The sequence below is a fragment of the Bacteroides sp. 519 genome (assembly GCF_010500955.1).
In the GTDB taxonomy this organism is placed as follows: domain Bacteria; phylum Bacteroidota; class Bacteroidia; order Bacteroidales; family Bacteroidaceae; genus Bacteroides.
Genome location: NZ_QVMJ01000016.1, coordinates 1 through 115,343, shown reverse-complemented (window position 1 = coordinate 115,343; position 115,343 = coordinate 1). Strand labels below are relative to the sequence as shown.

The window sequence follows — 115,343 nt, the reverse complement described above, 5'->3', positions numbered from 1 at the left end:
ACAAGTGCCGGCTGGTGAGGGAGATTCAGGAATCTCTTCACATCCGGTTATTGCCAATAACAATGTAAATAGAACTATGGTATTTAGGGTTTCTTTCATAACTTCTTTGTTAAATTAGTCTTTCCAAACATCGTGTACACAACGAACGGAAGCACTTACAAAACCAGATTCGTAGCGTGTTCTTACCACTTCGCCGGTGGTTACCTGTACGCTGTGGTAATAGGTGTAACCATCTGATTCTACTCCTTGCTGGGCAGCCCACCACAGCCCCGAATCGGACACCGCGGGTATAAACAGATCTTTAATTGCACTGTTACCATCTCTCTGTAACCGTGAAATCAGTAACATTTCGGCTACTGTGGGAATTCTCCATGTGCCTGGCCCGTAGCCACCCTCCATATAGTTGGCACACCTGGTTTGGGCGGTAGTGTAACCGGTACTGATGGAAGTAATGCCGCGTTGCGATGCTATGACAAACTTGGGCGATACCATACGGCTGGTATCGGGATCTTTTTTTGTTACAGGCTGCCACACCTCTAATGTGCTGTTGTATTCGGTAGTCATAAAGTCGCCACCAATCACAAAATCATCATCTGCATTTACCGATGTTGTGGTAACGGTGTAAAGATTAAAATTCTTCATAGTGCTGTTACCATTACCATCGTTACTCCAAAAGGTGGTGAACCCCGCTTTGGTATACCACGCAAAGTCAATATCACTCAGATTGGAAAAGATGGAGGTAATATACTGTCGTGGGTATTGAATAACGTACACATCCTGATAAAGTCCTTTGGTGTTGCGCACACGAAACTCCATCATTGTTGGCACATAATTAACAGGTACAGGCGACGAAATATCTATATGATTTGTAGCCTTATTCACCGTTACGGTGGGGTAGCGTATATCATTTTTATCTATTACATCTTTACGGATGGTACCCGACGAGAGATAGGTGTAATGAAAAACCTCGCCCATTTCTACACTCACAGGCTGGCTTGAGATGTACTGAATAGACTTTTGGGTAATGTCGTGCATTTCCACACTTGTTTCGGAAACTACCAGATAATCATATTGGCTAAGTTTTGTCACAATATTGCTGGTTGTCCAGTCTTTTATTTCAAAATCGGGCGTGAGTTCTATCATCTCGTCCGGGTCCAGTCCTCCCAATGCACCTATATTAACTTTAAAGGTGTAGATGTAGTTCCGTTTTAAACAGAAGTGCTCATCCTCTTCGGCCGATGGTACAATGTAGTTAAAAGGTATCCGGTAGAAATAATCCTTTGGCTCTGCACCACCTGTGTTCTTATACCATTTTACGCGAATGGTAATATAACTTTCCTGCGAGTCGCCATACTCCCAGTTATTTGCATACGAATAAAATGGGTCAGCATCAAACTGGGCTTTTCCACTGCCCGGTATCCATATCGGTCGGTATTCCGATCGTTTGTAATCGCCTTGTTCTACATTATACAAAGGTGCTTCCTGACCAAGTGATGTTTGTTCAAGGTAATTGGAGATGCGAACATGTGCTTCGACCGGCGTGTATCCGTTAACGTTTGCTCCGGTAATAATCACTTTTACTTTTGATGCCGCACGGTTAAGAGATACCTCGCCAAGGTTGGTGTTGGCAGTTGTGAGGTTATCTACAGATAAAATTCCATCCATCAAAAAGCTTGTTTGAGGAACAAACGGATAAGGATTAAAATCCTGTGCAGCTCCATGTACGGTTTCTATCAGCTGATTATAAGCTTTTCCATTAAGGGTGTTTCGTGTGAGATTACAATTGGCCACAACATATAGTTTGATGTTCTGGTCTGTAATCTGGTTTATAACAGAAGTTGGAACGGTGATTTTTACAGTTGATCCTACTTTATCTATTTGAGATTCTGATGGATAAAACAAACATTGGCCTGCCTGATTGAAAAAGAAAACATCGAGGCGTTGAACTGTATTTTCATTCAGAGATTCTTCACCCGGTGTCGATCGGGTAGTGGCATTCTGGTCGGTATTTATAAGTGAAAACACCACAGTTTGCCCATTGGTTTCATTTATATCGCTTACATTATCGTTTGTGCAGCCAGTAAATATGAAAACAAAGAATAATATGAGTAATTGTTTCATTACTTAATAAGGTGTTTGTATAATGGTGTATCGGCTTTTTGTTCCTGTTGATTGATTAGGCAGATTGAGTTCTACGTTGTTTATACCGTTATTGACTGTAATGTAAAACTCCGTCTTAATATCGTTAAGCTGGGTTTCCCGGCGGGGCTTTATCCGGATTTTATATTCGTAACCATCGCGTGCAATACCACCGGATACTGCTTCATGGGTATTGTCGAATATAAAGTCAATATTATTGGTGAGCGTTGCGGTCCATGTACAGCCTTTGGGGCGCAGCAACGTAAAATAAAACTCAGCATAACCATCGCTATCTATCCGGATATCTGTTCCGTTTATGTTAGTATTGGTTTCCCAATGCCTTGAAAAGGTAATGGCTGTTTCTTCAAGAAATTCTGTTTCTGTTCCTGCATCTAACCATTCTGCCACTTGGTAGTTAATTTCAGGAATGTATATCGTTTCTCCTTCTGTAACAATGGTTGCTTTTATAATATAATGGTTGTTACGTTTAATAGTGTAATCTTCCAGATCGAGATTTTCTCTAATGGGTATATAATACAAAACTTTTCTCTGTTTGTATTCTGCTTCCAGTTTTAGCGATAATGCCATGTCCTTATCGGCTACATTGGTCAATAGATATTCGGGTATAATGTAACTCTCCAATAAACGGGTATAGGCCGATTGATTGGCAGATAGCTTTAAGGGCGAATCATATACCAATGGAGTATCGAATTGCTGTGAGTTATATGCTTTGGGTATAAGATATTCGTACTGAGGTACATTGGTGATTGATATCTTATTTATAGTTATTTCGTCATTAGCTACCGGAGTATTCTTGCGTACAGCAAAAGTTACTTTAGCAGCCATTCTTTCCAAGCTGATAGTGACAGAATTATTCCAATTAACCCCACCATCTACACTTGCTTCTCCGTATTTGTTGCCTTCGGATGCTGCACGGATTAAAGCCCTGGTCCATCCTATAGCCGGCAGATTGGTTTGTGTTGTAGAATCATCTACCGGTTCGGCAACAGGTAAATCCTCGCTATTAAGTATTAATGAAGAAATTGCAGAATGATGCTGTATGGCTGATAGCTTTGGAGTCAAAGCAGATGGCTCATTCAAAACCACATAAAAGTTAAGCTGTCCAGTACGTACCGAAAGTTTATAATCGCCAGATGCTTCGCGTTGTGCCAGATATTCATTTATCAATACCTGTCCGGATAGTGCATCGGTTGCAATAATACGTACTTCGGTCATGGTTGGATCGAGCGAACGTGTTGCGATGTTCATGTATACTTCCTCGTAACGACCCTGTACCTCTTCTTCGGCACAAGAAGAAAAGAGTATCATAAGCGAAATAGTATATAATATCAAAATCCGTATCATGTTTTTGCCATTAAATGCTTATCGGGTTTCAGGATCAACGTTGTTTACAATCCATTCGGGTAATTTTATTTCTACACCCACATCAGTAAATTCAAACAGTATCGGAACTGTAGCTTCGTTCTTATCATCAACAGATATCTTATTATCGGCCATATATTGTTTAAGATCGACCTTGCATTTCGATATCCCGTTGTTGTCTTTCAGATTTATAATCACCGGGTTATCATCCCCGAAGTTGAGCGTTTGGAAAAGAATCTGGTGTACACGCCAATCGGTGTTATATTCCGTTTCCGGATAATAGGTAGTGGCATAGGGCATTGCAGATTTCATTTCCATATTATATTGAGGCATAAGATTATGTGCCTCAATTACCGGCCATTTGTTCGGAGCATTGGACGCCGACATGTTGCGTACAAATATCTCCATATTTATATGGGCTCCGCAAAACCTGATATCGCCTTCAGCAAATCTTTTCTCAGGGATTTCAAGTTGATAAGAGCCGTAATATAAATGGCTGTTGGTTGGTATTTGCCGGTCGGTAGTTAATGAAGAATGATGCAACCTGCCAACCAGTAATGATTCGTGGCCAGAAAGTTGCTCATTGTGCTGATTTATGTTTCCCCAACAAATAATCTGATAGTTTCCCGATGCAAGTGCTAAAGTTACTCCCTGAAAATTCATCAGGTCGTGTTTACTTAACTCGCGGGTCATAACCAGTTGTTGATTCTTATTATAAACCATCAATGTAACAAAGTGTATATTGTTTGCAAACATAGCAGGATCGTTTGTATCGCCCAGGTAACTAAAGGTAAGCCTTGCAGTGGGACAATCACTTCTGTCCTCTCCCAAACACGAGCTGAGTATGAGGCTGATGCAGCAAAACAATATGCACTTTATTATTTTCATATTCTATTTGGTTAATATATACAATACAAGTTTATACTTCGGGAGTAACCTCATGAGATGTCCAGTTGGCAACTTGAATGTTTATACCAAGATCGTACGGACCTTTTTCGGGTTTATCGGTAATATCTTTGGCATTAACAGGAATACCTTTGTTGCCAACTCCCATTTTATATACATTGTGCCCTTCCATAGCCTGTATATAACCAGCATCTTCTTTAAACTTAGTGTAGGTAAGGAAACCATACTTGTATTTCAAGTGATTATCATTGGCATCAATCTCGTAGTACTTTTCTTTCAATACCACTTTTACAAGTAAAACTAAGTGAGGCACATTACCTGGGAACACATGGAAAGCATACGCTTTACTGTTGTCGGCTTTAACAACTTCGCTGCTTCCAAGATTCATATATTCTACTGGTGTATACGCGTTGGGGGTAATTGTACCAACTGGAGTAACCGAACCAATGTTAGCACCCGGGTCGTTTGCCACAGTCAGCCCCCAGATAGCATGTCCTTCCGGATAAAGTCTTGGCGTGGCTCCCATATATGTTTCGTAGAAGTTGTTTATGTAAACAGCTACCAGTTCCACACTTTCAACCCCTTCGCCGGGAACAACAGTACCAACCTCAATACGGGCAGTGATGGCCTTTAGAGAAACTGTGGCTTCTTTATAAAGATGTCCGTCGCCATTGGTATTTGGCTTATCTGCAGGAATTCCTTCGCCCATCAATGTTTTACCATTAAGTTGAGTTTTTCTGTGTTGACTTTCAACAGTATAAGCAAAATTCTTAATGTCGTTTTCGGTTGCTAAATCTGTAATTGTATTTCCTACTTTATTAGCCACTACAATAACACGGTTTACCTGTGCCGGTACTTGTTCAATACGTTTCGATTTTTGAATAAGGTCATTAGCATCGAATTCTACACTTCTTTCAACTACCTGACCGGTAAGAAGAAATACGGTAACATCGTCTATACCTGTTTGAGCACCACTAGTGCTACTACTAACCGGATCTTCTACGCTACGGGTATACTTTACATTGTCGGGTAACCTTACAATAAGTACATTGTCTTCTTTACCTGTTAGGATATCGTTCGATGAGTCGCTGCAACCTGTCATACCAATTGCAGTTAAAAGCGAAACCGCTAAAAATAATTTTTTCATTTGAATAATGTTTGATAAAAAGATATTTGATTAATTAGCTTGTTGTTCACATTGTGAATTTCTAATGCAAAGTAACTTCGGAAATAAATGAGTATTATTATTTTGAAAGCTACTTTTATTTATTAAATAGGCACTTTTGCGGTTTTTCGATAAAAAGTTGGGAGTTTAGGCTAGAGATGAGGTGTTTTAGCCTGCATTATTCATATTTGGTTCAAATCAGATTAGAATTGAATAAAAACACAGAGGCACAGAAACACGGAGCTTTTCCTTGTGCTGAACACGGAGGCTTCGCTTTTGTTGTACGGTATAAGATGCTGCATACATCTCAGGGAATCCCTTTGAGATTCAATTTGAATAACCAGAATTTTACCCCAAGGGTAATTGCTTGTGAACTCTTTTTGGTTCAAATTTATTGGGTAGTTTTACCCTAAAGTATTTACCCAAAAGAACTACCCGAATGAAAAAATAAGCTTTAACACCTTAACCACCGACCAGATTACGGCAATTCTTGATGGTAAACCAGTAGTAGCGCCAATCAACGAAGTGCAAGAAATACGTAATGCCATTAAAGCATACGAATTACTGGATAAATTAAATCCGAATAGCATGAAAGACTTGCTAAAAGCACATCTCACTATGGAAGCAGGCTTAATAGATGATGCCGGTCGATTTCGGATGAAAGGTGTTGGAGTGGCATCTGGTGAAGATATTATTCATTATGCTCCACCTGCCGAAAGAGTGCCATATCTAATACAAGATTTATTCGACTGGTTAAATACGTCTGAAGAGCATCCGCTAATAAAGAGTTGCGTATTTCATTATGAATTCGAGTTCATACATCCGTTCTCAGATGGCAATGGACGTACTGGAAGACTTTGGCAAACACTTATTCTCAGTAAGTGGCGTCCAGTATTCCAGCACCTGCCAATTGAAAATATTGTCTATAAATATCGTAAGGAATATTATAATGCTATTGCCGTGAGCGGTGGAGAAAATGGTTGTACGCCATTTATTGAGTTTATTTTAGGTGTAATTGAAGAGACACTACAGACAGAAAAGAAAGCACCTGCAACTCGCGACAAAATACTGGAACAAATGCGTAATAATCCTAAGATTACACGAAATGAGCTTGCTGCCATTCTTGATTTGACTCCAGATGCAATCAAATACCATCTTCAGAGGATGACAAAAGAAGGTATTATTACCCGCAATGGTTCAGCTCGGAATGGTTATTGGGTTCTAAATTAAAACTCCCCACTCATTTAAATCTTTATGCTCACAAAAAAACTTTTCATGGTGGGTTTTTGTTATTGTGGATTGACGCATCAAAAAGATGGAACTCAAGAAAAGAGGCTGTCTTTTTGAAGACAGCCTCAAATAGGTTAAATCAATGATAACTAGAATTAATATTTCGGATTCTGTATCAAAAGATCCGGGGCAAGATCAATCTCATCCTGTGGAATTGGTAAAATAGTACGATAGTCATCGTATGTAACTTCTCCCACACTTGAGTTTATAACAGATTTTTTATTTCTCCAATAATCAAAAGCCATACTATTTTCAGCAAATAATTCGATTCTACGTTCAAATAGAATTTCATCAAGTGTGATGCTGGTTACATCTGTATAATCGGTTATACGATTCTTCCGGAGCGTGTTTATATATGAAACAGCTTTTGTGTCATTACTCGTTTTTAATGCTGCTTCTGCTGCAATCAAATATACATCAGCCAAACGAATAACTTTCGGGCTATTTGTGTAAAGACTATTGTCACGACCCGGATATTTGGCCGGATAAATTCCTGGGAAGTTGCCTTCCTGACGTACTGCCAATTCAGAACGTACATCTTTTGGATTTTCCTGAAGATATGTTAAAAGTTCTCCTCCTTCAACAAATGCACATTCACCATAACCTTCAGCACTACAGTAGTAACCCAATGAATTACGTTGTGGATTATATAGTGTTGTAACTGTAAGCTCAAACAAAGCTTCACTAGTGTATGTTTGTGACCATACTTTTGTATAATCCGCAATTGTATAAAGTGAATATAGCGTACTGGCCATTACTGCCTCAGCATCTGCCAAAGCCTCAGTATTACTGCCATTATAAAGATGTACACGGGCACGAAGCGCCAAAGCAGCCCAATAGTTAATACGTCCATTAGTGGTCGCTTTTGAAAGAAGCGGAAGTGCTGTTTTAAAATCTTCAAGAATCTGATCGTACGTTTCTTTTAGCGTTGCTCTTGCTGCTTTGTGTCCTGGTGGATATGTTTCTGTAGAAAGTACAATGCCTGAATTTGCAGCATTTACATCTTTGGCAGATGTGGGCGGATTACAATATATTCTGGAAAGTTCAAAATGTATTAATGCACGCCAGGCATACAATTCACCGATATAGTTATCGTATTCTTCCTTTTCACTTTCGGAAACATTCAGGTTTGTAGCTGACTCTAATGCCATATTTACATTGGCTAATGCTTTGTAATGAAAGAAATATCCACGAAGTGGAAGCTCGTCATATTTTGTTACGCTATAACGTGATAGAGGACCTGCGTGATTTTGATTACTTAAAGCTTTGAAATCGGCACCTTTAAGATCCGCATAGATACCATAATCGGATGCATACGTCATACGAACAGTAATATTACTATTGTTGGTGGATAGAAAATAAGCTACCCCATTAACAGCATTCCTTAAATCAGTCAAAGAAGTGATTGCCTCTCCAGCAGGAAGTCCTGTGGATGGAGATTCATCAAGGAAATCGCTACAGGCAGTGAACATTATACTAGCCACAAGACTAAAAATTATATATATTCTTTTCATATAAATATCTCTTAATAATTAAAACTCAAAATTGAGACCAAATATAAATGATTTAGTTGCCGGTGTGTCGGTTGTACGATAACCGTTAATATCAACATCTGGATCTATATTATCGGTTGCACAGTAAAGCATAAATGGGTTGCTCGTTTTAAAGAATACACGCAAATTGTTAACATAACGTTTCGATATAGGAATTGTATATCCTAAAGTTATATCACGCATACGTATATTGTCGGTTGAGCGAATTGTACGTGAAGAAAAACGGTCCGAACGGTAAGGATTAAGATAAATAGGTTTCGGATGAATAGCATTATCTCCCGGTTTAGTCCAGTAATTGCCGGCAACTTCACTATTCATATTGAAACTTCCAAGACGCATACCATCACTAAATGTAAGGAAATAACCAGTGTAATCAAACAAACTAGCTCCACTTTGGAAAGAGATCATGAAAGATAAATCAAAATTCTTATACCTGAATGAATTTGTAATACCCCCCATCATATCGGGTAAAGCTTTACCTACAACAGTTGGTGAAGCTTGGCTGTAATAATTGGTGACATTGCCATCTTTAACAAGTTGTCCGTCAATAACAGCATCCCGATTATTCAAAGAAGGGTCAATGTAGAACTCTCCTAAACCTGTTTCCGAATTTACCCCTAACCATTGAGGCAGATGGAATGTGTGCATGGATTCACCTTCACGCAGTAAATACATATTTCCGTCACCATACATAACATCATTTCCATTGGGCAAGGTATTGATTTTACTGCTTTGGAAACTCAGATTGAAATCAGTTGTCCATGTAAAGTTCCTTGTTTGAATGTTTGTTGAGTTTATGCTGATTTCAACGCCTGTGTTTTTTAACTTACCCAGATTTTGAATGTTTGAACTAAATCCTGTAACAATGGTTGTTGGAACAGAAAACAACAAATCTTTTGTCAATTTATTATAATATTCAACAGATAAAGATACTCTGTTAAACAATGTCCAGTCAATTCCGACATTAAAACTGTTTGATTTTTCCCAACCTAATTTACTGTTTCCGGCATTGCCCCAGAAAATAGCACTTTCATCACCATATCCGGCACTGAAAGAATATGTGGCAAGATTTGAATAAAACCCTGTTGGCAGGTTACCGTTTGTTCCATATGAAAGGCGAAGTTTTAAATCACTGAACAGATCATTCCCTTCCAGAAACCCTTCCGAACTGATACGCCAAGCACCGGAAATAGACCAGAAGTTGGCCCAACGATTGTCAACTCCTAAACGTGAAGAACCATCTCTACGGAAACTCCCTGAAAAGTAGTACTTGTTGTCAAAGTCATAATTGGCATTTGCCAGATATGACATAATATTGGCTCCATAGGTAGAACTGCTGGCACCACGTGGTTGTCCGGAAACCAATTCGGGTAATTTGTCTGTTGAATATTTATCAGCAGATAGAGATACATACAACAGATCGCGGGCTTCTACTTCATAACCCACTAAAGCGCGAATGTTGTGTTTGTCAAAACTCCGATTATAATTAAGAGTAGACGATGATGTCAACGTTTTATTGGTGAAATTTGATCTGTATCCCAAACCACCATGAACAGCTCCGTTTACACTCTCAGATGCCCAAAACTCACGTTCTTTGTTGTCAATATAATCATAACCAAAAATAGTTTTGGCTGTAAAGCCATATGGAAGAGTTACTTCTGCTTCAACATTTGTTAAGCTACGAATCATATCCGAGTTTACAGTTTCTGCTCTGGGACCAGTGGCTTGCCCAAGCATTAAGTTTGGATTTGATATATTGGGAGAAATACCAGCTTGGGGATTGTATGAACCATCTTCCAGTTTGTTAACAGCAGTAGGATCCATTGAAAATAAAATAGATAATGGAGCAGAAGAACCAAAACCTTGAGACTGATCGTTCTGATCACGGAAACCAGCGGTATTTGTAAAGGTTATCATCTGTCGAAGTCCAACACGTAACCAATCTTTAGCATAGTGATCCAAATTCAAACGTCCACTAAAACGTTCAAATTCACTTCCTTTCACTATACCGTCAGTTTTGTTATATCCAAATCCAGCGTAAAACTTAGTTTTGTCATTTCCACCACTCATGGATATCTGATGGTCTGTAGCGAATCCTTTTTTATAAACCTCTTTTCTCCAGTTAGTGTTTATATTACTATCATAATTCCAAAACCATTCAGGAACTTCTTCATCAGTAGCAACGGCAGCTTCACTTTCCGACAAACCTTCACGCACAACAAAGTAGTTTTTAATACCATGCCAATAATACTCTTTCATCTGTTGTGCACTCATCGGTTTGTATTGGCTATTTACAGCTATATCTGTCCAACCGGTTTCCATATTATATGAAATCTTGGTTTTTCCAGCTTTTCCTTGTTTTGTTGTAATAATGATAACACCATTTGCTGCACGCGATCCATATAGAGATGCGGCTGCCGCATCTTTTAGTACAGTAAGGTTTTCAATATCTTCTGGGTTAATTGAAGATAAAACCGATTGTGATTTTAATCCAGAAGTAAGATTGGATGTGTCATCAGTAATGGCTACTCCATCAACAACATATAAAGGTTGGTCTGAAGCACTATACGAACTGATACCACGAATGAGGATTCGTTGATTAGAGCCCGGATCACCTGTAGATCCTCCAATACGCACTCCTGCAACTTTCCCCTGTAGCGATTTTACTAATGATTCTTTTTGGCTTGCAATTTCTGCTGATCCGACAGTTGATGCAGAACCTGTAAATGACGCTTTTTTCACAGTGCCATAAGCAACTACCATAACTTCATCCAGAATTTGAGAATCAGGTTTCAATACAATTCTCAAATTAGGTTTTATTGCTATTTCCACATTTTGCATCCCGATATACGACACCTGCAAAGTCTTTGCAGAACTTGGTAAAGTAAAAAAAGACTCAAAAGGAAACTGGCGTGAAATAGAAACAATAAACATCAATACTATAGACACGCAAGACTCATTAATGCATCTATATTTCAGAATGATAAACCATTACTTTATATTCCGCTACAAGGAAACCGGAGTACGAAAACACGAAGCTAAGCGGGTAGAGTTGTTTAATATTTCTCAATCAGACAAAAACTATAAACCTATAAAATTGACCTATTCTAAAGATTCAGGAAAAATGGATAGGTTTGTACATAATTATCTTGTAAAGTTATCCGAAAAACATCCCGAATTGATAAAAGAAATTTATGAGATTCACAGAGTAATGACAAAAGAGTATAGGTTAAAGGTAAAAAAAGAAAACACTTCAATATGACAAGAAAAGAAAAAAATGATGTAGTAGAAAAGACACTCAAGGCATACAAAGACTATGTATTAAACTTACCCGAGAGAAAAGAAAAAGAACAAAAGATAAAAGAATTCATAGATGCGGTAAAATGTTCTTTAAAAGAAAAAAGAATAGGGTATATGGTATTTGAATCAGATAAAAGTATTTGGGTATCAATTGGTAGAGACGCAATATTGAGTTCTAAGTTGCTTAAGATAATCTCAACACTAACCTATACAGTAGGGCTGAATTTACAAGGTACAATTACGATAAATATAACAAAATAGAAACATGCTGCCGGGCAACTGTATAAAAAAACCTCTACCCCGTAGGGGTAGTATATTTAAAAGGTGCAAGGTGGAATAATTATTAATAATATAAATTTACATTAAAATGGACGAAAAATTAAATGCTTACGACTTAGAGGCACAAGACAATGTAACGTTATCTTTTATTCGCAGTTGGCTCTCAAGTCCAAGCGAAGCGAGAGAATTTATTACAATTAGCTTCTATACATTTGATGCAATAGTAGAAGCATGTAATTACTTAGAATCAAGCCCAGCGGGTTTATTAGAGGCAAAAGTATATACCGGAACTATGAAGCTAACAAGGCGCGCAGTTGGCGAAATGTCTCTTTCTAGTGTCCTGTACACATCAGGTGCAGATGCGCGTTTTTCATTACAATTAAGTTAAATTAACATGAGAAAGATAAGCGAAATTATTATCCATTGTTCCGCTACATATCCATCACAGGATGTATCAGTGAAAGATATTGACACATGGCATAAGGCGGCTGGGTTTACGGAAATAGGGTATCACTTTGTGGTAACCCGGGATGGCGAGATATGCTCTGCCCGGGTATTAAGTAAAGTAGGTGCGCATTGTAAGGGACACAATACGGGCTCTATAGGAGTGTGTTATATCGGTGGGTTAGATGCAGATGGAAAACCGTCTGATACTAGAACGAAATCTCAAAAAGAGTCGCTATTACAGCTTATTGAAATGCTAACACGTTCTTATCCTGTGAAAAACATCTACGGTCATAACGAGTACTCAAACAAGGCATGCCCTTGCTTTGATGTGAAACAGGAATATGAGCACATTATAAGAGAATTGCCAAGAAAAATGTACACAATAAAGTTTAAGTAAAATGAAACGGTATAAAACAAACAAAGAATGTTTAAGAGATTTGGAGAGTGTTCGCCTGATTTACGTGCGTTGTGGTGATGCTCCTCTCAAAGTATCAAAAAAAGCAGTGCGGGTAGAGTTAATGGAAACTCCGTACGATATAGAATATTATATAGGAGAGTCGTCTAACGGGATAAAATATTTACTTATATGTGAAATGCTATACAAAATACAACCGCCTATTGTAGATACTTATCCATATTAACAATGCGGCGGACAACAGTATATAAACCTTTAAAAATGAATAGAAATGAATAAAAGAATATTAGTAGCATGTGAATATAGTGGAGTTGTGCGGGATGCCTTTTCGAATGTCGGGTGGGATGCTTGGAGTTGCGATCTACTTCCAACCGAATCAGAGCAAACTAAAAAAGAAGGTAAGCATATAATGGCAGACGTAAGGCTAATACTTGCCGATAGCTGGGATTTAATGATATGTCACCCTCCATGCACCTATATAACCGTTGCAGGAAATCGACACATACCAGGAAACCCCGATAGATGGAAAAAGCAATATGAGGCTATTGTATTCGCTTGGGAATTGTTTAGCGCAAATGTACCGCATATTGCATTAGAGAATCCTGTAGGAGTGCTTTCGACTTATATTAGAAAACCGAATCAGATAATTCAACCTTACGAGTTCGGGCATTCAGAAAGCAAAAAAACCTGTTTGTGGTTAAAAAATCTCCCCGAGTTGAAACCTACTAATATTTTAAAACTCCCCGAGTGTGGGTATTGGGACAATCAGACCGAGGGCGGTCAAAATAAAATTATGCATAACGGGAAATGGTTAGCGTTCAATGACCCCCTTACAGCGCATTTACGAAGCAAGACATACACAGGGATAGCGCACGCAATGGCAGAACAATGGAGCCAGTATTTAATGAAGCAATAATCAAAGCTGAATAAAAATGAATAGAACGCCCGGGAAACCGGGCGTTTGTTGTTATGTGTGTCCCATCGCGGCGGGCCGCGAGGCAAACGGGCATGCGCAACACGTGTCCCGCCCGGTTTCCCCTGCGGGGTGGTTGCCTGTGGGGGCAGGTACGGCACTAGCAGCGCTGGCGCACAGGCGGTTGGGGCGGGGTGCGCTCCCACTCCACAACGCGCGGTTGCACCCAACACCAAAAACACACACTGCGCTGCGCTCCGTGTGCGTAGTTGGTATTGGCAGCAACCGCACGTTGTTCCGTTCCCGGCACCCCGCCCCAACCGCCTGTGCGAGGCTTAGCCGCAGCCGTCCCACACCCCCACCGTCACCCACCCCGCAGGGGCTCCCGGGCGTGTGGCGGGCTACCGTTCACAAAGGTAAAGGTTAATATTGTACGGTTGTGAATGTTAAATTTAACACACTTGCATGTCCGCACATTTTACCACATACAACACTGGTTGCCAGTGTGGTAACACTGGCGTAGACAACGTCTTGCAAAACCACCTGTAACCCGCATGGATAAGGCGTTTCAGTGGTTTTCTAGGGTCTAATGTTGTTTTGAAAATGCACACCTGTTTTTGTATATACATTTTACCCGGCATTCGCCCGGCCTCCGTGCCGCCCGGCTGAAATACAGCCCGGCTCATGTATTCAAAGTTACACTATATACCGCCCCGTACCCAACGGGCGTTGGCTGTCAAGTCTCCACAAAGCAAAACCGGGGTGGGGCTTTATAAGGTAGCCGCAAGCGGCTGTATTGTAGCCGCCCCGTGGCGGCGCGCGTCCCCATCTGCGTGTCCCCGTGCCGCCTGCGGCGCCTCGGGCCCCCTTGCCGTGTACGCACGCCACCACCCCCGGCACCCCCCGTCTGTGTGTTGTACCGCTTGCAGCGGTCCAAAACACAGCCCCCTCGGCTGAAAGTCCCCTGCGGATAGTATTTTATTACTATATTTGAAAAACATACGATTGTCGCCCTTGTAAGGTGTGGTTTTAGGGTTTGCGGGTTCGAGTCCCGGGTCAACTTTCGGTTGTAGCCTTATCGATGATTGTAGTTATAAACGCGTAACAAATATTAAAAAATACTAAAGGAGACCTCTTTGTTCTACTTTCTTTTTGATCTCTACCGGAGTGAAACTCCTATCAATTTGTAAACAGGTCCGTTTCCCCTGCGTTCGCTCTTCGCTCCCGGTTCGCTCTTGGTTCGTTCAAAGTAAATTTGCACCTTTGCCTATCGTTAGAAGCTATGTCTATTTATTAAACAATCAATTTTATCTATCATGTCAAGAGGTAATATGTTTTTAGGCCGCGCACGCGGTAAGGTAGGAGATGTTGTGTTTTCAGTCTCTAAAGGGCAACAAACCGCACGCGCATACGTGTCAACTGTAAACGATGCTAAAACCGAAGCACAAGTAGCGCAACGGGCAAAGCTGGGTAATGTAGTGGCAATGTATCGCGCGTTGCGTAAGTTCATGAAAAAAGGTTTTGAAAGCAAACCTGCTAATCAGTCAGACTATAATGCATTTGTGTCCGCAAACATGAAAGCAAGCCAAGTGTATTTGGATGCAGAGGTTACTTCATCGGGAGGCGGTGTAGTCGCTCCGTACATCATCAGTAAAGGCACATTGCAACCCATCGAAGTGCAAGAAACCGCATCCGGGCTCTTCGTTTCCGATATCGCGCTCCCGGCCGGGTTCGCTATTACTGCTGCTACCACGATTACGCAATTATCTGCGGCTATCGTAAAAGCTAACGGTGATTGGGACTATGGCGACCAATTAACGATTGTACGGCTCGACCAGTACACAAATGTAGATAACGGCTTCCCTTACATTTCGTGCCGTCTGTATGAGTTTACTGTAGGCGCTGATAGTCGACTGTTCTACTCGGTGTTCCCTGAAACCGTAAAAGCCGAAAACGGTCTATTACAGATTTCTGACAGCGAATTTATTGGCGGGATAGCAATAACCCAATCGCGCTTAGAGAATGGCAAAATACGCGTATCTCCCGCATCTGTATTGCTATCTATGTCAGACTCTATTTACAGCCAGTATGCAGGTGATGATGCACGTACAACGGCTGTTATAACCAGGGGTTACAATGAACCCGTGTTCCTTGACCCCGGAGCATCCGGCAAGTCAAGTTCATCACAGCCTGTTAACAAGCCAATGACGGTTGCAACCGTAACGCTAGGCTCAACAAACCTACTAACAGAGGATAGCAATGTTGACCTAGATGCAGGTGTGAAACTAACGATCACAGGTGTTAACCTTGACCCGGGAATGATCGTATTTGAGAATAGCAACGGTACAGTAAAAACACTGTCGGAGGTTGTTTCGGCTCCTACAACGTCTACCGCTTCACGTTTCGAGGGTATTATTGACTCAAACCTCTCCGGAGTTGTTAAAATGACCGCAGGCGATAAAGTTGTACGAACTTGGACCGCTCCGTGGATTGACCCAACAGCATAACGCACATTAACTTAAGTTGCAGGCGGTTGATGTGATAGTTTAACCAGCCTGTAGCTTAAGCTATGAAAACAATAATCATTATTAATTTACATTTCACTATGACAAAACCTAGCAAAAAATCAATCTTCGTAAACATCATTGTAGCCATCCTGTCTGCCATTACAACCGCTTTGGGCGGGGGTGCTATTTAACTAAATAAACGTTTAGTTCCGTTAACGTGATTTAAAAGGGGTGCCAATTCGGTGCCTCTTTTTGTTTATCTCAAAATTGGGGTAGATATTTGCATCGTGGTAGAGATAACCGGGCAATGCTGAGGAGCAACCCGCTAACGGTATCCACGACGGAACGCATGTTCATTTACTTAGGCCTTATAAGCCGTCAGCCGGGTGCGGCTGGCTCATAGCTTATAAGGCCTTGCTTGTAACATACGCTCAAACAGTAAAAACTCCTCCAAGCAAATTTAAGTAAATGATATATGAATCGATGTGTCAACATTGACTGGTTGCAACTGTATTGCATTGCACCCGGTCCGCCTCAATTAGTCATTCAGAGCCTTACCCACCAGGGTTATACCGTGAATCTCCGCAAACACGGTACTCGTCATTTCCGTATGCTTTACGATGTCTGTACAACCGATTCAGAACCTTATTTAGAGGTTCAGGCAGACCCATTTTCCTTAAAATCTCAAGGAGGTATATTCTTGCAGGGGGCAATGCTCATCAAGCTATCAAACAAGTTCTGTTACGAACAAAACGCAGTATCAAAACTCTGCGACCTGCTGCTCACTATCAATATTGAAATAAAATCCATCTCCCGCTTAGACATCGCGTGTGACTTCCAATATTTTGACAATGGAATGAAACCAAGTACCCTTATCCGCAGATTCTTAAAAAACGAATTGTGGAAAATAGGTGTAACAAAATTTACATTAATAGCCAATCAATCACAAAACAATATAAGTCCCGAATATTTACGTTTTGGTTCCGGTAATTCTGCCGCCTCTGTCTATTTATACAACAAAACCAAAGAGCTCACCGAGGTTAAAGAAAAGCCTTGGATACGGGATGCATGGTCCGAAATGGGCTACACAAAACCGGATGTTTGGCGTTTAGAATTGTCGCTAAAATGCGATGCACGTCACATGATACAATACGAGGATACTGTAATAAAAACATCATCCGGTTGGTACAATCAAAACACAGGTGAGGTATTTGCAGAACTTGGTACATTAACAAAAGGTACAAATATCACACAAAACAACAATCGCCCTTGTTATAAAGCGTTAAAGCCAATTTGGATATCTCACTTAAAAACGTTATCTTTCGTATACCAAAGATATACAGAAAGTATACACAAAACAGGCGGGTGACTAGTAATCTCCCGCCTGTTTTGTGTTTTACAACTACTCCTTTTATAGCATTCTCAAGGGCTCTTTTTGTTAAATAGTGGTTACCACTATATCTTCAACGGTTACCATTAATACCCTCAGTGGTTACCACAAGTATGTTTAATGGTAACTATTATACCTGATAGTAGTAACCGTTTTCAAGTTGAGATAAGCGTGGAAAATAACGCCCGGTTGTATACATGTAGATTGGTTAATAGTTTATAAAGTTATGTTCGCTAAAAAATAGTACCGCATCCAAAACATTACACAAAAACTTTGCGGATGTTTGTTTTAACGCCCATTAAACACCTTTTCCAGTTCCCTCACCAACGTCATATCCATCACTGTACTATACACCTGTGTTGTTTTAACATTTTTATGACCCAGTATTTTTTGAACCGATGTTATGTTCACCCCATTATATATTAATAAGGTAGCATTGGTATGCCGGGCTGTGTGGAACGATATATGTTTTTGTAACCCAGCCATTTTGGCTATTCTTATCAAATCCTTATTAACATTAGAGTTATCTTTTAAACTAAAAAATGCCGGAAGGTTATCCCAATGCTGTTTCAACAAGTTGAGACATTTCCCTTCAAAAAGTAAATAAAGAGGTACACGCACCTCTATTTTTGTTTTGACCGATTTATAAATCAACCATAAGTCTTTCCCCATCATTACAAAATTACTGCTTTCCAAACTAATAAAATCCGAGTACCTGAGTCCTGTATAACAACAAAACAAGAACGCATCCAGTATTTTTTTTAGTTTCACCCATCGGCTATTAAATTTCAGATTCTCCAAAGCATCTAACTCTTCGGGCGCCAAATAGCTATAATGGTTCTCGCCCGTTTTTATTTTATACTTGCGAAACGGATATTGTTCCTGAAGTATTAATTCCTGATTGATGGCCACATTTATATATCGCTTAATATGTTTCATGTGCTTTGCTATTGTGTTAATATGATAGCCTTTTTGTACTAGGAAATGTTCGAAAGAGCAAATGCAATCATAGTTAAGATCGGACAGGGAGAGATTTTCACGAAATTGCTTTAAAAGCTCAATTGTTGAAAAATGGTTTTTCTTTGTACTATCTTTCAAACGCGCCCTTTGTGTCTCCTCGTGACAAAAAGTAATAAACGAGTCTTCATTGCTTTGTTTATTAATAACCTCTTTCAAAGCTTCCAGTGTAATTGTTTTACCTTGTCGCCAAATCATAAGTTCCTTGCCTTCAATAAAAGCAATATAATCATAAACCATCTGGTTAAGCGCATCAGCATTTGGGTGATTTATAATTGTTTTGTTTTTAGAGTTCCATTGGTCAGGCCTTAAATACACATTTGTGGAGAAATATTTTTTCTTGTTGCGCAAAGAAGCCTCAACTTGTAGTAGTGCAGTTCCTTTTAAATTTAGTTTTTTCTTATTAAATACCAAATTGTAAATAATCTTATTCATGTTATTATATTTTGATTGTGTAGATGAAGATGATAATAAAGAAGCTACCAACTCAGATTTAGTGTCTACCAACTCAGATTTAGTGTCTACCGACTAAAATTTGGTAGTAGCAACAAAGAAAGATGAAACTACCCAAAAAAAGGAGGTAGTAACTACTAAAAAAAAGACAGACTATATAAAACAAGAAATATATAAAACTCTCCCCCTTAATCCCCCAGAGGGAGAGAGAGTGAGTGCGAGAAACCAAAAACCATAACTAAGTGCAGGAAAGTAGAGACTTTTATTTATAATAGTCCAAGGTTTTCGGCAAGAAACTCCAAGGTTTTCCAAGAGAAACTTCAAGGTTTTGACTTCACTAGCCTGTATTATTCATACTAAAATAAAAACACAGAGGTCACAGAAACACGGAGCTTTTCCTTGTGCTGAACACAGAGTTCTTGTATGACAAAAGCGAAGCCTCGTGAGCTTTGTTTTCTCTTTGCCACGTAGTGGCTATCTGTTCATAGCCCCGTGTGGAAGCACGGGGTCTTGGTTGTGGCACCTTTCCTTGCGCCCCATCGGGGTGCTATGTGGAAAATAACATAGCACCCCGATGGGGCGCTTGCCATATTTGCTTTTGGGGTCCCCGCGCTCCCGCACGGGGCTATGAACAGATAGCCACTACGTGGCCCTCCGTGTTCAGCACAAGGAAAAGCTCCGTGTTTCTGTGCCTCCCTGTTTTTATTCAATTCCCCTACGTATAACATTCGTTGTAAATAGATTGATGATGTGTTGTACAATCACAGTTTATTCACTGTAGATAGAATGGAAAATGACAACCTGTTGATTTCATCTGAATATGTTACACGGATTATGTAAAATTACAATGATACGATAATTAAACGCAGTATAGTCGAAAAGAAAAACACGAACAAACGATAGCAGAAAGAAAATGGTAATGCCATGGCAACAGAACAGAACAGAACATAACAGAAAAGAACATCAGTAGAAAAAGATAAAAAAGAAACTGCTGATGCTGATGCTAGTTGAGAGTTGAGAGTTGAGAGTTACGATGCCGCATGGAACTCTCAACTCTCAACTCTCAACTACAAATGAACTGCATTTGCACCCTAAATGAACTGCATTTGCATGCAAAATGAACTGCATTTGAGGTACAAATGAACTGCATTTTAGGTGTAAATGAACTGCATTTTTGGATGATGGATACGCAAATGAAGCAGATTTACGCGTATCCATCCCTATAGCTTTTTCTGTCATTTTGATTTGTTCACATATCAACGTATAAAATTAGCTTATGACTGTTTTAGAAGAGCAAAAGAAGAATTATTCCTCTGTTTTTCAGCAAAAAGGTTATTAAAACCGGTTTTACATCCTCTTTTTGCATATTCTAATTGTAAGCATTACGATTGAATACTCTAACTTTTACCCTCGGTTTATGTGTTATAAAGCACAATTTTCAAGCAATAAATAACAAAATGATATTATTTGAAGCTTTTTTTATCAAATCAGTTGCTTTTTTCAGTTTTATTAATATATTTGCAAATTGTTAGAGTAAAAACAATTAATGTAAAGTTAAACTTTAAGAGAGAATTTATGAAAAGAAAATTAATGCTGTTATTGACCTGTCTTTTTGTAAGCATAGGTTTGGTAACTGCCCAAACACAGACAGTAACAGGGACTGTTATTTCTGAGGAAGACGGGCAACCAGTTGTTGGAGCCTCTGTATTGGTTAAAGGTACCACTAACTTGGGTACAATTACTGATATAGATGGTAACTTTTCTATTTCCAATGTACCAAGTTCTGCAAAAACTTTGTTGGTATCGTATATTGGGATGATAAGTCAAGAAGTTGCAATAAAACCTAATCAGAAAATATTTTTAAAGCCTGACTCTCAATTGATTGACGAGGTTATAGTAGTAGCTTTTGGAACAGCAAAGAAATCTGCTTTTACTGGGTCGGCCAAAGTAGTTGGGGCCGAAAAACTGGAGCAGTCGCAAGTAACGAATGTGACAGATGCTTTGGCAGGTGCTGTACCAGGTGTGACGCTGACTTCCAATAACGGTGCACCAGGTGCGAAGGCATCTATCAAAATTCGTGGTTTTAGCTCACTCAATGCAGGAAACGATCCTTTGATTGTTGTGGATGGTGCTCCTTACAGCGGGGATATTAGCAATATCAATCCTAACGATGTTGAATCGATGACGGTATTGAAGGATGCGGCTTCTAATGCGCTTTATGGTGCACGTGGTGCCAATGGCGTGATTATCATTACTACTAAAAGAGCCAATATGTCGGGCGAAGCCAAAGTGTCTTTTGATGCTAAGTGGGGAGCCAACACCCGTGCGTTGCAGAAGTATGACGTGATTAGCGATCCTGGTATGTTCTACGAGACGCACTATACTGCAATGAATAATTACTATAAAAATCAGATGGGTATGAGCGATCAGGCTGCATGGCTTGAAGCAAACAAGAACCTGTTTGGTACCAACGGCGGTTTGGGATACAATGTTTATACTGTGCCTGATGGGCAATATCTCATCGGTCAGAACGGTAAACTTAACCCCAATGCTACACTGGGTAGAGTAGTGAATTATAAGGGACGTGACTATCTGCTCACCCCAGACGATTGGAGTGATGTAGGTCTGCGCACCGGTTTGCGTCAGGAATACAATTTTTCAGTAAGTGGAACCAATGAAAAATCTTCTTTTTATCTCTCTTTGGGTTACCTTGGAAATGAGGGTATTACCAAAGGATCGGACTTACAACGTTTTACTGGCCGCTTGAAAGCTGATTATCAAGCCAAGAAATGGATGAAGATTGGCGGTAATATGGCATATGCACGATACGAAACTAACTCTTTGGGCAACAATGGCTCCAGTAGCTCTACCGCTAATGTTTGGGCATTTATATCTCAGATGGCCCCCATCTATCCCGCTTATGTGCGCAATGCAGATGGTAGCATTATGATGGACAAGAACAACCTTCAGATGATGGACTATGGTAGCGGTATCAATGCTGGTATGCAGCGTCCTTTCATCGCTGATGCCAACCCTATTCAGGATAATAAACTCAATACCAGAAATGCGGAGGGAAATGCTCTCAACGGTAATGCTTTTGTGGACATCACGCCTCTGCCGGGACTGAAAGTAACGCTGAACGGTACGTTCAATCTGGACGAAACGCGTTTTTCTTATGTTTACAATCCTTATTATGGACAGTTTGATTCTACCGGTGGTACAGTGAGCAAATATCACCAACGTATTTATGACTATAATCTGCAACAGCTTGTGTCATATGCCAACTCATTTGGAAGCAATAATTTCGACATTCTGTTGGGGCATGAGTATTATGATTACCGCTTCTATAATTTAAGTGCCAGTAAGTCGCAGATGTTTTCTCAGGAGAACAAAGAGTTGGATGGTGCCATTATTGACGGACAAAGTGCCTCTTCTTACAAGAACCGTCGTAATAACGAAGGTTATTTCGGTCGCTTGCAATACAACTACGACGAACGTATTTTCGGTTCTGCTTCTTTGCGCCGCGATGCTTCCTCACGTTTCCATCCAGATCATCGATGGGGTACATTCTGGTCGGTAGGTGGTGCATGGCTCATCAACAAAGAAACCTGGTTTGATGTTTCTTGGGTACAAGAATTGAAGGTGAAGGCTTCAGTCGGTTCGCAAGGTAACGACAATATCGGTGAATTCCGCTATGTAGACCGGTTTAACATTATTAACTCCAACAACATTCTCGGTACTTCGTTTAACACTAAAGGTACTAAGGATATCACTTGGGAAACCAATACTAACTTCAATATCGGCGCAGAATTCCAGTTGTGGAATCGTGTGAGCGGTAGCATTGAGTATTACAGACGTAAAACTTCGGATATGTTGTTCTCTTTCTCTGTAGCTCCCTCATTGGGTTATTCTGCTTATGTGGATAACGTAGGCGACATGGTGAACAGCGGTGTGGAAATGGACTTCAATGTGAATATTTTCGATAAACGGAACTTTACGTGGGACATAAACCTGAATATTTCTACTCTGAAGAATCGTATCACAATGCTCGACCCCGACAAACTGATTACTACCGAATATACAGCTGGCGGCAAGGGATACAAAGGGTACTCTAGTGGTAACTTCTTTATTGGCGAAGATTTATCTATGTTTACATGGCGTATGAAGGAATATGCAGGAGTAGACGAAGAAGGAAGAGCCTTGTATTATAAGAATACTAAGGACGAGGCTGGTAACATCACTGGTCGCGAAACAACTTGGAACCATTCTAATGCTGACTATTATATCACAGAGAAAAGCTCTATACCTAAAGTGTATGGTGGTTTCGGTACAAAGTTGAAGGTGTATGGTGTAGACTTTGGTATTAACTTTACATACCAGCTTGGAGGTAAGCAGTATGACGGTACATATGCTTACTTCATGACATCACCTAAAGGTTCGGCAGGTTACAACTATCATAAAGATATTTTAAACTCATGGACGCCAGAGAATACAAGCGCAAACATTCCACGTTTCCAGATGAACGACGATTACTCAGCTTCGATGTCCACACGTTTCTTGACGGATGCCAGCTTCTTGAATATTCAGAATATTAATGTAGGCTATACATTGCCTTCCAAATGGACAAAGAAAATGGCTGTTAACTCGTTACGTGTGTACATGTCGGCAGAAAATGTATTCTATTGGTCCAAGCGTAAAGGTTTTGACCCGCGTCAGTCATACAGTGAGACCACCAATGCTACTTATTATTCGCCAATGCGTACCGTTTCCGGTGGTGTATCATTTGAGTTCTAAACCTAAATATTATAGATTACAATGATTATGAAGAAAAATATATTCAAACTGTTTTCGGCCATAGTAGTATCGACCACGGTACTAAGCGGCTGTATAGAAGAGGTTTTTCCCGAAGATTCCACTGCGACTTCCGACCAAATCGGCGCATCGGCCACAGCACTTGAGGCAGCAGTCAGTGGTATGCCGTCGCAAATGGTGCAAGGCTATCTGGTATATGGAAAGCAAACTCACGAGACCGACATAGCTTATCCTTCGCTAATGCTGGCTCAGACGGAACTGTTGGGTGATGTAGTGTCTGGAGATTATGGGTACGACTGGTGGTGGCGCTTTAATGCCAACAATGGCATGAACGACACTGGTTATTTCTCATATCTACCTTACTTTACTTTGTATAAATTCGTAAAGTCGGCCAATGATGTGATTGCAGTTGTTGACGTTACCGACCCCACGATTACTGATGATATGCGTGGATTTGGTAGTATATCTCATGCCTTCCGTGCGTTTAGTTATTATACGCTGATGGTATTGTTTGAACCGGTAGAAAATATCTATACAGATTGTAGTAAGGTCTTAGGACTGACAGTGCCTATCGTGACAGAGGAAACCACTAACGACATAGCAAAGAGTAATCCGCGTGCTACTCACGAAGAATTGATGGCTTTCATTCTTTCCGATCTCGACAAGGCTGAAATAGGTTTGGAAGACTATACGCCCACCAGCAAAAACTTCCCTGATCTGGCGGTAGTATATGGCCTGAAAGCTAAGGTGTATATGTGGGATGGGCAGTTTGCTAAAGCTGCCGAGTATGCCCGTAAGGCCATTGATCAATCGGGAGCAACACCTATAACCGAAGCACAGTGGCATAATTCCACAACCGGGTTCAATACAGCTACTTCTGCATGGATGTGGTATCTTCACCCCACGGCCTCCAATATGGGTAATCTTTCTAATTTCATTGGGCACATTTCCAATGAGGCCGATTGGGGGTATGCTTCTTTATCAAAACTTCAGATGGCACGTTCGCTCTATGACGGAATTCCTGCTACAGACTTCCGCAAGTATTCTTTCCTTGATCCAGACAGAAGCGTATACGCTTATCAGTCAGTGAGAGGAAATGCTTGGTTGGCAGACCAGCCGGACTATATGTCGTTGAAATTCCGTCCCGCAGGTGGTGATTATAACACCTATTCCGTGGGTGCAGCAGCTGATATCCCTATAATGCGCGTAGAAGAGATGTATCTTATAGAAGCTGAAGCCACAGGTGCTAGCCAAGGTGTGTCTGCAGGTGTACAGTTATTGAATAATTTTGTGAAACAATACCGTCAGACTGATTACGATTTCAGTACAAGTGATTTGCGTAGCCTCCAGCTTGAGGTATTGAACCAGATGCGTATTGAGTTCTGGGGCGAAGGTATCGCATTCCCCACAGCTAAGCGCCTGAAACCGGATGTCATTCAGAACTACGAAGGTACCAACTTTATAGAAGATATCTTCAAGATAAATTGTAAGGGTGTGAAACCTAACTGGACCTTAGTGATTCCTAAAACTGAAGTCGATTCAAACACAGCTCTTCAGGGAATGAACAATCCAGATCCATCCGGTGCTATTCCTACACGTCCTACTCCGATAGGAGAGTTTGCACCAGGTAACAATTAACCAATGAACTAACTTATAATAGAATTTGTATATGAATAAGATAAAAAATATATTTGGTATTTTGTTAGCATTGGCTGCCATGACTACTTTCTACTCATGTGATGATGAGGTGAAATATACACCGGCAGAAAAGGTTGACAACGCAGAAGTGTTCTTTTCGCCCACCAACAGTACGACCGTTAATTTGTCGAACTTATCAAATTCGTTTCAGGTTGCGGTCGCCAGAATCAAAACTGATGAGGCTATTACTGTACCGTTGACCGTATCAGATCCCAGTGGGTTCTTTACCGTACCCACTTCTGTCTCTTTCGAACAGGGTTCAGCTAATGCTGTTATTAGTATCGGTTATGATTACGACGACTTTGAATATGACCAGTTTACCGAATTGAAGCTAACTATCGGTGATGCATATTCCACCCCTTATGGTATCTCAGAGTGTATTATGTCAGTAGGAGTTCCTGAGCCATGGTCTGAGTGGACAGAATTTGGTACGGGTACTTACACATACAATCAATATTTGAATGGTACACATTCTGGGAAGTTGTACAAACAGCAATATCTGCTCGATCAGGATATAGCAAGATTCAAGTTCGATAATATATTGTCCAGCTATGGAGTTGGTGCTTCGCTTGTTCTCAACTTCAACAATACTACAAATCAGATCACTCTTACTGAGCCTATTCATGTAGGGGACCATGACTCTTATGGAGAAATATACCTATTGGATGTAGTTACCTATGCAAATGTCATCAGAGGTGGAACAGGCAATTGGGCTGGATTTACTTACGATGAATACCCCTGTTCTTTCAATCCGGAAACAGGTTTATTAACGCTGAATTTGATATATTATGTTGGCGCAGGTTCTTTCGGTAAGGTCGGAGTACCAGAAACTTTCCAACTTAGTGGTTATGCCGACTACTCGGCCTCAGTTAGCTATACAGGACGTTTCACCGATTTAACAGAAGAAGATTATGCAATAGGCAATGTCATTTTTGGTGCAGATGTTGCTTCTGCTAAAGTTGCTATGATTGAAGGTAAAGACATAGATGCAGCAGTTAGTGGTATCATCGATGGTTCCTTGGAATCAATAGAACTTAAAGAAGGTGGTAAAATAGAATTCCCTTGTGCTGCTACTGGCGATTATTCGTTTGTAGTGGTTACTTATAATGCTTCGGGCGTTGCTCAGAAGAATGCTTCTGTCTCATTTAAGTTTACGTCAAGTAAGGATAATGCCGAAACCTGGAAGTCGTTAGGTATGGGTATGTATACGGAAGCTATTATGGGTCCCATTTTTGAAGCGCCAATCCTATCTTATGAGGTTGAAGTGCAGGAAAGTGAATCAAATCCGGGTAAATTCCGTTTGGTCAACCCTTATGGTGAAGCATTCCCCCACAATGAACCGGGTGATTGGGACGATAGCAAGAATTACTACATGGAAATAAACGCAATGGATCCGGAAGCCGTATACATAGAATATCAAGGTATGGGTGTTGCCTGGGGATATGGCGAATTCTCGATATATAGCTATGCTGCATATTATTTAGATAATGATAAAACTCTTGAGGATGCAAAAGCTGCAGGATGTGTTGGTAAGTATGCTGATGGAGTTATTACATTCCCTGCAAATACAATTCTTTGGTCAATGGAAAATCTAAATAACGGAAATCTAAGTGTATCTTCTAGTGGTGATTTTAAAGTTGTTTTGCCTGGTCATGGTAGAAGTGTATCAACAGTTGCTGCTACAACCAGATCCATAAGCAAATCAATAAAAGTAAATCCTGTAAAAGCAGATTTGAAGATAAATACTTTAAAAGTTCATAAAGCAGTGATTTTAAACTAATTGAGAAGTTAAATAAAAAGATAAAGGGGTGTCATATAGTGCGCCCCTTTATAGTATTGAATATTATAGAATTTCTTTATACTTAACCCATGAAAAAACTTATTCTAGTATTAACACTACTCATTGGTATAAGTACCATTACTTATGCTCAAGGTCTCAAAGCCTTTAAACTTAAAAACGGTCTTTCCGTTTTTATTTGGGAAGATGACACTCAATCCGATGTATACGGTGTAGTTGGCGTTCGCGCTGGTTCTGTTAATGATCCTGAACAATACACAGGACTTGCCCATTACCTTGAACACCTCATGTTTAAAGGCACACAAAAAATCAGTACTCTGAACTGGGAAGAAGAAAAACCCATTTACGAGCAGATTATTGCCAAATACGACGAGATGGCTAATGAAATCGACCCCGAAAAAAAGAAAGCTATAAATGCAGAGATTAATGAATTAACCATTGCAGCAGCAAAAGTAAGTGTATCCAACGAATATTCCAACTTGATGGAAAGTATGGGTGCAAAAGATGTAAATGCCGGAACAAGTCTTGATTATACACTTTATCATAATTCATTCCCGGCCTATCAAATTAATAAATGGTTGGAAATATCCTCGCAGCGTTTTATTAATCCGGTATTCCGTACCTTCCAAACAGAACTGGAAACAGTTTACGAAGAATATAATCGTGGCCAGGATAGCCCAGGTAGAGCATTGTCTGAATATATACGGAGCAAAGCATTTGAGGGACATCCATATGCACGCAATGTGTTAGGATTACCGGAACACTTAAAAAATCCCCGGATTAGCGAACTTATTAAATTCTATGAAGATTGGTACACACCTGAAAATATGGTGCTTATACTAGTTGGTAACATTAAAGCAGAACAAATAAGTACTCGTATTGCTGCTTCTTTTGGCAAACTACCTGCAAAAAAAACTCCCGAACGGAAAGTGTATCCTGATCTTGATATTAAAGGCCGTAAACAATACTCGGCTAAAGTAGGAAATTATCCGATGGCAATTCTTGTTTACCCGGGTGTACCTGTAGGGCATCCCGATGAGAAAGCATTGAAAATAGCCTTGTCTTTATTAAGAAACAACAGCGGTACAGGAGCATTAGATAAGTTAACTATTGATGGAGAACTTATGTATGGAGGAGCCAGTCTCGCTTCTTTCCGTGAACAAGGTCGCTGTATTGTAGAAGCAATTCCATTGTACGATCAGAACCAGAGACGCTTTGACTCTAATAAAGCAGCAGAGAAAAAACTACTAAAAGCCATTGAAGATGTAAGTAATGGTAAGTTTGATGAATGGCTCATTGAAGCAATTAAGATAAATATGTGTCGGCAGTATGACCTCGCTTTGGAATCAAATGAAAATCGTGCTGATATGTTACTTGATGCTTTTATAAATGAAGAAGAACTTTCGTCTGTGTTAGAGTATAAAGAGGAAATAATGGCTGTAACTGTAGATGATATTAAACGTGTAGCCAAACAATACCTTTCGGACAATTACATCGCTTTACACACAGAAAAAGGAAAAAATGATAAAAAAGAAAAGATACAAAAACCCGGTTTTAAACCGGTTGAAGCACCAGTAGGTAAACAATCTCTTTATGGCCAACAATTTAAAAACATGCCTATTGGAGCTGTGGAAGAAAAGTTCATGAATTTTGACGAAGTACAAATAAAGCAAATTAACGACCGTTCCAAAGTGTTTTATACGCCTCATACTGAAAACGAAGTGTTTACATTAACCCTTAAGTATGGAGTAGGAACAAAAGAATATCCCAAGTTGGGGGTTGCTGCCGATTTGATGAACAATGCTGGAGTTATGGGCGCCTTTGAACCACAGGAATTAAAGAAAGAATTCAGCCGGTTAAATGTAACCAGCCGTGTGTCGGCAACGAAAGATTATCTGACCATTACCATGCAAGGATACGAAGGAAGTCTTGCCGAAGCTTGTCAGTTATTGGCACGCCAGATATTGATGCCCAAACTAGATGATAAGCAATTGAATAACATAAGAGGTAGTATTCTAGGAGCTCGTCAGCAACGTAAAGACAATGTACAAACATTGGGAGATGCACTGATGCAATACATTCGCTATCAGGATAACTCTCAGTACATCGATGAACTTACAGATAAAGAAATTATTGAACTTTCGATTTCGGAACTAACGGGAGATATAAATCGGGCTTCAAACTATGAAACCGAAATACATTATACTGGTTCCATGCCCTTTGAAACTGTGTATGATATATTAAGTAAAAATCTGCCATTGGTTGCTAACGAAAAACCATCACAATCACCAACAGTGACGAAGTTTGCCGAGGTAGCCGAAAATACTGTCTATTTTTTACCAAATACACAAGCCGAACAGGCACAGATATATTTCTTTATGCCAACAATTGATTATAATAAAGAAAATGATGTGCTTAACGATGCATTTTATCAATACTTTTCGGGTAGTTTCAATGGATTAGTGTTATTGGAACTTAGAGAAAAACGTTCGATGGTTTATACAGCTTATGGTGCTGTGGCTACACCTGTATTACCAAATCATCCTAGCTGTTTTGTCGGACAAATCGGTACTCAGAACGACAAGGCGATTGAAGCTTTGACTCTTTATATGGATTTGCTGCGTAATATGCCCGAAAATCCGGAACGTATTGATAATATCAAGAGCTATTTACGTCAGGAAGCGTTGACTTCTCAACCCTATATACGTTATAAATCACAGTTTTTTGAAGGTTATAAAAGAAAAGGTTACACCCAAGACCCTGCCAAAGAAAACCTGCCTAAAATTGATGCTTTAACCTTTGATGATATTGTAAAATACTACAAAGAAAACATTAAAGACAAGCCTATTGCAATAGGTATTATGGGAAATCCCAAAGACATCAATATGGATGAACTAAAGAAATTTGGAAAGGTAGTTCGCTTAAACGAAAAGAAATTGTTTAATTCGAAAGATAGTTTCTTCTAAAATACTGATTTATAATGAGGGCGTATTAATTTGATACGCCCTCATTGTTAATCAGAATCTTTTCTTCTTTAATAAAGCATATTTTATCAATACCCAGAAGTTAATCGTTACATTTGTGGTAAATTACCTAAATTACCAATAAACGAATTATGCTGATAAATCCCAAAGTGCTTATAAAGCTATTGTTATGCTCTAATCTGCTATTCTTACTGCCATCATTACATGCTAATAGTAATGTGCATTGACAAAGAACGATGATGTAATAATGAACATGTCAGAATCTGACTTACGAAAGCGTGTCGCAGAACTAGAGGCTGAGAATGAAAGGCTGCGGAAAATACTGGGGATTTCTCAAAGGGAATATATCCCACAAGAAACCCCTCCGGTTTCGGATATTCCAGAACAAAGTAATATTAAAAAGCCCCATGTCCCCTCAATCAACAAATACAGTACTCCCGATGAAAAAATAGAGTTATTTCAATCATTATTTCAAGGACGAACAGATGTATATGCTAAACGATGCTACAGCAAGAAACATGGGAGCAGTTATTACATACCAGCATGCAAAAACGAATGGGTAAGAGGTTTTTGCGACAAGACACGTGTCAAATGCAAAGATTGTCCTAACAGACACTTGTTGCCTTTAACAAAAGAAGTAATCAATAGCCATTTGCGAAACAAAGACGAACATGGTATTGGCATTGTTGGCATTTATCCACTTCTATTAAATGACAATTGCTTATTTCTAGCTGTTGATTTTGATGAAGAGAAATGGGAAGAAGATATAGGCACATTTCGCTCCATATGCGAAACATACAGTATTCCAGTAGCCATCGAACGATCTCGTTCAGGAAATGGGGCACATGCATGGATATTCTTTGAAGAGCCTGTGCCAGCAATATCCGCGCGAAGATTGGGAAACGCACTTTTAACAAAAGCCATGTCAGTAAGGCATGAAATACGTTTTACCTCATATGATCGAATGTTTCCTAATCAGGATTTTATGCCTAAAGGAGGTTTTGGAAATTTAATTGCATTACCATTACAAGGGGGAGCCCGTAAAAATGGGAACAGTGAATTTATAGATGAAAACTTTCTGAGCTATCCTGATCAATGGGCTTATTTGTCTTCTATTAGAAAAATAAGCTTGGAAGAAATCGAAAATATGCTTGTTGTATTATGCAAAGGAAATGGATTGGGCGAACTTGGTCATTTGGAGCATGAAGAAGATAATTCATTAAACTTATTCAAGCCTTGGGAAAATAAGAGCACTGAAAGTATTCTTGAAAAGAAAGATTTTCCAGATACTCTAACAATTGTTGATTCAAACCGTTTATATATCTCTAAAGACGGAATAAGTCCGCGAGCACTCAATCGTATTAAGCGGTTGGCTGCATTTTCTAATCCATTGTTTTATAAAACACAAAAGATGCGGATGTCTACTTATGGTATTCCCAGAATTATCTATTCGTTAGAAGAAACGGATAAATATATTGGAATTCCACGAGGTTGTTATTCTTCACTTATTCATTTGCTTGAAAATTTAAAAATAGAGTATGTTTTTGATGATAAACGGAACAAGGGAAAGTTGATTAATGTCAGTTTCAATGGCTTGCTTCGGGAGGAACAACAATCTGCTAAAGATACTTTACTTCAATATGAAAATGGTATATTATCTGTTCCAACAGCTTTCGGAAAAACAGTGATTGGGGCTTCGCTCATAGCAAATAGAAAATGCAATACTTTGATTTTAGTTCATTTACAAACGTTATGTGACCAATGGAAGAAAGCATTAGAAGAATTTCTTGAAATAAACGAATCTTTACCAGAACCAGAAAAGAAGCGGGGACGAAAGAAAGTCCATTCTATAATTGGTCAGATAGGCTCTGGAAAAAATACCTCATCAGGAATTATAGATATTGCACTTGTACAAAGTTTAGTTCATGACAATGAAGTGGATGATATCGTAAAGAGTTACGGTATGGTAATAGTTGACGAATGTCATCATGCTTCTTCACTTAATTATGAAAAAGTACTTAGCAAAGCAAATGCCCAGTATGTCTATGGGTTGACTGCGACCCCCAAACGACAAGATGGACAACATCCTATTACCTTTATGCAATGTGGGCCGATACGGTATAATGTTAGTGCAAAAGAACAAGCTAGTAAACGAAACTTTGAGCATTATGTAACACCCAGCTTTACCAGATTCCGAAAACCCTTTACGCAAGTGGAGTCTGATTGGCACATTACAAAAATATACGCGGCTCTTGCAGAAGATGAACTTCGTAATCAACAGATAGCCACCGATGTATGTGAAGCTGTAGCGAATGGTAGAACACCCATCATACTAACTCAGCGAAAAGAACATGTCATTCAGTTGGCCGCCATTCTTGAGAATAAAACCAATGCACAAATTCTCACTCTTGTTGGAGCCAACTCAGCAAAAGTAAAAAGCAAAATGATGGAATCATTAGCAATTGTTTCACAAGATGAAAAACTTATTATTATTGCTACTGGAAAATACATTGGTGAGGGATTTGATTATCCACGCTTGGATACTTTGTTTCTTGCTTCTCCGATTGCTTGGAAAGGAACATTGGCGCAATATGCTGGACGTTTGCATCGTGAATACCCTGGCAAGCAGGATGCTGTTGTTTATGATTATGTAGATATTCATATTCCTGTTTTAGAAAGAATGTATCACAAACGATTAACAGGCTATGCTCAAATTGGCTATAAAGTTTTATCATCAAAGAATGAACCAGATAGAATCAGTATGATTTATGATAGTAATACTTTTGTCTCTGCAATAAAAAATGATTTTATAGAGGCAAAAAACGAAATTAGGATAGTATGCCCCTATATTCGAAAGAAACAGCTCGGAGTGGTACTTGAATGGCTGAAAGTTCCTCTACAAGCAGGAGTATCGATTACTGTTATTACACAACCAATAGAATCATACAAAGGACAAGAACAGGTAAGAAAATACATTGAAATCCTTCAAACAAAACTAACAGTTATACAAAAAACAGATATTTATCAAAAGTATATTGTTGTAGATGACCGGATAGTTTGGTATGGAAGTATTGGACTTTTTGATTTCGGTAACTTAGAAGATACTATTATGAGGCTGGAATCTAAAGAATTGGTGGATGAGTTAGAAAAATTTCAAAAGGCGTTTTAATGTTGACATTTTAATACGCCCTCATTATTAATCAGAATCTTTTCTTCTTTAATAAAGTATATTTTATCAATCCCCAGAAGTTAATTGTTACATTTGTGGTAAATTACCAATAAACGAATTATGCTGATAAATCCCAAAGTGCTTATAAAGCTATTGTTATGCTCTAATCTACTATGCTTACTACCATCATTACATGCTAGTAATGTGGAAAAACAACAGATAGACACTCTTGCTATTGTTTCAGAATTAAGAAGGGATGTACTGAAATTGCAGAAAACCAAGGATCCTACTTTAGTGAATGATAATATATTTGGCGATTGTATTTATGCCTATTTAGATAAAGAGTTTGATGTAAACATAACCCCTAAAGAGATACTTAACAACTTAAATAAATTGTTTGATAAATATTTCACTCAAGCAATCAACGAGAAAACAATCAATAAGGATGTTGCTTTTTTTGTTAAAGACGAGACGGGACTTAAATGGATTGAAACATATACAGGTCAAGAGGTAAATTGTATACGCATTTCCATAACTATAAACAATGACATATTTGAACATTCAAGGCTGTATTGGTTCATAAAGAAAAATAGTAACTGGTTATTTTATGGACTAACATGTACAGGATAATTAGCCATCTAATCCTCATAAAAGTCACAAGTCTCACATTTTTTATAAACATATGTAATGATGAATTTCTTGCAAACTAAATTTTTAGGTATATCATCAGCTATGTTAAATTCCCAATCAGTCCATTTTAACAACAATTGATATTTAGAAATATCATGGTCTGTTAAATACAATGTGTCATTCAATATTTTTATATTAAATTCCACAGTTGGGCTGTTTCTAACCAATTCTTTGTACAAAAAACGATCGTTGTCCAGGATATAAGAGATTGGATAATCAAAATAAGATTTATCTTTGGTATAGGCCTTACCATTGTTGTCTGTGTGAAATTTGTATACTGTTTTTGCTTTCAATTTGGAAATCCAATCATCTAATACTTTAAATGTAAGAGTGTCGAACATCTCATAATTAGATTCTACCTCTGCAATAATATCTATATTCTCCCAACATCCAAGAATTTCTTTTGAATAGTCAACTTGAGATTGTGCAATTTGATTTTGCCCAAAGGAACAAGTAGATAATGATAATAGTATGAAAAGTAAATAACACTTCATTTTATTGAATATTATCTGCAAATATAACTTTTTGCTGGTATTATGGCAAACTCTTTATTAACAGATCGTCATATTGTTGTTATCCGTATCCCAGACTTTTAGTATTTTTGCGCAATACGCATTTAGCCTATAGAATGGAAGGAGTTATCGCTTCGCTAGAAGTTAAAGGAGTTAAAGCTTTAGATGCTTTGAAGTATCTTAGAGCTATAAATTCCTGATAACTCCCTTTAACTCCTTCCATTCTGGAATATGAATAATTTTAAAAAGGAAAAGATATGAAAAAATTAGAAGAAGTAAATCCATTCAAATCAACCGTTGTAAAAACGGATTTTGGAACGATAACCACTTTGCTTACAGAGAGTGGAATTTCTGAGCACGGCTCAATCAGTTTTGAAAGCAAAACACTTTTGGCAAATTATGTTTATGCTAAAAACGAAACTTACAAATTGGTCTATACCGTCGTTGACAAGGAGGGGAAGCACGAAAGTTTTGCTGAAAATGACGGAATTTTACCCATGTTATTTTTAAGCCCTGAAAATGAGGCATACGTTTCTGTTGTGCCCTATGATCCTGACAAAGAGTTGGAAATAAGCATACCTGTTTTCAATAGAGAAAGTATAGATTTGCCAAAAGGCAGTCGACCCTTCGTAGGGAAATTCATTGGTACTACAAAATTATTTTCCATATTTTATGATGTTGACCTTTGGTCGGACACGAAACCCGACAAGCTTCTTGCTGTTGAATTTAAAAACGGCGCAATTAAGAAAAAACATAATGTCAAAATTTCATTGCCAAGAAACAACAAAATTTTTATAGCCGATAACGAAATTCACTTATTAGCAAACGACGGCAAAAGTTGGCTGCATAGGCAAATTGACGAAAAAGGAAATGTTGTTCGCGAAAGAAAAATACAGCCAACCAAGAACTGCTTTTCCGAAATATTTAACCTGTCTTTCAACGAAAACTCATATATTTGGTGTGCAAAAGGAGGCGAAATTTCGCTCGAAATTGTTTCCCCAAACGGAAAATGCGAAAGTAAAAAACTGGCTGACATTGGCGGTGAATTTTACAACACGTGGAAACCAGTTAAAATATCGGCAGATACATACGTGGCAACATTCAATGGAGATTTGGGCAACGGTTGGTTTACCATAAAAAACGACCAAATTTTAGAATTGTTTTACAGCAAAGGTGAAAAAGGCTACAAAAACCTGCTCACAAACGAGGTTTTACAAATGAATAACGAAAATTTGTGTATTTCGAGTGTAAACAAAACCGTTGAAAATGGCTATGCTGTTGTTTTCTATCCAATGACCGAACGAGGAATAAAAAATAAAGAATTGATAATATTAAATCGAGAAATAACGATGATGTAATAAAACAATGTGAATTTGTACTAACTAAAATGAAGTTCAAATGAAGCGGCAGATATTTTTATCATACTAGGCAAGAAAAGCCGGAATAAAACACCGGGTACATTTGCACATGCTTCGACATACTTTCGCTACTCACCTGCTGGAACGAGGGACTGACCTAAGAACCATTCAGGAGCTTATGGGGCATAACGATATAAAGACGACCTCAATTTATTTGCACGTGTCTAATGCTTACAAAGCCAAAGTTCCAAACCCGTTGGATAGTTTGGATGATGATTAGATTATGACCTATTAGAGATTAGGAACTACACTATAAGGTGTGGTTATTGAATAATTAGCAACGAGAATGTAATCAATATAAAAACAGAAATATGAAAGAGCTTACTGATAATGAATCTGAAATTCTGATATTTGAGTGTAATAGATTAGAGATTAATCCAAAAGAATATTGGATAGAAATAATAGAAGTTTCATTCATAAAAGGTGATAACTACATTTCAATTTCAAGACTTTCGTATGAAGATGAAATTTATATAGAATACAATGACCAAATAAATTGTTTGTATTCCAACTATAAAGATGTAAAGTTTGAATTGAAAGAGAATATTCTATCTATCCAAGTATGGAATAATAATAAGAGATATAATATGCCTTGCAAAATACGGATTGTTTTAAATACTAATTGTAATAGTCTCAATGAAACATTTGAAATTTTGCAAGCACCAACAAAAGATTTATAAATGACGTTGCTAACGAGCGAATGAACTGCCCCCTAATCGTTTTTTTGGGGGGGAAGGGGGTACGATTTGGATACTCAACCGTGTCTTTTCGTGCCCCTTTTTTGTCTTTTAAGCAAGACTGAAACAATAAAAAAAGTCCTACAATACGTTGATATTGTAGGACTTGTCTCTTTTTATCGCCGTTTGGCGATATTCTTCTGTGATCCGCCTGGGGCTCGAACCCAGGACCCCAACATTAAAAGTGTTGTGCTCTACCTGCTGAGCTAGCGAATCAATCCTTTATTGCGGTTAAGCGGGTGCAAAGATAGGGACATTTCTTTAAAAAACAATAGGAAATGAAAATATTTTTAGGTTTATGCTCATTTTTTCTTCTTTAACCACTTAAATCGTCATTGCTGAACACAGAGTTATGGCAAAAACGAAGCACAAAACAAAGAACTGTATCTCTGTGACTCTGTGTTTTAATTTTAGTTAATTCTTGGATTTTTCTTTCTTTTGAGGCTTATTCCGTATCTTTTTTACGATAGGTTCGTGCCCAATAATAAACCTATGATAATAAGAAAGGATTAAGCTAGTTAAAGGCAAAGCTATGATAAGACCAACAAAACCCATAAGAGAACCCCATATTGATAACGACAATAAAATAATGGCAGGATTCAGTCCGGTAATCTTTCCCATTATACGCGGAACGATGTATCCGTCTTGGATAAGCTGTACAACAGCAAAAACAATGAGGGCGGATAAAATTATAAACCAGAAGTTTTCGCCCGTATCGGCAGCTTTAAGAATTGCAAGCATTATTGTAGGCAAGAAACCAACAATTTGAAGATAAGGAACAAGATTCAGCGCACCAATAAATAGCCCCAAACCAATAGCCATTGGAAAATCAATAATAAGGAAACCAATAGAAAACAATATACCCACACAAAGAGCTACCAATGCCTGACCACGAAAATATTTATTCATTCCCTGTTCAACATCCATTAACAGATTACGCGAGAAAGAACGGTATTTCCTGGGAATCAAGCGTATCCAGCCGGTGGCTATTGTTTCGTAATCGAGCAAAATAAACACCACATACAAAATTACAATAGCCGAAGCCAATATACTGAATATAACACTGATCGACTCGGAAAACAGTACCCATAACTTTGGTAGCGCAGTTCTGACTGTATTCATAATATTCTCTTCGCTAAACCACTTACTCCACAAAGTTATATCAATATTATCTTTCAGAAACTCTGTGAGGCTATCGGGCACGTTTGCCGAACTGTTTTGAATACCCGTAGTAAAGAACGTTACCAGCAAATCTTTTACTTTTACGAACTCCGAAATCATTGGAGGTATCAAAAGCCATATTACTAATAATATGATAATCAGCAACAGCAATAAGGTACAAGCAATGGATAAGGCCCGATTTTTAAACCGCAGCTTATACTGGAAGAATTTTACAATAGGATAAATAAGGTAAGCAATCAACCATGCAATAAAGAAAGGCAAAAGAACTCCACTAAGGCGGTCGATAAGTGTAAGTACACCAATAACAATAGCAAATCCGAGACAAAAGCGGATAAAACTATCAAAAGTAATTTTCTTCTCAAGCATAATTTGAGTTTTTAAGTTTCTGAGTTTTTAAGTAACACGATCTACATAAGGGTTCGTATTTTTCTGTTTCACCAAGCAATACTTGCTTATCACTGGCCACTGTGCGGTGCGAAAAATTAGCCAGATTACCACACTTTACACAAATAGCATGCATTTTAGAAACCTCTTCGGCAATGGCACATAGTTCGGGCATAGGACCAAAAGGCTTTCCCATGAAATCCATATCCAATCCGGCAACAATTACCCTTATTCCATTATTAGCCAGTTTCTCGCACACATCAACAATTCCTTTATCAAAGAATTGGGCCTCGTCAATAGCTACAACATCAATTTCCGAAGCAAAAAGCAAAATACTTGCTGAGGTATCTACCGGGGTCGAAGCAATCGTAGTACTATCATGCGATACCACATTCTCTTCCGAATAGCGTGTGTCGATAGCTGGTTTAAATATTTCTACCCGCTGTTTGGCAAACTTTGCGCGACGCAATCTGCGTATCAGCTCTTCTGTTTTACCCGAGAACATGGAACCGCATATCACTTCAATCCGTCCACGCTTATTTGTTTCCTTTATATTATCTTCCGAAAAAAGCATCATAATCCTGTTGAGAGTTGAAAATTACCATCAGCAAAAGTAATATTTTTGTTTAAAGAGATTATAAATACAGGTTCAAAAAAGAAGATTAGGTGCAAGAACTGTTAAATAATAACCTTTTTTTAATAAACAGATATTATTTATTCATACATTTGCGTGCTTAACATAACAGATTCATTTATGGAAATGGTTCTTGCCGATTTGGAATTAGATTTGAGAGAAATCAGGTATTTAACACGTGATTTAACTCACCAACCGGATGAGGCATTAATTGAAGTCACTAAAAGAAGAATAAATCAGATGCAAACTCATCTGGAAGGGCTTCTGTTGGAAATGGACAAGTTATCTGCAAAAGAAGATAAAGAAGAAGATATTATCGTTGAAGAAAAAGAAGAGGAAACAATAATTCCTCCTGTTACCACCCTGTATACCGATGAGGAGGTTGTTATTAAAACCAACGAACCGGTTGTTACGCTGGCTCAGCAAATAAAACCAATCGTAAATTTAAAAGAGGCATTTACCCTGAATGATACTTTCAGGTTCTCGCGCGAATTATTTAATGGAGACATAGGACACATGAACCTGGTACTAGACCAAATGGTTCAGTTGGAGGATTGGGATTGTGCAGTAACCTACCTAAAGGAGGAAGTTAAACAAGACGACCCCAACAGTGCCGAAGTTTTTGAAGAATTCCAGGAACTGATAAAGAAATATTTTATCTGATACTTTTTATTGTATGGGCAAGTTATATGTAATACCTACCCCTGTTGGCAATCTGGAAGATATGACTTTCCGTGCCATACGTCTGCTAAAAGAGGTTGACTTTATTCTGGCCGAGGATACCCGTACATCAGGTATCTTGCTAAAGCACTTCGAGATTAAAAAACCAATGTTTTCTCATCACAAGTTTAATGAACATAAAACCGTTGAAACTGTTGTTAATAGAATAAAGGCGGGCGAAACCGCAGCTCTTATCTCTGATGCAGGCACACCGGCAATATCCGACCCCGGATTTCTGGTTGTACGCCAATGTGTACGAGAAGGCGTTGAAGTAGAGTGTTTACCAGGGGCTACAGCTTTTGTGCCGGCACTGGTGGCTTCGGGACTGCCTAACGATAGGTTTTGTTTCGAAGGATTCTTGCCACAGAAAAAAGGTAGAATGACAAGACTTAAGTCTCTGGCCGAAGAGTCGCGCACAATGATTTTTTATGAATCGCCCCACAGATTGGTTAAAACGTTGAATCAATTTGCCGAATATTTCGGTGCGGAAAGACAGGGAACTGTATCGCGCGAAATATCTAAATTGCACGAAGAAACCATAAGAGGAACATTAACCGAACTTATAACACACTTCACCACGGTCGATCCCAGAGGTGAAATTGTAATAGTGATTGAAGGAATAAACAATTAATAGTTAAATTAAAAAGTAAAGCACATGAAAAAGTTGTTTTTATTATTAATTAGTGTAACCGTAGTAATGGCTTCATGTGATGGCGTTACCGGTAAAAGTAAAAAGTTGCAAGCCCAGAACGACTCATTGGCCACTGTATTAACACAACGTGATGCCGAGTTAGACGAAATGATGAGCACATTCAATAATATTCAGGAAGGGTTCCGTCAAATCAGTGCAGCCGAAAACCGTGTAGACTTGCAACGTGGGTCTGTATCCGAAAACGCAGCAACTGTACGCCAGCAAATAGCTTCGGACATTGAGTTTATTTCTAAAACAATGGAAGAAAATAAAGCTGAAATAGCAAAGCTGCAAGGCATGTTAAAGAAAAGCAATACAAACTCGGCACAGCTTAAAAAAGCAGTTGAACGGTTACAATCCGAATTAGCCGAAAAAACCAGACGCATTGAGGAATTGCAGGAAGAACTGGCTTCGAAAAATATTCGTATTCAAGAACTCGACGCCGCAGTAACTACCTTGCAAGCCGACAAAGACTCGCTGACTGCCGAAAATGATTTGCAGACCAAAATTGTTGCCGAACAAGACAAACAAATGAATGCTGCATGGTTTGTTTTCGGAAACAAATCGGAATTGAAATCTCAAAAGATTCTTGAAAGCGGAGATGTACTGAAGAGTGGAAACTTTAACAAGGATTATTTTACTCAGATCGACATTCGTACTACAAAAGAAATTAAACTGTATACCAAACGCGCCGAGCTGTTAACTTCTCATCCATCCGGTTCGTATGCACTGGAAAAAGATGATAAAGGACAGTTAACTTTACAGATCACAAATCCTCAGTTGTTCTGGAGCGTTTCTAAATACCTGGTAATACAGGTTAAATAAGATTGTTTTTGAAACGCAGATTAACGCAGATTAGCGCAGATTATTAAATGTCAATCTGCGTTAATCCGCGTTAATCTGCGTTTTATAATAATATAAATGATGCGTTACAAAAACATCTTCTTCGACCTGGACGATACTCTCTGGGCATTCTCCGAAAACTCTCGCGATTCCTTTGAGGAAATGTACAACAAGTACAACTTCGATCGTTATTTCGATTCGTTCGCCCATTATTACTCTTTATACGAAGTACGTAACCTTGAACTATGGGAACTGTATGGGCACAATGAGATTACAAAGGAACAATTAAATCAGATGCGTTTCTCGCATCCGCTACAGCAAGTTGGGGTAAACAACCCTTTATTGGTGAAAACCTTTATGGATAATTACTTTGCAGTAGTTCCTACCAAAGAAAAGTTAATGCCTAACACCAAAGAGGTTTTAGAGTACCTGAATCCCAAATACAATCTGTATATCCTATCAAATGGTTTCAGGGAATTACAATCATTAAAGATGCAGTCGTCTGGCATTGGTGGATATTTCAAAAAGATTATTCTTTCTGAAGATATAGGGATTATGAAACCCTATCCGGAGATATTTCATTTTGCGTTATCGGCTACCCAATCAGAGTTAAGAGACTCTATCATGATTGGAGATAATTACGTTAATGATGTTCAGGGAGCAAAAGGAGTAGGGATGGATAATGTATACTATAACATAGAGAACAGAACCGGAATTCCACATGACACCACCGTTATATATGATTTAAAGGAACTAAAGGAGATACTTTAAGCATTCATACTAACAAGCCAACAACATCTCGGTAGGTGTCAAAAGCCTAACTTTTGACACCCTTCGATTTATAAATGTGTGACTTATGAATACTTATTGCAGTTTTGCCAACGCCTCTTTTATACGACGCATTGCTTCAACAATATTCTCGTCCGAAGTAGCATAGCTCATACGAATACATTCGGGTGCACCGAAAGCCGCTCCGCCAACGCAAGCTACATGGCCTTTTTCGAGTAGGTACATAGCCAGTTCACCAGCATCATTAATTTTCTGTCCATCAACCGATTTGCCAAAGTAAGAGCTGCATTTTGGGAAAAGATAAAAAGCACCTTGTGGAACATTCACTTCAATGCCTGGAATTTCTTTAGCCAGCTTAACTATTAAGTCGCGACGACGTTCAAATGCTTTGCGCATTTCTTCTACAGGCTCTTGCGAACCAGTATATGCAGCTTCGGCAGCTTTTTGCGATACCGAACATGGTCCTGAAGTGTATTGTCCCTGCAATTTGTTAACTGCCGATACAATCCATTGAGGTCCGGCAATGAAACCGATTCTCCATCCTGTCATAGCATAAGCTTTGGATACACCATTCACAATTACTACACGTTCGCGAATTTCGGGGAACTGAGCAATACTTTGATGTTTGCCAATGTAGTTAATGTGCTCATAAATTTCATCGGCAATAACAATAATATTAGGATGTTTGGCAAGTACTTTGGCCAGTCCTTCCAGTTCATCTTTGGAATATACCGAACCTGTTGGGTTCGAAGGAGAGCAAAGAATCAATGCTTTTGTTTTAGGTGTGATTGCGGCTTCTAACTGTTCGGGAGTGATTTTGAAGTCCTGTTCAATACCAGCAGGAATGATTACACTTTTTCCTTCGGCCAGCTTCACCATCTCCGGATAGCTTACCCAATAAGGGGCAGGAATAATAACTTCATCGCCTGCGCCAACAACAGCTAGCAATACATTACATACTGATTGTTTTGCACCGTTAGCACACGAAATTTGCGCAGCAGTGAAATCAAGTCCGTTTTCATTTTTCAGCTTTTTCACAATCGCTTCACGTAAAGCAGGATATCCCGGAACCGGAGAGTAACGAGAATAGTTATCATCTACAGCTTTTTTAGCCGCTTCCTTAATGAAATCAGGAGTGTTAAAGTCGGGTTCGCCCACACTCAAATTGATTACATCGATACCTTGAGCTTTAAGCTCAGCGCTTTTTTGCGACATTGCAAGCGTCTCCGAAGGAGACAAACTGTTCAAACGATCTGATAGCTGATTCATTTTGTTTTAAATAATTTGGTTGTTCGTTGAATTTTATTGCAAAATAAACTAATATTTATGAATTATGAAAGCAATACCACCTTTTACTTATTAAAATGCAGCGTATGCCCCATACGTTCTTTCTTTGTTCTCAAATATTTTTCGTTGTATTGGTTAGGAATGGTTTCGATAGGAACATTTTCTGTAATTTCCAAGCCATAGCCCTCAAGTCCTACTCTTTTAACCGGATTATTGGTCATTAGTTTCATCTTGGTTACTCCAATTTCTCTGAGGATATGGGCACCTACACCATAATCTCGCTCGTCGGCATCAAAACCCAGGTGCAGATTGGCATCAACAGTATCATATCCCTCTTCCTGAAGTTTATATGCTGCCATTTTGTTCATCAATCCAATACCTCTGCCTTCCTGATTCATATAAACGATGGCACCTTTTCCTGCTTTTTCTACCATTTCCATTGCTTGGTGTAACTGTTCGCCACAATCGCAACGGCACGAACCTAATATGTCGCCTGTCATACAAGAAGAGTGTACCCGTACAAGGATAGGTTCATCTTTTTCCCATGTTCCTTTTATAAGGGCCATGTGTTCCAATCCATTCGAAATCTGTTTGAAAGGTATCAGTTTGAAATTTCCGTATTGGGTTGGCATATTAACTTCTACACCTCTTTCAACAAGCGATTCTTTTTCCATCCGATAGGCAATCAGGTCTTTTATGGTAATAATTTTGATGCCAAATCTTTTAGATACTTCCATTAGCTGGGGTAAACGAGCCATGGTTCCGTCTTCGTTGATAATTTCAATCAGAGCACCGGCTGGATACAACCCTGCTAAGCGGGCCAGGTCTACTGTTGCTTCGGTATGACCGGCACGGCGAAGTACCCCGCGCGAACGGGCTCTCAACGGATTAAGGTGTCCCGGTCTTCCCAAATCTGTGGGTTTGGTATTTGGATCGGCTAATGCGCGGATGGTTGCTGCACGGTCTTTCATAGACACTCCGGTAGTACAGCCAGGTAACAAATCAACAGTAACAGTAAAAGGTGTTTCGTAGATTGAAGTATTTGCCGATACCTGCATTTCCAGTTCCAACTCTTTGCAGCGTTCTTCTGTGATAGGTGCACATAATACGCCACGTCCATGAGTCATCATAAAGTTTACAGCTTCGGGAGTTATTTTTTCGGCAGCAATAATAAAATCGCCTTCGTTTTCTCTGTCTTCATCGTCAACTACAATCACAAATTTGCCTTCTTTAAAATCGGCTATTGCTTCTTCAATTGTATTTAACTTTATTTCTTCCATATCTATAGGTTTTGATCCTCGGCTATGAGGAATTGTATATTTTGGTTTGTTTTGATAGTTTTTTCAAGGTCTTTCAGCAAACGTATCCTGAAAATCCATATTCTGAAATAGAAGAATAGACCCACTGGGAATATCAAACCTGTAACAATATTGAGCCATTCAATCCGGAAAGGTTTGGTGTGTGCTGCATTCGGAATTATGGGGTATTCGTTAAGGTAAGCCAATATTCTGGCCGAATGGGTATTCGACATTTCGTCGATGAACTCTTCAAGATGTTCATTGATACGTACAATCTCCTTGTCTTGCTTTTCGGTTACCCACAATTTAAAATAGTTGGGGGCTTTGTGTAGTGTATGCTTCTCGATATAATTACGGCAATCCCGGGTGAGTTTTTCAATCTCGGCAGGTAAACGCACATAATCCGGATCGTTGATTATAACATCTTTACGGAACAAGTTTCGTACACTACGTATACCAAAAAATCTTTTTATCCATGCTGTATATGCATCAAGATTAAATACAACAGAATCTTTATTGGATTTATAAGTGAGAAACAAACCGATAGGGGCCAGAATAGCTGTACTTAACCACATCCCAGCTACCATAATCCAGTTACCATCGCGTGCCATCTTGTATCCCATATTATCTATTATATAATAAAAGATAAATATCAGAACGGATGCTATTACAGGCATTCCCAGTCCTCCTTTTCGGATGATAGATCCTAATGGAGCCCCAATGAAAAAGAAGATTAAACAAGATAGGGAGATAGAGTATTTTCTATGCCATTCTGTTTTATGGCGGCGTATATTATGGTCGTTATTTTTAATCGTGTAGCTTTTATAGTTCCATTCGCTTCCTTGTGTATCGGCTCTGGTTGATGCCGATGATAATATTTTCTGCTTTTGCGATAAAGTAGCCCTGTTGTATAGACTGTCAACATTATAATCATCAATAATGGCTTCTTCTATTTTTACGGTGTCTTCCTTATTTAAATGTGTAGTTTGAAATATTCCGTTTTTTGCTTCCGTATAATAATTACGTCCGATACTATCGCTAAGTATTGTCATTGAGTCGATAGAGGTTTCCAGCATTTTCAGGTTTTTACTAATGGATTGGTTGCTCATAATGCTTTCATCCATCATATTAAAATCTGAATCGAACTCAATGATTGTATGTTTTTCTCTGAAGATTTCTCTTCGGTAAGCCATGTTTTCGGCTTTGGTGGCTTGTTGCTTCACATTTTGAAACGACTCTCCATTGTATAAATGCAGGTAGAAATGTTGCTTATCGGCAGTCATTTCCAAACGTCCCGAATCCGAATAGATGGTTAATGCATTTTCGGGGCCATCGCGAAGATCGTATATCATAAGATCATAAAGCATTCCCGTTTTCCTGTCTTTCTTTTTTACGTATAGATTGAATCCGGGAAGTTCATCGTAAAACACACCTTCGGGTATCTCTACCTCGGGCGATTTTTGCCGCATTGAGTATAAAAGGGTATATAGCTTTAATTGTGCATGCGGGCCAACTACATTTTGGAAAAAGAAAGAGATGCAACAAAGCATTGTAACTAAAACAATAAGAGGTTTCATTATTTCGATTAATGAAATACCTGCTGCTTTCATTGCAAGAAGTTCGTATCGTTCTCCAAAATTTCCGAAAGTGATAAGTGCTGCCAATAGTATGGCTAAAGGGAGTGCCATTGGCACAAGGGTTAAAGCCGAATAGTAAAAAAACTGCCCCAGTATATTCATTTCTAACCCTTTACCAACCAGCTCATCTACGTATCTCCATAAAAACTGCATCATGAAGATGAAGAGACAAATGAAAAAGGTTCCTATAAAAAGTAATGAGAAACTTTTTAAAATGAATGTATCTAACTTTTTTATGCGAAGCATTGTATTATTCTTAGGTAGAATTTAGGTTGCAAAATTAGCACAAAAAAGGAATTGGTGAAAGGTTTTTATTGAAAGTTAAGGTATTTACAACTGAAGTTACATTTATATGTTACAATGTAACTCCGGTTGTAAATTGCAAAATCGTAAATCTATTTAAAAACCATAGGCTCTTCGTAGGGTGTCAATTTGCGAATCCCACAATTCTTTCAAATCATCTACTTCGTCTGGAAGGGCAAAATCTATCACCTCTATAACGAAATCGTTTGTCAATTCGCTATTGTTCATTTTGATTTCAAAATAATCACGTTCGTGTTCTTCATCAAGCCATCTGAATCGTATATACGAATAGGCTCTTATCGCAATTATTTCTGCTCGTTTGCTTTCTGTTTTTCCCCAGAAAAAAGTGACGATTTTATCATCTGAAAGAACTTTGTCGGCAAACCATTCCTCTAAACCTGTTGGGGTGCTAATAGCCGACCAGATTAAATTCTTAGAAGAGGGATTTAACAGATATTCCAAATGTATTTTTTCTTTTTTCATAGTCCAAATCTTTTAGTTTGTGCCAAGATAAATACTTTTTTCTAATTTCATATAATAAATTGCATTAATTTATTGCTATTCTATCTTACCCCTCAATATAAGCCTTGTAGAGAGGGTTGAAAGAAAATCTTATTAATAAAAACAGAAAATACGAAAAAAAGTTTTGGCTAATTCAAAAAAAGGCATAACTTTGCACCCGCAATCAGAAAGATGGCGGGATAGCTCAGATGGTTAGAGCGCATGATTCATAATCATGAGGTCCCGAGTTCAATTCTCGGTCCCGCTACAAAGCATAAGCGAATACTTTTTAAAGTGTTCGCTTTTTTTTAATATAGCTCTCTATACCATGCGGCATCGCCTCCTTTACCTCACTCTTGTTCAACTCAGATTGGAATTGAATAAAAACACGGAGACACAGAAACACGGAGCTTATCGAAAATGCCCGTAGGGCATTCATATCAATAGAATAATAATAAGTTTTAATCTTCAACCCGGTACGGGTTGCATGGTAGATACGATGCAACCCGTACCGGGTTGTGAAGAGTATTATCATTGCCTTTCTATTGATATGAATGCCCTACGGGCATTCTTGATAAGCTCCGTGTTTCTGTACCTCTGTGTTTTTATCTTAGTTCAATTCAGCCTCTAACTGAACCAAAAATGCAGTTTATTTACACCTCAAATGAAGTTCATTTACACCTCAAATGCAGTTCATTTAGCATGCAAATGCAGTTCATTTAGGGTGCAAATGCAGTTCATTTGAGTTGAGAATTGAGAGTTGAGAGTTCCATGCGGCATCGTAACTCTCAACTCTCAATTCTCAACTCTCAACTAGAGTATCAGCAGTTTCTTTTTTATCTTTTTCTACTGATGTTTTCTTTTCTGTTATGTTCTTTTCTGTTGCCATGGTATTACCATTTTTCTTCTGCCAGCGTTTGTACGCGTTTTTCTTTCCGACTATACTGCGTTTAACTATCGTATCATTGTAATTTTGCATAACCCGTGTAACATATTCAGACGAAATCAACGGGCTTTATTTTCCATTCTATCTACAGGGAATAAACTGTGGTTGTACAACACATCATCAATCTATTTACAACGAATGTTATACGTATGTGCAATCAATCGTAATGATTTAAACAAACGGAAGCATAATGAAAGGTATATATATAAAAAAAGACCCCATAAATAATTAATTTACAGAGTCTTATTTTTGGCGAATGCCCAGTACCCGAAGCGGGACTTGAACCCGCACAGCTGCTATAGCCAAAGGATTTTAAGTCCTTCGTGTCTACCATTCCACCATCCGGGCATCCTTTTAAAGAACGAGCGAAAGACGGGATTCGAACCCGCGACCCTAACCTTGGCAAGGTTATGCTCTACCAACTGAGCTACTTTCGCGATTGCGGATGCAAAGATAAGTGCAATTTGTTAAAAAGCAAAATATTTGTGCAGAAAATTACTTAGGCATCTGAATATTTACTGTTGAGAGTATTCTTTCAATCATCTCCAGCTCTTCACTACTGAAAGAAATACAATCTAAAGTGCTCAGATTATCAGCTAGTTGATTAACAGAACTCGCACCAATAATCACAGAGGTAACCCGTTCATCTTTCAACACCCATGCAAGTGCCATTTGAGCCAAAGACTGATTGCGTTGCTCTGCTATTTCGTTTAGTTTGCGTACAGCGGCAATTTTATCATCAGTTACCTGATCGCGTTGCAGAAAACCGGTTGAACGTGCTGCTCTTGATCCTTCGGGAATACCGTGTAGGTATTTATTGGTTAATAGTCCTTGGGCTAAAGGAGAGAAAGCAATAAAGCCACATCCCTGATCATGTGCAAGTTGCAATGGTCCGGCTTCAACCTCACGTGTAAACATGCTGTATCTATCTTGATAAATCAGGCAGGGAGTACCCGCAGCTTTGAGCATATCATAAGCTATTTTAGCTTTATCGGTCGGATATTTGGATAAACCTATATATAAGGCTTTGCCTTGTTTTACTATGTCAATAAGTGCTTGCATGGTTTCTTCTACAGGAGTAACACCATCATAGCGGTGGCTGTAGAATATGTCGAAATATTCAAGTCCGGTACGGCGCAAGCTTTGATCGATACTTGCCATCAGATTCTTGCGCGAGCTTCCATCGCCATAAGGCCCGGGCCACATAGCGTGTCCTGCTTTAGAAGAAATAATCATTTCATCCCGGTAGCCTTGGAAGTTAGTTTTCAGTATCTTACCGAAATTGCTTTCGGCCGAACCGGGAGAGGGACCATAATTGTTGGCTAAGTCGAAGTGGGTAATTCCGTTATCGAAGGCATATTTTATCATGTCGGTTGCAACATCAAAGTCGTCTACATCGCCAAAGTTATGCCACAATCCCAATGATATTTTAGGAAGCATTAAACCACTCTTACCACAATACTTATAAAGCATTTCGCCAGTGTATCGGTTTTCGGAAGGTATATAGTCCATAACAGTTTTATTTAAAAGTCGTTTTAATCTTTCAGCAACCTCTTCTCCGCCTGTTCCACCCGTTCAAAATTGAAATCATCCACTACCTTTTGCATCAGCAATTCAATCTCTTCATTGCATAAGTTACCAATACTGCCTTCGTGTGTATGATTCACCTTTTTGTTGTGGCTAAAGTTTCCGGCCTCGATATCTAAACCTACTTGTTTGTAGGCATCTCTGAAAGGAACACCTTCGCGTGCAAGTCTGTTTACCTCTTCTACGCTGAAAATCAATAAGTACTTTTCATCGTTCAGGATGTGTTCGTTTACTTTGATTTCCTGCATTATATAAGTAGTCATCTGTATGCATTCCATTAATTCGTCGAATGCCGGAAGGAACACTTCTTTAATAATCTGAAGATCGCGGAAATAGCCGGAAGGTAGATTGTTGGCTATCATCATAATTTGTTGTGGCAGCGATTGTATTTTATTGCATTTTGCCCGGGTTAACTCAAATACATCCGGATTTTTTTTATGTGGCATAATGCTCGAACCGGTTGTACATTCGTCGGGTAGTTTTACAAAGCCGAAATTCTGACTGTTATACAAACATGCATCATAAGCCAGTTTAGAAATTGTTCCGGCAATGCTTGCCAGAGCAAAAGCTACATTTCTTTCCATCTTGCCACGTCCCATCTGAGCGTATACTACATTGTAGTTCATGGAATCGAATCCCAGTAGCTCTGTAGTCATGGTACGGTTCAGAGGGAACGAAGAACCATAGCCCGCAGCCGATCCGAGCGGATTGCGGTTGCACATTTTATAGGCTGCCTGCAGAAAAAGCATATCATCGACCAAACCTTCGGCATAGGCACCAAACCAAAGGCCAAAAGATGAAGGCATAGCTATTTGAAGATGAGTGTATCCCGGAAGAAGCACATCTTTATATTTGTTACTTTGATTGATGAGAACATGAAACAAATCTTCAACGGCTTCGGCTATTTCTTTTATCCGGGCACGGGTAAATAATTTCAGGTCGACCAAAACCTGATCGTTGCGCGAACGACCGCTGTGGATTTTCTTTCCAATATCACCCAGACGGCGGGTTAACAATAGTTCTACCTGCGAGTGGACATCTTCAATACCATCTTCGATAACGAAGTTGCCCTCTTCTATCTCTTTATATATATTTTTAAGTTCAACAAGGAGTAATTCCAACTCGGTTTTTGTTAACAACCCGATGCTTTCTAGCATTGTTATATGTGCCATAGAACCCATAACATCATATTTAGCCAGATACAAATCCATTTCACGGTCTTTGCCAACAGTGAATTGTTCAATCTCTTTGTTTACTTCTGTACTTTTTTCCCAAAGCTTCATATTAGTCGAGAGTTGAGAGTTGAGAGTTGAGAGTTATCAACAATCAAATCATAATTTATAATAAAGTTGGGAGTTGAGAGTTGAGAGTTAAGAGTTATCATACAACATCGTAACTCTCAACTCTCAACTCTCAACTCTCAATTAATATGGTATTGTGGCAATCATACTTGCCATTTTTTCCAGTCCTTCTTTGAGTGGCTTTTCAACCATCATTTTCATCATCGGATTCAGGTCTGTTTCTACTGTTATTTTCATCTTTGATGTTTCTTCTGTAACAGGTAGAATCTGTATCCATAAGGTGAATGGTAGTGGCGAAGTGGTTGTTCCAAACTTAATGCATTTAACAGGATCTCTTTCTACAATATTCAATGTAACTTTGCCTACCGGCGACATACTGAAGCTGATAGTATCGGTGTCGAATTCCAGATCCTGTATTTTGTCTTGTGGAATTTTATCTTTGATACCTTCCAGATGGCTCAAGTTAGATAACTTATTATAAACACGCTCCTGGCTGTAAGGTATCTCTTTTATACCACTTTCGAATTTACTCATAATTTGTAACTGTTGAATGAAAAAAACACTGAAACACAGAGCGAATAATAAGGGGTGACTCTGTGGCCCAGTGTTAGTAACTATTTTATATGTTGTTTTCTTTATTTAAAAGGTTCCCAATGAGCCGGGTCTTTGCGCCAATTATTAAGGATTTCTACATCTTTTTCGCTTATATAATCGGTACGTAAAGCGGCATCTAACACAGCGTCGTAATTGGTAAGGGTTACCAAGGGTACTTTAGCTTCTTTAAATGCTTTTACTGCTACATCAAAACCATAGGTATATGCGGCTATCATGCCAATAACTTCACATCCATCGCGGCGGATAGCTTCTACTGCTTTTAAACTGCTTCCTCCTGTCGATACAAGATCTTCAACTACAACAACCTTCATACCAGGACGTAACTCTCCTTCTATCAGGTTTTCAAGTCCATGATCTTTTGGAGTGGCACGTACATATACAAACGGCAGATTTAAAGCATCGGCTACCAGTGCTCCTTGCGGAATAGCACCTGTTGCAACACCTGCAATGGCATCTACCTGTCCGAAACGTTCTAATATAATGCGTGTAATTTCAATCTTTACAAAATTTCTAAGTGAAGGATAGGATAATGTTTTGCGATTATCGCAATAAAAAGGCGATTTCCATCCAGAAGCCCATGTAAAGGGATTGGCCGGCTGAAGCTTGATAGCTTTAATCTTTAATAATTTCTCTGCGAATAATCTTTCTAAAGTCTTCATAACAAAAGCGTACTATGATAATATGATGCAAAAATATAGAAAGAGAATGAAATGGGAAAGAAAATAAGCAGATTAATTTCAATTCTTATCTTCTGATTACAATTCACCACAGAGTTGATCCTTATCAAAACCACCTACACAGAGTTTAAAAATCGAAATTTGCCAGCACTGCCAGCACACAACGGTTTATTTGTTTGATTATTAGTTTGTTAAAGCGTGCTGGCAAAGTGTGCTGGCAAATATCATTACAGCATTGTCAGCACGCGAGATGCGCATGAGACAACTAGTTTCATTTTTGTTTCGTGTAGTGAAACAAGTAGTTTCCTATATAGAAAACTAACTGTTTTCTATGTAGAAAACAAGTAGTTTCATACATAGGAAACTAGTAGTTTCATACCGTGAAACCGTTGGTTTCCTACCGTGAAACGGTTAGTTTCCTACCGTGAAACTGTCGACATTCTACTTAGCCTAATTATTCATACTATAGCATGGAAGGAGTTATCGCTTCGCTAGGAGTTAAAGGAGTTAAAGCTCCTGATAACTTATTACGAACACTCATTTATAATAATGTATACACCCTTTCTTTTTAATTTTATCACAAAAAAATCGCAAAAGGTAATAGAATGAATAATATTATTCTTATTTTTGCAGCACTTATCAATTAAATAACGATAGAAACAAGATTAATGAACGAATACTACTCACATACAACGACGATGTCTATGTGTACAACCATGACCCTTCGGGGTTAAGGAGTATTTGTGTTTCTACGTGAATCACGCTTATGGAAGGTAGGCGAAACAATCAAAAAAAATATTAGGTAATAAGTTCTAAGTAGTAAGTTTTAAGTTGCTATGCAGGCTTTAAGATACTTGGATACTTGAATACATCACTTATTACTTAAAACTTATCACTTATTACTCAAAACTTATTACTCAAAATATGAAAGTAGTGAAATTCGGCGGAACATCCGTAGGTTCCGTGAACAGTATTTTAAGCGTAAAAAAAATAGTAGAGTCGGTTCAGGAACCGGTAATCGTAGTAGTTTCGGCCTTAGGTGGGATAACCGACAAACTGATAAACACATCTAAAACAGCAGCATCGGGGAACTCCGAATATGAAAAAGATTTTGCAGAGATTGTTTGCCGTCATGCAGAAATAGTTAAGGAAGTAATCCCCGCCGATGCCGGACAACAAGAACTACAGGTACAGGTTAGTGAACTGTTAAACGAACTCAAAGATATATTTCAAGGCATCTACCTCATTAAAGACATCTCTCCCAAAACACTCGATACCATTGTTAGCTATGGCGAAAGATTATCGTCTATACTTGTAGCCAAGTTAATTAAAGGTGCCAAATGGTTTGATAGCCGCAAGTTTATTAAAACCGAAAAGAAGTATTCAAAACACATTCTGGATACCGAACTTACCAACGAACTTATTAAAGAAACTTTTAAAGAGCTGCCACAAGTGTCTGTGCTGGGCGGGTTTATCTCTTCGGATAAGGTAACCGGCGATGTAACCAACCTTGGAAGAGGCGGTTCCGATTATACAGCCTCGGTTATTGCAGCTGCATTAAATGCTTCAATACTTGAGATATGGACCGATGTGGATGGCTTTATGACTGCCGATCCGAAAGTTATCAGTTCCGCTTATACCATCGACGAGCTTACCTATGTAGAGGCAATGGAGCTTTGCAACTTTGGAGCCAAAGTGGTTTATCCTCCAACTATTTATCCGGTTTGCCATAAAAATATTCCTATCCTGATAAAAAATACTTTTAATCCGGAAGGAAACGGAACCATGATTGTTCAAAAGCCAAAGAGCGAAGGAAAAGCAATTAAAGGTATATCTTCTATCAACGATACCAGTTTGATAACCGTTCAGGGACTTGGTATGGTAGGCGTAATTGGAGTTAATTACCGTATTTTCCGTTCGTTGGCCAAAGGAGGCATCAGTGTGTTCCTTGTATCACAAGCTTCGTCGGAAAATAGTACCTCTATTGGTGTGCGTAATGCCGATGCCGATTTGGCGTGTGAACTATTAAATGATGAGTTCTCGAAAGAAATCGAAATGGGTGAGATATCCGAGATATCGGCCGAGAAAGATCTTGCCACTGTAGCTATTGTGGGCGAAAACATGAAGCATACCCCGGGTATTGCCGGTAAGTTGTTCGGTACTTTGGGTCGTAACGGTATCAATGTAATAGCCTGTGCACAGGGAGCATCCGAAACAAATATCTCTTTTGTTGTTGATTTAAATTCACTTCGCAAATCACTGAATGTTATTCATGATTCATTCTTCTTGTCCGAATATCAGGTATTGAACCTGTTTATTTGCGGAACAGGTACTGTAGGTGGAAGCCTGATTGAACAGATTCGCACCCAACGCCAGAAGTTGATGGAAGAAAACGGGTTAAAGCTAAACGTTGTAGGTATTGCTGATAATCTGAAAGCCATCTTCCACCGTCCGGGACTTGACCTGAATAATTACCAGGAAACGCTTAAAAACGAAGGGCTAGACAACTCTCCCGAATTGTTGCGTAACGAAATTATCGGCATGAATATATTCAACTCGGTATTTGTAGATTGTACTGCAAGTCCGGATATAGCTGCTTTGTATAAAGATTTGTTGAGTCACAATGTATCGGTGGTTGCAGCAAACAAAATTGCAGCTTCGTCCGAATATGATAACTACCGCGAACTGAAACAAACCGCCCGCCGCCGTGGAGTGAAGTACTTGTTCGAAACAAACGTTGGAGCCGGTTTGCCTATTATCAATACAATTAATGACTTGATGAACAGTGGCGATAAGATATTAAAGATAGAGGCTGTACTTTCGGGAACACTTAACTATATCTTTAATAAGATCAGTGCAGATATACCTTTTAGCCGTACTATTAAAATGGCACAGGAAGAACGTTACTCCGAACCCGATCCGCGTATCGACCTAAGCGGTAAGGATGTTATCCGCAAGCTGGTGATCCTGGCCCGCGAAGCAGGCTACCGTTTGGAACAGTCGGATGTTGAGAAGAATCTTTTTGTTCCCGATTCATTCTTTGAGGGAAGTCTGGATGAATTCTGGGGCCGTATATCTGGTCTTGATGCTGATTTCGAAGCACGCCGTCAGGTATTGGAAAAAGAAAACAAGCACTGGCGTTTCGTTGCCAAACTAGAGAACGGCAAGGCATCCGTAGGCTTACAGGAAGTTGGTCCAACTCATCCTTTCTATAACCTGGAAGGTAGCAACAATATTATCCTACTCACAACAGAACGTTACAAAGAATATCCGATGATGATTCAAGGTTATGGCGCCGGTGCCAGCGTTACTGCTGCCGGAGTATTTGCGGATATTATGAGTATAGCGAACGTTTAATATAGTTGAGAGTTGAACTCTCAACTCTCAACTCTCAACTCTCAACTTAAATGAAGTACATTATAATACTTGGAGACGGTATGGCCGACTGGCCAGTCGAATCTTTAAATAACCAAACTTTACTTCAATATGCCAACACACCCAATATGGACATGTTGGCTGGCATGGGGCAAAACGGACTGTTTAGAACTGTACCCGAAGGCTTTCACCCGGGTAGTGAGGTAGCTAACCTTTCTGTACTGGGGTATAATCTTTCCAAAGTTTACGAAGGTCGTGGTGTACTCGAGGCTGCCAGCATAGGAGTAGACCTTCAACCCGGTGAGATGGCTATGCGTTGCAACCTGGTTTGTGTAGAAGGCGATATATTGAAGAACCACTCTGCCGGGCATATATCTTCGGAAGAGGCAGAGGTTTTAATCAATTACCTTCAGGAAGAGTTAAGCGATGATAGGGTAACATTCTATCCGGGAGTTTCATACCGTCATTTGCTTGTGATAAAAGACGGGAATAAACATTTCGAAACTACTCCGCCTCACGATGTTCCGCTTCAACCTTTCCGACCATTATTAGCCAGCGTGGCACAGGACTCAGGGCTTCATACAGATAAAGCTATTGAAACCGCCAACTTAATAAACGATTTGATTTTCCGCTCACAAGAGTTACTACAGAATCATCCCATCAATCAGGCCCGTATAAGTAAAGGTAAAGATCCAGCAAATAGTATCTGGCCATGGTCGCCGGGTTACCGTCCGCAGATGGAGCCGCTTTCGGTTACTTACCCTCAGATAAAACAAGGCTCGGTTATTTCCGCAGTCGATCTTATTCAGGGAATAGGACGCTATGCCGGATTAAAACGGATAGACGTTGAAGGCGCTACCGGACTTTATGATACCAACTATGAGAATAAAGTTGCAGCCGCTCTGAATGCTTTACGCACTGATGATTTTGTATATCTGCATATTGAAGCAAGCGACGAAGCCGGACACGAAGGAGACATCCCTCTGAAAATAAAAACAATAGAGAATCTGGACAGTAGGGTAGTAGGTCCCATCTATGAAGCAGTTAAGGACTGGGACGAACCAGTTACTATTGCCGTATTACCCGATCATCCTACACCATGTAAACTTCGTACCCACACTTCCGAACCTATCCCATTTATACTATGGTATCCGGGTATTGAAGCCGACAGTGTGCAGAAGTACGATGAAGAATCTGCTAAACAAGGAGTTTACGGATTGTTGAAAGAAGACGAGTTCATGAGATTAATATGCCAATAGGTTAATATGCCAATGTGCCAATGTTAATGATTTAATTATTTAATTGATTGCGCCAGCCAATTTTCACATTGGCATATTGGCACATTCTCACATTATATTTATGAAATATTATAGTACAAATAAACAAGCCCCGTTAGCCTCATTAGAGGACGCCGTAATAAAAGGCCTGGCATCCGACCGCGGTCTTTATATGCCCGAAGTAATCAAACCCTTACCAAAGGAATTTTATGATAACATTGAAAACCTTTCTTTTCAGGAAATAGCTTACCAGGTAGCCGATGTCTTCTTTGGTGAAGACATACCTGCCGATAAGCTAAAGGAAATAGTGTACGATACGTTGAACTTTGATACTCCTGTAGTTAAAGTAACAGATAATATATACTCACTTGAGCTCTTTCACGGCCCAACGTTGGCATTTAAAGATGTGGGTGCCCGCTTCATGGCCCGGCTAACAAGCTATTACACCCGTAATCAAAACAGTCCGGTAAATGTACTGGTAGCCACTTCGGGCGATACCGGAAGCGCTGTTGCAAACGGATTTCTGGGAGTAGACGGAGTGCATGTGTATGTGCTTTATCCCAAAGGGAAAGTCAGCCCTATACAGGAATGTCAGTTTACTACATTAGGACAAAACATTACTGCCATTGAAGTAGATGGAACCTTCGACGACTGTCAGGCTTTGGTAAAAGCAGCTTTTATGGATAAGGAACTGAATGATAAACTGATGCTTACCTCGGCAAACTCCATAAATGTGGCTCGCTTCCTGCCTCAGGCGTTTTATTACTTCTATGCTTATGCCCAGTTAAAGAAGATGGGTAAAGCCGATGAAATGGTTGTTTGTGTACCAAGTGGTAACTTTGGTAACATCACTGCCGGCTTGTTTGGTAAACGAATGGGGCTTCCAATCAAACGGTTTATTGCAGCCAACAACCGCAACGATATCTTCTACCAGTATTTGCAGACTGGTCAATACAATCCACGTCCATCTGTTGCTACCATTGCAAACGCTATGGATGTTGGTGATCCCAGTAACTTTGCCCGTGTACTCGACCTTTACGAACATTCGCACAAAGCCATCACTTCCGAGATAAGCGGAGCTACTTATACCGACGAGCAGATACGCGAAACCGTGAAGAAGGTGTATGAGGAAACCGGCTACTTGCTCGATCCACATGGAGCTTGCGGCTATCGCGCCCTTGACGAAGGATTGAAACCAGAAGAAACCGGAGTGTTCCTTGAAACCGCACATCCGGCTAAATTCCTTGAAACTGTAGAAAGTATTCTGGGAAGTAAGGTTGAAATACCTGGTAAACTACAGGAGTTTATGAAAGGGGAGAAGGTAAGTATTGAAATGACGAAGGAGTTTGAGGACTTTAAGGGGTATTTGAGACAAAAGGTTTAGAGTATAGAGACAGATGGGTACTTGAATGTATCCATCTGATTTATATTGAAAACCTTTGTATGCTGTATCACATTATTAGTCATGGCCTATTTTTTTGTCTATTAAATTGTTGCCCTGAAAGAAATTATGATATGCCTGATTTCTAATATTTATTATAAATAAGAAGTTACGACATCTTGTTAATCCAGTATATACTAATTCATCTGAAAACTCAACAGGCTTAAAACCTTGAGAATTTGTCTGAATTAAATGATCATAATTCCTTATGTTGTCTTCAACTACCAAAAACAAAACGGGGCTTTCCCAACCTTTAAATGAATGTATTGTTGATAGTTTGAATGTACCTCTATTCATCCAAAAATTTGCTTTCCGCTTTTTTCGTATTTTTTCTATCTCTTGATTTTTCTCATTGCCAGTTTGAGCATTAGGACATAATTGCTTGAATTCCTCTTCTGTTTCAAACATTATATTAGTCATCTCTTTACTATTCATTTGCAGTTTGGTGTTCAACTCTCGCAACATTTTTATTCGAGATGATAATATTGTAACATCATTAGAATTGAAACTATGATGCATTATTTGCTTGAAAATATAATTTGCGATATATGTATCATTATCACTTCCAAAATAGTGATATTCAATAAATGGCTCATCAAATAATGAAAGCATAGAATTTGTTTCTATTTTATCATCAATAATGTATTTGTTAGTGAAGAATTTTTTTTGAAAATCAGTTGCTAACAAAGCTATTTTGTTAGAAAGTCTATAACTCTTGTTTAATCTTTTATCCCAAGATCCAACCTGAATCGGTATGTTGGGCATTTTTGTAGAGTCTAAGTGTCTTGAATAAATATTTTGTTTTTCATCAGCAAAGGCAACTATTTCAGAGTTTTCATTAGCGAAATTATCTTTGATAATTCGAATCCAATTCTCTTTATAGTCCTGAGTTTCATCTATAAATATAGCATCATATTTTGGGAGTTGATCTTTGTAATTATCAAATAAGTGCAAGTTTGAATATATATTTTCATCAAATACTTCTTCCTCAATAGGAACATATTTTGCTCTTCCGTCTTTGTCTTTGGGTAAAAAATCAAACCCAATACCTACATTATTCATGTTGGAATTTATGAAGTCATGATAATTAGATATATTAAAAAATTCCCAAGCAAAAGACTCTCTAACTGCACTTATTTTATCATGAATGTAATTTTTCAATGTGATATTATAGGTTAAGATAAGTATCATTCCACCTGTTCGTTTATGAGCATTAACTGCACGTTGAGCCAAAACAAGTGTTTTACCTGAACCAGCAACTCCTTTTATTCTTTTTTTTTCATTTTCTACACTTATTGATAATTCTTGTTGGATTGAAGATAATTTAATATCTAAGCCTTCTTCCATTGTATGATAAGAGGGTTTGAGTATTCTAGCAAAACTATCATAAAGTTCTTTGGTGAAATATTTGCTTTTACGGCTAATCCATCTTTTGTCGAAAATTTCATCTGTATTGTTTTTTGTTAAAGAATCATACCCTAAAATAGTGAAATTTTTATCTAGAAACTTTTTGTATTTATCTGTAGACGATGACCCATAACAAAAATCGTTTGCTTCTTTCTCTGATTGACAATGAAAATATACGGCGCAATTAACAATGTACCAATGTTTATAATCTTTTAGATTTAATTCTAATAAAGAGTCAATGTGTAAGTTGTATAAATTTTCTTTATATTTTAATACTTGATCAAATGGTGTTTTCATAATAGAGTTATTAGAATTAACTATCCATTTTCCGACTTCGTTAACATGATAATTAGATAGATTCCAATCTTTTACTTCGAAAATCATAATGCCTCCACCTTTGTGTACTAGGATAATATCAGGCAAGTCTCCATTGAGAAATGGTTGGAAGAATATTTCATATTCGTCATTGTAATTATGTAGTAAAAATGACAATAATTTTCTTTCACCTAGGGTCGCTTCTGGCTTTCGCTTTTTGATGACTTCTAATGGAGGATATAATTTTGCCATAATTATGTTGATTTTATTATTTATTTATTGTGTCCTTGAAAGATTGCATAAATGCTAAAGTTGAACGATGTGTTATTGGAAATATTGTCAGCTTTGTTCCTTTTTGCTTTTCATTTTCAGATAAAATAAAGCCATAACCACAATCAAATAGAAAATAATTAGAAAAAAGATTTCTATCATGGTGTTTGTTTTTTGTATAATTAATAAAAACCTCTATCTTGTAGCTTCTTAATTCTTCTATCCACCTTTTAAGTTTCTCGGCTCTCTTATTAGCCCATTGCTCATCTTGCCCCTTTGGGATTTCTGTTGAAACAATAACTTTGAAAGATCGTTTATTCAGTATTGATGGCAAAATAGCATCAAATAAAGATTTTATATTATTTTCTATAATACTACTTTCTTTACCTAAAATATAGTTATCAATAAGATAAATTGTATTACATGGACTGATGTTTTTTTTCAAGAAACTCCAATTTTTTGTATTTTCGTTTATTTCATAGCGTTGAGGGGTAAATAATAATTCAGCTCGATTTAAAAGTGTTTCTGGTGAAATAAATATCAATCCATAATTATTTTCTCTGTATCTACAAGTTTCCTCATTTTGGTTTAGAAAAAAGATAGTTTGTTCATGTTTGCTAAAATAATCAAGCCCATTATCATCTTGTTCATGAGTTTCCATATTTGTTTTTTCGTTTGAAAGACAAACTAAATTTCCCCTACCATCTGCATGTGACTCCAATATTAGTTTAAGAATCTGACCTGCTATACTATCATCATTACATTGGGATATAAATTCTTTTTTTTCGATATCGGTTATCACAATATCATTTTTCCCACAAAACATATCAAAATAACATTCCCAATGTTTATAATCTTTGTGTGGTATACCATTTTTCGTTTGTGGGCATAAATCAGCAAATTTTTCAAAGAAAGCAAATTCACAATAAATATTAATTCTATTATCCATGACACATTCTTTTTAATTGGAATACATAAACATCTCTTTTATCCAATATGTTGATTCATCTGTGAATCCAGCACCAAAAGGCTTTGTCAACTGACCATTGGATTTAATATGAATTGTGCGAATCTGACTTTCTCCAACTTCTCGTTTTTCTACTTCAGGATAATCGATATAATATATTATTGTATCTTCTGGCTTCGCATTACCTTTGACTGTCAAGTATTGTAGTTTGCGAATTAAATACTCACTATGAGTTTCAATTATAAACTGAATGCCAAAAGTTTTGTAGGAATCTAAGAAAAAATCTGCAAGTTTAGATTGAAATTTAGGATGTAGATTGGCTTCTGGTTCTTCCAAAATAATAGTTTTTTTTCCTATCTGGTGACAATAAACTATTTTTAAAATTATAGGCAATAGTTGTGTAATGCCATATCCTAAATCAACAAGATTTATTTTTTGATCACCTTTTATTAAAAAGATTTGGCTTCCAGCTCCTTGTAGCATTTCTATTTCGTAATCATTGGCAATTTCATATTCTTGCAACCATTTCCTTATAAAAGAAATTTCTTTGTCGTTATATTCCTGTTTAAGGAAATCAATTAGAAAACTATGAAATTCAGTTTCTTGCGCTGAAAAAGAATAGAAGCGTTGAGAATTTGCTCGAACGGAATCTATAAAGTAAGAATCTATCGCATTTCTTTTTATTGATCCGAATGCAATTTGTTGTAATATCAATTTTAGACTTCCTATTATACTATTTATACTATCTATTGGAGATACAGGTTTAGTACCTGTAATATGTTCTTCAAGACAAATAGCATCGTGTATTATACTTCGAATATTTATTACAGAATTATCTTTTTTTGTTTTAGCTTTTTCAGGATAACTAAATAAATTTTGAGCATCATATGAACTAAATAAATCCCACGATTTATAGTCAAATAATTGCATGCCCCAGTAGTCTAGTTCATTTATTGGAATATTGTTTGTGAAACGATATTGAGAATAAGTATTTAGTGCAATATTTTGATTCTTTCTGAAATATGAGTCAAATGTTTCTTCACCACTTGATATTAAATCACTGATCCATGTACCAATGTTCTTCATTTTTAATAAATTAGAAAAAGATTCAAAGTTGTATTTTTCTGTAATGGAAGGGAAATGAATTGATGTGATTTTCCATAATTCCTTAGTAAATAGGTTGTAGTTCGAAATAGGGATTTGAGAAAAAAGATCAATAAATATCAAATCATTAAAAGAGCTAGGCTCGTCTAAAGATATATTTTTAAGATGGCGCATTAAATATGTTATTCGTTTGAATTTTTCATAATCGACACCCTGTTCGCCATATATTTTTTTTGACTCTTCTGCACTCTTTTCAAAACTCTTTTCAAATAGATTCTTCTGGTGCTCTATTTTTCGATAATTCTTAAATTCTGATATCAATTCTAAAGTTACAGGTAAAATGTTATTGAATAAATATTCAAAATTCCATTCTTCGGATAAATAGATACCTTTGTATCGAGTGTATTCGCCTGTTTTTTCATCATTTTCTTGTTCGTCTAAAAAGAATTGATAAATAACAATATTTTCTTTAGTTGTGATTTTAAAACTCTCTAATGTACCATTTTTTAGGAGATTCTTTTTGTTAAATTTAAATTTAAGTTCTATGAATAAATCTTTAAATAAATCACTAGACAAAAAGTGGTTAAGTTGATAGATGATCTTAAATGAGTCTTTATTGCTACTTTTTTTGGAAATACACATTTCGAAATCTCCCAACAAATGATTCCCTTTTTCAAAATCGAGTATATTTCCTAAACCCTGTTGCATCCAAAAACTTTGCATTAACTTCATACCTTTAATAAGAGTACTTTTACCAGAACTATTTGCTCCAGTTAATACTGTTATAGGAGCAAATTCAAAAATAGATCTATCTGCAAATACCCTGAAATTTTCAAATCCTATACCATTCATAATTTATTTTTTTTGTTTCTTCGCTGCAAAGGTATAATACATTTGTGCAGCCTTTCTGCACAAATATAATGAATTTTTTCGTTCCTTTGCATTAATATAATAATTCTACTTGTATGGCAACAAATAAAAATGCTCAAATACGTTATCAAATACTCGATAGATGTTTCAGAAATAGTGGAAGAAGATATTTTATTGAAGATTTGATAAACGAATGCAATAAAGTACTGAAAGAAATTAATCCAGATTCAAGTGGAATAAGCCGTCGTCAAGTATTTGATGATATAGCTTTTATGGAAAGTGCAGAAGGTTGGTGCATAGAGTTATTAAGAAAAAAAGAAAATAGAAGAGTGTTTTATCAATATAAAGATTTATCGTATTCTATTAATAATATGCCTTTAGATGAAACCGAATTAAACTGCTTGTTAACATCTTTGCAAACTATTTCTCAATTCAAAGGTATGCCTCAGTTTGAGTGGATGTCTGATTTGTTAATAAAACTAAGGCAGAAAAACGGTTCTTACAATTCTCATTATAATACTATAATGGAATTTGAAAGTAATCAATATCTAACTGGTATTGAGCATATTGGAACAATATACAATTCAATTCTATACCAAAAAGTGTTGAAGGTTGAATATTTACAATCTTTCAAAGATAGTGTACAATTAACAATACATCCTTATTATCTAAAAGAATATAACAATCGTTGGTTTGTATTTGGGTATAATCCAGAACAAGATAAAAGTGATTGGAATCTTTCGCTAGATAGGATTGTAGAAATATCAGAAGCAAATCAACCTTATATTTTGAACACTCAAATAGACTGGAATGAATACTTTGATGATATTATTGGAGTAACAAAACCTAATGATGAAAAAGTTGAGAACCTAACTTTACACTTCTATGGGAAAACGGGGCATTATATTACTTCTAAACCCATACATGGTTCTCAAAGGCATCATTGGTTAGATTCTAATACTCTTGAGGTTAAAATTGATGTTATTATAAATTACGAAATGGAACAACTTATTCTTTCATTTTGTGATAGTGTAAAGGTCATTCAACCTCTATCATTAAGAGGTCGGATAATGGACAAGATGAAAAAAGCATATATTGAATATTTAAAATAAGTTCAGAATTAGTAATTAGCTCATTTATCTGCTTTAGATTGTGTGAAAATAAATTGGTTTCGTTTTATGCTTACTTACAAAAAAACCGTGTTTAGAAAAACCAGATATTAAAACCCTTTTTACTTTCTTTTTGATAGTCAGATTTGCTTTTTATTAAGTCTCTAAAACAGACTCTAAGTATATCTAACATGTTAATTTTTATTCTCAGAATCATTCTTAATTTGTTCTTTAATATATTTCAAAAAAGTATTGCTTTCAAAGGCTGAACTTGGGGAAACTCGGTCTTTGCATAAAAAGGAAAATATGCAACAATGATCGTTTTTGGAGATTTATAAAACATGTATTTTTTACCTCAATTACAATAGCAAATACTTATAAAAGTATAGAGTTTTACCTTCCGTTCCATTATATACTGTGTTCAATAGAATGAGCAGTATCATTAATTTTAAGACTTAGTTCTTTTAATGCATTGCTAAGTTTTTGTTTTTCTTCAGGTGTAAAGGATGTGGTTTTACCATTTATCAAACTGCCGTTAATGCGTTGGTAAAGCCAATGTCTGGTTTTTCCAAAATACTTCTTTGCAATATATGACATTGAAGTAAAATCATTAATTGCTTCCAGACTTTTTTTAATTCGGATTGTTTCCTGAATTCTCTCCAACTCCTCTTTCGCTTCTTTTGCTCCTTGAATAAATGCCAATGTAAATGCTTTCCCATCAGCTGGTTCCAATGAACGCACAAAATCACCAAACCGCTTGTTATGATTTGCTTTTTCTTCTGATGTTTTGGCATTTCGATAGTCCTCTTTCCATCTCTCTAATTCTTTCTGCACATCCATAGCCTGTTATTATTAAAAAGTTATATATACAACGAAGAGCAGTAGCCCTAGAGGGCTACTTTTCATTCAGCTTTTTACAGGCTTGAATATAATCGTCGAGCGTTTCATCCACTGCCTGCTCAAGCTCCTCTTTAGTCATCCATTCTATTCTCAGAATTTCATCCCAATTAGAGGAAAAGAAGCCCAAATCATCTTCAGCGTCTTCTTTTTGAGCCTTTAGCTCTTCGTCTGTCATCATTTATAAGATCGCGATTCTTAATGACAGAACAAATATAATAACCTTTTGGATATTAAACAAAGATAATACAAACTATTTACATGATTATCTAACAAACCTTCTCCATCCTCTGAATCAGCTCATTCCCCAGATTTGTTTTCTCCTCAATATGCTTCAATACCGCATTAACGAAGGTATTGCTCTCAAAATCTCCACGAACTTGCTCAAAGTCCATTTTCATTTCGTTGCGGCTACCGTCGGCACCAAATCCAGTCATAGACGATAAAGAGAATTCCTTGCGGGCATCTTCGTACACCATCTTGTCGAGGCCAACAACAGACTCTTTCCAAGCGTTCACAATAAATATAATATCTTTGGCGGTAATAGTTTCCGGATCTATATTATAGAATTCTTTAATCTTTTGGTAGGCCCATGTCCACTCGTATGTATAGTAGTTTTTGTGCATGGTTTCAAAGTTCTCATTGATGCATGCCAAACGGTTAATCTCACCGTTCTCAATACCATTCAATAACTTATCTATCTCACTTTTAGGAGCAATAAGTCCAGAAATATCTACCCATTCGCCGGCACCTATTTCGGTATCCGGTTTCAAACGGGCACGTATTTCATCATTATTCTTAAAATCAATTCCCTCCAATCGTTTAATAATGGAGTTTCCTAAGAATTTATGAATACCCGTTTCATACAATTTGATTCCTTTGTTAAGCGAAGAATTCTTTATTTTGGCACTCTGATACGAATAAAGTTCGGAGGTTTCTCCCGATACCCGTCTTAACTCTTTCAGAATTTCTCTTCCCTTAAACATCTTTTGGATAGTATAAGGACTTAAAAGGTTGTAGTTTATAAAGTCCAGTTTGTTGGGGTCGGTACGTTTATCACGCTTAGGCCATTTCTGGGCATCACGAATGGTTCCAACACTTCGCAAATTTACACCAGGTACCAAATAAGTAGTATCGGACTGTTCAATAAGATACGAGAAAGGGAGGTTCGATGTGTCGGCATGGTTAACATGTCTTCCCATAACCAACGAGAAAGCACCTACGCGGGCAGGCCAAAGTATGTAAGAGTCGGAAGTGGTTTTGGCGCCCCGTTCCATAGTCCCCTGATGAATAGGACCAAGTTTATACATGTGGTTACTTTGGTTCGATCCCGACCCGGCATTCATAAACGAGAACATTCCGGCAATCAACAAGGTCGATTTATGATGCGTAACGGTATAAGGACCGGCAAAGATGGCACAAGCTTCCCCGTTTTCTCCCTGGCAGTTACTAAAAAACAGGGAGTCGGATGCGGAGTAGTTATGCCCCAGCTGACAGGCCTGTCCAACAAAGCAACGGCTCAGAACGGTTCCATCGTCAACATGCGATCCGGAACTGATTATAAAATCTTCGCAAATAACACTATATCCTATATGTACCGGTGCGGCTTCATTGCTGTTAATACTTCCGTTCTCCAGTCGGCAGGTTCCCTCAATGCGGCAGTAATCGCCAATCTTTACGTTTTTAATGCATCCAGCATTCATAATGGTAACACGGTTACCTATTGTACCAACTGTAGAGGCATGTTTATTAGAGTAATAGTCGGTAATTTCTTTCATCCGTTTGGTTAACTCCGGCCGATGACGGTATAATGCCATTATGTATGCCTGATGGGCAGAAAGCTTATCGCTCATGCACACTTCACGGCCTCCGGTTTCGTTGAGTACAGCGGCTTCGCATCCATTGCCAAAAGTGGTCAGGCCATCTACAAGAATAAGGTCAACATTCTCGATAAATGAGTTGTTACCAATTTCGTAGTTAGCAATGTAGTTCTGAATATTCTCGATACAACAGTTATCTCCCAACGTTACATTGTGTAATGTAACATGGCGTAATCCTGCATGTTTGCGAATTCCACCAGGTAGGGTGAACTCCGATTCAAAAACTCCCAACTTTACTTCTCCCGAGAAACGGGTGTGAAATATGTACTGCGGAGTAAAGTTTGTATCTACATAAACCTTATCCCAATTGTCGGCCAGGCACGACTGCCCCTTTAGCTGAAGAATTTCGTCCTCAGTTAGTTTCCTATAAGTTTTCATAAACGTGTCTATTGGAAGTAGTTGAGGAGGTAAAGTGAGGTAAAGGAGGTAAAGTAGATAGACTGGCTCCTTTACCTGACTTTACCTCACTCTACCTCCTCAACTACTAATTAATCATATTCCTGATAAAGAAAATCATTATAGGGGAACCGTTGTACGTGTAACTCTTTTACTTTGCTGTAAACCACACTCTTCAGTTCTTCCATATTGATTTTCTGACGGGCAGAGATGAAGATGCAATTATCATTCAGCTTTGCCATCCACGTTTTCATGAGATCTTCGAGCGTTAAATTCTCTTTGGTTAGGGGGGTAAGATCATCGGGCGCTTTTTCCACGTAGGTATAAGCGTCTATTTTATTAAAGATTAATATGCTTGGTTTGTCGGCGCTGCTAATATCGGCCAATGTTTTTTCTACAACACTAATCTGGTCTTCAAAGCCGGGGTGTGAGATGTCTACTATATGTAATAGTAAATCTGCTTCGCGCACTTCGTCTAAGGTTGATTTAAAAGATTCAACCAAATCGGTTGGCAGTTTACGAATAAATCCTACTGTATCTGATAACAAGAACGGCAGATTTTCAATAACTACTTTACGCACAGTAGTATCGAGTGTAGCAAAGAGTTTGTTTTCGGCAAAAACTTCGCTTTTAGCAAGCAGGTTCATTAAAGTAGATTTGCCTACATTGGTATATCCTACCAGTGCTACACGAATCATCCTACCACGGTTTTTCCGTTGGGTAGCTTTTTGTTTATCAATCTCTACCAGTTGTTCTTTCAACAAAGACATACGGTTAAGAATAATTCGGCGGTCCATTTCCAGCTGGGTTTCACCGGGTCCGCGAAGCCCTACCGAACCTCCACGGGCGCCACCTCCACCACCACCCTGACGTTCAAGGTGAGTCCAAAGTCTTTTCAAGCGGGGAAGCATATATTGGTATTGTGCCAGTTCTACCTGTGTTTTGGCATGGGCAGTTTGGGCACGCATGGCAAATATATCAAGGATGAGCGATGTACGGTCTAGTATTTTTATTTGGAGTGCTGCTTCAATATTACGCAATTGTTTGGGCGACAGTTCATCGTCAAAGATAACCATCCCTATTTCGTTTTCGTCTACATAATTTTTTATTTCCTGAAGTTTCCCTTTTCCAACGTAGGTTACCGAGTGTGCCATATCCAATCGCTGGGTAAACTTCTTAACTACTTCCGCCCCTGCTGTCTCAGCAAGGAATGCCAGTTCGTCGAGGTACTCGTTTGTTTTGCGTTCGTCCTGATTTTGGGTTATCAAAGCTACAAGTACAGCTGTTTCGGCCTGGGCTTCGGAGATGATGAATTCTTTCATTTACTGTTTTCTACAAATTGTGGGACAAATATAGTGATTTTTTGTTTCCTTACAATGGTAAAAGAGTGTTTAAGAACCCCAATGCTATATAGCTTGTGCATAATAATCCACTATTTTATGGAAAATAGTGGATTATTATGCGGAAGAGTACAGGGTTTTCTATCGGAAAGTCCCTACTATTGCCTTAAACAATACATCTCCACCCCCGCTGCTTCTATGTCTGCACCCATTGGAGGGTTCTTTTTAGCCAGTGTTATTTCAATTCCATCTACCAATGGAAATTCATGGAATAACCTGTTAACAATCCTACCACATACATGTTCCAGAAGCTTGGAAGAGATGGCCATCTCTTCCAATAATATCTGGTGTACATTTGCATAATTAACAGTATCTTCTACATGATCACTTTCTGCAGCTTTAGAAATATCCACAGCAAGACGCAGGTTGATTATGTAGTTGTTTCCAACAACCTGTTCCTGTTTTGCTACTCCATGGTAGCTATAAAACAAAACATCTTTCAACGTAATATAAGATCTGCTAATTTTCATAGGAAATTATTTTTCCGGATTCCTTCCGGTATTCTTTATCATATTCTTAATCTTATCATTCAAGTTATCCGCTTTCATCAGTTCCTCAATAGTGAGGTGCATTCTGTAACGCCAGTAATGCTTTGGGTTAGCCGGAACATTGATTCGTTCATCCGGAACATTGGGATATCTTAATTCTTCATCTATCGACATCCAATCTTGCAAAGCCAGTATACACAATATAGAATTGCTGTACAGATGGTTTCGTACAATCTCTTCGCATATCTCGGGAGATGCTACCGTAGGAGCAGTGCCGTAATGACCCATTATGTTATTATAATAACGCTGGGTTTGTGCATAATCTTCTTCCCACCATCCGCGCAAGGTCGACATATCGTGTGTAGATATGGTACAAACCGAACGATAAGGGTATTCATTCAAATGGCCGAATTCATAATTGGGGTTCTTCGGCATTCGTTGAATTTCCAGACTCAGGATACGAAGATCGTTCATTACCCAGGGTACACTATCCGGAATCATTCCCAAATCTTCACCACATACCAACATTCGGGTCGAAAGGGTTAACTGTGGTAACTTTTGCATGGCCTGTCGGTGCCAAAACTGATTGTGCCTATGATAATAATACTGATCGTACAAACGGTTAAAAGAGTTCTTATCCCAATCCGATAAAGATTTATAAAGGAAATCATGCTGTGCGCTTATACGTGGATGGAACTTTTCCGGATCGTCCTTGTCGACAACAAACAATACATTACTGATAAGTGAATAAAGTCCATCACGTATCCATATACTATCGGTGTCGTTTTTATCAGCGAAATAAGTTTCTACCTTTCTTTGTGTATCAAAGTCGGGATGCATACGATATACTTGCCAAACATCGGTTGGCTCAATGAAGTGCTCTTTTACATATTCGGTATGTGGGCCAAATACCTGCTCAAGGAATGATTCGTGGATATATGGATTCAGGAAGAAGTCTTTGCGGAACTGTAATCCGTAGCTTTCTATCTCTTCTGCAGTCATGGGCAAAGCAGGAGCAAACTGCCCCAGTAGTCCATGTACGGCATTCATTGGAATTTCCCAGATACGGAAGAAACCCAGAATATGATCTATGCGGTATGCATCGAAGTATTCTGCCATTTTATGGAAGCGTTTCATCCACCACTTATAACCATCCTGTGCCATTACATCCCAGTTGTAGGTTGGGAATCCCCAGTTCTGCCCGTTTACCGAGAAATCATCGGGTGGAGCACCGGCCTGTCCGTTCAGATTGAAGTAATAAGGTTCTGTCCATGCCTCAACACTGTTGCGGCTTATCCCGATAGGAATATCCCCTTTGATAGCTACCCTATGTTCGCGGGCGTAAGTGGTAGCTTCCAGTAATTGCAGATGTAGGTTATATTGTATGTAATAATAGATAGCAACGTGTGGATAATGAGGTGTACCGGGGCGACACAATTCATCAATTTGTTTGGAGTTATAAACCGATTGCTCCGGCCATTCTCTGAAATTGGGTGTTTTATAGGTATCCCTCAGATAACTGAATGCAGCGTATGGTTGCAACCATTCTTTATTTGCCTGATAGAATAAACGGAATCCGTCTGATGCCAATACAGCTTCGCCTTCCTGCGCAAATATAAGTCGGAAATACTCCCACTTTGTTTGCAATACGGCTTCGTAATTCATCATTGGCAGTGCATTCAACTCTTTTCTTCTCTCTTCGAAAGCTTTGGCAACTTTTTTGTCTTTTAACTGTCCAAGCTTATCTATGTTAGTATAGATCGGGTGGAAAGCATAAATCGATATACTGTTATAAGGATAAGAGTCAGTCCAGCTACCAGTCATTGTTGTATCATTGATCGGCAGAATCTGAACAAACTTCTGATCTGTTTTAACAGCCCAGTCTATCATTTTCTTTAAATCGCCAAAGTCACCAATGCCATAACTACTTTCCGAACGGAGTGAAAACACAGGTATAGCAACTCCTGCACCTTTCCAGGTAGGAACATTGAAATACACATACCTGTCGGATATCACTATCGTTTCATTGTCGTTGAACTGATAGTGGCCAATATGCCGGTTGGGATTATTTTCCCAATATTCTGCTTTCCGGGTTTTCTTGTTGAACAGTACAAACTTATATTCAATGGGAAATTGCAATTTCGAAGCATCCAGTTCTGTTTGCCATTCGGGGAAATTCACATCGCTCATTAACCAGGCTTTATCAGCATTCCAGCTACCAAGTATTTCCTGATTACCACAAATACCCAGGCAATAATCGCTGGTTATGCGTGGTGCATAGGCTTTGATAATTAAACCGTTGTTGTAGCTTTCGGGGATTTTATCTCTATCAAGATGTGCCAACAAAGATTCTGTAAAGGCCGAACTGTAGAGATATAAATCTTCCGGCAGATTCTTCCAACAATCGTAAATCTTATAAGATTGTTGGCTTCTGTTTGCCGGATAAAGTCTGCGTGAGAAGTTATCCCACTCATTCCTTACCACATTTCCATCCCGGTAAATATAATAGTTATATTCAATTACCTTGTTTTGGGGAACTTTGATCTCTTTTGCAACCACCCAGTTAATTCCATCTACTGTGGTAAGTGGTATGGCATTCTGAGGTATGTTATTACCTAGTTCGGGAATGGAACCAAGGAGTCTCACTTCTTCTCCCCAACTGGTACGGTATTCAATATGGAATGATACTGTCATATTTATGTTGTTTTAGTAGTTGGTAGCTAGTAGCTAGTAGTTGGTAGCTAGTAGCTAGTAGTTAGTAACAATGCCACATGGATATTCTTACTACTTACTACTAGCTACTTACTACTAGCTACTAAATAGCTACTAAATACAATTATAAATATATTATTTTTGTTATTATACAACAATAATCTCCAACTAAAGTTTTTTCCAATGCAAACGTTTGTGCTAATATGTTATTAAACACAAAAGAGGCCTGTAAGCCTCTTTCATTTAATTCATAGTTTATCCACAACGGGATGCGCCACAAGTTTTGCAGGTAAGGCAGCCTTCCTGATAAACCAATGTTTCGTTACCACAGTTGGGACACTTTTTGCCGGCGGCTTCTGTTCCGTCCTGAATGTATTTTTTAAGTGCGCGTTCAACTCCGTTTTTCCAGGTGTTAATATTCTCACTATCTAGTTGAAGTGAACTAACCAGTTTGATTACCTGTTCAATTGGCATTCTCCAGCGTAGTACTCCCGAAATCAGTTTAGCATAGTTCCAGTATTCTTTGTTGAACTTTTCGGAAAGGCCTTCGATGGTTGTTTTGTAACCACGCTTGTTCTGGAACTGGAAGTCGTAACGTTTGGTTCCTGTTTCTTCGTCAACGTTCTTAATGATTCTACCGGTGGTAACACTTTTGGGTAATAGAATACCTTCGTCATCATCCTGTAAACCAGTGAATATTTCGTAAGGTCTACCATCCAGGATACCTACAAATGCAACCCATTTTTCTTTGTTGTTCTGGAACCGAACAACATCTGCTTCCAAAATCTTCGGACGGGTTTCTACTATTGTTGGCGGTTTACATGGAGGTACCTCTTCTTTTTTACTTTTCTTTGTTGCCAGAAGAACACCCGAACGCGAGCCATCACGATATACAGTGCATCCTTTGCAACCTGATTTCCATGCTTCTACATACAAGTGGTTAACCAGTTCTTCGTCTACATCATTCGGCAGATTGATGGTTACACTGATTGAATGATCGACCCACTTTTGTATGCGGCCTTGCATCTTTACTTTCATCAACCAATCTACATCGTTAGATGTGGCTTTGTAGTAAGGCGACTTGGCAACTAGTTCATCAATCTCTTCGTGTGTATATCTCTTGGCGGGATCGTATCCGTTTGCTTCCATCCAGGTAACAAACTTATGGTGGAATACGATATATTCTTCGAAAGCATCTCCCGAATCATCTACGAAATCAATTCGTACCTGTGCATCATTCGGATTTACTTTTCTTCGGCGGGTGTATACTGGTAGGAACACTGGCTCAATGCCTGATGTTGTTTGAGTCATTAAGCTGGTTGTACCAGTAGGTGCAATGGTAAGACAGGCAATGTTACGGCGGCCGTACTTCTTCATGTCTTTGTACAATTCGGGATCGGCTTCGGCAAGACGATTAATGAAAGGATTGTTTTTCTCTCTTTCAGAATCGTATATTCCGAAAGCTCCTCTCTCTTTTGCCATGGTTACCGACGATTTATATGCATTGATTGCAACTACTTTGTGTACTTTTTCCGAAAAGTCGGTTGCTTCTTCGGTTCCGTAGCGAAGATTCAGTGCAGCAAGCATATCGCCCTCGGCGGTTATACCTACACCGGTTCTTCTTCCCTGTGCACTTTTCTTGTATATCTTTTCCCAAAGTTCGCACTCTGTACGTTTTACATCAGGGGTTTCCGGGTCTTCTTTAATCTTTTCAAGAATGCATTCAATCTTTTCCAGTTCAAGATCAATAATGTCGTCCATTATGCGTTGTGCCAGAACTACATGTTTTTCGAAGAGTTCGAAATCGAAGTAGGCGTTTTCTTTAAACGGATTAACAACATACGAATATAGGTTAATGGCCAACAGTCGACAGGAGTCATACGGACAAAGCGGAATTTCACCACAGGGGTTAGTTGATACGGTTTCGTATCCCAAATCGGCATAGCAATCGGGAACCGATTCTCTTATTATAGTATCCCAGAAGAGTACTCCCGGCTCAGCCGATTTCCAGGCATTGTGAACAATCTTTTTCCAGAGAGCAGAGGCATCAATATCCTTAACAGTGGTTGGGTTAGCAGAATTAACAGGGTACTGTTGTGTGTAGGTTTTGTTTTCAATTGCGGCTCTCATGAAATCATCGTCCAGCTTTACCGAAACGTTAGCTCCGGTAACTTTACCTTCCGTCATTTTAGCATCAATAAATGATTCCGAGTCAGGGTGTTTAATAGATACACTTAACATTAAAGCACCTCTTCGGCCATCTTGCGCTACTTCGCGAGTAGAGTTTGAGTATCTTTCCATAAAAGGAACGATACCAGTTGAGGTTAAAGCTGAGTTTTTAACAGGTGATCCTTTCGGACGAATGTGAGACAAGTCATGGCCAACGCCACCGCGTCTTTTCATTAATTGTACCTGTTCTTCGTCTACCTTAATAATGGCACCGTAAGAATCGGCAGGACCATTCACGCCAATTACAAAACAGTTTGATAGCGAGGCTACCTGATAATTATTTCCGATTCCCGTCATAGGGCTTCCTTGCGGAACAATATATTTGAAATGATCAAATAAATCGTAAAGTTCCTTCGCTGATAATGGATTCGGGTATTTAGACTCGATTCTGGCTACTTCATTAGCCAATCTCCAATGCATGTCTTCCGGAGACTTTTCATAAATGTTCCCGAAAGAATCTTTAACAGCATATTTGTTTACCCAAACTCTTGCTGCCAACTCATCACCTTGAAAGTATCGTAAAGATTCTTCAATAGCTTCTTCATGAGAATAGATTACTTTTTCCACTTTAGTTATTATAAAATAAGGAATTAAACAATAAAATGAAATGCAGAAGTGATGGTTGATTAATAATTGTGTTTGCAAAGCTATGAATGTTTTCTGTTATAGCAAAATAAAAATCACATTATTTATCAACAGCCACATAGTTTCTCAAAACAAAAAGCTAATTGCCTGATGAATAAAGCTTTGCTGAAAGAGCGAGTACCATCAAATTTCTTTTTTGGAAAACAAAATACTCGCTGTAAATGTTCAAAGTTTCCCAAAAAGAAAATTTAGAATTGGATTAGATTGCCACATCTGATACTATTTCTTATTTTTGCAGAAAAACAAACGTATGGAATCTATCAATAAAAGAAGAACTATCCGGAAATATACTCAACGAAACATCCCTGATGAGTTGTTAAACAATTTACTCAAAACATCTTTTCGGGCATCAACAACCGGAAACATGCAACTTTACAGCGTTATTGTTACCCGCAACACTGAAATGAAAGAAAAACTTTCACCCGCACACTTCAACCAACCGATGGTAAAAACGGCTCCGGTTGTGCTTACTTTCTGTGCAGATTTTCGCAGATTCAGTAAATGGTGCGAGCAGCGGAAAGCGGTTCCGGGTTATAACAACTTTCAGTCGTTTATGAATGCTGCAATGGATGCTTTAATTGTTACCCAAACATTTTGCACCGTGGCCGAAGAAAACGGGCTTGGTATTTGCTACTTGGGTACCACTACTTACAACCCACAAATGATTATTGAAACGCTTGGACTGCCGGAGTTAGTATTCCCAATTGCAACTATCACAGTTGGATATCCGGATGGAATACCGCCTCAGGTAGACCGCTTACCTGTTAATGGCATCATTCATACTGAAACTTACGAAGATTATACACCCGAAAGGATTGATGAAATATATGCTTATAAGGAATCATTGCCGGAAAACAAGCAGTTTATTAAAGAGAATAATAAGGAAACACTGGCACAGGTATTTACTGATATCCGTTATACCCACAAAGACAATATTACAATTTCCGAAAATCTCTTCAAAGTGTTGAAAGAACAAGGATTTTTAGAGTAATGAGTTGTGAGTTGTGAGTTGTGAGTAATGAGTTGTGAGTAGACTTAACATGCAACTCATTACTCACAACTCACTACTCAAAACTCATTACTCAAAACTCATTACTTATCTCCTTTTCAGCGTAGTTTCAATACTTTCAATATCAGCCTTTAACGCTTTGTCTACATCGCATTGGTCTTTCACTATTCTGCATGCATGTAAAACTGTTGCATGATCTTTTCCGCCTATTAGCTGGCCTATTTTGGAAGAAGAAGAATCCGTATGTTTCTTGGCAAGATACATTGCTATTTGTCTTACCTGCACTACGTCTCTTTTTCTTGATTTGGTATGAATAACGGTAGTATCTATATTGAAATGCTTGCAAACAGCATCAATAATATTATCAATGGTGATAACTTTGGTTTCGCTCTTAACTACCTTGCGTATAACACGTTGCGCCAGATCGATATCAATATCTTTGTTGTATATGGTTGAGTGAGCCATCATTGAAATAACAATACCTTCAAGGTCGCGCACACTTTCATTTACATTCTCAGCTATATAATTGATTACCTCTTCTGGGAATTGAAGCCCGTCGCGGTGTATTTTGTTTCTTAGAATGCCTTTTCTCAGTTCAACAGAGGGTTTTTCTAATTCGGCTACCATTCCCCATTTAAAGCGGGTTAAAAGTCTTTCTTCAACTCCTTGCAGCAAGGCTGGAGAACGGTCTGAGGTTAATACCAATTGCTTTCCATTTTGATGGAGGTGGTTGAATATATGGAAGAACGTGTTTTGGGTTTTAGTAACGCCGGCAAATTCCTGAATATCATCAATAATCAGGATATCTATTGTTTGGTAAAAGTTAATAAAATCATTGGTTGTATTGTTTCGCACAGAATCGGTGTACTGCACCTGGAATAGATGTGCAGAAACATACAATACCCTCTTTTCGGGGTATAGTTCTTTAATTTTGGTTCCGATGGCATTGGCAAGGTGAGTTTTTCCCACACCCGAATGTCCATGAATAAACAAAGGATTAAATACGGTCTTTGCCGGATTCTGAGCAACAGCCTCAGCAACACTTCTTGGAAGTTTATTACTGAATCCTTCTATAAAGTTTTCAAAATTATAATTCGGATTGAGTTGTGAGTCAAGTTCCTTTGTTACGATCTTTAATACCCCCGGCGATTTATTAACTTTCTCAAGGTTTTTGGGAGGAGATACTGCCATAGAACGACTACTTGCCTCAAGGTCTACTGTAGTCCTTGAAGTTTTATCTATCATTACGTTATACATTAACTTGGCACCTTCTCCGATGACACGATATAATGTATTACGCAATAAATCCACAAACTTATCCTCTATGAACTCATAGAAGAACTGGCTTGGAACTTGTACTGTTAAGGTTTTGTCCACAAATTTCAAAGGAATGATAGGGGCAAACCAGGTTCTAAATGTCGTTTCGGGAACATTGTCTTCAATTACTTTTAGACATTGGTTCCAAAGACTGACATGATCACAATCTTTCATAAACAAAATTAATACGCAATTATTAATTAACCTAACCTTCTGCTGATTGCAAAATTGAGAATCTTATTTCAAAAAAACAAATGAGTTTTTTCTTGTTTATTAGCTACCTCTTTTAACGGCTTTAGTTTCAGCTACTTATAAAATTGTTCGCAAGTACCCCGATAAAACCCAGCACACGAAATGTATGTTGCTAATATTCAATAACTTAACACCAAGCCGCTAATACAACAGTGAAAAGAAAACAATAATAATAATCTCATTTTATTTAGCTTTGTTGATACGCCAAACTTCGTTTTTTATAGATAATGATGCTAATTTGTTATTTAGACAAAATCTACATTAACCATTTTTTCTTATTTGTCTTTCTTGCCGAAGAGAGAGAAATGAACATAGCGTTTTGGGCTATTTTTAAAGTCTCCCAGAAGATTTGCAGCATTTTCGGCTGTATTGTTCAGGTTGTAGTATAGCTGTGTATCATTTAATAACAAACCTAATGAATTCTCTTTGCTATTAAGTTTCTCTGTAAGCATTTTTACGTTGTTTAAAGTAGCATCGACCTTGCTTACTGTAGCAGCATAGTCTATGTTCTTCAGGTTATTGCTTACCTCCGTAAAGTTGTCTCCTATAGTCGACAATTTTTGGGTTAAGAGTGGAAGGTCGTTTTGTGCAAATCGATTCAGGTTGCTTGTTAATGCTTGCAAATTTGCAGTGGAGTATTTTACATTGGTAATGATTTCGGGTATTTCTTCGTTGCCGGTTATTGCCTGAATAGATGTAAGAATGGTATCCAGCTTAGGTATTAAGCTCTCTATTTTAGGCATCAATGAGTTTATACTTCCCATCAGTCCATTATTAAACTTGCCTGGTATGGTATCGCCAATGGTGTGTACGCCAAGCTGTCCATCGGATAGTATGATGTTCATTTTCACATCTCCCAACATGGCAACTTCCAAATCAGCATAGCTACCTCTGGGTATCTGCATCTCTTTATCCAGGTCTATTTCAACGGTTACATTTCCAGGTCTTTTATAATCGTAGAATATATCACGTACAATCCCTACCTGATAACCATCGGCATACACCGGACTGGATTTTGTTAGTCCATTAATGTTTTCGTATTTTACATAGAAATAAATGCTGGGTTTAAACAGGTGGATACCTTTAAGATAATTGATCCCATAAATAAGGACACATAATGATACAATTCCAACCAGCCCTATTCTAACCTCTTTAGTGAAGTATTTCATTATTTTCATTGTTATTTTCTTGTGTTTTTAAATTCCTGTATTGCATCATTTATATTCATTTTCTCTCCATTTCTGAAAGCAATGATAAATGCATCTTTAAATTTACTCAGAATATCTTTTCTGACCTTTACAATTTTATTATAGTCTTCGGACGCTCCATAGGTATATTTGTAGATATTTCTTTCTTTATAGTATCTTACCCCCTTCAATCCTTTCAACTTCTGATCACCAGGTTTTAGTACATTCGAGGAAGTTGTAATCTGAACCATAAACACAATGGGAACTTTCTCTGTAACATGCGATGTTTTTGGGGTTACATTTTGTGTACTGGCTTCGTTGTGCTTTAGTGGCTCGGCGTTGGTATTGTGCAAACTCTTGTATTGAAGAAATGCCTGATAAATGCCCTTGGCCATTGTGTTGGCACCGTTTTCGGTATTGAGATATTTTTCTTCTTCGGGTGTTGAGATAAAGCCCAGTTCAATAAGCACACTTGGCATTGCTGTTGCATGCAATACCAGAAATTGGGCCTGATGAACACCTTTGTCAATCCGCTTACAGGAATTTTTAAATTGTTGTTGCATAAGTGTTGCAAGCTGAACGCTTTGTTCCATAAACTTATCCTGCATGAACTCGTACATGATATATGATTCGGACGAATGATCAAATCTGGCATATCGTGTTTTGTAATCGCTTTCGTACTCAATTACTGCATTTTCACGTTTTGCCACCTCAAGGTTAGCTTGCGACCGTGCTAGCCCCAAGGTCCATGTTGAAGCACCTTGCAGCGTTTTTGATTTAGCTACCGAATTTGTATGAATGGAGATAAACAAATCTGCCTTGGCATTGTTTGCAATCTCCGCTCTTTTATCCAGGCTTATAAATACATCTTTATCTCGCGTATATATCACATTCACATCTTTACAATTTTTCTTAATCAGGTTACCTACTTTCAAGGCAACTTTTAGGTTTATATCTTTTTCTTTGGATATTTTTCCTAAAGCGCCCGGATCTTTACCTCCATGACCGGCATCAATAACGACAATAAAGTCTCTGGCCCATGTATTGCTTGAGCAAAATGGACTGAGAAGAACTCCAAGACAGAGAAAAACTAAAAATATGTGTTGTTTGTGCGACGACATATTACGCGCAAAGGTAGTGATTTTTGCAGAAAACTCAACATTTACCTTTAAGTTTTCATTTTTTTATCACTCTTCATAAATAAAAACACAGAGACACAGAAACACGGAGCTTTTCCTTGTGTTGAACACGGAGGCTAGGTGATCACCTTATCCATACAAATATCAAACTGTTCGACAGGGATTGTGTTTAGCAACTGAAACGGAAAGCAGATGCCAATTTTAGGAGCTTTAATAAGAGGCAGTAATTTGTCGTAATATCCTTTTCCACGGCCAAGCCTGTTGCCTTTACTGTCAAAAGCCATACCGGGTATAATGGCTAGGTCAATCGAATCATAACTGGTGAAAAGTGGTCCGGTTGGTTCTTTTATTCCATATTCTCCTGTTATAAGATCGTTCTTGTGCGAGTATATTCTCAGTTCAAGTACATCGCCCACAACAACCGGCAGTAATATGGTTTTGGTTTTACTCCATTTTTCAATGAATTGGTGTGTATGCACTTCATCATCCATCGAAAAATAGAGTAGTATTGTGTTCGAAGCTTGAAAAAGGTTTTCTTTTTCAAGCTTCTCTAAAACAGAATCGGATATTGATTTAAGCGTAGAGACGCAATACTGGGTTTTCTGTTGGCGTATTAGCTTGCGCAGTTCTTTTTTCTGTTTCTTCATCGTTTTCGGTAACAAGTACTTCTTCTTCTTTTGCCGGAGCTTGCGGATATGCCTGACCGGTTTTCAGCAATTCAAGAGCTTTTAATACGGTTATGTCCGTTTTGTTGAAGTATTTAATATAGTTTTCTCTGCCAAGCATGTTATAAATGATATTACCATATACATTCCGCTCTAACAAACTATACGATTTTTGAATCAGGATATTTCTTCTTTTTATTCCTTTGCTATCTGCATATTGAACAAACTGTTCAATAACTCCTTGGCTTTTCAGGTATCCAAGTAGGCTTTCTTCATCCGTATATTCGCTTAGCTTTTTACGGTTTTGATCGGTGTACTGAAACGAAAACTGAAGTGTTAGCCCTCTGTTTAAAACGCTACGCAGATAGGTAGTAATATTGGTTGTGTCCTGTGGAACAAAGATGTCGGGCATAATACCGCCACCACCATAAACCGGACGTCCAAGGCCTGTGTAATACCGTAGGTTTTCGTCGACCTTGATGCTATCGCGCGAGAAGAATTCTCCATGTTCGTATCTGTTTAACAAGTCCATTTCGTAATCGGCATCTTTTCCTTTGTTGTATGGACGTTGAATTGAGCGTCCGGATGGCGTATAATAACGGGCAATGGTGAGGCGAATGGCAGAGCCGTCACTGAATTCGATAGGTTGTTGCACCAAACCTTTACCAAACGATCGCCGGCCAACAAGCATACCACGGTCGTTATCCTGGATAGCACCTGCAAATATTTCGCTGGCCGATGCCGATGATTCGTCTATTAATACTACCATTGGCATATCTTTGCAACTGCCGGTACCGTTTGCCAGTTCGTTTGCACGGGGGTATTTGCGTCCTTTGGTGTATACAATCAGTTGGCCTTCGGGTAAGAACTCGTTTACCATCCGGATAGCGGCTTCCATAAAGCCACCTGTATTACCTCTCAAGTCGATGATTACACCTTTGCAATTCAGATGCTTAAGTACTGCCAATGCACTCAATAGTTCTACATGGGTTTTGCGTGCAAATTTCGAGATCTGAATGTAACCGAAATCTTCGTTTATCATATAAGCTGCATCTACACTGTTTTGCGGAATATCTCCCCGAACAATATCGAACGATAACAAGTCTCTTTCTCCAAATCGCTTAACTCCTATTCTAACATCGGTACCTTTGGGACCCTTTAATTTGCGCATAGCACGTTCATTGGTAACTATTTTGCCAACAAATATGCTATCGTCTACAGCAACAATGCGGTCGCCGGCCATTAGTCCTACTTTCTCGGAAGGACCGCCCGGTATTACACTGTTTACATGAATGGTATCGTGTTGAATGGTGAACTGAATACCTATCCCACCAAAGCTGGCTTCAAGTTCGGAGTTTACAATTTCCAGGTCTTTGGCCGGAATGTATGTTGAATGAGGATCCAACTCTCCCAGAATCTGAGGCATTGCTTCTTCTATAAGTTCGTGCATATTAACGGTATCAACGTACTGCTCGTCGATAACCCGCAACAATGCAGTTAATTTATTATTGGTTCCGTTTATAATACCCAATCTGTTGCCCGAACGATGTTTGGCATAAAATGTTCCTATCAATATACCAATTACAACACTAAGTGCAATTATGATGGGGGTAAAACGAAATGATTTGTTTGAACTCATGATTTTAGTTTATAAGTTTTTAAGTTTTTAAGTTTTTAAGTTTTTAAGTTTTTAAGTTTTTAAGTTTATAAGTTTTTAAGTTTATAAGTTTTTAAGTTTAGTCTCCCATTCTTGAACATGTTATAAATTCACAAACTCAACATCAATGCCGGCACGTTTTAACAGTTCAATACCATCTTCCAGCCGGTACTTCTCGGAGTACACTACCCGTTTAATACCTGCCTGAATAATTAATTTAGAACATTCAATGCACGGAGAGGCTGTTACATACATTGTTGCGCCATCGCTACTGTTGTTTGAACGGGCTATTTTGGTTATGGCATTGGCTTCGGCATGAAGTACATAAGGTTTTGTCATGTTCGATTCATCCTCGCACACATTTTCAAAGCCCGATGGTGTTCCGTTGTATCCATCGGATATGATCATTTTATCTTTAACAATCAATGCACCAACCTTTCTGCGTTCGCAGTAAGAATTCTCGGCCCATATTGATGCCATCTGTATGTAACGTTTGTCTAACTCCTGTTGTTTTTGTTCTTTGCCGTCCATCTGTACAAAGGTTGTTACTCGTCTACACGAAGAAGTAAGTAGTATTTATCCTTTCCTTCTTTAAAATATATCTGAAGATTATTGTAATCACCAGTATATTTATATGCATTTTTTAATGCGTTAATGAAAGCCGTACCCAATACATCGCCATCGCTAACCGATTGTTGGGTGGTGCTGAAGGTGTTACTTTCGCCATCTACACTCCAGTTACCGGATATGGCAACTGTGGTAGCCCGGCCACTATATGTAGCGTTTTTACCGGTTATCTTGTTGTTTTCTTCAAATCCGGCAAATTGAATAACGAAATTACCTTTCTGATTTAAAAGTTCGTTCGATTTCTTCATAGCCTCTTCATTGCCATTCCAGTAATGTGTTGCTATGGGCGATTTGCTACTGCCATTGTCTATCAGGATACGTGTAAGTTTCCACTGTTTATCCAGGAAGATTCCGGAAATATCGTCCGACTCGTTACAGCTACTAAATAGCAGGCCCGATAAAGTTATTGCAAAAAAGAGCAGGATTGTTGAATATGTTTTCATTTTATTCCATTTCTGATTAGTAATGCATCAATTGTAGGTTCGTGTCCTCTGAATCGTTTATAAAGAACCATTGGATGTTCGGTACCGCCTTTCGATAATATATTGTCGCGGAACGACTGTGCTACATCAGTATTGAATATGCCTTTTTCTTTGAAGAGCGAAAATGCATCGGCATCCAACACCTCTGCCCATTTGTAACTGTAATATCCGGCAGAGTATCCTCCTGCAAATATGTGCGAGAATTGTGTACTCATACAGGTTTCGGGTATAACGGGCAGGATCTGTGTTTTTTTCCATGCTTCCTTTTCGTATACTTTTACGTCGCCCTCGAATGGAGTAGTGCGTGTGTACCATGCCATATCCAGTAAACCAAAGCTTACCTGACGAAGACATCCGTATCCAACATTGAAGTTAGCCGCATCTACAATTCGTTTAATATATGCTTCGGGTAGTAATTCGCCTGTTTGGTAATGTTTGGCAAAGGTATGGAGGAACTCTTTTTCGTTTGCAAAGTTTTCCATAATTTGCGAAGGCAGTTCTACAAAATCCCAGTACACACTTGTGCCGCTAAGGCTTTCGTAGGTAGAGTTTGCAAATATACCGTGCAAGCCATGACCAAACTCGTGCAGGAAGGTATCCATTTCGTCGAAGGTAAGCAATGCAGGTTTATCTGCCGTAGGCTTGGTGAAGTTCATAACCAACATAACATGCGGACGACTGTTTTCGCCTGTTTTTTCGTCTATCCACTGGCCTTTTACACTCGTCATCCATGCACCGGCACGTTTGCCTTCTCTTGGGTGGAAGTCGGTATAAAGTACTGCAAGGTATTTACCATCTTTGTCGTAAACCTCGAAGGCATCTACATCTTTATGATAAACAGGAATATCGGAATTCTTTTTGAAGGTGATACCATACAGTTTGGTAGCAAGTCCAAACACTCCTTCTTTTACTTTTTCCAGTTCAAAGTATGGACGAAGCAGTTCGTCGTTAAGGTTGAAATTCTTTTCTTTCAATTTGTTTGAGTAATAACTCCAATCCCAAGGCATTAATTCAAAACTATTGCCTTCTGTTTCGCGGGCCAGCTTTTCTACTTCCTTAACTTCTTTTTGTGCAGCCGGTGTATATGCATCTAACAACTGATTCAGCAGGTTATATACAGCATCGCTGTTTTCGGCCATTCTTTTCTGAAGCACATAGTCGGCATGGCTGTTATATCCCAACAATTGGGCTATTGCCATGCGGGTATTTACAATTTCGGTTGCTATGCTTTCGTTGTTGTATTCATTGTTTAACGTACCTTTGGTGTTATAGGCCATATAGAGTTCTTTGCGAAGCTCGCGGTTATCGGCATATTGCATAAAAGGTCCGTAGCTGGGTGCCTGTAATGTAATAACCCAACCTTCAACATTTTTTTCTTGTGCGGTGTGTGCAGCAGCTTCAATGGCTGTTTCGGGCAATCCGGAGAGCTGACTCTTATCGGTAAGTACAAGTTGATAGGCGTTTGTTTCTTTCAGGCTGTTCTGACTGTAATTAAGGGTAAGCATGCTGAGTTTAGCAGTTAATTCCCTGTATTTATCTTTTGCTTCGCCTTGAAGGTTGGCTCCACTGCGAACAAAACCATCGTAAGCATTATCAAGTAGCTTGGCCTGTTCGGTATTTAGGTTCAGTGATGCTTTTTGGTTATATACAGTTTTTATCCGTTCAAATAGCTTTTCGTTTAAACTGATATTGTTGGAGTGTTCGCTTAAAAGCGGCATTAACTTTTGGGCAAGTTCCTGCATTTCGTCGTTGGTTTCTGCACTTAACAGATTTCCAAAAACCGTTGTTACTCTTTCAAGCAGTTCTCCCGATTTTTCGAGTGCTACAATTGTATTACTAAAAGTTGGCTTTTCGCGATTATTAATTATGGCATCTATTTCTGCCATTTCCTGCTTCATTCCCTCCATAATAGCAGGTTCGTAATGTTCTATTTTAATTTTATCGAACGGAGGGGTACCATGGGGGGTATTATATTTCTCTAGGAAAGGGTTTTGAGCTTGAGTCATTGTTGTGCAAAATAAAGTCAATAATAATAATATCTTTTTCATTGTGAGTTAACTGTTATATGGTTTACTGTTAATTTACGAAATTACGAATTATGTTTTGAATATGGATTAAGATGTATGGTTTATTTAACCCAAATTAAATTTTAGTTCTTTTTGAACCACTCATTCAATGGAATCACTCGTAATCAGGTCAATTGCTTTTTTATACTCTTCATCATAAGTTGAGTTATCATAGATTACTACATTAAAATCTCTGATTGTATCATTTTGTATTTTGTAAAAGCTTGTCCAATTCTCGCCTGAATTTACATAATTGTCAATAAGGTTATATTGGGATAAATAATTAGGGTTTTTGATTTTTTCAAATCCTTTGATTCTTTTGACGCTGTTGTTTACTGTATCAACAAGATACAAATAATATGTCCAATTGCTTCTGGCATCTGAAATGTTTTGTATGAGAATGTCTTCTAAATTGTCGCCATTAAAATCTCGAAATTCAGTTTCGCCCGTGAAACTATAAAGCGTGTCTTGATAAATCACTTCATTGTTCGAGAAAAGTTGAAATATCATATTGTTGTTGCTAATAGTGTCAACACCATTGGGAAAATACTGTTGCACTATTTTGTAACTTTTGTTTTTGTTGTTTATATCGCAAGGTGTTTCAAAGGTCTGAAAAATAGTTTGTGCTTGCGTGTAACAAGCTGTGAATAAACAAAATGCGCTTACTATGATTATTGCCTTTTTTTTCATATTTCTTTTTTTGTGTTTTATTGTCGATTTACACTAATTTCCAAAAGTAGTAAATATCTAAAATACAGCAAAACTCCTCTACCAAGAAGTTTAAAAGTCGTAATTTGCCGTCACACCAGCACACGGCCATTTATCTGCCTGACCGATAGGCTGTTAAAGCGTGCTGGCAAAGTGTGCTGGCAAATATAATTACAATTTGCCAGCACACTTTGCACTTTGCCCCTCTAACAATAATAGGGATTTTCTGGTAGAAAACACTGGATTCTTCCGCGTAATAGTCCATAGTTTTCCGCAAAATAGTCCATACTTCTTCGCAAGCTATATAGCAGAGCGGCATCGGTCTATATAGCAGAGTACCTTTGTGCTATATAGCATCGACCCCTTATGCTATATAGCATTGGCTCCTCGGTCTATATAGAAAGAAATTTTACTCATTATTAAACTGTGCTTTTATCCCGGTAGGATAAAGGTTTTCTCCTACCGGGATGAAGCGTTCATCCTACCGGGAGAAACCGTTTATCCTACCGGGAGAAAGGCTTTATGCTACCGGGATGAAAAAAAGCTATGATACTTCGAATGGTACTTATGTTTTACTTTTTAGCGAAATGTCATAAGCTAAGTTATTGGTAATTAGTTTGTTTTGGTGGTTATGAGACTTATGACACTATTTTCGCCATAAATTTCCTGTAGGGATTAAAATTATCAATTGCCGTCTGCTTTAGAGACTGTGTGAAAACGTCCTCCTCCGCCCTTTGGGCACCTCCTCCAAAAGGAGGATAGCTGCGCTATACAATGTATCCGCAGGGTATCCCCCTTTGGAGGGGGTAGGGGGGAGGACGTTTTCACACAGTCAGCTAAAGCAGACGGCAATTGATAAAACTAAACAGCCCTGCCTATGCCGGATTAAGAATTTTGTTATGATATTATTTCTATAGGGGATTCATAAAATAAACACAAGAAATAGCCTTGTGAGCATGCCCCTACAGCATGAAGCAAAATGGGTTCTTAACTTTTATTATCAAATATACTGGGTATAAAATACATAATTCCGAATCTTATATGTATTAACCTTGTGCCGCTACAAAGCGGCAACTATTTTGGGGCACCAATTAAATCTGTTTTATGAAAAGTACAACATTCGTGTTTTTAATTGTAGCTGTATGGGCAATAGTGTCTTGTAGAACCGAAACCCAGCTAAATACTTTAGCCAAAGCACAGGATTTTATGGATTCTCATCCGGATTCGGCTTTATGCGTTTTAGAAAACGAAGTTAATAAGCAACAACTAACTGAGGGTGGGCATGCTTTGTGGGGGTTGTTGATAACTAAAGCAAAAGCCAAGTGCCATATAAAACAGTTGTCGGACTCCATTATTAATAGGGTTTTGGATTATTATGAGAAATCCGGTAATAAAGAATTCTTGATGGAAGCATATTATTATGCAGGAACTGTGCACCATGATATGAACAATGTTTTGAAAGCACAAGATTATTATCTCAAAGCCCTGGAACTGAGCAATGATGTTCGGGATTGCACTATTCTGTCGCGATTATGTTATAATATAGGCGACCTTTATTTGCATCAGGATGTACACGATCAGGCATTACACTATCAAAAGAAAGCATTACATTATGCCTATGTACACAGCGATTCGGCAGCGATATCTTATGCCTTGCGTGATATAGCGCGTAGTTTTACTATTCAAAATAAACTGGATAGTGCCTTGCATTATTATAATGACGCATTGATACATGCAAGAGGTACTAACAAAATCCACATTTACAACGAATTAGGAATTATATACAAAAAGCAACAAGACTATTTAGCCTCTTATAATTATCTTCAGCAAGCATTGGCGTTGATACCAGAGGGGGCTAAGGATAATTATTCCGCCATTTCTTCCAACTTAGGCCTTACTTATCTGAATATGAACAAACCCGATAGTGCACTGTATTTTTTACAGAAAGGCGCTTCGAGCAAAAAGTTGTCGACCAAAGCTAATGCCCATTACTACTTATATAAATTGTATAAACAAACCGGAGATAAAGAAAGGGCATTATTGTATCTGGAAGAATCTAAATTATTATTAGATTCGATAGATAGAAGCAAACGTACAAATGATTTGCAACGCATGCAAACACTTTATAATTACCATCAATCGGAAAAGCAAATATTAATGTTGGAAACGGCTCGTACACAAAGCGAAAGCAGTAAATATAGAGCCTGGCTTATTGCTGTAATATCTGGTGTGTTTGGTGTGGCTTTAGTGTTTGTTTCAATAAGAATATGGAAAGAGTTGAAAAGAAAACGCGAAGAATTTAAGAATCAGCTCAACAAACAACATCGGGATGCTCAAGCCACAATCGAAAACAACATTGTACAAATAAAGAAAATGGAAGATGTGATAAAACAATTGCAGGGTGAGAATAAAGAATTAAATGAGTATCTGGAAAATAAAAGGATGCTTGCTACAAAGCTGGAAGCTACAGAAATATTTCAGAAGCTTCATAACATAGTTGATGATATTAAAACACACAAACCAATAACCTTAACTACCGATGATGAAAAAGAGTTGATTAAAACAGTAGAGGATTTTTGCCCCGACTTTGCACTTCGGATAAGGCAACGAAGCACAAAACTTAATATTACCGACTGGTATCTTTGTTATCTGTACAAAATAAATATAACGGCCCCCAATGTATTAGCTGTTTTTTTGAATTTGGCGCCCAATTCTGTAATTTCTAAAAGAGATAGACTACACGAAAAAATCTTTGGTAAAAAAGGAGATCACAAAGACCTTGAAGAATTTATCCGCTCTCTATAGGCGTAGAAAGGCACTTTTGTAAATTGCGAGTTTTTTGCGAGTTTTTTTTCTAGGTATGTTGAAGCTGGTTTTTTAATTTCGACGGACTAAATATCGAAAGCATGAAAAACTTAATGTCTAAAATATTAATACTTTCTGTTATATTACTTACTAGTTGTACACAACTGGAACATACTCACTATTATTATTCAAAAGATAGTAGTGGGCAAATAATTGTTCCTGTAACTATTGATGGTGTAGTTTTTAAATTTGCTTTAGATACAGGAAGTGCCCGTTCTTTTTTATGTAAAAATGCTCTATTGAAAAACAATAAATTCAATTCTAATTATCTTCAAGGAAATAAAAAAATGGAGATTCGTTTTTATGATAAATTGGATACTCTTTGCCTGGAGGATTATAAGTGCGCAATTAATATTGGTGACTACAAACTGGATGTAAACTTGTTTTTATTCAACCCGGACAGTTCGATTGGAATGACTCTTCCGGAAGTTGATGGAGTGATTGGCTTTGATATCTTTAAAAAACTAAATTGGTTGTTTCATTTAAAGGATAGCGTTTTTTGTGTAAATAGAGAGGCTATAAATACAGAATTGCTTGATACTATAAATTTAAGTTTTCCTGTGACTTCTAAAATATGGGATAATATGAAAATAAGTGCCCTACTAGAAGATTCGATAAGAACTGAATTTATTTTTGATACAGGTATGTGTAAACTTGGCTTTACTCATTCTGGCACCACAACTTATTGTGACTTTATTCTATCTGATTCTCTGTTGGAATTGATGGAGCCTTCTAGTAATTCATTTATTCCTCAAGCAGCTATCCGTTATAATTTAAAAGTGAACAATATGAATGTGAAAAATGTCGCTTTTATGGTTGATGAAAGGAGTATATCCGGAAATAATTATATATCATGCTCTTTTATCTATCGGTTTAATTACATGATATATGATAAACAGAAAAATTGCATCAGTTTAATTGGTGTTGAATAAGATATTTGTTATTAATCATTAATTTAGTTCTTATGAAAACAATAAAAATAATATATCTTTTCTTGTTATTTAGTTATGGCTGTACAACAGTACCCTCTCCTATGCTAACACAGTTAAATTATGAAACTGATTCTCTATCAATGATCAGGCTACCTTTAGGATTGTCAAATGGAAGATATAATTTCGTATTTGACACCGGATCTGATTTTTCATTGATTAATACTCATAAAAATCCTCAAGCAGTTACTGATACTACAAATATTTTTTCGGCTATTTCAGCTATTTCAACATACGAAGATATATATACATGTTTGCATCATTGGAAATGCTATGATCTTAATATAAACGAAGAATTACTGCTTAAAAAACAGTTGTTTATGTTGAATGGCTATAAAGATGATTATTTAAATCTTAGTGTAGATAGTAATTTCATTGGAATGAATGTCATCGATAAATTCGATTGGCTTTTCGACATGAATAATAATGTAGCTACAGTATATAAAAAAGGAAGTAGAGAGTTATTATCGTTAGGAAAAGAAAAAATAATATTTAAAAAGAAGATAGATAAAAATGCATTTTTCTGTGATATAACAATCAATGACAGCATTACCCAAGAATTTCTTTTTGACACAGGTTTTGGAAAAAGGAATAGTTATATCGGTGATTATAAGATAACAACAGATGTGATTTTATCAGATTCTTTGTACAATTACCTAAATTATAATATACCAGATTGTATAAATGTTGAAGTTGAAGAATGCGATTCTATAGGACTTCAACTTATTCAGTCCCTAAAAATAGAACAGACCGATTTTCAAAACCTTTCAGCTATTAGAAGTAAGGAAAATAGATCTAATGGAAATATTTTCACACTGGGATTCATACGGCGATTTGATAAAATGTATTATGATTCGAAGAAGGATGAAGTTTTACTTTTTAAGAATGACAGCTTAAATGATATTAGTAATACAGATAAGAGGGAATTAATAATCAAAATAAAAAAACTCATTGTTAAAGAAGATAAAATGATAGATGAAGAAGAGGAAGAAAGCTTTGATTATTATGAATTTGTACATTTAATGGGTGCTTATGTGAAAATATATAATGACTCAGTGGGAATTTCGATTGATGTTTTTAAAAAGGCTATTCATTAAAAATATGTCATTGTCATATTGTAAAACGTAAAATTATCAACATGAAATTAAAACATTTCTTATATACATTATTAATGCTTAGTTGTGGGTGTACGACTCCCTCACTAAAACTCACAGAATTTAGTTATGTAAACGATTCTTCGATGAGGATCTATATTCCTGTAATAATTGGTGGTGAAAAGTATAATTTCTTATTTGACACGGGATGTACTCATTCTAAAATCAACACAACGAAGATCCACCAGACTGTTATTGATACAACAAACGTCATGACTAAAACTTTGAACATTACAACATATAGGGCTAACTATGAAGAAACCGCATCTATGTATTGTTATGATTTTACTTTAGGAAAAGATTTGCTTGTAAAGCAACAATTATTTTCCTTATATGGTTTTAAAAACATTAAGAATAGCTCAAATAGCCTGTATCGAGATAGCTCTGTTTTGGGAATTATAGGTTTAGATTTAATATCCAAATTTGATTGGTTTTTTGATTTCGACAACAAAATCGTCAAAATATACAAAAGAGGAAGTAGAGGTGTTTTGTTACAAAAAAAGGAAGATTTATTATTAAAGAAAGAAAGGAAAAAGAAAGCTTTCCATTGCAAGATATCTTTAAATGACAGTATCAGCCAGCGTTTTCTTTTTGATACAGGGTTTGGTTTTGAAAGTGCCTGTATAGGTGATTATGAAATTGCAACAGATATGATATTTTCGGATTCGTCATTTTATTATTTCAATAAAAAAGTACCAAATTGTATGAATGTAGATTTTTCAGATTCTATAGACATTCAAGTTATTCAATCGTTAAAAATTGAAGATTGCGATTTTCAAAACCTTATTGCTTTCAAAGAAGAGTTTAATTATTCAAATATCAATATTTTCTCCATTGGTTTCTTAAGAAGATTTAATGAAATGTATTATGACTCCGAAAAGAATGAAATACTACTATTTAAAGATGAAAGCTTTAACAACACTCAAACAAATGAGTTCATATATAGAACCAAGAAATTTTTAACAGATGGCTTAGATGGTTTAGACAGCCTGGATTATTATGAACATGTACAGGTGTATGGTGGTACTATTCATTTAACTAATGATTCAACGAAAACCTCAGTAGAATCTATTTTCAAGAATTAAAATGGGTTTTATAGCAACAGAGATTCCAACCCAATCTATATTTAATATTTTAAAAATCCCCTTTTAAATTTTGAAGTATGAAAAATATTTATCTCTTAATATTAATATTGTGCAGTTTGTATAGTTGTAACAATACTTCTTCTAATCCTATGCCTCAAACATTTGCGTATAAGGAAGACTCTTTAATGAGAATTCACATTCCAATTATACTAAATGGTAAAAAACTTGATTTTCTATTTGATACGGGTGCTAAAACTTCTATTGTAAATTATCGCAAATTATCTCCAATAATGTTTTTAGACACAACGAATCTTTGCTCAATGGATATAAATGTAAAAACATATCATAAAATCAGCAAAAACTATCTTTCATGTGGAATATATGATATAACATTAGGAGAAGCTGTTTTTATAGAAAAGCAGATATTAGGACTACACGGGTTTAAGAATGGTGAGTTTGTAGATAATTATACAGGAGATGGCATTATAGGCCTAAATATAATTTCAAAATACGACTGGCTATTCGACACCCAGAATAAAACAGTTACAGTATTCAATAAAGGAAGTAAATGTTTTCCTGCTATTAACGCAGATACTCTCACCATTATTAAAGAAAAAAAAGAAGATATATTTTATACCAATGTCATTATCAACGACAGTGTAAAAACCAGATTTCTTTTTGATACTGGATATGGAAAAAAATCTCGAATAAATGATTATCACTTGACAGGAGATATGATTTTTGTTGATTCATTATATCGTTTTGTAAATAGGAATTACAAGAATTGCATTAATGTTGAATACTATGATACGATTAGTTTTCAACTCATTCAAGATTTTAAACTTGACAATATTGAAATGCAAGACCTTTCAGCATTTAAAGAGAAACTACCTAATGCTATGAATTGCAACATGTTTACTGTTGGCTTTTTTAAAAGATTTAACTATATGTATTATAATGGAGCAAAAGATGAAATTTTATTATTTAAAAGTAAAGACATGCAGAATTATAAAACAGATGAAAGAGAATTAATTTGTAGAATCAAAGAATACACGTTGAAATTGCGATCAATTCCGCTTAAAGACAAGGATCTTTACAAAGACATAGATATATTAGGATCTACAATAACTGTAGGAGATAATTTGAAAGATTCTGATGGAAAAGCAGAGGGCTTTTTCAACAAAAATATTAATTGATATTCTCGTCTTCATAAATCAATAACCTTATAAAAACAACAAAAATTATGAAAACCATTTGTTTATTAATACTTATTGCTTTATACAGTATTTCAGCCACTTGCCAGTCTGGCCCAAATACATTAAAAAAAATCTCATACGAGGAAAAATTTTCTCGTGTAATCTATGTTCCGGTCTTTTTTGAAGGAAAACGATTTATGTTTCTTTTTGACACAGGTTCAAAACATTCATCTATAAATTATCCCAAAGTCTCTCAAACGGTGGCATTGGATACAGCAAATGTTTATGCACGAGCCATGAAGCATCTTGCAAAGGGAGAAAAGATACCATATTCCTGTGGGAAGTATAATTGTAACTTGGGAGGTAATTTGAGGATAAAAGAGCAGTTATTCTTTTTGTATGGGGTTGGAGAGAAAATAGATTATAGATACGATTCGGACGGGGTTATTGGAATGGATATAATTTCGAACTATAATTGGCTTTTTGATTTCACAACCCATACAGTTTGTTTATCCCCCAAAGGCAACAATGAATTGCTCCCTCAAGAAGTCGAATCTCTAAAGTTGAAAAAGATTAAGGATAAGAATAAGAATAAAGAAAATTTTATTGTTAATGTATCTCTAAATGATAGTATAACGGCAGACTTTCTTTTCCAAACAGGACTGTCTCAAGGTATAGATGTTTTTGATCATAAGTTGATGGGCGATATGACTTTAACGGATTCGTTGTATCGCTATTTAAATAAGCACTATGGGAATTGCATAAACATAGAAGCTGGTAATGCAAAGATTCAACTTATTCAATCGGTGATACTGAATAATTATAAAATGAATGATTTATCGGCTATTAATAAAGCCCATACGCCTGTTAATGTGTTCACTGGTGGATTTCTAAAAAGGTTTGATAAGATGTATTATGATGCAGGTAAGAATGAAGTATTGCTATTTAAAAATGAAAGTCCGCATATTTATAAAACCGACGAAAAACAACTTATTCTCAAAATGAAAGAGATAGGCAGAAACGATAAAGATAGTTTGGATTATTATAATGATGTAATTGTATATGGGACCACCATCCATATAAATAATGATTCAACAGGGTTACCTGCCAATTCTCTATTTAAGGAATAAGTGTTTTATTGTTATCAAGATACAACTCCAATATAATAAAGGTAGTCTTTGGGCTGCCTTTTTTGTGCTTAAGTAAAATTATAAAAGGCACTTGGAGAGCACCGGACAAGAAAAGGCCTGACCTAAAAATAAGGCCTTTCTTGTTAAGGAGTATTATTTACAAAAATGTTAGTCAACCCGTTCCAGAGATAAGAAAAATAAAGGTCAACCGCTTTAGAGATAAAAATGTGGAATGAAATATTTCGAATAAGAGGCGTGAACTTTTTGTATGATTGTTTGTCTGCAACTATTTTTTTATCTAAGTTTGTTAGCGTCAACAATAATTCTGATACTATGCCTCAATCCGACTTTATTCGGTCTGTAGCCGAACCCCTGCCCACCCATCCTACTCTTATTGGGCAAGGTGCTACCTCGGTTTGTTATAAAGTAAATCGATATGGAAAGTGGTATGTTCAAAAATGGCTGCGTCCTGAAATGGCCACGAATCCTTTATATGTATCTGCTTTCAAGAAAGAATTAGAACTTGGTCTGCGTCTTGATCATCCTAATATTGTGCGCTATGTTGATATCCAAATGGATGCCAACAAATTCTATATCCTTACCGATTATGTAGACGGACTTTCGTTGGATACATTCCTTACCAGACATCCCAATCATTTTAAAAATAAAGCCAAACAGCAACAGTTTGTAAAAGAACTATTTTCGGCCATTGAATATCTGCACTCACACCAGATGTTGCATCTTGACCTTAAGCCCGAAAATATTCTCATCACTCGTCAAGGTCATCATGTAAAGCTAATTGATCTAGGCTTTGCTTATCAAGATTGCTACCCATACAATCCGGCAGGCAGTGCTCGTTATACTGCACCCGAGCAAATAGCGAATGCCGAAAAACTATCACCAGCTTGCGATGTGTATGCCATTGGGCGAGTGTTACAGTTTGTAGGTATTGGTTCTAAAAGAGTGATTAATAAATGCATTGCTATAGATGCAAAAGACAGATACCTATCAGTTGCTGAATTACAAATGGCATATTATACTCAATGGAAAAAGAGGCTTGCTATGGCGGGGTTGTGTGTGTTGTTTGTGTTGGCTGGCTATGGGGTGTATAGTATGTTTAATACAGGGGATACAAAAACGGTATTCAAATTTGAATCTAGGCATTTCTCCAGATCAGAATATGAAGAATACAAATTGGATTCGACACTAAGACACCATGCTCAAAAATACGAAGGTACTAACTGTTCCAAATGGCTTTTACCTAATGGAGAGATGATAGAAATGCCCGAAGATGTATATGAGGATGCTTGTAATAAAGCAAAACAGAATTCTATTAAATAATTAACCCCACATTTATGACAAATTTACCTAACTTCCTATATAAAAAACATAAAGTACCTAACTGTTATATACGACTGTGCAACCCCGAGGATTATCAAGAAATTCTGGATATACAGAATGTAATAATGGCCGATTTGAAAAGCAACAAGAATGAGCGACTGTTTATCCCAACTCAAAACAATCAGATAAAAGATTTTTTAAATCGGAAAGATATATATTTTTTGTGTGTGCAAACGCCTGAGGGTATATGTGCCTATTCTTATACTTTCTTCAGCAGTGAAGTAGAATTTGATTTGAGTTATAACTTTGAGCAAAATAAAGTAGCTACATTCGATACAGTGGTGGTTCTGCCTAATTGGCGTGGAAACAAATTACATGAGCATTTACTGAATATTTCTATCGAAGAGGCAAAGAAAAGAGACTACGACCTCATGGCAGCAACAGTTGATCCGGAAAACATTTATAGCATAAATAACTTTGTTGCAAATGGTTTCGAAATATTGAAAAATGCCAAAGATGCACAATACGAAGGATACGAACGCTATATTGTATACAAAAAACTGTAACTATGAAATATCCTACACTTACTATAGATACAACTAAGTTTAAACAGAATCTGAATAAGGTTTATATAATGGCTAAAGAAAACGGCGTCACTATAAGTGTAGTTACAAAGGGATTTTGCGCCTTGCCTGAGCTAACCAAACTTTGCATAGAAGCTGGTTTTTGTGATTTAGCAGATTCGCGTCTGGAAAATCTAAAGAAAATAGATAATCATCCAGGCATTCGCAAATGGCTCCTTCGGCTTCCCATGATATCCGAAGCAAAAGAAGTAATAACTGTAGCCGACATCAGCCTGAATTCGGAAATTGATACAATACAAGCATTGGGAACTGAAGCAGTCAAATTAGGCAAATGTCATGGAGTAGTTTTAATGATAGAACTTGGCGACCTGCGCGAAGGCATACTTGTACAAGACGCAGTGGCTATAGCTGGTGAGATTTTAAAAATAAATGGAATAAAGCTACTGGGCATTGGAGTTAATTTCAACTGTTTTGGAGGCATTATTCCTACCAATAATAATCTGAAACAATTGGTGTGTGTAGCTGCGGATATAGAACGTACTTATGGGATAAAGCTAGATATAATATCTGGTGGTAATTCCGGGTCTGCTTATTTATTAGAAAACAATTTACCAACAGGTATAAACCACCTACGGCTTGGCGAAGTGGTTCTTTTGGGGAAAGAAACTTCTTTTCAACATCAACTTTGGGATTTACACACCGACATATTTACACTTCATACCGAAATCATCGAACTAAAAGAAAAGCCATCCATGCCTTATGGCGAAAGTGGACTTGATGCTTTTGGCGAGAAACCAATTCATGTTGATAAAGGACCAATGAAAAGAGCTATCATAGCTTGTGGTCGGCAAGATGTAAACACAGACAAAATAATCCCCCATGATGAACAAATTCATATCATAGGGGCATCGAGCGACCATATTCTTTTGGATGTAACCCACACCGATAAAGATTACCGGGTGGGCGATATAGTAACGTTCAAAGTGAATTATGCCTCACTGTTATCGCTTAGCACTTCTGTGTATATTGAGAAGATGTTGGTTTACTAGTTTAACGGTAAGTTTAGTCTTCCTTGTAATAATATTATCGGCTACAATTTCTGCTATTCTATTGAATAGTGATTTGATATATTCTTCTTCTTTGGGATCATCCGGCATTCTTTTATAGTCATAACTCTCAAATGAGATAAAACCAAAATTGCTATATAGCCCTTTGAACACCAAAGGGATAACTATATATGTTTTAAAGTGTCTATTTACTGCATCCCAATATTTAGGTAAGTCGGTCATGCCCGACCATGAGTCAATCAACTTTGCATCGTATAATGTTTGACCCTCCTCTATGTTATTTACCCAAACCGGTATATTGTTTTCAAAAACATATAATGATACCCCTACACCATCTGTTCTGTGTTTTTTTACCCTAACCCCAATTTGACCTTTACAATTGGCATATTCTGTATATAAGCAGCGCTCTTTATTGTCGTTTTTTTCCCTTTCTTCCAGTTGTATTTCACAGTATTCCAGTGTGATTTCCAGTTTGGTTTGAATGGCGTGTAGTAATTTTATTATCTCTTGTTTTCCATTTGTTGATACCAAGTTCCAAAGGCCTTCAAAGCGTTTTTCTATTTTTTCTATATCTTCTAGTTCAGTTAGTTGCGTGTTCTCTTCAGCTTTTTCCACCTCGGTGTACAACAAATGCGAAAAGGCAATGAGCATAGCTGCCCAAGTGCCAGAATTAAGCCTATCAGTGCCAGAATCAGAATTAACAAATGAAGACCACGATTTAAATTTGTTGGCATCCAATTTTTCAGCACCTAGTTGTCCTGCAATATATTCCTGAATGGTGTCTGGCAAGGTTTTTACATAGTTATAAAACTGAGTTTTGGTTCTATAACCTTCTGCTTTTATTCGTTCTCTCAAATCGTTGTAGGTATTTACTTTCATAATATTAAATATTAAAGTTTAAAGCCTAAATATACAATATTTTAGAGAAAATCATAGTCCGAAAACGAAAAAATGTACGAAACATAGTTGATTTTGTACATGCGTTGTACGATTTGAATGCTTTCCCGTTAATTGATATCTGTTTTCTTTTTAAATGTCTTTTTTTGTAGAACTTACAAATGTTTGGCCAAACAGAGTTGTTCAAGTATTAACCCTTTAATACCCTACGATCATGAAACGATTTATTTTATGTATAAGTATATCAATTTTGACTTGTTTTTTTTCTTGTTGTCCAACTGTTTCTTCTTCTGTGGCGTTCACTGTTGGCTGTATTCGATATAACAGAACATCAAGCACAGAGGTGGAAGTGATTAAAAATGATACACATCCATATAGTGGGGCCATAACTATTCCTGCTAAAGTTATATACGAGAATAAAACTTACAATGTTGTAAGGATTTCCTTTGGAGCATTTGAAGGAGCTCAAGTAACTACTGTGCATTTGCCCGAAGGACTTAAGACTATAGAAAAAGATGCATTCAAATTTTCAACATTGACTGAAATAAAAATCCCAAATTCTACAACAACCATAGGAAAGTACAGCTTTTATGGCAACGAAATGCTAAAAAGAGTAGAACTATCCAGCGGAATGGAAAGCATAGAAGAACAAACTTTTGCATATTGCAAAAACTTATCTGAGGTAATTATCCCTGAAGGTATAAAGCGCATAACTAATTCTTTTTGGAATTGTATCTCACTATATTCTATTACTCTGCCCCGTTCCCTGAAAGAATGCACTTCGCCATTCGATAACTGTTCAAATCTCGGAGAGATAATCTACACTGGTAATACGGTTCTCTTTCGCAAAAAATAGAAATGGTACTATTTCAAAACTCAACACTCCACCTTCCTGCCCACCAGTATAAGCCCCCAATTCCATACCATTGCGCCTTACATTTTTTACGATGAAAGGCGCATGTAACACAATTGTGTCAATATCTAATATATCATCAACTTGCAATTTGCCTTTATTCACCTTTATCACCCGGCACTGACTTGTGGACACTACTTCAAGAAGCACCTGTCTGTCGGGTGAATAGCTAATATCAATATGTGTACCAACAGGTAAATCTTTAAGATGTATACTAGTTGGACATGGAGCAAAACCCGAATTGGTATCTTCAAGTTCATTTAACAATGATTGCCAATTAGAGTAACCCAGATAGCGGGCAATAATATTCAAAGTTGTAGGGGTAGATTTTACCTCATTAATAACACCGAAAAGCCGCTTCAAAGTATTAACGCTTAATCGTTCGCCCGTTTTTTCGAAGACACTTTCAGACAAAGCTTCAAATTCGGAAGGACGAGTAAGGGTTAGCCCTGAAGTTTGTGCAATCAGTTTACGGATGGAAGCATATAATTGCATAGTACTATATTTAGATTAATTCGTTGAATGCAAATATAACACTAATACAAATAAAAAACTATCAGAAACTATTTATCTTCATTCTTATTATTACTCAATAAGTCCGAATAATATTGAAAAAAATCATGTTCAAGTATCACAGAGATACGATGAAGGAGTAATGTGTCGATATTTTGTTTATTGAAAATTTTATAAATATTAGCTCGCTGACAACACAGCTTTTGGGCAAACCAAGTAACAGTACGTTCCTGTCGGGTCAATTCTTCTTTTATTATTGAGCCTATATCTATCATAGTATTTTTTATTGAAACAACGGCAAAAGTATAATTTAACATAATGAACCGACAAAATGCTTGTTTCCGAAGTGGATACAGTATCCTAATTGGATACAAGTCTTTGTGTTTCTGTACACAAATATAAAAAACCGGAGTAAACAAAAAAATATCCAAGTTATCCATGTTTCAATTTAGAAATTGAAACGCAGAAACAATCAACTTGGACAACTTGGATGGCTTTCTTCTTGAAAAAGCACTCTATATTTGCTTGCAGAAAAGCAGTCTGTATCCAATAACGGAACAGTTGTGTGTTTTATTTGGATACAACATTGTTAAACATTTTAGAACAATGGCTCATATCTTTGTGTTTGTGTTGAAATTGGTTAAATATTGATAATCTGATAATGGGCCAGTGTAATTTCTAGAGCCAATATAATTGTTTTTTATTCGACTAAAACAAAGTGGTTTGCAGTTAAAACCGAAATGGTTTTGGTGCGAACAGGGGTGATTTATGGTTTTAAAATTGAAATAAGTATATATTAACAAATACCAGAAATGGTTTTAAAAAGAAAGAGTATGAAAAATTTAAGTAAGATTTTAGTTCTATTATTCTGTATTGGATTATCTGCATGCGGCTCTCAAAGAGTTGCAACTTCTACTCCCGCCCCTGTAGCTCCTGTAGCCAAAACATCTAAAAGCCCATTTGGAGAAACATTCACAGTGCCTTGCCCAATGTACGATGACGATGAATGGTTTGGTGCAACAGGTATTGCCAGAGGGTCTTATGAAAGAATGGATGTACTTCAGGAAATGGCATTAACAAATGCACAAAATTTGTGTCGTCAAAAAATGAAACATGCTTATAAAGGCATGGTTAGTGATTACGCAAAATATATAGGTAACAATCAAGGTTCTAATGCAAGAACCAACATTGAACGAGCAGGAGATCAAGTGATTGATGCAATAGTAAATGACACACAATCCAAATGCACCGAATTTTCGGCTGTTGATGATAAAGGATATGTAGCATGTTATGTAGGTATCAAAATCAGCAAAAAAGAAATAGCTGATAAAATTGTTGATCAGATATCGCGAGACGAGGAAATGGGTATAGGCTTTGAAGAAGATCAATATCGCAAATCAATGGATAAGACATTTATGAAATTTAAAGAAAATAAACAATAAAACTATGTATCGAGTACTATTCATTTTATTGACATTGTGTTTTGCTCACTATTTGAGCGCACAAGATAAAAAAGAAAAATCTTCGGATATTAAGCCAGCCTGGATAGGGGGCGATTATCCCAAAAACAATAGCAACTCTTATTTTGTAGTAGTTTATGGTGTTGGTGAAACACATACAATAGCCTATGATGCAGCAATACGAAGACTTAAAACAGATCGTAGCTTGGCAACAGGAATGAGTGTACAAGTTCTTGAAGGAGATAAATTAAACAATGTACAATCTCAGAATGATTTGATTGTTAAAGCGAGAGTAGAAGATGAATACTGGGAAAAGTACAATGGCGAATATGCTGTTTATTTGCTCTGTCAGATAGCTAAAAAACCAACAAATGATCTCTCGGATGTGAAGGTAACAGATACTTATGGTTTTAGCCCCCGCGTGTTTATACCTGGTATGGCCCAACTTCACAAAGGAAGTACAGGTAAAGGAATATTCTTCATTGCCAGCGAAGCATTACTCGTTGGTGGAATAGTAGTATCCGAAAGCCTGCGTGCTTCTTACGATTCTAAGATATACTCTACTCATGATGCCAATGATAGATTGGATTATATAGACAAAGCCGACACCATGGAAAATGTACGTAATGGTCTTATTGCAGGTGCAGCTGCTGTATATATATGGAATGTGATTGATGGTATTGTTGCCAAAGGAAAGAAACGGGGTATTGCGCTAGGAAGTGCCAATTTAAAGGTGAGTCCGTATGCTACTCCTAATGCAGGAGGCTTTGCTCTAGTACTTAATTTCTAATTATAAACTTTAAAACGATGAAAAAAATTATTCTATTGTTAGGTTGCATAGCATTGATAAACTTAACCAATTCTTGTTCTAAAAAAGAACACGACACTTTCTCCATGCTATATGGAGTAGTTACCGATCATGAAACAGGCGAACCTATAGCCAATGCAACTATTGTGTTAAGCCCAGGAGGTAAAACAAAAACCACAGGAACCGATGGAACATATCAGTTTAATGATATAGATGCACATCAATATACTATAACTGTGCAAAAGACCGGATACAGTACCAATCGAAAAACGGTAACGGCTGTTGTAGGAGAGAAAACAGAAGCGAATATACCATTAACGAAGAACTAAGTTATGAGAAATATAGGATTATATCTCTTGATCTGTTTTCTAATTCTCCAATTTACAGCTTGTACAGAAGAAGAGAAAAAACCGGGTAGTGTTTATGGTGTAATAACAGATAAGGCAACAGGCGAACCTATACGTTCAGCAGGAGTACAACTTAGCCCTCTGGGAATTAAAACAGTTACAGGCAGCGAAGGGCAATATGAGTTTATGGAGCTAGAGGAAGGAAGTTATGCTTTATATGTTTCTAAAACTGGATATTCAGATCTCAATGGTCATAGTATCCATGTTATAGCTGGTCAAACAATAAAAGGGGATGTGCAGATAGAAAAACTACCTCCTTCATTACGTGTGGTTAACGACAACAAACAAGATATTAGTAATTTAGAATTCGGACTTGCAACTGATGATGTAACAAGATCATTCAGTATATTTAATGATGGGACTGAGGCACTTGAGTGGGAAATAAGTAAAAATAGTGAATGGATAACGAAAATCAGTAAAACCAACGGAATGCTTAATGCTGGGGCTACACAAGCTATTATTGTTACCATTGATAGAGATCAACTTTCAGGTGGTGTGAATACGACTACTATTCATATTACTTCCAACAATGGTAGCAAAAATCTGACAATAACAGCAGCGGGGGTAGAAAAACGATTACCAACACTTAATACACTAGATGTTACTGATATTGGTGCCACCAAAGTAACTTTCAATGGTAAAATAACCTATACAGGCATACCATTATATACTGAACGGGGGTTTGTGTATTCGACCTCATCTATGCCAACTATTGATAATACAATAGCCAAACTCACAGTGGCAGTAACAAACGACAAAGAATACACAGCTCAGGCAACAGGACTTACATTTGATAAGACGTATTATGTACGAGCTTATGCAGTTAATAGTGCAGGAATTGCCTATAGCAGCAATGAAGTAAGTTTTACTACAACAACAATAGCAGATTATATAGTATTGCAAACTGATGGTATTATGGTACAAAAGTATGATATAAGTAGTGGTGCTGATTGGAATACAGCAAACACTCTATGTGAAAACTCAACTGTTGGCGGCTACAATAATTGGCGCTTACCTACAAAAGGAGAATTGCAATCATTATATGGACAAAAAACTTCTGTAGGAAATTTCACCACGGATAATTATTGGACCAGTACTGTTGCTTCTACTTACTATACTGCTTATAGTGTCGTATATTTTGCTAATGGTAGCGTTTATAGTAGTACGCCAAGCAGTACAAATCGCGTCCGTGCCGTCCGCACTTTACCATAACTAACAAAAGCATAACTCATGAAACAACTCCTCTACCTCATAACAGCTCTACTCCTCATCTGTAGCTGTTCTGAATCCGAAAAAGTAACAACCGGTAACATTTACGGAACTGTATCCGATAAATCAACCGGAGAATTAGTACCTATAGCTAACGTACTACTAAAACCAGGATCCATAGCCAAAACCACCGGTACAGACGGTAGTTTTGAATTTATTGGATTGGAAGCCGGTACATATACTATTGAGATTACAAAAGAAAGCTACAACTCTAAAACAGAACAAATAACAATTGTTGCCGGGCAAGACGTTGAAAAGCAAATAATCATAGAACGTATCCCGGCTGTAGTAACTGTAGACCGAGATATACTTGATTTTGGAGATAAAGACAAAACAAGTACACTCTCGTTTAGTATTGTCAATAGTGGATACGAAGATTTGGTTTGGTCGGCCGAATATGAATGCCCTTGGATTAAGGAGATAAACCCAAGCAATGGAACTCTCAAGTACGGCAAGACCGAACCAATAACTGTAGTTATTGACCGGGTAAAACTGGCTGGTGGCGATAATGAAACTAAACTTGTAATAAAATCTACTAACGGACGCTCCGAATTAACCATAAAAGCTATAGGTGAAATATTTCTATTACCGGTCGTAGTAACAAAAGAAGTTGAAGACATAACCTCAAAAGCCGCAACTTTTCATGGTGAGATGACTCATGAAGGAAATCCCGTTTATTCGGAACGAGGCTTTGTATATGCCACTATAGCACAACCTACAATAGAAGAAAATACAGGGAAGTTGGTTGCCGAAAAAGACGCTACTACGTTCTCGTCTGCAATCAGTGAATTAACACCAAATACAGTTTATTATGTCAGAACGTATGCCATCAACGAAGATGGAGTTTCTTATGGAAATGATGTAACCTTTACAACAGAAATCCAGCCTACAACTGTTGTTACTTCTGCCGCAACTGATATTAGTATGAATGCGGCTACATTTAATGGAAAAATAACTGATGCAGGAATACCAACCTATAGTGAACGAGGATTCTGTTATGACACAAGTAACAATTTACCAACTATCGCTAACACAAAAAAAATAGTAGAAGGTTCTGATTCCGAAAGCTATTCAATAAAAGTTTCCGGCTTAACACAAGAAACCACTTATCACATCAGAGCGTATGCCATTCAGGGAACAGAAGTAATATATGGAAATGAAGTAAGTTTCTCAACTACAGGTGTTGAACCAACCATACTATCAACATCATCTGCAACAGACATTAGTGCAAACTCGGCTACACTTAATGCATCCATTATAGATGCGGGTATACCTGCATATAGCGAACGTGGATTTTGCTATAGCAGTACAACCAGTACTCCTACTATTAGTGATATCCAAATAGCAGTAACAGGTCAAGAAGTAGGAAACTACTCTACAAGTATTACCGGACTGGTACTCGAAACTACGTATTATGTACGTGCATATGTAAAGCAAGGAGCAAATGTTATATATGGCAACACAATAAGTTTCACTACCGTGTGGGTAGCAACAACTGTAACAACCTCTAATGTAACAAATCTTGGAACCACCACAGCAACGCTAAACGGAGTAGTAACCAACAAAGGAACCCCAGGATATAGTGAGCGTGGTTTCTGTTACAGTAGCAGTACTACCACTCCTACCATTAATAACGACAGGGTGAGTGTAGCAGGAATGGGTGTAGCTGGCAATTTCAAAAAAGATATTACCGGATTAAGATCGGGAGAAATCTATTATGTGCGTGCTTATGTCATACAAGATTCAAGAGTAGTGTATGGTAATACTGTTCAATTTGTTACAGTAGAATTACCTGTTGTTTATACAAACTCGGTAACTAACATTACATCCAGCAACTTTGGGTTGAATTGGAGTGCTATATTTAATGGTACCATACAATCAATAGGCTATCCCGGTTACACTGAGCGGGGCTTTGTTTATAACACTTATATGAATCCAACAGTTTCAAACTCAAAGAAAGTGGTATCGGGAAAAGCAGCAGGTACATTCTATGCTACCATAACCAATCTTAGTAGTTACAAAACATATTATGTACGGGCTTATGCTAAAAGCCCATCCGGTACTATTGTTTATGGTGACAATGTAAGTTTTAGAACATACTAAATATTAAACATCTACTTTGCCTGATCCCCTATCTTCAGGCAAAGCAGATTTAACAACAATCACTATGAAACACATCCTATTATCTCTTATCATACTTATTATGGGCACAACAGTTTGTGCTCAATCCAAGCAGGATTTCCTAGAATATATTCAGAAACGACAAGCCGAATTTGATAAATACTCACAGCAAGTAGAAAACGATTTCAAAGCCTACCGCGACTCCATAAATCAGGCATTCGGCGCATACTTAGCCAAAGAATGGAAAAGTTTTGATCTTCAAACTCCGGAACCTCCTATCAAAAAGCCTATTTCAGTACCTCCTGTGTACAAACCTTTACAACCGCTTCCTAAACCAGTAAAAGCAGTGCCACCTATAGCACCAATAGAAAAACCAAAACCACTTCCTATAGTGGTGCCTATACCCGAAATCAGTTTGCAGTATCCTATTAAAGCTACTTTCTTTGGTACAAATATCTCTTTAAAGGATTTACCCCAATCAACACTTCAACTTTCTGGAATAACCGAAAGAGAAGTAGCTGCTTGTTGGTTAACAATTTCAAAACTGCCTCACTACGAATGGGAAGAGGAGACTATGCGCATAAAACAAGAACTCAATTTAAATGATTGGGGAGTATACCAGTTATTAAATACCTTGTTCGATGTTTATTTTCCACAAGGCAGCAACAATGCACAAGTTGTATTTAATGTATTTATGCTTAATCAGCTAGGTTATCGTGCCAAGATAGGAAGAAGCAACAATAAACTACTGCCATTAGTTGCTTTTCAAAATATGGTGTTTAATAGTCCTTATTTTGTATATGGAGATGAAGTAGCAATAAGATATTCGGCTCTTAATCCAAGCCGGCAATCGTTATCACGAGTAGAAACATGTGAGATTGATTATGCCAGTGCTATAAAAAACATGGATTTATCCATTTCTACCAGTCCTTATCTTGCTGTGGAACCAGCAACAAAAACACTTTCACCTGGTAAAGACGAGGTGTATAACATAATGTATAATAAAAACATGGTTAACTTTTATGCCGACTATCCCGATGTGTATTTCTCTGTGTATGCAGAAGCTGCGTTAGACGAAACCTTACTTAAAAGTATTGAAGAGCAGATTGCACCATTTATTAGCAGCCAATCACAAGAAGAGGCTGTCAACTTTCTTTTGCATTTTGTGCAGAAATCTTTCGATTATAAAACAGACCATGATCAATTTGGATACGAAAAGTGGTTCTTTGCCGAGGAAACCATAGCCTCATCGTATTCTGATTGCGAAGATCGTGCCATACTTTTTACACAATTAGTACGCAGGCTGCTTGATATGCCAGTGGTGCTTATTAACTATCCGGATGTTCATCTTGCTGCGGCTGTGAAATTTGACAATCCACAAACTACAGGAGACTATGTTATGGTTGATGGAGAGAAATATCTGATATGTGATCCTACATATATTGGGGCCAGCCTAGGTATGGGGATGCCGCAGTTAGGGAGCACATCGGTGGAAATTATACAACTGGATAAAGAATAACAGTTTTCCATTCGGTCTAGTATGTCTTAAGCGATAAGATGTACTAGACCAAATGGTTAATGGTTATAGCTTTTCATAAACAAAGAAGAAGTTTTCATTCCACCAAAAACCTACCAATATTCCTTTCTTCTTTATTAAACTCAACCCCCACCTTCACCAGTTTTCGGTTATCGGCAGTATATGGAATAAGATATCCTTTTTCGTCAATCTGTTGCATCGCTTCTTCGGCAGTTCCATTGAGTTTAAATTCGAACACATATATTTGATTTTGTGTATAGACCACAGCATCGGCTCTACCTATTGCACTGCGAACCTCAGCCTGTACGAATTCTCCTATCAGTTTGAAAACAATATAAAAAACTACCTGATAATGACGTTCGGTTTTATCATTAAGTTCGTAAGGAATACCTGCAAAGAAAGCTTTCAGGCGGTTCATGAAAGAAGGGACATCACCACTACGTAATTCACGTACAAAATGTTGAATATGAAAGTTACGCTGATTTTCTTCTATGTTAATATAAGCAGGTTGCAAAAACTTTATAAACGCATACTTCACTTCATCATTAGGAAAACATAAAGTATATGATTTGAATTCGCGATCATATTCTTTAATTGTCAAATATCCACTCTGATAAATCATTGGAATTGGATTCTTTGTTTCTGCCCGATATTCTGAGAAGGATGATTGTTCTACCTCTACCCCATCAATTAGTTTTCGTAAATCATAATCACTATCCTTTAATATATTGATAAGGAAAGTTGGTGTGCCTGTATGAAACCAATAATTATCAAACATTAGGTAGCGCAGTGCATTTAATACACTAAAAGGATTGAACATGCCAGGAGTGTTTTCACGAAAATGATACCCATCGTATTTTCTGGCCATCTTTTCAACGGTTTCTTCAAAAGTAAGTTCGTTGGCTTTGCCCAGTTTTTCTAGTTCTGGGGTGAATACTTCTACCAGTTCATCACGAGTAATGCCACATATTGTTGCAAATTCGGGAATCATGCTAATGTCACTTAGTTGGTTTAAATCGCTAAACACACTAACATGAGCAAATTTTGTAACACCTGTTAAGAAAACAAATCGCAGATACTCGTCGGCACTTTTCAATACGCCATAAAAGGCTTTAAGTGTATTGCGGTATTCTTCCTGTAAATCTTCATTCAAAAGACTTTGCAACAAAGGCTTATCATATTCATCTATCAAAGCAACTACCTTTGTTCCTGTTTTTTCGTAAGCACGCCGAATGATACCCGAAAAGCGATCGGCTGGTGTTTGTTCGCGTTCATCCTTTCCCCACTCATCTTCCCAAATGTTTAAATGACGACTCAAAATTCCTGTCAATCGTTCTGCACTATCATACTTCTCAGCGTTAAGATCCAGATGAAGTATGGGATACTGTTTCCATTCTGTTTCCAGTTTGGAAATGGCCAATCCTTCGAATAAATCTTTTCGCCCTTCAAAATAAGATTTGAATGTGCTCACTAACAAACTCTTACCAAATCGGCGGGGACGACTAAGAAAATAAGGAGTTTCGGTTGATACAAGTCTGTGTACCAATTCTGTTTTATCTACATAAAGATATCCTCCGTTACGTATCTTTTCAAATGTTTGTATTCCAATAGGGAAATTACGAGTGTTCATATCTATATTCTCAATTTTATGCAAAAGTTAATCCTAATACGCCGCCCTATACTTCTCTTCCTCTTTATCCTCCATTATATTAAGATAAGAAGTATATCTGGATTCGCTGATGTAATGGTTCTCAACAGCTTGGCGTACGGCACATCCGGGTTCATGCCGATGTGTGCAATTGTTATATTTGCAATTAGAAGACACTTTAAATATTTCGGGGAAGTAGTGGCTTATCTCGCCTTCTTGCATATCGAATACACCAAATCCTTTAATTCCGGGAGTATCAATCAAGTAACCATCTCCCTCTACCGGATGCATTTCGGAGAAAGTAGTGGTGTGCATTCCTTTCTTGTGATATGAAGAAATTTCTCCTGTTTTAATACTTATATCAGGAACAATACGGTTAATTAGCGTTGATTTTCCTACACCCGAGTGTCCCGAGAACAAGGTTACCTTTCCTTTAAGGTCTTCTTTGATTGCATCAATACCTTCTTGTTTCAATGCCGATACTTTAAAACAGGGATAGCCGATATGGGTATATAGATTTATAAGTGCATCGAGGTATCGCATCTCGTCTTCATCGTATAAATCTGTTTTGTTGAATATGAGTTTTACCGGAACCCGGTAGGCCTCGGCCGAAGCGAGAAAGCGGTCAATAAATATGGTAGATGTTTCGGGATAATTAATAGTAACTACCAGCATGCACTGATCCAGATTGGCCGCCAGTATGTGCGATTGTTTGGAGAGGTTTGACGAACGGCGAACGATGTAATTTTTACGGTCTTCTATTTCTGTAATAAAAGCAGTTCCTTCCTGATTCACTACAAGGTGAACATAATCGCCCACAGCCACCGGATTGGTACTCTTAATTCCTTTTAAACGGAAATTACCCTTTATCTTGGAATCGATAATCTGCCCGCTGTCAGTTTTTACCTGATACCAACTACCTGTGTTCTTTATTACTAAACCCCTTTGATTAGTTGAGAGTTGTGAGTTGAGAGTTGAGAGTTGATTATCCATTTATTAGTGGAGTTAAGAGTTGAGAGTTAAGAATTAAAAGTTATCCTAGTAACTCTCAACTCTCAATTCTCAACTCACAACTAATTTATACTGTCATAATTTCTTTTTCTTTCTCAACAAGCATATCATCCACTTTCTTTATGAACTTATCGTGGATTTTTTGTAGTCTTGCTTCGGCATCTTTCTGGTTATCTTCCGATAGACCTTCTTTTACAGCTTTCTTTAGTATATCAATACCATCGCGACGGGCATTACGGATACTTATTTTAGCTGTTTCTGTTTCGGCCTTACATTGTTTCGAAAGCTGTTTACGACGTTCTTCGGTTAGTGGTGGTATACCTATGCGGATAATTTCACCGTTGTTCTCGGGCATAATGCCTAGATCGGAGTCAATAATTGCCTTTTCAATAACTTTGAACATTGATTTATCCCATGGTTTGATTACAATACTACGGGCATCGGGAGTATTGATTGCTGCAACATTGCTCAAAGGTACCATGCTTCCATAAGAATCTACACGGATTCCATCCAGAATTCTAGGGTTGGCTTTTCCTGCACGAATGTGTGCAAATGTTTCCTCAAGATGCATAATGGCCATATCCATAGCATCACGAGCATCATTAATAACATTTTCTACTTCTATCATATGTTTCAGGTTTTTAAGTTTTAATTATGCACTAACGTTCCAATATCTTCTCCCATTATTACTTTTTTCAGATTACCTACCGTATCCATATCGAATACTACAATCGGCAAATTGTTTTCTTTGCACATGGTGGTGGCTGTGAGGTCCATCACTTTCAGGCCACGGTTATATATTTCGTCGTAAGTAATTTCTTTAAATTTCGTTGCTGTTTTGTCCTTTTCCGGATCGGCAGTATAGATTCCATCTACGCGGGTACCTTTCAGCATAACATCTGCTTCTATTTCAATTCCGCGCAGTGAAGAACCTGTATCGGTAGTGAAGAATGGATTGCCGGTTCCGGCCGAAAGAATAACCACTTCACCTTTTTCAAGCATTTCGATGGCTTTCCATTTACTGTAGAATTCGCCAATAGGCTCCATCCGAACAGCAGTAAGTACACGTGATTTTACTCCAACCGAGCCAAGTGCCGAACTCAGGGCCAGACTGTTAATCACTGTTGCCAGCATTCCCATCTGATCTCCTTTTACACGGTCGAAACCTTTGTTTGCACCACTTAACCCACGGAATATGTTTCCACCACCAATAACAATACCAATTTCAACACCCATTTCATGTATCTCTTTGATTTGAGTGGCATATTCTGCCAAACGTTTCTCGTCGATACCATATTGTTTTTCACCCATCAAACTTTCTCCGCTAAGTTTGAGTAGAATTCTTTTATACTTGGTCATATCTTTATTAGTTTAATAATGTGCCAATGTGATAATGTGCCAATATGCCAATGTGGCAATAAAGTAATTGATCAATTATTCAATGCGCAACTAATTGGCACATTGGCATATTATCACATTGGCATATTTGCACATTAGTTTTCGCAAATATACAGGTTTATCTTTTCATTAAAAAAAATAAGAGAAAAATAACGCAAATTATACAATGATTAATCTTACAGGTAAAGGGAATTATCTTAACTTTGCACAACTAGCTAAACCTATTTGAGTATGAGAATCTTAACCCTACTTTTTGTTCTGTTTCTTTTCTATCCGGTATATGGATATTCTTTGCCGGCCGACAGTATAGCAATTAAAGTTGCTCAGGCCGATAATTGTAAAAAAAGCATGAAGTACGATCAGGCTTTTTCCTTGTATCAACAGCTTTACCAAAGTAATCCTGATAACATTGACTTTCTGGTGGCATGCGCCGAAATGGAAGTATTAATGGGAAAAGAAAAGGAGGCTTTGGCTACCTATGAGAAAATATTGAAAGTTGATCCCGATAATCTTCCTGCCAATATTTATATGGGAAATTACTATTACCTTACTGCCGAGTTAAAGCGTAAGAAGATTGATGAAGAATATAATAAGTCTACTGCCTCTACCCGTATAAAGAATCAAAATTATAAAAAGAATTTAAATCTTATCTATATAACAGATTATTCTACTTCAAAAAAGCATTTTGAAAATGTAATCCGTACATTTCCTTCCATTGAGGCTAAGCGTACTTTAGAGAAAATAGCACAGGTAGAAAAGTTTGTGGCGGAGAAATGATCTTCGTTTTGTATCATGCCTGTGGTACAAAAGTGCCACGCTTGTGATACAAAAGTATCTTAGTAGTGATACTTTTGTCTCATGCTGCATGATACTTTTTTCTCACGCTTAAAACAATCGGTGGTACTTTTTTCTCAGCGTAAAAAAATGGGTGGTACTGCAATTTGCTGATTATCAATTATGTGTTGGTGCAAAATTAAATTGCGCTAGTTTCACAACCCGCGCAATCCTTATATTGTTAACTTTAATTCGCCACAAGTTATTGTGGAAAATGCTTTTAAGAGGTAACTAGCTACTAACTACTAGCAGGGCTGTTAAGTTCTAAGTTGATTAAGTAATTATCAATTGCCGTCTGCTTTAGCTGACGGTCTAAAAGGTATAACAATTTGGGCTTTAGCCAAACTAAATCAACTTTGGCTAAAGCCAAGAGAGAAATCTTTCTAACAACCGTCAGCTAAAGCAGACGGCAATTGATAGAACTTAACAGCCCTGCTACCTACTACTACCTACTACCTACTACCTACTAGCTACTACTCAAGTTTCGAACGATAGTATTTCTCTACATCGCTCCAATGATAATAGGGTTCTATATCACTTTTAACCGGGATACGTACTTCCTTTTCATTGTGCATGAACTTTACTACTATATCATCCGAACCTTTTTTGCGGAAGAACACAATTTGCACATTACCTGCCATAGGAGCTATTTTAAAGTCACTCCATACCTGATAGAATTTGTTAGGATCGCTTTCTACATTGGCACAGTTTTCCAGTTCGAGTATTCCCGTTAGTGGGGCAAGATTGCCATCGTGACCGAAGCGTAGGGTTGCAGCAATGGAGTTGTTATTGATAGCCTCGCTAGCCGAATCGAGAATATTTCTTAATAAAGGCTTAAAGGTATTCATAATAATATTTTTGCCCCATGCCGATGTGCCGTTGCATACGTAGAACTTGAAGTTATGAATCTGCCAGATATCGAATAGTTCTTCTTTCTCGAACAGGTCGTACAGGTCGACATCTATCTCCACATTCTGCATATCCGAAGCTATCCAATATAATCCCATCATCAGTTCGCGGGCGTCGATGTTATTTTTTACGTATTCTTCATTGGTAAACAGTACTTTCATGAGCCTATCCGGACGAATGTGTTCCCGGCGAAAGCGTTCGTAAACAGGATACCACCACGATTCTTTGGAGTTGAAGGCGCTTGCGGGCTTGTCCCAGTAATTGAGGTAACGCATATAACGCTGACCAGACTCGCGGGTGGTTTGCAATTTTGGATTGAGTTCTTTAAGCCGCTCACAGAATGCATCCATACTGAGAACACAACGAACAACTACTGTTGAACGGGCACTTATTTCACGATCACCTTTGAAAACCTCCGGAAAGTTCCGAACCATTCGCTCGGCTATTCCCCGGTGCTGACGAACACCCAGAGGGGTGAGTTCTCCTCCAAGTCCTTCGGCATCTGCCCATACAATATCTAAACGATTACGCACATCCTGTCCTTTGGGAGTTAGAACACCTGCTTCTTTAGCCTCGTCCAGAACCGTCATTACTTTTTGATAATCATTATCGGATATAAGCCAACGGGAACCGTGACGGCCATAATGACTGATGTAAAAAGGTTCGTATCCTTTGGGGGCTGGTGTGTATTGCTCGTTAACTTCGGGATAGGTGTAGTACACTCCACCGCTTTTTTCGATGGTTGCGTACACTTCTTCCCGGGTGGTTTGAGCGTGTAGGTTAAAAACTCCCCCAAACAGGAGTGCGATTAAAATCGGTTTGATTAGTCTATTCATATTATTATTTATTTTAGACACGGATTGCACGGATGACACGGATTTTAATGCACGGATTAAATTCAGATCATAAAAATCCGTGTTCTTAAATCCGTGTAATCCGCGTCATCCGTGTCTAAATATTATTTATAACCTTCATTCTGGATCAATGCAGGATTATTGGTAAGCTCACTATCCGGTATAGGGAAGATATTATATTTATCATCCACATTTGCTCCCAGGCGTTCACCATTCTTCCAATCCCAGTTATTGCCTTTGGTTAACTTGCCGAATCGAACCAAATCGGTACGACGTTGCAGCTCCGAAGCAAATTCACGTTGACGTTCGTCAAGGATAAAATCAAGTGTCAACTCACTTTCGCTAATCTTACCCGATACATCGGAACGGATGCCTGCCTTTGCATAATCATCGGACATATAAGCACGCATACGGATTTCGTTCACATACTTCAAAGCATCTGTTTTAGCTCCACTTGCACCACGCAAAATAGCTTCGGCTGCTGTTAGATATGCTTCGCTGGTGCGGAACATGGGGAAATCAATGGACGAATACGTATCTCCCGAAGCTGAAATCTGATCCTGTCTGGTTACATTGCGCCATTTGATATATCCGTATCCACATGTAAATGTACTTGTCATGGCGTCTTTATCGTCCCATGTTTCTTTGCGTTGATTAGGTAAAGCAGTCATAAACTGAGCGCGCTTATCCATTTTATTATTACCCCATGTATCTTCTGTATCAAAAAGAACATCATCCTCATCGAAAGCATCAACCAACGTTGTTTTAGCACGTACATTACCCCAACCTTTGGCACCTACACCTGTTTGATAATACTCGTCCATAGCACCATTCACAAATGCTTTTATATAGAAGTTAGTTCCTGCCGAACTCTGAGCATGTAAACCATCCTGTACAAGTGGCCAGATAATTTCACTACATTCCTTATTATCGGCAAGGAAGATGTGGCGGTAATCGCTTGCTAATGGATAGGCATTACTGTCTATTACTTTCTTAGCCCAACTTTCACTCATCACCATCATATTTCCTGCATCACTGACATCTGAGGGTCATTCTGGTGGCGGCTGTGTCCTACAGATTTTTATTTTCTTG

General features: G+C 37.8%; 88 protein-coding genes, 4 tRNA genes and 2 pseudogenes (1 of these 94 running past the window's edge). 44 read left to right on the top strand and 50 right to left on the bottom strand.

The genetic code is table 11. The annotated features are described in order from the left end of the window. The 5 genes in view from D0T85_RS14505 to D0T85_RS14485 are tightly spaced (at most 31 nt apart) and all read right to left on the bottom strand, a layout consistent with a single transcriptional unit that may run on beyond the window. Positions 1 to 99, bottom strand: the beginning of a protein-coding gene (locus D0T85_RS14505; protein WP_163214238.1) for a hypothetical protein. It extends 1,572 nt beyond the left edge of the window; 99 of the gene's 1,671 nt are visible here — the first part of the coding sequence; it begins with the start codon at positions 97 to 99; its stop codon lies beyond the left edge, outside the window. A 15-nt stretch (positions 100 to 114) separates the two neighbouring features. Further along, positions 115 to 2,121 (bottom strand): fimbrial protein, encoded by a 2,007-nt coding sequence (locus D0T85_RS14500; RefSeq protein WP_163214237.1) that lies wholly within the window; start codon positions 2,119 to 2,121, stop codon positions 115 to 117. A gap of 3 nt (positions 2,122 to 2,124) precedes the next feature. Next, positions 2,125 to 3,504 (bottom strand): hypothetical protein, encoded by a 1,380-nt coding sequence (locus tag D0T85_RS14495; protein ID WP_163214236.1) that lies wholly within the window; start codon positions 3,502 to 3,504, stop codon positions 2,125 to 2,127. An 18-nt stretch (positions 3,505 to 3,522) separates the two neighbouring features. Continuing rightward, positions 3,523 to 4,410: a FimB/Mfa2 family fimbrial subunit gene (locus D0T85_RS14490; protein ID WP_163214235.1), complete on the bottom strand. Its 888-nt coding sequence runs from the start codon at positions 4,408 to 4,410 to the stop codon at positions 3,523 to 3,525. A gap of 31 nt (positions 4,411 to 4,441) precedes the next feature. Continuing rightward, positions 4,442 to 5,575 (bottom strand): hypothetical protein, encoded by a 1,134-nt coding sequence (locus tag D0T85_RS14485; RefSeq protein WP_163214234.1) that lies wholly within the window; start codon positions 5,573 to 5,575, stop codon positions 4,442 to 4,444. Between the two features lie 606 nt (positions 5,576 to 6,181). On the opposite strand from D0T85_RS14485, the gene D0T85_RS14480 reads away from it, so the two are divergent. Beyond that, complete coding sequence (locus tag D0T85_RS14480; protein ID WP_239060731.1) at positions 6,182 to 6,823, top strand: Fic family protein; 642 nt, start codon at positions 6,182 to 6,184, stop codon at positions 6,821 to 6,823. Between the two features lie 155 nt (positions 6,824 to 6,978). On the opposite strand, the gene D0T85_RS14475 is transcribed toward D0T85_RS14480, so the two are convergent. After that, positions 6,979 to 8,397: a RagB/SusD family nutrient uptake outer membrane protein gene (locus D0T85_RS14475; protein WP_163214233.1), complete on the bottom strand. Its 1,419-nt coding sequence runs from the start codon at positions 8,395 to 8,397 to the stop codon at positions 6,979 to 6,981. A gap of 18 nt (positions 8,398 to 8,415) precedes the next feature. Then, positions 8,416 to 11,370, bottom strand: a complete 2,955-nt coding sequence (locus D0T85_RS14470; RefSeq protein ID WP_163214255.1) for a TonB-dependent receptor — start codon at positions 11,368 to 11,370, stop codon at positions 8,416 to 8,418. A 324-nt stretch (positions 11,371 to 11,694) separates the two neighbouring features. Here D0T85_RS14470 and D0T85_RS14460 point away from each other — a divergent pair, with 324 nt between their 5' ends. The 7 genes from D0T85_RS14460 (at position 11,695) to D0T85_RS14430 (ending at position 17,666) form a co-directional block, all read left to right on the top strand. Next, complete coding sequence (locus D0T85_RS14460) at positions 11,695 to 11,997, top strand: hypothetical protein (protein ID WP_163214231.1); 303 nt, start codon at positions 11,695 to 11,697, stop codon at positions 11,995 to 11,997. A gap of 106 nt (positions 11,998 to 12,103) precedes the next feature. Continuing rightward, entirely contained in the window at positions 12,104 to 12,403 is a 300-nt protein-coding gene (locus D0T85_RS14455) for a hypothetical protein (RefSeq protein WP_163214230.1), read from the top strand. 6 nt (positions 12,404 to 12,409) lie between these two features. Then, a complete protein-coding gene (locus tag D0T85_RS14450; protein ID WP_163214229.1) occupies positions 12,410 to 12,859 on the top strand; it encodes an N-acetylmuramoyl-L-alanine amidase in 450 nt (149 codons plus the stop codon). A 1-nt stretch (position 12,860) separates the two neighbouring features. Next, entirely contained in the window at positions 12,861 to 13,103 is a 243-nt protein-coding gene (locus D0T85_RS14445; RefSeq protein ID WP_163214228.1) for a hypothetical protein, read from the top strand. A gap of 45 nt (positions 13,104 to 13,148) precedes the next feature. After that, positions 13,149 to 13,793, top strand: a complete 645-nt coding sequence (locus D0T85_RS14440; protein WP_163214227.1) for a DNA cytosine methyltransferase — start codon at positions 13,149 to 13,151, stop codon at positions 13,791 to 13,793. Between the two features lie 1,313 nt (positions 13,794 to 15,106). After that, the gene (locus D0T85_RS14435) at positions 15,107 to 16,297 is read left to right on the top strand and encodes a DUF6266 family protein (RefSeq protein ID WP_163214226.1); all 1,191 of its coding nucleotides are present in this window, start codon (positions 15,107 to 15,109) and stop codon (positions 16,295 to 16,297) included. A 475-nt stretch (positions 16,298 to 16,772) separates the two neighbouring features. Continuing rightward, positions 16,773 to 17,666: a hypothetical protein gene (locus tag D0T85_RS14430; protein WP_163214225.1), complete on the top strand. Its 894-nt coding sequence runs from the start codon at positions 16,773 to 16,775 to the stop codon at positions 17,664 to 17,666. Positions 17,667 to 17,975: 309 nt separating this feature from the next. Here the strand turns inward: D0T85_RS14430 and D0T85_RS14425 are convergent, their stop codons facing one another. Further along, entirely contained in the window at positions 17,976 to 19,139 is a 1,164-nt protein-coding gene (locus D0T85_RS14425; RefSeq protein WP_163214224.1) for a site-specific integrase, read from the bottom strand. A gap of 1,593 nt (positions 19,140 to 20,732) precedes the next feature. Between D0T85_RS14425 and D0T85_RS14420 the strand changes: the two genes are divergently transcribed. The 6 genes from D0T85_RS14420 (at position 20,733) to D0T85_RS14395 (ending at position 34,248) form a co-directional block, all read left to right on the top strand. Then, complete coding sequence (locus tag D0T85_RS14420; RefSeq protein ID WP_163214223.1) at positions 20,733 to 23,951, top strand: TonB-dependent receptor; 3,219 nt, start codon at positions 20,733 to 20,735, stop codon at positions 23,949 to 23,951. Positions 23,952 to 23,978: 27 nt separating this feature from the next. Next, positions 23,979 to 25,607 carry a RagB/SusD family nutrient uptake outer membrane protein gene (locus tag D0T85_RS14415; protein ID WP_239060730.1) on the top strand — a complete coding sequence of 543 codons (1,629 nt, stop codon included), beginning with the start codon at positions 23,979 to 23,981 and terminating at the stop codon, positions 25,605 to 25,607. A 31-nt stretch (positions 25,608 to 25,638) separates the two neighbouring features. Next, positions 25,639 to 27,447, top strand: coding sequence for a hypothetical protein (locus tag D0T85_RS14410; RefSeq protein ID WP_163214221.1), 1,809 nt, complete (start codon positions 25,639 to 25,641; stop codon positions 27,445 to 27,447). An 89-nt stretch (positions 27,448 to 27,536) separates the two neighbouring features. Then, positions 27,537 to 30,431: a pitrilysin family protein gene (locus tag D0T85_RS14405; protein WP_163214220.1), complete on the top strand. Its 2,895-nt coding sequence runs from the start codon at positions 27,537 to 27,539 to the stop codon at positions 30,429 to 30,431. A gap of 241 nt (positions 30,432 to 30,672) precedes the next feature. Then, positions 30,673 to 33,618 (top strand): DEAD/DEAH box helicase family protein, encoded by a 2,946-nt coding sequence (locus D0T85_RS14400; protein ID WP_203558489.1) that lies wholly within the window; start codon positions 30,673 to 30,675, stop codon positions 33,616 to 33,618. A 204-nt stretch (positions 33,619 to 33,822) separates the two neighbouring features. After that, positions 33,823 to 34,248 (top strand): hypothetical protein, encoded by a 426-nt coding sequence (locus D0T85_RS14395; RefSeq protein ID WP_163214219.1) that lies wholly within the window; start codon positions 33,823 to 33,825, stop codon positions 34,246 to 34,248. 8 nt (positions 34,249 to 34,256) lie between these two features. Here D0T85_RS14395 and D0T85_RS14390 read toward each other — a convergent pair whose 3' ends face one another. Further along, a complete protein-coding gene (locus D0T85_RS14390) occupies positions 34,257 to 34,802 on the bottom strand; it encodes a hypothetical protein (RefSeq protein WP_163214218.1) in 546 nt (181 codons plus the stop codon). 275 nt (positions 34,803 to 35,077) lie between these two features. Here D0T85_RS14390 and D0T85_RS14385 point away from each other — a divergent pair, with 275 nt between their 5' ends. From D0T85_RS14385 to D0T85_RS14375, 3 genes and pseudogenes are all read left to right on the top strand, one after another. Next, entirely contained in the window at positions 35,078 to 36,178 is a 1,101-nt protein-coding gene (locus D0T85_RS14385) for a hypothetical protein (protein ID WP_163214217.1), read from the top strand. Between the two features lie 70 nt (positions 36,179 to 36,248). Continuing rightward, positions 36,249 to 36,458: pseudogene (locus tag D0T85_RS14380) on the top strand (tyrosine-type recombinase/integrase); the annotation flags it as partial. A gap of 91 nt (positions 36,459 to 36,549) precedes the next feature. After that, the gene (locus D0T85_RS14375; RefSeq protein WP_163214216.1) at positions 36,550 to 36,918 is read left to right on the top strand and encodes a hypothetical protein; all 369 of its coding nucleotides are present in this window, start codon (positions 36,550 to 36,552) and stop codon (positions 36,916 to 36,918) included. A gap of 200 nt (positions 36,919 to 37,118) precedes the next feature. Here the strand turns inward: D0T85_RS14375 and D0T85_RS14370 are convergent. The 3 genes from D0T85_RS14370 to D0T85_RS14360 form a co-directional block, all read right to left on the bottom strand. Next, a tRNA-Lys gene (locus D0T85_RS14370) sits at positions 37,119 to 37,191 on the bottom strand. A gap of 198 nt (positions 37,192 to 37,389) precedes the next feature. After that, positions 37,390 to 38,523, bottom strand: a complete 1,134-nt coding sequence (locus D0T85_RS14365; protein WP_163214215.1) for an AI-2E family transporter — start codon at positions 38,521 to 38,523, stop codon at positions 37,390 to 37,392. After that, positions 38,516 to 39,118, bottom strand: coding sequence for a thymidine kinase (locus tag D0T85_RS14360; RefSeq protein WP_163214214.1), 603 nt, complete (start codon positions 39,116 to 39,118; stop codon positions 38,516 to 38,518). The genes D0T85_RS14365 and D0T85_RS14360 overlap by 8 nt, the downstream gene beginning before the upstream one ends. Positions 39,119 to 39,295: 177 nt before the next feature. On the opposite strand from D0T85_RS14360, the gene D0T85_RS14355 reads away from it, so the two are divergent. The 4 genes from D0T85_RS14355 to D0T85_RS14340 all read left to right on the top strand — a co-directional run bounded on the left by D0T85_RS14355 (position 39,296) and on the right by D0T85_RS14340 (position 42,200). Next, positions 39,296 to 39,838, top strand: a complete 543-nt coding sequence (locus tag D0T85_RS14355; RefSeq protein WP_163214213.1) for a hypothetical protein — start codon at positions 39,296 to 39,298, stop codon at positions 39,836 to 39,838. A 13-nt stretch (positions 39,839 to 39,851) separates the two neighbouring features. Continuing rightward, positions 39,852 to 40,526 (top strand): 16S rRNA (cytidine(1402)-2'-O)-methyltransferase, encoded by a 675-nt coding sequence (gene rsmI, locus D0T85_RS14350; RefSeq protein ID WP_163214212.1) that lies wholly within the window; start codon positions 39,852 to 39,854, stop codon positions 40,524 to 40,526. 24 nt (positions 40,527 to 40,550) lie between these two features. Then, positions 40,551 to 41,411, top strand: coding sequence for a hypothetical protein (locus D0T85_RS14345; protein ID WP_163214211.1), 861 nt, complete (start codon positions 40,551 to 40,553; stop codon positions 41,409 to 41,411). Positions 41,412 to 41,510: 99 nt separating this feature from the next. Further along, complete coding sequence (locus D0T85_RS14340; RefSeq protein ID WP_163214253.1) at positions 41,511 to 42,200, top strand: YjjG family noncanonical pyrimidine nucleotidase; 690 nt, start codon at positions 41,511 to 41,513, stop codon at positions 42,198 to 42,200. Between the two features lie 93 nt (positions 42,201 to 42,293). Here the strand turns inward: D0T85_RS14340 and D0T85_RS14335 are convergent, their stop codons facing one another. The 4 genes from D0T85_RS14335 to D0T85_RS14320 form a co-directional block, all read right to left on the bottom strand. Beyond that, positions 42,294 to 43,487: a pyridoxal phosphate-dependent aminotransferase gene (locus D0T85_RS14335; protein ID WP_163214210.1), complete on the bottom strand. Its 1,194-nt coding sequence runs from the start codon at positions 43,485 to 43,487 to the stop codon at positions 42,294 to 42,296. 83 nt (positions 43,488 to 43,570) lie between these two features. Then, the gene (locus tag D0T85_RS14330; protein ID WP_163214209.1) at positions 43,571 to 44,785 is read right to left on the bottom strand and encodes a bifunctional 3,4-dihydroxy-2-butanone-4-phosphate synthase/GTP cyclohydrolase II; all 1,215 of its coding nucleotides are present in this window, start codon (positions 44,783 to 44,785) and stop codon (positions 43,571 to 43,573) included. A gap of 2 nt (positions 44,786 to 44,787) precedes the next feature. Further along, the gene (locus tag D0T85_RS14325) at positions 44,788 to 46,686 is read right to left on the bottom strand and encodes an LptF/LptG family permease (protein WP_163214208.1); all 1,899 of its coding nucleotides are present in this window, start codon (positions 46,684 to 46,686) and stop codon (positions 44,788 to 44,790) included. Positions 46,687 to 46,839: 153 nt separating this feature from the next. After that, a complete protein-coding gene (locus D0T85_RS14320; RefSeq protein WP_163214207.1) occupies positions 46,840 to 47,226 on the bottom strand; it encodes an START-like domain-containing protein in 387 nt (128 codons plus the stop codon). A 212-nt stretch (positions 47,227 to 47,438) separates the two neighbouring features. Between D0T85_RS14320 and D0T85_RS14315 the strand changes: the two genes are divergently transcribed. Next, positions 47,439 to 47,512 (top strand) — tRNA-Met (locus D0T85_RS14315). A 534-nt stretch (positions 47,513 to 48,046) separates the two neighbouring features. On the opposite strand, the gene D0T85_RS14310 is transcribed toward D0T85_RS14315, so the two are convergent. The 7 genes from D0T85_RS14310 to pyrE form a co-directional block, all read right to left on the bottom strand. Then, positions 48,047 to 48,223, bottom strand: coding sequence for a hypothetical protein (locus D0T85_RS14310; RefSeq protein WP_163214206.1), 177 nt, complete (start codon positions 48,221 to 48,223; stop codon positions 48,047 to 48,049). 231 nt (positions 48,224 to 48,454) lie between these two features. After that, positions 48,455 to 48,538 (bottom strand) — tRNA-Leu (locus D0T85_RS14305). Between the two features lie 16 nt (positions 48,539 to 48,554). Further along, a tRNA-Gly gene (locus tag D0T85_RS14300) sits at positions 48,555 to 48,627 on the bottom strand. A gap of 58 nt (positions 48,628 to 48,685) precedes the next feature. Then, the gene (locus tag D0T85_RS14295) at positions 48,686 to 49,702 is read right to left on the bottom strand and encodes an aldo/keto reductase (protein ID WP_163214205.1); all 1,017 of its coding nucleotides are present in this window, start codon (positions 49,700 to 49,702) and stop codon (positions 48,686 to 48,688) included. A gap of 23 nt (positions 49,703 to 49,725) precedes the next feature. Continuing rightward, positions 49,726 to 51,060: an argininosuccinate lyase gene (gene argH, locus D0T85_RS14290; RefSeq protein WP_163214204.1), complete on the bottom strand. Its 1,335-nt coding sequence runs from the start codon at positions 51,058 to 51,060 to the stop codon at positions 49,726 to 49,728. Between the two features lie 141 nt (positions 51,061 to 51,201). Further along, positions 51,202 to 51,612 carry an SRPBCC family protein gene (locus D0T85_RS14285; protein ID WP_163214203.1) on the bottom strand — a complete coding sequence of 137 codons (411 nt, stop codon included), beginning with the start codon at positions 51,610 to 51,612 and terminating at the stop codon, positions 51,202 to 51,204. 101 nt (positions 51,613 to 51,713) lie between these two features. After that, complete coding sequence (pyrE, locus tag D0T85_RS14280) at positions 51,714 to 52,352, bottom strand: orotate phosphoribosyltransferase (RefSeq protein ID WP_163214202.1); 639 nt, start codon at positions 52,350 to 52,352, stop codon at positions 51,714 to 51,716. 942 nt (positions 52,353 to 53,294) lie between these two features. Between pyrE and thrA the strand changes: the two genes are divergently transcribed. The 3 genes from thrA (at position 53,295) to thrC (ending at position 58,406) form a co-directional block, all read left to right on the top strand. Beyond that, entirely contained in the window at positions 53,295 to 55,727 is a 2,433-nt protein-coding gene (gene thrA / locus D0T85_RS14275) for a bifunctional aspartate kinase/homoserine dehydrogenase I (protein WP_163214201.1), read from the top strand. A 50-nt stretch (positions 55,728 to 55,777) separates the two neighbouring features. Beyond that, positions 55,778 to 57,004 (top strand): cofactor-independent phosphoglycerate mutase, encoded by a 1,227-nt coding sequence (locus tag D0T85_RS14270; protein WP_163214200.1) that lies wholly within the window; start codon positions 55,778 to 55,780, stop codon positions 57,002 to 57,004. 100 nt (positions 57,005 to 57,104) lie between these two features. Next, positions 57,105 to 58,406 (top strand): threonine synthase, encoded by a 1,302-nt coding sequence (gene thrC, locus D0T85_RS14265; RefSeq protein ID WP_163214199.1) that lies wholly within the window; start codon positions 57,105 to 57,107, stop codon positions 58,404 to 58,406. 75 nt (positions 58,407 to 58,481) lie between these two features. Here thrC and D0T85_RS14260 read toward each other — a convergent pair whose 3' ends face one another. From D0T85_RS14260 to D0T85_RS14250, 3 genes are read right to left on the bottom strand one after another with little or no spacing between them, the layout of a single operon-like run. After that, complete coding sequence (locus D0T85_RS14260) at positions 58,482 to 60,437, bottom strand: nuclease-related domain-containing DEAD/DEAH box helicase (protein ID WP_163214198.1); 1,956 nt, start codon at positions 60,435 to 60,437, stop codon at positions 58,482 to 58,484. A gap of 16 nt (positions 60,438 to 60,453) precedes the next feature. Further along, the gene (locus D0T85_RS14255) at positions 60,454 to 61,404 is read right to left on the bottom strand and encodes a hypothetical protein (protein ID WP_163214197.1); all 951 of its coding nucleotides are present in this window, start codon (positions 61,402 to 61,404) and stop codon (positions 60,454 to 60,456) included. A gap of 12 nt (positions 61,405 to 61,416) precedes the next feature. Next, a complete protein-coding gene (locus tag D0T85_RS14250) occupies positions 61,417 to 63,378 on the bottom strand; it encodes an AAA family ATPase (protein ID WP_163214196.1) in 1,962 nt (653 codons plus the stop codon). 113 nt (positions 63,379 to 63,491) lie between these two features. Here D0T85_RS14250 and D0T85_RS14245 point away from each other — a divergent pair, with 113 nt between their 5' ends. Further along, positions 63,492 to 64,508 (top strand): YafY family protein, encoded by a 1,017-nt coding sequence (locus tag D0T85_RS14245; protein ID WP_163214195.1) that lies wholly within the window; start codon positions 63,492 to 63,494, stop codon positions 64,506 to 64,508. Positions 64,509 to 64,913: 405 nt separating this feature from the next. Here D0T85_RS14245 and D0T85_RS14240 read toward each other — a convergent pair whose 3' ends face one another. The 7 genes from D0T85_RS14240 to D0T85_RS14210 form a co-directional block, all read right to left on the bottom strand. Continuing rightward, entirely contained in the window at positions 64,914 to 65,345 is a 432-nt protein-coding gene (locus D0T85_RS14240) for a DUF5053 domain-containing protein (RefSeq protein WP_163214194.1), read from the bottom strand. 55 nt (positions 65,346 to 65,400) lie between these two features. After that, positions 65,401 to 65,583, bottom strand: a complete 183-nt coding sequence (locus D0T85_RS14235; protein WP_163214193.1) for a diguanylate cyclase — start codon at positions 65,581 to 65,583, stop codon at positions 65,401 to 65,403. Between the two features lie 88 nt (positions 65,584 to 65,671). Further along, positions 65,672 to 67,660, bottom strand: coding sequence for a DUF4954 family protein (locus D0T85_RS14230; protein WP_163214192.1), 1,989 nt, complete (start codon positions 67,658 to 67,660; stop codon positions 65,672 to 65,674). Between the two features lie 110 nt (positions 67,661 to 67,770). Then, the gene (gene hflX / locus D0T85_RS14225) at positions 67,771 to 69,000 is read right to left on the bottom strand and encodes a GTPase HflX (protein ID WP_163214191.1); all 1,230 of its coding nucleotides are present in this window, start codon (positions 68,998 to 69,000) and stop codon (positions 67,771 to 67,773) included. Positions 69,001 to 69,176: 176 nt separating this feature from the next. Further along, positions 69,177 to 69,548, bottom strand: a complete 372-nt coding sequence (folB, locus tag D0T85_RS14220) for a dihydroneopterin aldolase (RefSeq protein ID WP_163214190.1) — start codon at positions 69,546 to 69,548, stop codon at positions 69,177 to 69,179. A gap of 6 nt (positions 69,549 to 69,554) precedes the next feature. Next, positions 69,555 to 72,260: a 4-alpha-glucanotransferase gene (locus D0T85_RS14215; RefSeq protein ID WP_163214189.1), complete on the bottom strand. Its 2,706-nt coding sequence runs from the start codon at positions 72,258 to 72,260 to the stop codon at positions 69,555 to 69,557. A 273-nt stretch (positions 72,261 to 72,533) separates the two neighbouring features. Then, positions 72,534 to 75,074 carry an adenosylcobalamin-dependent ribonucleoside-diphosphate reductase gene (locus D0T85_RS14210; protein WP_163214188.1) on the bottom strand — a complete coding sequence of 847 codons (2,541 nt, stop codon included), beginning with the start codon at positions 75,072 to 75,074 and terminating at the stop codon, positions 72,534 to 72,536. Between the two features lie 328 nt (positions 75,075 to 75,402). Between D0T85_RS14210 and D0T85_RS14205 the strand changes: the two genes are divergently transcribed. Continuing rightward, entirely contained in the window at positions 75,403 to 76,143 is a 741-nt protein-coding gene (locus tag D0T85_RS14205; RefSeq protein WP_163214187.1) for an NADPH-dependent oxidoreductase, read from the top strand. Between the two features lie 105 nt (positions 76,144 to 76,248). Here the strand turns inward: D0T85_RS14205 and dnaA are convergent, their stop codons facing one another. The 9 genes from dnaA to D0T85_RS14160 all read right to left on the bottom strand — a co-directional run bounded on the left by dnaA (position 76,249) and on the right by D0T85_RS14160 (position 86,243). Continuing rightward, complete coding sequence (gene dnaA, locus D0T85_RS14200; RefSeq protein WP_163214186.1) at positions 76,249 to 77,652, bottom strand: chromosomal replication initiator protein DnaA; 1,404 nt, start codon at positions 77,650 to 77,652, stop codon at positions 76,249 to 76,251. Positions 77,653 to 78,005: 353 nt separating this feature from the next. Further along, on the bottom strand, positions 78,006 to 78,899 hold the full coding sequence (locus tag D0T85_RS14195; RefSeq protein WP_163214252.1) for an MlaD family protein: 894 nt from the start codon (positions 78,897 to 78,899) through the stop codon (positions 78,006 to 78,008). 11 nt (positions 78,900 to 78,910) lie between these two features. Beyond that, positions 78,911 to 80,038 (bottom strand): N-acetylmuramoyl-L-alanine amidase, encoded by a 1,128-nt coding sequence (locus D0T85_RS14190; RefSeq protein ID WP_163214185.1) that lies wholly within the window; start codon positions 80,036 to 80,038, stop codon positions 78,911 to 78,913. A gap of 134 nt (positions 80,039 to 80,172) precedes the next feature. Beyond that, entirely contained in the window at positions 80,173 to 80,703 is a 531-nt protein-coding gene (locus tag D0T85_RS14185) for a 5-formyltetrahydrofolate cyclo-ligase (protein ID WP_163214184.1), read from the bottom strand. Further along, a complete protein-coding gene (locus D0T85_RS14180; RefSeq protein WP_163214183.1) occupies positions 80,630 to 82,360 on the bottom strand; it encodes a S41 family peptidase in 1,731 nt (576 codons plus the stop codon). Before D0T85_RS14180 ends, D0T85_RS14185 begins: the two co-directional genes overlap by 74 nt. 120 nt (positions 82,361 to 82,480) lie before the next feature. Then, positions 82,481 to 82,909, bottom strand: coding sequence for a dCMP deaminase family protein (locus D0T85_RS14175; protein WP_163214182.1), 429 nt, complete (start codon positions 82,907 to 82,909; stop codon positions 82,481 to 82,483). 14 nt (positions 82,910 to 82,923) lie between these two features. Next, positions 82,924 to 83,448 carry a DUF4847 family protein gene (locus D0T85_RS14170; RefSeq protein WP_163214181.1) on the bottom strand — a complete coding sequence of 175 codons (525 nt, stop codon included), beginning with the start codon at positions 83,446 to 83,448 and terminating at the stop codon, positions 82,924 to 82,926. Continuing rightward, positions 83,445 to 85,535 (bottom strand): M3 family metallopeptidase, encoded by a 2,091-nt coding sequence (locus D0T85_RS14165; protein ID WP_203558487.1) that lies wholly within the window; start codon positions 85,533 to 85,535, stop codon positions 83,445 to 83,447. The genes D0T85_RS14170 and D0T85_RS14165 overlap by 4 nt, the downstream gene beginning before the upstream one ends. A 120-nt stretch (positions 85,536 to 85,655) precedes the next feature. Then, positions 85,656 to 86,243 (bottom strand): hypothetical protein, encoded by a 588-nt coding sequence (locus D0T85_RS14160; RefSeq protein WP_163214180.1) that lies wholly within the window; start codon positions 86,241 to 86,243, stop codon positions 85,656 to 85,658. A gap of 1,122 nt (positions 86,244 to 87,365) precedes the next feature. Between D0T85_RS14160 and D0T85_RS14155 the strand changes: the two genes are divergently transcribed. The 9 genes from D0T85_RS14155 (at position 87,366) to D0T85_RS14115 (ending at position 97,654) form a co-directional block, all read left to right on the top strand. Further along, complete coding sequence (locus tag D0T85_RS14155; RefSeq protein ID WP_163214179.1) at positions 87,366 to 89,066, top strand: lipopolysaccharide assembly protein LapB; 1,701 nt, start codon at positions 87,366 to 87,368, stop codon at positions 89,064 to 89,066. A 101-nt stretch (positions 89,067 to 89,167) separates the two neighbouring features. Next, positions 89,168 to 90,058 (top strand): hypothetical protein, encoded by an 891-nt coding sequence (locus D0T85_RS14150; RefSeq protein WP_163214178.1) that lies wholly within the window; start codon positions 89,168 to 89,170, stop codon positions 90,056 to 90,058. Positions 90,059 to 90,090: 32 nt separating this feature from the next. Further along, positions 90,091 to 91,212 carry a hypothetical protein gene (locus tag D0T85_RS14145; protein WP_163214177.1) on the top strand — a complete coding sequence of 374 codons (1,122 nt, stop codon included), beginning with the start codon at positions 90,091 to 90,093 and terminating at the stop codon, positions 91,210 to 91,212. A gap of 41 nt (positions 91,213 to 91,253) precedes the next feature. Further along, a complete protein-coding gene (locus tag D0T85_RS14140) occupies positions 91,254 to 92,354 on the top strand; it encodes a hypothetical protein (RefSeq protein ID WP_163214176.1) in 1,101 nt (366 codons plus the stop codon). 77 nt (positions 92,355 to 92,431) lie between these two features. Continuing rightward, positions 92,432 to 93,550, top strand: a complete 1,119-nt coding sequence (locus D0T85_RS14135) for a hypothetical protein (protein WP_163214175.1) — start codon at positions 92,432 to 92,434, stop codon at positions 93,548 to 93,550. Between the two features lie 47 nt (positions 93,551 to 93,597). After that, on the top strand, positions 93,598 to 94,680 hold the full coding sequence (locus D0T85_RS14130; protein ID WP_163214174.1) for a hypothetical protein: 1,083 nt from the start codon (positions 93,598 to 93,600) through the stop codon (positions 94,678 to 94,680). Between the two features lie 333 nt (positions 94,681 to 95,013). After that, positions 95,014 to 96,021, top strand: coding sequence for a serine/threonine-protein kinase (locus D0T85_RS14125; protein WP_163214173.1), 1,008 nt, complete (start codon positions 95,014 to 95,016; stop codon positions 96,019 to 96,021). Between the two features lie 14 nt (positions 96,022 to 96,035). Beyond that, positions 96,036 to 96,587, top strand: a complete 552-nt coding sequence (locus D0T85_RS14120) for a GNAT family N-acetyltransferase (protein WP_163214172.1) — start codon at positions 96,036 to 96,038, stop codon at positions 96,585 to 96,587. 2 nt (positions 96,588 to 96,589) lie between these two features. After that, positions 96,590 to 97,654 (top strand): alanine/ornithine racemase family PLP-dependent enzyme, encoded by a 1,065-nt coding sequence (locus tag D0T85_RS14115; RefSeq protein WP_163214171.1) that lies wholly within the window; start codon positions 96,590 to 96,592, stop codon positions 97,652 to 97,654. On the opposite strand, the gene D0T85_RS14110 is transcribed toward D0T85_RS14115, so the two are convergent. Then, positions 97,607 to 98,551 (bottom strand): hypothetical protein, encoded by a 945-nt coding sequence (locus D0T85_RS14110; RefSeq protein WP_163214170.1) that lies wholly within the window; start codon positions 98,549 to 98,551, stop codon positions 97,607 to 97,609. The two genes, D0T85_RS14115 and D0T85_RS14110, sit on opposite strands and share 48 nt — an antisense overlap. A gap of 232 nt (positions 98,552 to 98,783) precedes the next feature. Between D0T85_RS14110 and D0T85_RS14105 the strand changes: the two genes are divergently transcribed. Next, positions 98,784 to 99,425, top strand: a complete 642-nt coding sequence (locus D0T85_RS14105) for a leucine-rich repeat domain-containing protein (RefSeq protein WP_163214169.1) — start codon at positions 98,784 to 98,786, stop codon at positions 99,423 to 99,425. On the opposite strand, the gene D0T85_RS14100 is transcribed toward D0T85_RS14105, so the two are convergent. Next, positions 99,369 to 99,977: a hypothetical protein gene (locus tag D0T85_RS14100; RefSeq protein WP_163214168.1), complete on the bottom strand. Its 609-nt coding sequence runs from the start codon at positions 99,975 to 99,977 to the stop codon at positions 99,369 to 99,371. The genes D0T85_RS14105 and D0T85_RS14100 overlap by 57 nt on opposite strands. Positions 99,978 to 100,828: 851 nt before the next feature. Between D0T85_RS14100 and D0T85_RS14095 the strand changes: the two genes are divergently transcribed. The 6 genes from D0T85_RS14095 to D0T85_RS14070 all read left to right on the top strand — a co-directional run bounded on the left by D0T85_RS14095 (position 100,829) and on the right by D0T85_RS14070 (position 107,579). After that, positions 100,829 to 101,437 carry a hypothetical protein gene (locus D0T85_RS14095; RefSeq protein ID WP_163214167.1) on the top strand — a complete coding sequence of 203 codons (609 nt, stop codon included), beginning with the start codon at positions 100,829 to 100,831 and terminating at the stop codon, positions 101,435 to 101,437. A 4-nt stretch (positions 101,438 to 101,441) separates the two neighbouring features. Then, positions 101,442 to 102,245: a hypothetical protein gene (locus D0T85_RS14090; protein WP_163214166.1), complete on the top strand. Its 804-nt coding sequence runs from the start codon at positions 101,442 to 101,444 to the stop codon at positions 102,243 to 102,245. Positions 102,246 to 102,262: 17 nt separating this feature from the next. Continuing rightward, a complete protein-coding gene (locus tag D0T85_RS14085; RefSeq protein ID WP_163214165.1) occupies positions 102,263 to 102,592 on the top strand; it encodes a carboxypeptidase-like regulatory domain-containing protein in 330 nt (109 codons plus the stop codon). A gap of 3 nt (positions 102,593 to 102,595) precedes the next feature. Next, positions 102,596 to 103,882 (top strand): DUF1566 domain-containing protein, encoded by a 1,287-nt coding sequence (locus tag D0T85_RS14080; RefSeq protein ID WP_163214164.1) that lies wholly within the window; start codon positions 102,596 to 102,598, stop codon positions 103,880 to 103,882. Between the two features lie 18 nt (positions 103,883 to 103,900). After that, positions 103,901 to 106,042, top strand: coding sequence for a carboxypeptidase regulatory-like domain-containing protein (locus D0T85_RS14075; RefSeq protein ID WP_163214163.1), 2,142 nt, complete (start codon positions 103,901 to 103,903; stop codon positions 106,040 to 106,042). Positions 106,043 to 106,106: 64 nt separating this feature from the next. Continuing rightward, the gene (locus D0T85_RS14070) at positions 106,107 to 107,579 is read left to right on the top strand and encodes a hypothetical protein (RefSeq protein WP_163214162.1); all 1,473 of its coding nucleotides are present in this window, start codon (positions 106,107 to 106,109) and stop codon (positions 107,577 to 107,579) included. A 94-nt stretch (positions 107,580 to 107,673) separates the two neighbouring features. Here D0T85_RS14070 and D0T85_RS14065 read toward each other — a convergent pair whose 3' ends face one another. From D0T85_RS14065 to pyrH, 4 genes are all read right to left on the bottom strand, one after another. Further along, positions 107,674 to 109,227 (bottom strand): ATP-binding protein, encoded by a 1,554-nt coding sequence (locus D0T85_RS14065; protein WP_163214161.1) that lies wholly within the window; start codon positions 109,225 to 109,227, stop codon positions 107,674 to 107,676. A 33-nt stretch (positions 109,228 to 109,260) separates the two neighbouring features. Continuing rightward, positions 109,261 to 110,238: a ribosome small subunit-dependent GTPase A gene (gene rsgA, locus D0T85_RS14060; RefSeq protein ID WP_163214160.1), complete on the bottom strand. Its 978-nt coding sequence runs from the start codon at positions 110,236 to 110,238 to the stop codon at positions 109,261 to 109,263. Positions 110,239 to 110,323: 85 nt separating this feature from the next. Then, complete coding sequence (frr, locus tag D0T85_RS14055) at positions 110,324 to 110,884, bottom strand: ribosome recycling factor (RefSeq protein WP_163214159.1); 561 nt, start codon at positions 110,882 to 110,884, stop codon at positions 110,324 to 110,326. Between the two features lie 20 nt (positions 110,885 to 110,904). Next, positions 110,905 to 111,615 carry a UMP kinase gene (gene pyrH / locus D0T85_RS14050; protein ID WP_163214158.1) on the bottom strand — a complete coding sequence of 237 codons (711 nt, stop codon included), beginning with the start codon at positions 111,613 to 111,615 and terminating at the stop codon, positions 110,905 to 110,907. A gap of 270 nt (positions 111,616 to 111,885) precedes the next feature. On the opposite strand from pyrH, the gene D0T85_RS14045 reads away from it, so the two are divergent. Then, entirely contained in the window at positions 111,886 to 112,431 is a 546-nt protein-coding gene (locus tag D0T85_RS14045; RefSeq protein WP_163214157.1) for a tetratricopeptide repeat protein, read from the top strand. 530 nt (positions 112,432 to 112,961) lie between these two features. Here the strand turns inward: D0T85_RS14045 and D0T85_RS14040 are convergent. Next, a complete protein-coding gene (locus D0T85_RS14040; RefSeq protein WP_163214156.1) occupies positions 112,962 to 114,233 on the bottom strand; it encodes a histidine-type phosphatase in 1,272 nt (423 codons plus the stop codon). A 122-nt stretch (positions 114,234 to 114,355) separates the two neighbouring features. Then, positions 114,356 to 115,255, bottom strand: a pseudogene (locus tag D0T85_RS14035) (RagB/SusD family nutrient uptake outer membrane protein); the annotation flags it as partial. Positions 115,256 to 115,343 lie beyond the last annotated feature (88 nt).

What these genes read in the sequence shown, in the direction of transcription:
- D0T85_RS14500 (WP_163214237.1), bottom strand. Translation starts at nt 2,121, where the DNA reads ATGAAACAATTACTCATATTATTCTTTGTTTTCATATTTACTGGCTGC.
- D0T85_RS14495 (WP_163214236.1), bottom strand. Translation starts at nt 3,504, where the DNA reads ATGATACGGATTTTGATATTATATACTATTTCGCTTATGATACTCTTT.
- D0T85_RS14490 (WP_163214235.1), bottom strand. Translation starts at nt 4,410, where the DNA reads ATGAAAATAATAAAGTGCATATTGTTTTGCTGCATCAGCCTCATACTC.
- D0T85_RS14485 (WP_163214234.1), bottom strand. Translation starts at nt 5,575, where the DNA reads ATGAAAAAATTATTTTTAGCGGTTTCGCTTTTAACTGCAATTGGTATG.
- D0T85_RS14480 (WP_239060731.1), top strand. Translation starts at nt 6,182, where the DNA reads ATGAAAGACTTGCTAAAAGCACATCTCACTATGGAAGCAGGCTTAATA.
- D0T85_RS14475 (WP_163214233.1), bottom strand. Translation starts at nt 8,397, where the DNA reads ATGAAAAGAATATATATAATTTTTAGTCTTGTGGCTAGTATAATGTTC.
- D0T85_RS14470 (WP_163214255.1), bottom strand. Translation starts at nt 11,370, where the DNA reads ATGTTTATTGTTTCTATTTCACGCCAGTTTCCTTTTGAGTCTTTTTTT.
- D0T85_RS14460 (WP_163214231.1), top strand. Translation starts at nt 11,695, where the DNA reads ATGACAAGAAAAGAAAAAAATGATGTAGTAGAAAAGACACTCAAGGCA.
- D0T85_RS14455 (WP_163214230.1), top strand. Translation starts at nt 12,104, where the DNA reads ATGGACGAAAAATTAAATGCTTACGACTTAGAGGCACAAGACAATGTA.
- D0T85_RS14450 (WP_163214229.1), top strand. Translation starts at nt 12,410, where the DNA reads ATGAGAAAGATAAGCGAAATTATTATCCATTGTTCCGCTACATATCCA.
- D0T85_RS14445 (WP_163214228.1), top strand. Translation starts at nt 12,861, where the DNA reads ATGAAACGGTATAAAACAAACAAAGAATGTTTAAGAGATTTGGAGAGT.
- D0T85_RS14440 (WP_163214227.1), top strand. Translation starts at nt 13,149, where the DNA reads ATGAATAAAAGAATATTAGTAGCATGTGAATATAGTGGAGTTGTGCGG.
- D0T85_RS14435 (WP_163214226.1), top strand. Translation starts at nt 15,107, where the DNA reads ATGTCAAGAGGTAATATGTTTTTAGGCCGCGCACGCGGTAAGGTAGGA.
- D0T85_RS14430 (WP_163214225.1), top strand. Translation starts at nt 16,773, where the DNA reads ATGAATCGATGTGTCAACATTGACTGGTTGCAACTGTATTGCATTGCA.
- D0T85_RS14425 (WP_163214224.1), bottom strand. Translation starts at nt 19,139, where the DNA reads ATGAATAAGATTATTTACAATTTGGTATTTAATAAGAAAAAACTAAAT.
- D0T85_RS14420 (WP_163214223.1), top strand. Translation starts at nt 20,733, where the DNA reads ATGAAAAGAAAATTAATGCTGTTATTGACCTGTCTTTTTGTAAGCATA.
- D0T85_RS14415 (WP_239060730.1), top strand. Translation starts at nt 23,979, where the DNA reads ATGAAGAAAAATATATTCAAACTGTTTTCGGCCATAGTAGTATCGACC.
- D0T85_RS14410 (WP_163214221.1), top strand. Translation starts at nt 25,639, where the DNA reads ATGAATAAGATAAAAAATATATTTGGTATTTTGTTAGCATTGGCTGCC.
- D0T85_RS14405 (WP_163214220.1), top strand. Translation starts at nt 27,537, where the DNA reads ATGAAAAAACTTATTCTAGTATTAACACTACTCATTGGTATAAGTACC.
- D0T85_RS14390 (WP_163214218.1), bottom strand. Translation starts at nt 34,802, where the DNA reads ATGAAGTGTTATTTACTTTTCATACTATTATCATTATCTACTTGTTCC.
- D0T85_RS14385 (WP_163214217.1), top strand. Translation starts at nt 35,078, where the DNA reads ATGAAAAAATTAGAAGAAGTAAATCCATTCAAATCAACCGTTGTAAAA.
- D0T85_RS14375 (WP_163214216.1), top strand. Translation starts at nt 36,550, where the DNA reads ATGAAAGAGCTTACTGATAATGAATCTGAAATTCTGATATTTGAGTGT.
- D0T85_RS14365 (WP_163214215.1), bottom strand. Translation starts at nt 38,523, where the DNA reads ATGCTTGAGAAGAAAATTACTTTTGATAGTTTTATCCGCTTTTGTCTC.
- D0T85_RS14360 (WP_163214214.1), bottom strand. Translation starts at nt 39,118, where the DNA reads ATGATGCTTTTTTCGGAAGATAATATAAAGGAAACAAATAAGCGTGGA.
- D0T85_RS14355 (WP_163214213.1), top strand. Translation starts at nt 39,296, where the DNA reads ATGGAAATGGTTCTTGCCGATTTGGAATTAGATTTGAGAGAAATCAGG.
- rsmI (WP_163214212.1), top strand. Translation starts at nt 39,852, where the DNA reads ATGGGCAAGTTATATGTAATACCTACCCCTGTTGGCAATCTGGAAGAT.
- D0T85_RS14345 (WP_163214211.1), top strand. Translation starts at nt 40,551, where the DNA reads ATGAAAAAGTTGTTTTTATTATTAATTAGTGTAACCGTAGTAATGGCT.
- D0T85_RS14340 (WP_163214253.1), top strand. Translation starts at nt 41,511, where the DNA reads ATGCGTTACAAAAACATCTTCTTCGACCTGGACGATACTCTCTGGGCA.
- D0T85_RS14335 (WP_163214210.1), bottom strand. Translation starts at nt 43,487, where the DNA reads ATGAATCAGCTATCAGATCGTTTGAACAGTTTGTCTCCTTCGGAGACG.
- D0T85_RS14330 (WP_163214209.1), bottom strand. Translation starts at nt 44,785, where the DNA reads ATGGAAGAAATAAAGTTAAATACAATTGAAGAAGCAATAGCCGATTTT.
- D0T85_RS14325 (WP_163214208.1), bottom strand. Translation starts at nt 46,686, where the DNA reads ATGCTTCGCATAAAAAAGTTAGATACATTCATTTTAAAAAGTTTCTCA.
- D0T85_RS14320 (WP_163214207.1), bottom strand. Translation starts at nt 47,226, where the DNA reads ATGAAAAAAGAAAAAATACATTTGGAATATCTGTTAAATCCCTCTTCT.
- D0T85_RS14310 (WP_163214206.1), bottom strand. Translation starts at nt 48,223, where the DNA reads ATGCAAAATTACAATGATACGATAGTTAAACGCAGTATAGTCGGAAAG.
- D0T85_RS14295 (WP_163214205.1), bottom strand. Translation starts at nt 49,702, where the DNA reads ATGGACTATATACCTTCCGAAAACCGATACACTGGCGAAATGCTTTAT.
- argH (WP_163214204.1), bottom strand. Translation starts at nt 51,060, where the DNA reads ATGAAGCTTTGGGAAAAAAGTACAGAAGTAAACAAAGAGATTGAACAA.
- D0T85_RS14285 (WP_163214203.1), bottom strand. Translation starts at nt 51,612, where the DNA reads ATGAGTAAATTCGAAAGTGGTATAAAAGAGATACCTTACAGCCAGGAG.
- pyrE (WP_163214202.1), bottom strand. Translation starts at nt 52,352, where the DNA reads ATGAAGACTTTAGAAAGATTATTCGCAGAGAAATTATTAAAGATTAAA.
- thrA (WP_163214201.1), top strand. Translation starts at nt 53,295, where the DNA reads ATGAAAGTAGTGAAATTCGGCGGAACATCCGTAGGTTCCGTGAACAGT.
- D0T85_RS14270 (WP_163214200.1), top strand. Translation starts at nt 55,778, where the DNA reads ATGAAGTACATTATAATACTTGGAGACGGTATGGCCGACTGGCCAGTC.
- thrC (WP_163214199.1), top strand. Translation starts at nt 57,105, where the DNA reads ATGAAATATTATAGTACAAATAAACAAGCCCCGTTAGCCTCATTAGAG.
- D0T85_RS14260 (WP_163214198.1), bottom strand. Translation starts at nt 60,437, where the DNA reads ATGGCAAAATTATATCCTCCATTAGAAGTCATCAAAAAGCGAAAGCCA.
- D0T85_RS14255 (WP_163214197.1), bottom strand. Translation starts at nt 61,404, where the DNA reads ATGGATAATAGAATTAATATTTATTGTGAATTTGCTTTCTTTGAAAAA.
- D0T85_RS14250 (WP_163214196.1), bottom strand. Translation starts at nt 63,378, where the DNA reads ATGAATGGTATAGGATTTGAAAATTTCAGGGTATTTGCAGATAGATCT.
- D0T85_RS14245 (WP_163214195.1), top strand. Translation starts at nt 63,492, where the DNA reads ATGGCAACAAATAAAAATGCTCAAATACGTTATCAAATACTCGATAGA.
- D0T85_RS14240 (WP_163214194.1), bottom strand. Translation starts at nt 65,345, where the DNA reads ATGGATGTGCAGAAAGAATTAGAGAGATGGAAAGAGGACTATCGAAAT.
- D0T85_RS14235 (WP_163214193.1), bottom strand. Translation starts at nt 65,583, where the DNA reads ATGATGACAGACGAAGAGCTAAAGGCTCAAAAAGAAGACGCTGAAGAT.
- D0T85_RS14230 (WP_163214192.1), bottom strand. Translation starts at nt 67,660, where the DNA reads ATGAAAACTTATAGGAAACTAACTGAGGACGAAATTCTTCAGCTAAAG.
- hflX (WP_163214191.1), bottom strand. Translation starts at nt 69,000, where the DNA reads ATGAAAGAATTCATCATCTCCGAAGCCCAGGCCGAAACAGCTGTACTT.
- folB (WP_163214190.1), bottom strand. Translation starts at nt 69,548, where the DNA reads ATGAAAATTAGCAGATCTTATATTACGTTGAAAGATGTTTTGTTTTAT.
- D0T85_RS14215 (WP_163214189.1), bottom strand. Translation starts at nt 72,260, where the DNA reads ATGACAGTATCATTCCATATTGAATACCGTACCAGTTGGGGAGAAGAA.
- D0T85_RS14205 (WP_163214187.1), top strand. Translation starts at nt 75,403, where the DNA reads ATGGAATCTATCAATAAAAGAAGAACTATCCGGAAATATACTCAACGA.
- dnaA (WP_163214186.1), bottom strand. Translation starts at nt 77,652, where the DNA reads ATGAAAGATTGTGATCATGTCAGTCTTTGGAACCAATGTCTAAAAGTA.
- D0T85_RS14195 (WP_163214252.1), bottom strand. Translation starts at nt 78,899, where the DNA reads ATGAAATACTTCACTAAAGAGGTTAGAATAGGGCTGGTTGGAATTGTA.
- D0T85_RS14190 (WP_163214185.1), bottom strand. Translation starts at nt 80,038, where the DNA reads ATGTCGTCGCACAAACAACACATATTTTTAGTTTTTCTCTGTCTTGGA.
- D0T85_RS14185 (WP_163214184.1), bottom strand. Translation starts at nt 80,703, where the DNA reads ATGAAGAAACAGAAAAAAGAACTGCGCAAGCTAATACGCCAACAGAAA.
- D0T85_RS14180 (WP_163214183.1), bottom strand. Translation starts at nt 82,360, where the DNA reads ATGAGTTCAAACAAATCATTTCGTTTTACCCCCATCATAATTGCACTT.
- D0T85_RS14175 (WP_163214182.1), bottom strand. Translation starts at nt 82,909, where the DNA reads ATGGACGGCAAAGAACAAAAACAACAGGAGTTAGACAAACGTTACATA.
- D0T85_RS14170 (WP_163214181.1), bottom strand. Translation starts at nt 83,448, where the DNA reads ATGAAAACATATTCAACAATCCTGCTCTTTTTTGCAATAACTTTATCG.
- D0T85_RS14165 (WP_203558487.1), bottom strand. Translation starts at nt 85,535, where the DNA reads ATGAAAAAGATATTATTATTATTGACTTTATTTTGCACAACAATGACT.
- D0T85_RS14160 (WP_163214180.1), bottom strand. Translation starts at nt 86,243, where the DNA reads ATGAAAAAAAAGGCAATAATCATAGTAAGCGCATTTTGTTTATTCACA.
- D0T85_RS14155 (WP_163214179.1), top strand. Translation starts at nt 87,366, where the DNA reads ATGAAAAGTACAACATTCGTGTTTTTAATTGTAGCTGTATGGGCAATA.
- D0T85_RS14150 (WP_163214178.1), top strand. Translation starts at nt 89,168, where the DNA reads ATGAAAAACTTAATGTCTAAAATATTAATACTTTCTGTTATATTACTT.
- D0T85_RS14145 (WP_163214177.1), top strand. Translation starts at nt 90,091, where the DNA reads ATGAAAACAATAAAAATAATATATCTTTTCTTGTTATTTAGTTATGGC.
- D0T85_RS14140 (WP_163214176.1), top strand. Translation starts at nt 91,254, where the DNA reads ATGAAATTAAAACATTTCTTATATACATTATTAATGCTTAGTTGTGGG.
- D0T85_RS14135 (WP_163214175.1), top strand. Translation starts at nt 92,432, where the DNA reads ATGAAAAATATTTATCTCTTAATATTAATATTGTGCAGTTTGTATAGT.
- D0T85_RS14130 (WP_163214174.1), top strand. Translation starts at nt 93,598, where the DNA reads ATGAAAACCATTTGTTTATTAATACTTATTGCTTTATACAGTATTTCA.
- D0T85_RS14125 (WP_163214173.1), top strand. Translation starts at nt 95,014, where the DNA reads ATGCCTCAATCCGACTTTATTCGGTCTGTAGCCGAACCCCTGCCCACC.
- D0T85_RS14120 (WP_163214172.1), top strand. Translation starts at nt 96,036, where the DNA reads ATGACAAATTTACCTAACTTCCTATATAAAAAACATAAAGTACCTAAC.
- D0T85_RS14115 (WP_163214171.1), top strand. Translation starts at nt 96,590, where the DNA reads ATGAAATATCCTACACTTACTATAGATACAACTAAGTTTAAACAGAAT.
- D0T85_RS14110 (WP_163214170.1), bottom strand. Translation starts at nt 98,551, where the DNA reads ATGAAAGTAAATACCTACAACGATTTGAGAGAACGAATAAAAGCAGAA.
- D0T85_RS14105 (WP_163214169.1), top strand. Translation starts at nt 98,784, where the DNA reads ATGAAACGATTTATTTTATGTATAAGTATATCAATTTTGACTTGTTTT.
- D0T85_RS14100 (WP_163214168.1), bottom strand. Translation starts at nt 99,977, where the DNA reads ATGCAATTATATGCTTCCATCCGTAAACTGATTGCACAAACTTCAGGG.
- D0T85_RS14095 (WP_163214167.1), top strand. Translation starts at nt 100,829, where the DNA reads ATGAAAAATTTAAGTAAGATTTTAGTTCTATTATTCTGTATTGGATTA.
- D0T85_RS14090 (WP_163214166.1), top strand. Translation starts at nt 101,442, where the DNA reads ATGTATCGAGTACTATTCATTTTATTGACATTGTGTTTTGCTCACTAT.
- D0T85_RS14085 (WP_163214165.1), top strand. Translation starts at nt 102,263, where the DNA reads ATGAAAAAAATTATTCTATTGTTAGGTTGCATAGCATTGATAAACTTA.
- D0T85_RS14080 (WP_163214164.1), top strand. Translation starts at nt 102,596, where the DNA reads ATGAGAAATATAGGATTATATCTCTTGATCTGTTTTCTAATTCTCCAA.
- D0T85_RS14075 (WP_163214163.1), top strand. Translation starts at nt 103,901, where the DNA reads ATGAAACAACTCCTCTACCTCATAACAGCTCTACTCCTCATCTGTAGC.
- D0T85_RS14070 (WP_163214162.1), top strand. Translation starts at nt 106,107, where the DNA reads ATGAAACACATCCTATTATCTCTTATCATACTTATTATGGGCACAACA.
- D0T85_RS14065 (WP_163214161.1), bottom strand. Translation starts at nt 109,227, where the DNA reads ATGAACACTCGTAATTTCCCTATTGGAATACAAACATTTGAAAAGATA.
- rsgA (WP_163214160.1), bottom strand. Translation starts at nt 110,238, where the DNA reads ATGGATAATCAACTCTCAACTCTCAACTCACAACTCTCAACTAATCAA.
- frr (WP_163214159.1), bottom strand. Translation starts at nt 110,884, where the DNA reads ATGATAGAAGTAGAAAATGTTATTAATGATGCTCGTGATGCTATGGAT.
- pyrH (WP_163214158.1), bottom strand. Translation starts at nt 111,615, where the DNA reads ATGACCAAGTATAAAAGAATTCTACTCAAACTTAGCGGAGAAAGTTTG.
- D0T85_RS14045 (WP_163214157.1), top strand. Translation starts at nt 111,886, where the DNA reads ATGAGAATCTTAACCCTACTTTTTGTTCTGTTTCTTTTCTATCCGGTA.
- D0T85_RS14040 (WP_163214156.1), bottom strand. Translation starts at nt 114,233, where the DNA reads ATGAATAGACTAATCAAACCGATTTTAATCGCACTCCTGTTTGGGGGA.